The organism is Jejubacter calystegiae, from assembly GCF_005671395.1.
GTDB lineage: Bacteria > Pseudomonadota > Gammaproteobacteria > Enterobacterales > Enterobacteriaceae > Jejubacter > Jejubacter calystegiae.
In genome coordinates, this window is sequence record NZ_CP040428.1 from 2,692,090 (window position 1) to 2,807,432 (window position 115,343).

Genomic DNA, 115,343 nt, shown 5'->3' on the forward strand with positions numbered 1-115,343 from the left:
CAGTACCCGATAGATAGCCTTGCCCTTCAGGGATTCCCATTGTACCAGGCAGGCCAGCACCATACCTACGGCGACGGTCAGAATTACCGTCAGCACCGAGAAGACTACGGTCCAGACGAAGATAGCGAAGAAGGGTTTCTGGATCCCGTCATCGGTAAAGACCCGGGTGAAGTTATCCCAGCCAATGGTGACGGTGTAGCCGGGGCTGAGCTGCTCGCCGGCCCAGCTACCGTCGTCATTGACCGATTCATAGAAGCCGATATGGTCGTTCGGTCGGTAGTTCACGCCGCTTTGATTGTTGGTCAGCGTGCCGTCATCGGCCAGGGTGTAGAGCGCCCGGGTACCGGAAAACTGACGCAGGGAACTCATCACCAGTTTGCTTTCATCCGGCAGTACGGCGGTGATAGCGCCCAGCGCCTGGCGGTTCTGGGTAATCACGCGCAGGGTGGCGCGCTCGCTTTCCGGTAGGGCCCCTGTCGCGTGCATCTCAAGCGTCTGTTCGCCGCCAAAGGTGAACGGCTCGGAAATATAGTGCTGGTCGCCGTCGCTCAGGGCCAGACGCCATTTATCCTGCTGAGGGTAGAGACCGAAATTAAGCGCCTTGCCCGCCTGGTAAGTGCGGTCCATCAACACCTGTTGGGCGCGCTCGAAGGTGAGCTGGTTGGTGCTGCTGTAGTTGGTAAAGGCGATGGCGATAGTGGCGATCAGCGGGAACAGGACGAACAGCCCCATACCGGCCAGCCCCGGGTAAACGTAACGCCAAGCGTAGGCGCGGCGGTTAGCGAAAATATAGAGGCCAACTGAGCAAAGCACCAGCGTCAGTATGGCGAACAGGTACTCCCCCTGGGCGTACATCAAAACCACAAGATAACCTGACAGCAGGCCCAGCGCGGCGATAGACAGCCACCTGAGCGCATCGCTCTGCCAGAAAGACTTTTTAACGACATCCATGGGGTCATTCCTCTGTAACGGGATGCTCTGCGGCCCCGCTCCCGTAGAGCAGGGCCGCTCCTGGCTTACTTGGTGATTCGCTCCTGGGCGTCGTTCAGGGCGGCATCGACGCTCTGACGGCCGGTAATGGCGTTGATGACCGCGGTACGCGTGGCGTACCAGAAGGCGGACATCTGCGGGATGTTAGGCATGATTTCACCGTTGCGGGCATTCTGCATGGTGGCCGCGATGCGCGGATCTTTTTCCAGCTTCTCCTGGTAGGATTTCAGCGCTACGGCGCCCAGCGGTTTATCTTTGTTCACGGCATCCAGACCGTCATCGGTCATCAGGTAGTTCTCAAGGAACTCCTTCGCCAGCTCTTTATTCGGGCTGGCGGCATTGATACCGGCGCTCAGTATCCCGGAGAAGGGCTTAGAAGGTTTGCCGTTAAAGGTTGGCAGCGTGGTGACGCCGTAGTTCACCTTGCTCTTGTCGATATTGGCCCATGCCCAGGGACCGTTAATGGTCATGGCGGTGTTGCCTTTGTTAAAGGCCGCTTCGGCAATGGAGTAGTCGGTATCGGCGTTCATCTGCTTGTTCTTGATCATGTTGACCAGGAAGCCCAGGCCCGCTTTGGAACCGGCATTGTTGACGCCAACGTTCTTCACGTCATAGCTGCCGTTTTCCGCTTTAAAGGCGTATCCGCCGTCGGCGGCGATCAGCGGCCAGGTGAAGTAGGGCTCCTGGAGGTTGAACATGATGGCGCTCTTGCCTTTGGCGCGCAGTTCTTTATCCAGCGCCGGGATCTCTTCCCAGCTCTTCGGCGGATTCGGGACCAGATCTTTGTTGTAAATCAGCGACAGCGCTTCCACTGCGATGGGGTAGGCAATTAGCTTGCCGTTGTAGCGCACGGCGTCCCAGGTGAAGTCGTAGACTTTATCCTGGAAGGCTTTATCCGGGGTGATTTCGGCCAGCAGGCCGGACTGAGCGTAGCCGCCAAAACGGTCATGGGCCCAGAAAATGATATCCGGGCCATCGCCGGTGGCGGCGACCTGGGGGTATTTCTCTTCCAGTTTGTCCGGGTGTTCAACGCTCACCTTAATGCCGGTGTCTTTTTCGAATTTCTTACCCACCTCGGCCAGGCCGTTATAGCCTTTGTCGCCGTTAATCCAGATGACCAGTTTGCCTTCTTCGATTTTGGCAAACGCGGAGGCGGAGAACATCACCGTTGTCAGCGCGGAAAGCGCGAGAAGGCGAGCGCCGGTTTTGATTTTCATAGTCCCGTCCTTTTGAAGGTATATAGAGTACGGCACCCAGTCTGCGTCGCGGGCAAGCGCTTCTCATCCTCCCACCCCCTACGCCCCACCCCCTCCAGATGTGATCCCGGTAACATAAATGCCATTAATGTGTGCTGGCGCACATAAAAAGGCGGCCAGGAATGGTCACTGGATCACGAAAATGGCGCCGCCGCCGCGCATCACCGCCCGAGGCCCATTCCCTCATCCTCCCATCTCCTCCCCCACAAAAAAGCATCAGGGCGGAGGATTCCCCATTTGCGGCAATCCGCCATAGTCCCGACATCGAAAATATCCGTCCGTGGACGGTCCGTTGTAATGAGGGAGAAGTGCATGGCGAGCGTACAGCTACGGAATGTCACCAAAGCCTGGGGCGATGTGGTGGTGTCGAAGGACATTAACCTCGACATCACCGAAGGGGAATTCGTGGTCTTTGTCGGGCCGTCGGGCTGCGGAAAATCGACGCTGCTGCGCATGATTGCCGGGCTGGAAACCATCACCAGCGGCGATCTGTTTATTGGCGAAACCCGAATGAATGATGTGCCGCCCGCCCAGCGCGGCGTGGGAATGGTCTTTCAGTCCTATGCGCTCTACCCGCATCTGAGCGTGGCGGAAAATATGTCGTTCGGCCTGAAGCTGGCCGGGGCGAAGAAAGCGGTGATGAATCAGCGCGTAACCCAGGTGGCCGAAGTGCTGCAACTGGCCCACCTGCTGGACCGCCGCCCCAAAGCGCTTTCCGGCGGTCAGCGCCAGCGCGTGGCCATTGGCCGAACCCTGGTGGCCGAGCCTAACGTGTTCCTGCTCGATGAGCCTCTTTCCAACCTGGATGCCGCCCTGCGCGTGCAGATGCGTATTGAGATCTCCCGTCTGCACAAGCGCCTGAAGCGCACCATGATTTACGTCACCCACGATCAGGTCGAGGCCATGACCCTGGCCGACAAAATCGTGGTACTGGACGCCGGACGCGTTGCCCAGGTGGGCAAGCCCCTGGAACTCTATCACTACCCGGCAGATCGCTTTGTCGCGGGCTTTATCGGCTCGCCGAAGATGAACTTCCTGCCGGTAAAAGTCACCGCTACCGCCATCGACCAGGTGCAGGTGGAACTGCCGAACCGCCAGCAGATCTGGCTGCCGGTCGAAAGTGCTGGCGTTCAGGTCGGCGCCAGAATGTCTTTAGGCATTCGTCCTGAACATCTTCTGCCCAGCGAAATCGCCGATGTCACCCTGGAAGGTGAGATTCAGGTGGTGGAGCAGCTTGGTTACGAAACCCAGATTCATATTCAGATCCCCGCCATCCAGCAGAACCTGGTGTACCGCCAGAACGATGTAGTGCTGGTCGAGGAGGGGGCGACATTCGCCATCGGCCTGCCGCCGGAGCGCTGCCATCTGTTCCGTGAGGATGGTACTGCCTGTCGTCGGTTGCATCAGGAGCCTGGCGTTTAAGGGTACGCCTACACAATAAAAGCAATTTCAGGAGAAATAACGATGATAACACTGCGCAAACTTCCGCTGGCCATGGCTGTCGCCGCCGGCATGCTGTCCGCTCAGGCGCTGGCGGTCGACTTCCACGGCTACGCCCGTTCCGGCATTGGCTGGACCGGCAGCGGCGGTGAACAGCAGTGCTTCCAGGCTACCGGGGCACAGAGCAAATACCGTCTGGGTAACGAATGTGAAACTTACGCTGAATTAAAGCTGGGCCAGGAGGTGTGGAAAGAGGGCGGCAAGAGCTTCTATTTCGACACGAATGTGGCTTACTCCATCAACCAGCAGAACGACTGGGAAGATACCAGCCCGGCCTTCCGTGAAGTGAATGTGCAGGGTAAAAACCTGATCGAATGGCTGCCGGGCTCCACCATCTGGGCCGGTAAGCGCTTCTATCAGCGTCACGACGTCCATATGATCGACTTCTACTACTGGGATATCTCCGGCCCTGGCGCCGGTCTTGAGAACGTCGATCTGGGCTTCGGTAAGCTTTCTCTGGCCGCCACTCGCGCCTCTGAGGCTGGCGGCTCTTACAACTACACCAGCGAGCGTCAGCGCGACTACGCCGAGCGTACCGCTAACGACACCTTCGACGTGCGTCTGTCGAGCATGGAAATCAACCCGGGAGGCATGCTGGAGCTGGGCGTGGATTACGGCCGTGCGAACCCGCGTGACGGCTATCGCCTGGAAGATGGCGCCTCTAAAGATGGCTGGATGTTCACCGCCGAACATACCCAGAGCGTTCTGAAGGGCTATAACAAGTTTGTGCTGCAGTACGCCACCGATGCCATGAGCTCTCACGGTAAAGGCCTGGCTAACGGTTCCAGCATTAATAACGACGGCAAGATGTGGCGCGTGCTGGATCACGGTGCGGTGACCCTGGCCGACGACTGGGATCTGATGTACGTCGCGATGTTCCAGAAAACAGACCTCGACAACAGCCGTGGTAATGACTGGTGGACCGTGGGCGTACGCCCGATGTACAAGTGGACTCCGATCATGAGCACCCTGCTGGAAGTGGGCTACGACAATGTGAAATCCCAGCAGACCGGTGACCGTAACGGTCAGTATAAAATCACCCTGGCTCAGCAGTGGCAGGCGGGCGACAGCATCTGGTCCCGTCCGGCGATCCGCGTCTTCGCCACCTACGCTAAGTGGGATGAAAAATGGGGTTACGCAAAAGATGGCGACAACCTGACCACTGCCGCGCTGCGTGACACTTCCGGCAATGGCATCTTCACCAACAGCCGCGGTAACGATGATGAGTTTACCTTCGGCGCCCAGATGGAAATCTGGTGGTAACAGCCCAGTGAGGGGAGCAATGCTCCCCTCTGCTTTAATTGCGCGGGCGTAAAGCGCTTTTGCCTGGCTACCTTTGCGCCGCTCTCCCTAAATTCAGGTGACAACAATGAAAATGAAGAAAAGTCTCGTCGCCCTGTGCCTGAGCGCAGGTCTGTTCGCCTCTCTGCCAGCGGTGAGTCTGGCTGAGGTGAATATCGTTCCCCAGGATACTTCCGCGGCGCCGCGTGTCTCCGCCGAGCAGCTACGCCAGCTACACTGGACGCCGGTTAACCAGTCCAAAACCCGGACTACCGATCTTGCCAGCAGCGGTCAGAGCCTGAACGTCGGCGATATTCGCGGCCCGGTGGCGGCATACAGCGTACCGGCCAATATTGGCGAGCTGACCATTACCCTGACCAGTGAAGTCAATAAAAATCAGGTTTTCGCGCCTAACGTGCTGGTGCTTGACCAGAATATGACGCCTTCGGCCTTTTTCCCCAGCAGTTACTTTACTTACCAGGCGCCGGGAGTAATGTCCGCCGATCGTCTGGAAGGCACTCTTAAGCTCACCCCGGCGCTGGGCCAGCAGCAGCTCTATGTGCTGGTCTTTACCACCGCCCGGGATCTACAGCAGACTACCGTTCAGATCGATCCGGCCAAGGCTTACGCGAAAGGGGCCGGAAACGCAGTGCCGGATATTCCGGATCCTATCGCCCGTCACGTCACCGACGGCCGCCTGAAGCTGAAGGTGAGCACCAACACCAGCTCCAGCGTGCTGGTTGGGCCGCTGTTCGGTTCTTCCGGCCCGGCGCCGGTAACCGTCGGCAATACCGCCCCGGTATATAGCGCACCGGCCAGCACAGCGACGCCAGCCGCAGCGCCTGCGCCTGCCGCGAAGAGTGGGCCGGTGTTGTCGGATACCGAAGCGTATTTCAACCAGGCCATTAAACAGGCTGTGGCGAAGGGCGATATTGATAAGGCGTTGAAACTGCTGAATGAAGCCGAGCGACTGGGATCCTCCTCCGCCCGAACCACCTTTATCAGCAGTGTAAAAGGCAAGGGGTAATCGCTACCCCACGGTGCTGATTTTGCAGTAACTGGTGCGCGTTGGCGCACCTTTTTTTTATCCCTGCATGAACACCACCTCCTATGGAGGTGGTCAGCAACAGGTTTTGGCTTTGCCTTATTGTCTTCAGAACAAGCAGAGACTAACTGTAGGGCTTTCAGTACGCTCCTCTGGGGCGTTATCAATGCCACCTGCTACGCAGGTGGTTTTTTACTACAGCGCGTTATAGCCCATCATCTGCAATAGCTGGCGAGCCTGGGCGACGGCCTCCTGGCGGTGAGCGACCCCCAGTTTCTGATAGAGGTTGCGGATGTGGGTTTTAATGGTGGTGGCCGCCACGTCCAGTTCACCGGCGATCTGATCGTTGCTGTAGCCCGAGTAGATAAGCCCCAGCACCTGCCATTCGCGCTGAGTCAGCGGGCTGGTGCGGATCAGCTCCGGTACCTGTGGGTGGTTTAGCAGGCGGCTCACGAAGTTTTCGTCGAAGTGGGCGAACTTATGCCGGTGATGTTGGTTGATTTCCCGCAGAATCCGCTGGGCGCGATGCTGGTCCAGCTCCGGCAGCATATTCAGTTGAATCAGCTGGCGCAATTGCTGAGCCATGGTTTCGCCTTCAATCACAAAGTGACTCAGAAAGCCGGTACCTCCGGCCAGGTTTAGCGCTTCAATCAGTACGCGCTGGGCTTCGTTTTTGCTGTCCTGCTGCCAGTAAAGCTGGTTGAGCAGCAGCAGGTTACGGTTCAGATCGCTCATCAATTCCAGAGCGCGAGCGTTGGCGTTAAGCTCCTCCAGCACCCGATGGGCTTCGTCGTACTCCCCCAGCAGAATCTGCGCCCGGGCGATATTACGCCACTGGCCTTGCAGAAAGTGGTTGCGGGCGAAGTCTGGTTTCGGCGTCTGGCGCAGCCAGGCCGCGGCAGCGGCGCGATCGCCGGTCATCTGCCAGTAGATAACCCGGACCTTATCGGCATTAGAAACCCAGTCACTGTGGTAAGCGCCGTTGCCGAGCAGGTTCTCAAGCCGGTTCAGATGGCTGCGGGCGTTATCGATATCGCCGCGCGCCAGCGCGTTCTGCACCACCAGCGCCAGGCACTGTAGCTGCTGCTGTGGCTGATAGCCGGACAGCACCTCCATACCGCCGCGGGCCGAGGATTCCGATTCATCCAGCCGTCCCCAGGCCCACAACAGTTGGGCTCGGATGCGTAGCAGGAATTCGTGAAGCGGTAGCTGTTCCAGATGCTGTTCGTGAATCAGCGCAAAAGCTTTCTCCTGAATATCCCAGGCTGCCTGCAGAAAGCCGCGGGCAAACAGAATCTCGCTTTGTTGGATCAGGCTCCACAGCGCGTAGTGCCAGACCTCGTGGCGGCGGGCCATGGCTTCGGTTTCCTGCATCATCGCCAGTGACTGCTGCAGGTTACCGGCGCAGTGGTGCACTTCGCCCAGGACCGAGGTGGCGACAATCTGTCCGTAGAAGCTGGCCAGCGGCAGTGCCTCCAGCGCCGAGCGCGCCAGTCGGTCGGCCTCGTTGGGGTCGCCGTTATTAATCGCCACCTGGGCGCGCAGGGCGTCGAATTCGCCGCGCAGGGTGGTATCAATCTCCTGCTTCATCTCCTGTTCGGCGCGGGCCAGCAGAGTATTCACTTCGCCATAGCGGTGCTGGCTCTGCATCAGCCAGGCCTGGAGCAGTACCAGGCGCGGATTTTCCAGCAGCGTCTCCCAGGGCAGGGATTTCAGGGAGTTTTCCAGCAGCGATAGTTCGCTCTGGTGGAACAGCTCCCAGGCGTGATGTAGCAGGATATCGCGCAGCATCATATCGTCGCCGGCCGCCAGCGCGTGGTGAATCGCCTCGCTGGGGAAGCCCTGAGCCATCCAGCTTTCGGCGGCGGCGCGGTGTAGCAGCGGCAGTTCGGTCGCCATTTCCCACTGGCAGCGCTGGCGCAGGAAGCTGCCGAACAGCGGATGGTAGCTAAACCACTCGCCGCTGCCATCCATGCGCTGCAGGAACAGGCCCTGACGTTCGATCTCTTCCAACCGCATCTGGCCGTTTTCCGCGCCGGTGACCCGAACGATAAGCGCGTCGTTCATGGAGCGTAGCAGGGAGCTGGTCAGCAGGAAGCGGCGGGTATCGTCATCGACGTTGTTCAGTACTTCATCCACCAGATAATCGGTCAGGTGGCTGGCGTTAATACCTGACAGTCGGCGGGCGGAGTAGTGTGCCGCGCCGCTGTTCTGGCGGGCGGACAGGGCGATAAGCTGGAGTGCGGTGGCCCAGCCCGCGACGTCGTCGCACAGGCGCTGACAGTCGGCTGTTTCAATGGGCGCGCTCAGGCGATGGTCGAAAAACTGCTTGGCTTCCTGATGGGTAAAGGCCAGTTGCTGGCTGCCGATCTCCAGCAGCTGTTCGCGCACCCGCAGGTTAGCGATGCCCAACTGCGGCAGGTTACGCGACAGTATCACCAGAGTCAGGTTATCCGGCTGGTGGCGCAGAAAAAAGCGCATGGCGTCGTGGATCGCCGGATTCGAAATCAGGTGATAGTCGTCGATGATAAGCCACAGCGGCTGCTGCCATTCGGCCAGTTCAATGAACAGCTGCGAGAACAGCGAGCTCAGGCTGGCGTACTGACGCTTCTGCGCCATCGCTTCACTGCGGGAGCAGTGGCCGCCGGTGGCCTGCTGTAACGCGGCCACCAGATAGCTGGCAAAGCGTTCCGGCTGGTTATCGCCTTCGTCCAGGGAAAACCAACCGATATCGCTTTTATCCGCCGCCCATTGGGAGATCAGCGTGGTTTTGCCGTAGCCAGCCGGGCTGGTGACCAGCACCAGACGATAATTCCCCGCGCCGCCAAGCCTGGACAGCAGGCGATCGCGAACCACCGTGTTCTCGAGTCGGACCGGACGACTTAATTTGGAAGGAATCAGCATACTCAATGACGTTACCGTACAGGAAAGGGTGGTCAATCAGAAACGAGATAGCGGCCAGGCCATCTCTAACCTGATTTTTTTTACACCTCGAAATTAATTATTACATAACTTCGATCAGATTATCCTGCAATGCAAGCACGGCGCGTTTTTTACCCCGGCAAAGTTGCGCCTTATCACAGTTTTCCTCGTTATTTACATTACAGCCTGAGCCACCCGAGACTTTTCCTGACTGCCTGCCCGGTATAGCAAATTAAATCTGGTTAAAGAAATGTATGTCGGTTGAAATTAAGTGACTTCTTATCATCATTGTCTGCGCAATTAATTAGTCAGGTGATGAAATTATTTCATCAGAATAATAACCTGACAGCCAATAAACGCTAATTATAATATTTTCATGCGGTTACCTGATGTCATTTTGCCATGAAGGGACACTGTATTTACCCGGTGTGAAGATCGGATAAATCCTGGCAAGGGAGCATGAATAACGGGTGATACCGGCCATTTTGAGTGGTCTCGATCACACTTTTTTCTCATCCCCACTCCTCCTCCCAGGCTAATCCCCCTCGGGATGAGGAAGTGCTGTGGGCAGCCTGGCACACTAGCGAAAACAGCATTTCAATCATTACAGGAATCCGATTACCTATGTCCATGTCATTTAATAAAGCGCAGTTTCAGGCCGCCCTGACGCGTCAGTGGCAACATTACGGGCTTCATGCCGCACAGGAGATGACGCAGCACCAGTGGTGGCATGCGGTGAGCGGCGCTGTGGCAGAGTTGCTGTCCGCCCGCCCGCAGAAAAAAGCCAAAGCGGACCAGCGTCACGTGAACTACATCTCGATGGAGTTTCTGATCGGTCGTCTGACCGGGAACAACCTGCTGAACCTGGGCTGGTACGGCGAGGTGGCAGAGGTGCTGAGCGAACACGGCATCGAACTGAGCGACCTGCTGGAGCAGGAAACCGACCCGGCGCTGGGGAACGGCGGCCTGGGGCGTCTGGCGGCCTGTTTCCTTGATTCCATGGCGACGGTAGGGCAGTCGGCGATGGGCTATGGCCTGAACTACCAGTACGGTCTGTTCCGTCAGTCCTTTAACGACGGCCATCAGATGGAAGCGCCGGATGACTGGCAGCGCGCCAGTTACCCCTGGTTCCGCCATAATGAAGCGCTGGACGTTCAGGTGGGCATCGGCGGTAAGGTAGTGAAAGAGGATGGAAAGCTGCGCTGGGAACCGGCTTTTGTGCTGAAGGGGGAAGCCTGGGATCTGCCGGTCATCGGTTACCGCAACGGGATCTCACAGCCGCTGCGCCTGTGGCAGGCGAAGCATGCCCATCCCTTCGATCTGACCCGTTTTAACGATGGCGATTTCCTGAAGGCGGAGCAGCAGGGCATCGATGCCGAAAAGCTGACCAAAGTGCTCTATCCGAACGACAACCATCAGGCCGGCAAGAAACTGCGTCTGATGCAGCAGTATTTCCAGTGCGCCTGCTCGGTAGCCGATATTCTGCGCCGCCATCACCAGGCGGGGCGCAAGCTGATGGAGCTGCCGGATTATGAAGTGATTCAGCTAAACGATACCCACCCGACCATCGCCATTCCTGAACTGATGCGGGTGCTGCTGGATGAGCACCAGTTGAGCTGGGACGACGCCTGGTCCATCACCAGCCGTACCTTCGCTTACACTAACCATACCCTGATGCCGGAAGCGCTGGAGTGCTGGGATGAGCGCCTGGTGCGCACCCTGCTGCCGCGTCATATGCAGATCGTCCGGGAAATCAACGTTCGCTTTAAGAAGCAGGTCGCGAAACAGTGGCCGGGAGATGAAGCGGTCTGGGCGAAGCTGGCGGTACTGCATGACGGCCAGCTGCGGATGGCGAACCTGTGCGTGGTGAGCTGCTTTGCGGTCAACGGCGTGGCGGCGCTGCATTCCGAACTGGTGGTGAAGGATCTGTTCCCTGAATATCACCTGCTGTGGCCGGGTAAATTCCATAACGTAACCAACGGCATCACGCCGCGCCGCTGGATCAAGCAGTGCAACCCGGAACTGGCAAAGCTGCTGGATGAAACGCTCAAGCGCGAATGGGCCAACGATCTGGATGCCCTGAGCGGACTGGAAGCCTTTGCCGACGATGCGACTTTCTGCAAGCAGTACCAGGCGATTAAACAGCGTAACAAGGTGCGTCTGGCCGAATTCGTGAAGGCGCGTACCGGTATCGACATTAACCCGCAGGCGATGTTTGACGTGCAGATCAAGCGCCTGCATGAGTACAAGCGCCAGCACCTTAATCTGCTGCATATTCTGGCGCTGTATAAAGAGATTCGTGAAAACCCGCAGGCCGACAGGGTACCGCGCGTCTTCCTGTTCGGCGCCAAGGCGGCGCCGGGGTATTATCTTGCGAAGAACATTATCTACGCCATTAACAAGGTGGCTGAGGCGGTCAATAACGACCCGAAAGTGGGCGATAAGCTGAAAGTGGTCTTCCTGCCGGACTACTGCGTATCGGTGGCGGAGCGCCTGATTCCGGCAGCGGATATCTCCGAACAGATTTCGACCGCCGGTAAAGAGGCTTCCGGTACCGGCAATATGAAACTGGCGCTGAACGGCGCGCTGACGGTCGGCACCCTGGACGGCGCTAACGTAGAGATTGCCCAGCAGGTCGGTGACGACAATATCTTTATCTTCGGCCATACCGTTGAGCAGGTAAAAGCGCTGAAAGCGAAGGGCTACGATCCGCTTAAGTGGCGTAAGGGCGATAAGGCGCTGGATGCGGTGATGAAAGAGCTGGAGCAGGGTATTTACAGCGACGGCGATAAGCACGCGTTCGACCAGATGCTGCATAGCCTGGGCAAAGAGGGGGGCGATCCTTACCTGGTCATGGCCGACTTCACCGCCTATGCCGACGCTCAGAAGCAGGCTGAGATGCTGTATCGCGACCCGCAGGCATGGACCCGCGCGGCGATCCTCAACACGGCTCGCTGCGGTATGTTCAGCTCTGACCGTTCGATCCGCGACTATCAGGCGCGTATCTGGCAGGCAAAGCGCTAATTGTGAAAGAAGGAAACGCCATGGAAAGCAAACGTCTTGAACAGGCTGCCGCCGCTGCGGGCATTGCGGCAAGCTACATTAATGCTCACGGCAAGCCGCAGGCCATTGCGGACCAGACCCGACAGCGTTTGCTGGAAGCCATGGATGGCGCCGCGGCTTCGCATCGCGAAACCGCGGCGCCGGTGCCAGGCGTAAAGGTCTTTATCGTGGGCAGCAGTATGGTGCTGCCGGTGGCGGGGAAGGGGGAGTACCTCTGGCACCTCACCACCGAAGAGGGCGAGCAGCATTACAACGGTAAGGTGCGGGCCGGCCACGGTCTGAAACTGGCGGGCGACCTGCCCATGGGCTACCACAGCCTGACGCTGGTTCAGCAGGAGGCTCGCTGGCACTGCCGGATTATTGTCGCTCCCCGGCGTTGTTATACCCCGGATGCGTTAAACACCGGCGACAAGCTGTGGGGCGCCTGCGTTCAGCTTTATACCCTGCGTTCGGAGCGCAACTGGGGAATCGGCGACTTTGGCGATCTGAAGCGGATGCTGAGCGAAGTGGCGCAGCGCGGCGGCAGTTTTATCGGTCTGAACCCCATACACGCGCTGTACCCGGCGAACCCGGAAAGCGCCAGCCCGTACAGCCCTTCATCGCGCCGCTGGCTCAACGTGATTTATATCGACGTTGAGGCAGTGGAGGACTTCCGTCTGAGCGAGGAGGCACAGCGCTGGTGGCAGGCCGAAGGCACCCGCGCCAGCCTGGCGGCGGCGCGCGATGCCGAATGGGTGGACTATGCGGCGGTGACTCGCCTGAAGATTGCCGCTCTGCGCCTGGCATGGCGCCGGTTTACGCTGCGCGATGAACAGGATGAATCGCTACTTGCCTGGCAGCGCTTTGTGCGCGAGCGCGGCGACAGTCTTTACTGGCAGGCGGCCTTCGATGCGTTACACGCGCACCAGATGGCGGAAGACGGCGGTCGTTGGGGCTGGCCGGCATGGCCGGAAGCGTATCGCGAAGCCCATCTCCCCGCCGTGACGGAATTCTGTCAACAGCATGCTGACGAAGTGGCGTTCTGGCAGTGGTTACAGTGGCTGGCCTGGTCTCAGTTTGCCGGGTGCTGGCGCCAGTGCGGCGAGCTGGAGATGCCGATTGGCCTGTACCGCGATCTGGCGGTGGGAGTGGCGGAAGGCGGTGCCGAGACCTGGAGCGATCGCGAACTGTACTGCCTGAAGGCCTCCGTCGGCGCGCCGCCGGATATTCTGGGCCCGCTGGGCCAGAACTGGGGTCTGCCGCCAATGAATCCTCATGTGATGGAGGAGCGTGCCTGGGAGCCCTTTATCGATCTGCTGCGCGCCAATATGGAAAACTGCGGCGCGCTGCGTATTGACCACGTGATGTCGCTACTGCGCCTGTGGTGGATCCCCTATGGGGAAACTGCGGATCGCGGCGCCTATGTGCACTATCCGGTGGACTCCCTGCTGGCAATTCTGGCGCTGGAAAGCCATCGTCACCGCTGTATGGTGATCGGTGAAGATCTGGGCACCGTGCCTGCGGAGATTGTCGGCAAGCTGCGTGAAGGCGGGGTTTACTCCTATAAGGTGCTGTGGTTCGAACGCGATAGTCAGAATCAGGTGCGCGCCCCCGAGGCGTGGCCAGAACAGGCAATGGCGGTGGTTACCACCCATGATATGCCGACCCTGCGCGGCTACTGGGAAAGCGGCGATCTGACCCTTGGGCGGAAGCTGGGTCTTTACCCGGATGCGGAAGTCCTGGAAGGGCTGTATGCGGATCGCGAGGAGGCGAAGCAGACGCTGCTCGATGCCCTGCATCGTCACGGCTGTCTGGCGAAGCGTACCGGGCATCAGGCGCGGCGTATGGCGATGTCGCCGGTGCTGAACCGGGCGATGCAGCGCTATATCGCCGACAGTAATAGCGGACTGCTGGGGCTACAGCCGGAGGACTGGCTGGATATGGCGACGCCGGTTAATGTACCCGGCACCAGCTCCCAGTATCCGAACTGGCGGCGAAAGTTGAGTCAGACGCTGGAGGCGATGTTTGCAGCTCCCGAGATTAACCGGCTGATTAAGGATCTGGATAAGCGTCGTCGGGCCGCGGCGCGCAGAGGGCATGATAAGGGAGTGGGGAGAAGGTAACAGACGGCTCTGGTACGTTTCCTCTCACCCCAGCCCTCTCCTCCCTGGGGGAGAGGGCTCGTCACAGTGGCGTTATTTTCACGACAGTGCTGTGTGAGGGGAGAATATGCCGCGCTGGTGAAGGTTCCGTTCACTTTAAGGTGATTTCCCTTATGTCGGTTTCGGAACCGGTGAACGGAATAGCCACTGTCGCCTCATATTTCATCGAATCATGACGTTCAGTCGGTTTTTATCATTTAAAGCTTCACGCCGAAGTTAATAGGCCAGAATCCCTCTGGCCTGCGGCAAATAGCGCAGCGAGAAGAATAGCCGGTCTTTACCCTGTGACCCGCTGCGGCTACGGTTCCAGATCTGGCGAAATTCCTGTTCAGACACAGGCCGTGCGCTGAAGCTCGCATCAGCGCCGGAGGTCTGGCGGAAAATTTCATAGACCACCCCTGCGCCGGGAGCGGCACCCTCAAACAGGCTGCGATCGAGGTAGAGCTGGCGCTCGGTGGCGCTCAGTTTGCCAACGCCCGCGCCGTCCTGAACCCAGATTCTGACGCCGGTCGCCGCCATCTCGCTCACCAGTTGCCGGTAGCCGTCCGGCGTCATATTCCCGGCGAAGAAGCTGCTGATGGCAACCGGTCTGTCGGCAATGGTCGCCAGTTGACGGCGTGAGCTGGAGAGCCACGCCATCAATTTCTCGCGTGATTCGTCGGTGCGCCAGTGCAGGTCGTCCACCTCGGCGCTCAGGTACCAGCCATCGATATGGGCGCCAGCGGTCAGCCACTGCCGGGCCTGCTCCAGATCCCGGAACAGCAACTGGTTCAGGTAGTTCTCCTGAGCTGCGGGCGGTTGAATCTGGCGGGTAAAAAAGTCAGGGTCGGCGTGCAGGCCCACAATCAGCTTCAGACCCGCCTGGCGGGCGGCGTCGGCTCGCTGCATCAGCCATTTCTGTCCTTGCCTGTCGTTAAAGGCGTCGCCGTAGCGGGTCCACTGTAATACCAGGGTATCGAAGCCCTGCAGACGAAGCTGGCCCATAAGCTGCTGCCACTGGGGCAGTGCGACGCTGCGATCCCGGAGCTGCGGCTGATAAATCACCGCGGTCATGGCCTGGACGCCGGCGCTGAATGCCAGCGTGGCGCAAAGTAACAGGGAGAGAAGTCGTTTCATTTACCAGTGTACCCCCAGGGTCAGGAAGAGATTATTACGCTCGCCGGCGCTCTGATTGACGGTGCGGAAAGTGCGCTGATATTCCACCCCGACGCTGACCTTATGCGGCCAGGCATCGTAGCGGGTTTCGCCGCTCCAGGTATTCCAGCGTACCCCCACGCCCCCCAGGTAAGTGGTGCGGGTATAGCCGTCGCGCCAGGCGGATGCCTGAACGTGGGTATAAGGCTCTACCGTCTGTCCATGCGCCACCTTATGGTGCCAGCTAATGCGGTAGTCGGCGGTATAGGCCTGGTTGTCCTGGCGGATATAGTGCGCCGCATCCAGATAGAGATTCTGGGCCAGCCAGCCGCGACCGTTGGGGTGCCATTCGTCGCTATATTTTCCGCCGTTGAAGAACGAAGCGCTGGCGCGCAGCATGGTGTCGGATTCGGCGCCGTTGCCCTGCGGGATCTGCTGTTCCAGCGCCAGGAAGAAGATATAGTCGCGCAGCGGCTTCCAGCGCACGCCGGTGCCGAGGAACGGATTTTTAACCGGCATCACCACGCCGCTGGATCCGGTATCGGCATAGAGACGGCCATAAACCGAAAGCAGATCGCCGTTGAGCAGCATATTGCGGCCAATGCGATATTCCGCCTCCATCTGCCCGTAGCTACGGTACGACTGGCCGGGCTGGCCCCCCAGATTATTGTTGGCGGCGCTGGTGGCGCCGGAACGCAGGCCTACGGTTGAGTCGAGCGAAAAGCTCCAGCGCCGCCCGACGTCTTCATGCAGGCGCCGGAAGTTGTAGCGCTCCTGGCGCTGGTCGTCATTCAGCGGCTGAGCCGCTGCGGCATAATCGATATTGTCCACCACGCGTTCGGCGTAATGGCGCGTCTGCTTCCCGTCGTTCAGCCGCTGGTTAACATAGGCCAGCTGTTTGACCAGCGTCGGGTCGTCCGGGGTGCTGGCCAGCGCCTTTTCCAGCGCCTTGCGGGCGGGGCTCATCTGATTATTGTCCCACAGCGAATAGCCCAGCGCCGCCTGGATGGCGGCATTGTCAGGCTCGCGTTTTTCTGCCGCCTGGAGATTCGCCAGCGCCTTACGAGGTTCTCCCTGCTGGCGGTAGATCTCCGCACGGGAGAGCAGCGCCCGGGTTGTGGGCTCGATGGCCAGCGCCTTGTTGATATCGGCCAGTGCCTGTTGTGGCTGGCCGGGCAGATAACGGCGGGAGTGCAGCCACCAGTAAGCTTCATTTTCGGTAGCGCCCCGTAGCCGGAGTTCATCCAGCCAGCGATCTCTGGCCGCGGCATCTCCGGCGGCCTGGGCGCTGTTGGCTGCGGCAAACAACGCCGGATTATCCAGCTCTGCGGGTGGGATAGTCGACCAGGCCTGCACGGCGCGGCGATAGTCCTGAACTTCCCACGCCTGTAGGGCAACGGCGCTGTGGGTAAATTTATCGGGCTGGCGCTGCTCGCTCTGCTGGAAAGCATAGAGCGCCATGCCCGGCAGGGTTTTCTGGTAGCAGGTGGCGAGCAACTGCCAACTGGCAGCGTCATAGCGCGGAGATAGATCGCCGAGCAGCGCTCTGACCTGCCCGCAATCGCTGTTAACGTTAAGCAGTCTGGCCTGTAGGTTACGCCTGTCGGGCGAAGCATGGGGGCGTAGCAGGCTGGCCATTTGCGTTGGACTGGCCCAGTCGGGATGCCGCTGAATCAGGCCGATAAGTCGCTGTAACAGGCGTTCAGATTGCGCGCCATTGTCGCGCCAGGGCCAGGCGGTTAACAGCATATCGGCCGCCGCCCGCTGTTGCCCGATGCTGATAAGCTGGTAGCTGAGGCTGTCCAGCAGCGCCAGATTGCCCGGCGACTGAACCCGCAAACGTCGGGCCAGAGCAACGGCGTTCTGACTATCGCCCAGCGCGATGCTCAGGGCAAAACGCTCATTCAGCCACTCGTCGGCCGGTAGCGCGTTAAGGCGCTGCTGTGCTTCCTGGTAGCGGCGCTCGCGTAGCAGTTCGGGCAGCTCGACGCCCGCCAGATAGCGCTGGTTTTCCGCAAAGCGCGGCTGGAATCCGGCCAGGGCGGACCTGGGGTTTTCGCTGTAGCGCGAAAGCAGATACAGCCAGCGTTTTTCATCCCCGGCGCTCTGGAAGCGGGGCTGGGGCTGCGCCAGATAGCGGGCCAGGCGCTGGCGTTCGCCCCGTTCCGCCAGCGTTGTCGCGTAGTTAATGCGTTGTTCGGTGCTGTTCATCAGCCCCTGCGCCTGTAACTGCTGTAGCCTGTCGTCCCGCTTTCCGGCAATCAGCACGTTAAACCACTGCGCTTCCTGGGCTGGCGTCAGGGACTTTTCCCGGGCCAGGACGCTGAACATGGCGTCCGCCTGTTCCCACGCCTGCTGGTGGATAGCGCGGCCAATAATATCCTGACGTAGCCGTTTTCCCGGTTCGCTGGCGGCAAAGCGGGTATCGTTCAACTGCTGTACGGCGATATCCCGTTCATTCAGACGCAGGGCGTTCTGGCCCACTTCGCTGCGGCACTGGGGGGTGGGCGACTGTTCGCAGCGCTGTAGCTGCGCCAGTAGCTGCTCCCGGTTAGTGACCGGCGCCACTTTAACCGGAATCGCGTTCAGGGCGCGGGCCAGTCGGGCATCGTTGGGAAACTTTTTCAGTTGAGCGTCAAGCAGCGCCCGGGCCCGATCGTCGTGACCAAAATGACGTTGAGCTTCAGCCAGATAGAGCGTAAGGGGAATATTATCCGGCGCCTGCTTGTGGATGTGCTGGAATTCGCGCAGCGCCGTCTGTTCGTCGTTATTTTTCTGCGCCTTTAGCGCCTTTTCGAAGTGAGGGTAAATCACGAAGTAGCGGTATTCGCTCAGTTCCAGCGAAGAGGCATTTTCTGCCAGCGGTGCAGAACTGTAGAGGGCGGAGACGATCAGCAGGCTGGCCGCCGCCAGTCGTTTAGACGAGCGCGGTTTCATGCGGCCTCCTGCTGTAGTTGGTTTACCTGTTTCCGGGACAGACCCGCTTCGGTCAGCAGCGGCTCAATCGCGGTTTGCAGCTCGTTTTGCAGCTCAAGGGCCCGGTCCAGCGTGTGCTGACTGATAACGCCTTCACCCACCAGGAAAGCGCCGAGCTGCATGTCGCTGCGCTCGTGGCGCAGCAGCAATGCGTTCATTGCCGCGCTGTTGATTTCACCCAGCCCGGTCAGTATTTCAGCGAACAGAAACTGGTCCGCCTGGTATTGCTGCCAGATCTGTTCCGACTGCGCGGGCGTCAGCCAGCCGTGGGCCACGGCACTGTCCAGCATGTCGTGTTCACGGTTTTTGCGCCCGGAAAGATACCAGTAGCGCAGGCCGGTTACCACACAGCCTCTGGGGACGATGACATAGTCGATTTTCTTGTCGAGCTTGCGCGCCAGCGCGGCCAGGGATACCGGATCGATACCGTTCTCACTGGCGAGGGTCAGCGTATCCCCTTCCATGCGCAGTAGCAGTACGGCATAACGCAGGGCGACGCGGGCTGGAACCTGTGCAATCAGGGATTCAGACAGGGTTCGGGTATCTGTCTCCTCCCAGGGAACCTGATTCTGTTCAGCCAGCGCCCGGGCCAGTTGAGATGGCGTCACCAGCCGACGTTTGACCAGGGTGCCACCCAAACGCAGGCCGGGAATACGATTGAGCAAGCTATCTTCCAGTTGCTGTTCGGTCAGTACGCCCTGTTCAATCAGAATCTGGCCCAGCGGCCGCAGCGCGCGGTTCTGCCCGGTGACGCTTGGGAAATCATGGGTGGTTTTATCCCAGGCGACCCGGCGCGGATCCCCATGCTGCAGCACCTGGACCAGCGCGCGCCAGTTGGCCATAAAGTTAATCAGATTGCCCCATAACAGACGCGGAACCGATAGCAGCCCCTGACCCAGGCCGTAATAGATGGTAACGAAGATAATGCGTTGCAGGATGCGGTTGGTCATCAGAATGGCGTTGATCCACAGCAGTGTGACCAGCCAGGCGCTACCCCAGAAGATGGACAGGAACTGCCAGGCATCCGGCACCAGGCGCTGGTAGGCCAGCAGTAGCAGCAACTGAAGCATAATTATCATGGCGATAAAGCTGATGAAGTTACTGATAAGCCCCTTGCGATCGCGCCACAGGAAGTAGTTCAGCGTCCAGCTACTACTCCATTTATGGATTTTGAACCCCTGAAAGACGATGCCGATGATCCAGCGCGATTTCTGGCGCATGGCGGTGGTAAAGGTATCCGGGAAATATTCCCGTACGCAAATGACGTTGGAAGTGCGGCGACTCTGTAAAAAACGCCGGGGCTGGCTATCCTCTTCCCGCACCACCGGAAAACGCACGAAGATCTCTTTCATGCCTTTGGCTTTCAGGCGGAAGCCAATGTCGTAATCTTCGGTCAGACTCTGTACGTCGAAGGCGATACCGTCGCCGTCCGCCAGCAGCGCCATAACGGCACGGCGGCTAAAGCAGGTGCCGACGCCCGCGCTGGGTACCTGACCGGCAATCGCCTCGCGTACCGGAACGTCCTTACCGTGCAGCTCTGCGAACTCGTCGATATAGGACATGCTGGTGAAGTGGTTCCACTGGCGCTCAAACGGATAAACCGGAACCTGAATCAGATCCTTGCGATCCACCAGATGGTTAAACAGTCGCAGCTCCATGGGGGAGATCACATCCTCTGAGTCATGGAGAATAAAGCCCGCGAAGGAAAACCTGGCGCTGCGTTCAAACTGGGTAATGGCATCCAGAACGTTGTTCAGGCAGTCGGCCTTGCTGGTGGGGCCGGGACGGGCGCAGACCACCTTATGCACGTTGGGAAAGCGAGCGCACACTTCATCGACGTCGCGCTGGGTATCCGGATCGTTAGGATAAGTGCCGACAAAAATATGGTAATTCTCGTAGTCCAGGGTGGTGGCCGCCAGTTCGGCCATGTTGCCGATGACCCCGGTTTCGTTCCAGGCCGGAATCATGATAGCCAGCGGCTTTTCATCGGGCTTGTACAGTTCCCGGTAGTCCATTGGCTTATGCTTACGGTATACCGTGAGGGCACGTTTGATTCGTCGCAACCAGAAAACGATATCGATAAAAAGGTCGTCCAGACCGCTAATAAACATCAGGCAGGCCAGACCAATAGCTATCACCTTAAGCCCGTACAGATAAGTGGCAAAGGCATCGACAAACCAGCTCATATTAATATCCTGAATATTGGTGCAGGTATTGCAGTCCTGTTTTTTACTACGTGAGATCGTACATCCCTGATGTTCAGCCTGCTGAATCATCTGATAGACGTATGAGCCAGGATGAGTGTTGTTATGTTTATGTTTTTTATGGTTTTTAGACAGTATTTTTTTGTTTTTTTAAGCGAGTGAAGCCTCCCCTGATATTTTAGCATTGAATCTAACTTAATGTATATTAAAACGTATTTTTATCTACGCTGACGGCTTTATCTTTTGCATTGCAAATTAAAATTCTTTTTTTATATTTTCTATGGCTTTTTCTTATGTTTGATTTTCTTCCCTGAGACGATTTTAGTTATCCTTTAATGCATTTTTATTTCTTTTGAATGAATATTATTTCATGTCCGTTTTTTCACTTTTAATAGCCGGATGTTGAATTGTCCTGTGGGTTTTTCATTTGGGCTGATTAAAACCACAGATTTATCTCATGCGTTGTTGATGTCGAACTCTTCCCCGTAGCCTCAAGTGCTGAAGAAATTGTGAAGAAAATAAGGAGATTCATTACCCTGGATTGTAATGATAAGGATTATCATTATCATCCCGATTTGCGCCTTTCATTTGGTTACATTATGGAAAATAACGTCATGTTTATTAATAAAAATTACATCAAGACACCGCTGGCTGTACTGATTGCCAGCCTGGCGGGCGGCAGTGCGTTTGCCGCAGATGACTCTTCGGTCGGGGATGGAGATGTGATGGTGGTACAGGCCACTGCGGAGCAGGAGCTCAAACAGCAGCCTGGGGTCTCCATCATTACTGCCGACGATATCGAAAAGGATCCGCCGGTAAACGATCTGTCCGATATCATCCGCAAAATGCCAGGGGTTAACCTGACCGGCAACAGCGCCAGCGGCAGTCGTGGCAATAACCGCCAGATTGATATTCGCGGTATGGGGCCAGAAAACACGCTGATACTGATTGACGGAATTCCGGTGACCTCCCGTAATTCTGTGCGCTACAGCTGGCGCGGCGAAAGAGATACCCGTGGCGACAGCAACTGGGTACCGCCGGAAATGGTCGAGCGTATCGAAGTGCTGCGTGGTCCCGCCGCCGCTCGCTACGGCTCAGGCGCCGCGGGCGGCGTGGTGAATATCATCACCAAACGACCGTCTAACGACTGGCACGGCTCGCTGTCGCTGTTTACTAATCAGCCGGAGAATGACCAGGAGGGCGCCACTAAACGTGCCAACTTTAGCCTGAGCGGGCCACTGGCCGGGGATGCGCTGACTATGCGCCTGTACGGCAATATCAATAAAACCGATGCCGACGCCGCCGACATTAATACCGCCCAGAATGGCTCTTACGCCGCCGGGCGCGAAGGGGTGCGCAATAAAGACATTAATGCCATGGTCTCCTGGAAGCTGTCTCCCCGGCAGATCATCGACTTTGAAGCGGGATACAGTCGCCAGGGCAACATCTACGCCGGGGATACCCAGTACAGTAACAGCAACGTCAGCCCGGACGGTCTGATCTCCACGCTTTACGGGAAAGAGACCAACCGGATGTACCGCCAGAACTACGGCATAACCCATAACGGTATCTGGGACTGGGGGCAGTCAAAACTGGGGTTCTACTACGAAAACACCCATAACACCCGGATGCAGGAAGGGGCGGGTGGTAAGGTCGAAGGGATGATTAACGCCACCGACTACGATACCAGCAAACTGGAAAGCTACCGTTCGCTGGCCGAGGTGAACCTGCCGCTGAATCTGCTGTTTGACCAGACCATCACTCTGGGCGCGGAGTGGAACCGCGAGGCGCTGGACGATCCTAATTCGATGTCGATGACCAATGCGTCCGGTACTACGATAGGCTCGATCTCCGGCGATGCCAGCGAGCGCAGCAGTAAAAACAGCGCCAATACCGCCGCCGCCTATTTTGAAGACAATATTGAGCTGCGCCCGGGCACCAATATTATTCCGGGGCTACGTTTCGACTACCACACCGAATTTGGCTCGAACTGGAGCCCCAGTTTAAATGCATCGCAGGAGCTGGGTGACTACTTCAAGATTAAGGCGGGGATCGCCCGGGTGTTTAAGGCGCCGAACCTGTATCAGTCCAGTGAAGGCTATCTGCTGAGTACCCGTGGCAACGGCTGCCCGAACAATATTGCTTCCGGTAGCTGCTATCTGATGGGTAACAGTAACCTGAAACCTGAAATCAGCGTTAACAAAGAGATCGGCCTGGAATTTACTTACGACGGCTGGGATGCGGGAATCACGTATTTCCGTAACGATTATAAAAACAAGATAGTCTCCGGAACCGAGCTGATTGGCTATGCCTCCAACGGCTACAACATTCTGCGTTGGGAAAACGGCGGCAAAGCGGTAGTGGAAGGGCTGGAAGCCAACCTGGTGGTGCCGGTAATGCGCGACGTGCTGAACTGGCGTACCAACGCGACTTATATGATTCAGTCGGAAAACAAAGACACCGGTAATCCGCTATCGATTATTCCGAAGTATACGGTCAACACCATGCTCGACTGGCAGGTGACGGATAAGCTTTCCACCAATTTGAACTGGACCTTCTACGGGCGTCAAAAGCCGCGTGAATACGCCGAAATGCGTAAAGAAGAGGGGGTTGATGGTATGTCTACTAAAGAGGTGGGAGCCTATTCTATTGTGGGCATTGGCGTGAACTATAAAATTAACCAGAATCTTCGTCTGAATGGCGGTGTTAGTAACTTGCTGGATAAGCGGCTGTATCGTGAAAACGAGGGAGCGTCGACCTATAACGAACCCGGTCGCGCTTATTATGCGGGGGTGACGATGTCATTCTGAGTGTGAGATAGCGGGGCTTTTGCCCCGCTTTTACCCCAGCCACGCACCCGCAGCGATAATCATCAACACCAGTGCGGCAATCAGCGCATACAGCCCGTCGCGCTGGCGAATAAACCCTATCAGCATCAACACCACCCGGGCCACCGGCAGCAGAATTAGCACCAGAATTCCTGCCCTGACAATATCACTACCGCTCAAGGGAAGCGGTGCCAGCGGCCAGAGCGTAAGCGCTATCCCTGCGGCAATCAGCAGCGTAGAGAGGGTGCTGCCCCAGGAGAGCAGCAGCGCTATCGCCCGGTGATTTTCGGCACGTTTCATGATAAATCTCCCGGAAATTGAATCCCGAAGGTGCTCATCAGCATCTGCCCGGCCAGCAGTATCAGAACCGCCACAAAGAACAGCCGCAGTTTTTCGGCCGGCAGCCACATCAGTAGCCGGGCACCGAGCAGTGCGCCGACCACTGAACCCAGCGCCACCGGGCCCGCCAGATTAACGTCTATTTCGCCGCGGCTGTACCAGGCCACTGCGCTGGCTGCCGCCGTGACGCCAATCATAAGGTTAGACGTGGCGGACGATACCTTAATCGGCAGCCGGAGCGCCGCATCCATCGCGGGAATCTTCAGCACCCCGGATCCAATCCCCAATAGTGCGGAAATCAGCCCGGCACCGTACATCAGAGACATCCCCAGCGGCACATTGCCCACCTGATAGGTGCGCTCTGCGCTGCTGCTTTCGGGGTAACTGGCGTGGAGTCGTAGTCGACTGGCCAGACAGTCCGAAGAAGGTGCTGCATCCACAACGGCCTCCCTGCGTCGGGCCAGCATCTGACGGGCGGAAATTAGCAGTACCGCGGTAAACAGCCCATAAAGAAAGCGGGTGGAAACCAGACCGATCAGAAAGACGCCGCTCAGGGCGCCAAGGGTGGTGGCGGTTTCCAGCAGAATGGCGAGCCGGATATTGGTCAGACGGCTGCGGATAAAGGGGGCGGCGCTGGCGCAGGAGCAGGCGATCACCGACACAATGCTGGCACCAATCGCCGCATGAATGCTGGTATGAAAGAAGAGCGTCAGAATCGGTACGATAAAGATGCCGCTGGCCATACCCAGAACGCCGCCAAGGGCGCTGGCGATAAATGCCGCGCCGAAAAGCCAGAGGATTTCCATCAGCGTTTTCCGGGGGATAAAAAGGGGCGGGGTTCCGTAGAAAAAACGTGGGTATTCAAACGCATATCACCTCATTGTCGGGTGTGTTAGCAGGCTATCTATTGTACCGGAAAGGGGCTGAACCTACCAGGCTGCGGGGCCGCTATACGGCAGTGCGACGATGTGCCAGGCTATGAACACTGATTTTGTTATGAGTATCAATTTAGCCATTATGCACAGTGATATCAGGAAACTGGATCTCAACTTACTGAAAGCGCTGGACGCACTGCTCGATGAAGGCAGTGTGACCGGGGCCGCCCGGCGGCTGGCGCTGACCCAACCGGCGGTTAGTGGCATGCTGACGAGGCTTCGCGATCACTTTGACGATCCGCTATTCGTCCGGGCCCGCCACGGCATGGTGCCTACCCTGCGCGCCCGGGAACTGGCGGGGCCGGTTAAACAGATTCTGGCCGATATTAGCGGATTACTGACGCCGACGTGCTTTGATCCGCAGCAGGCCCGAATGACGTACACCATCGCGGCCACGGATTATGCCCTGAAGGCGGTGATTGTCCCGCTGATGGCGGCGCTGAAACAGCAGGCGCCGGGCATTCGGGTGGCGGTCATTCCGGTGGACAGCGCCCGGCTGGCGGTTCAGTTTGAACGCGGCGATATCGATCTGGCGCTGGTTACACCCCAGACTACGCAGGAAGGGCTGCACGGTCGGGAGCTCTATCAGGAGCAGTATGTCTGCATGCTGCGTAACGGCCATCCGGCACTGGCAGAAGGCGAACTTTCACTGGTGAGCTTTTGTCAGCTTGAGCATATCCTGGTGTCGGGGCACGGCAGTTTCCACGGCGTCACCGACGATGCGCTGGCTGTTATTGGGCGTGAACGGCGCGTTGGCATGGCGGTTAGCAGCTTTCTGGTGGTGCTGGAGGTGCTGCGTACTACCGATATGATAGCCATGGTGCCGCGCCGTCTGGCTCAACAGGCAGAGGGTCTCACTCTGCTGGAGCCTCCTCTGGCAGTACCGGGTTTTATCAAGAGTATGGCCTGGCACGAGCGTAATCATCGCGATCCGGCCCAGCGCTGGATCCGCAGCCTGCTGGTGTCGCTATGCCAGCCCGCAGCGGATTAAGATATAAATTCTGTTTATACGCTTTATCTTTCATCGCAATTGGTCTTATATCTTGATGGCGCCGATAATCATGGTCACCAATTAAGCCGGTATCGCTACTTTGCTGCGATCGGCTTTGTTTGAGGAGATGATGATGATAAATGCCATTCACTGGCCGGAAGGCTTTGAACCGGGTTTCTGCGATAACTTCGCTTCTAACGAAATGATTGTGGCCGGGCTGAGCGTCCAGGATATCTGGCCGCTGCTCAGCACCCCGTCGAAGTGGCCTGGCTATTACAGCAACGCGTCGGACGTTCGCTTTTACGATAATAAAGGCCCTGAGCTGGCGCAGGATGTTCGTTTCTTCTTTAAAACCTTCGGTTTTCCGGTGGAATCGCAGGTGACCGAGTGTGTTCCCCCGAAAGCCGGACAACCGGCGCGTCTGGCCTGGCACGGCTGGGACGGTGAAGGGGATACCCGTCTGGACGTGCTGCATGCCTGGCTACTGGAAGATTTGCCCGGTGGTCGGGTACGTATCCTGACCCAGGAGACTCAGAACGGCAAACCGGCTCAGGCACTGGCGGCGACCCGCCCCAATCCGATGATTAACGGTCATCAGGAGTGGCTGGATGGGCTGGTAGAAGCTGCCCGTAAAGCGAAGTCTTTGAGCTAATAAATCAATATTATTTATCCTTCACGATGCCGGTTATTGGCTGCTTTCAGGCAGCGAACCGGCATCTTTACTATGATTAATCCATCCATCACCGTTTAGGTTTCTGGCAGTCAGCTTTTTTTCTATCAGTATTCCTGATGTTTTCCGGATTAAGGGGGATTGATGCCGTACCGTCCGCCGTCAGCGCCAGATTTCAGCGTTTACGCCTGCGATCTGCTGCCCGGTTGCGGCAATGCGCCGCTGGAGGAAGAGACAGAAACGGAAGTGGCGATTATTGGGGGAGGGCTGCTGGGCGTATCCACCGCCCTGCATCTGGCGCAGTCCGGCGTCGCCTGTACGCTGCTGGAAAAAGCCACTCTGGGGGCGGGCGCATCTGGCCGTAACGGCGGTCAACTGGTGCCGGGGCTGGCGCGCTGGAAGGCAAAGGATATTCAGCAGACCTTTCCCGCCGATGAAGCGCGCTGGCTATGGTCCTTTGCCGCCATGGAAACCATGGGGCTACTGACGTCGCTCATGGAACAATATCGCATTGATGCCGAATACCGCCCGGGGCACCTGACTGCGGCAGTACACCCGGGTCATCTGCGGGCGCTCGGTCAGGAAAGCGCGGCACGCGCCGCTCTGGGGGATGATTCCACGCGGTTGATCGATGCCCGGGAGTGCGGCCGCTATATCAACGCCAGCGGCTACCACGGCGCGCTGCTGGATACTCTGGGAGGGCAGATTCAGCCGCTGAAGCTGCTGTACGGACTGTGGCAGGGCTACCAGGCGCTGGGTGGCAGAACTTATGAGCACACGCCGGCGCTGTCGATTGAACCCGAACGTCGCGGCTATATGATCACCACGCCTTCGGGGCGGCTGCTGGCCCGGAAGGCGGTGGTGCTGGCGGTTCATGCCGATACCCCGACGCTACTACCCGCCCACCGGGCCGTAACGCTACCGCTCTATACTTATCTGGCTCTGACGACGCCGATTCCGGAAGGTTCCCACTCGCTGTTGCCCGGCGGTCTGGCGGTTTATGATACCCGGGTGCAGATTGATTACTACCGGGCCTATGGGGAGGATCGCCTGTTGTTTGGCGGCCTGGGCACCGGTCGGCGGATGGGGAATGACGCTGCCGCCAGGCGGATTGAGCGCCGTCTGAGATCGGTGTTTCCCCAGTGTCCGCAGCTACGGGCCGCGCTGTGCTGGAGCGGCAGGTTTGATATCACCCGTTCGGGCATGCCGGTTTGTACCCGTAGCGCCGGGTCCAGTCCTCTGTATGCGGTACACGGCTGGAACGGACACGGAGTGGGGCAGAGCGTCAGGATCGGTAAGGCGATAAGTGATGATGTACTGGGGAAGAATCACGACTTCACCCGCTTAACGCGCTTTCGCCACAGCGACTTTCCGCTCTCTTTTCTGCCCGATAGCTGGCTGGCGGGAGGCGGCCTTGCCTGGAGCAGCGCGATAAATGCCCTGAATCCGCAGAAGATGAATTCGTTTTAGGGAGAGTCTGCGGCCTGCAAGGCAGGCCGCAGTAGGGGAATTAACCCAGCGCGGTTTCCCGCAGATGGGCTTTCAGCTTGCTGTACTCATCAATCACATACTGTTCGGCGCTGCGTTGATCGGCTATCGGTTCCACGCGCACGGCGCAGTACTTGAACTCCGGAGTTTTGGTTACCGGGCTCAGGTTTTCGCTAACCAGTTCGTTACAGGCGCCTATCCACCACTGGTAGGTCATATAGACCGCCCCTTTATTGGGGCGCTCGCTGACCTGTGCCCGGGTGATAACCTTGCCTTTGCGTGAGCAGACCCAGATCAGATCTTCGTCGCGAATACCCAATCGGGCGGCATCCTCTGCGTGGATCTGCGCATAGCCGGGCTCATCGGCCAGGGCCGCCAGCGCGGCGCAGTTGCCGGTCATTGAACGACAGGAGTAGTGGCCCACTTCGCGCACCGTCGACAGCACCATCGGGTACTCGTCGGTCAGGCGGTCGATGGGGGGCACCCAGTCGCAGGTGAAGAACTGACCCAGACCGGTCGGGGTACTGAAGCGCTCCTCAAACAGGAAGTCGGTCCCCTGGTCGGCTTCGGATTCATCCACGCACGGCCACTGGATAAAGCCCAGCTCGCCCATTTTCTCGTAGGTGGCGCCGTAGAACTCCGGACACAGGTGACGCAGTTCATCCCAGATCGCTTTGGTGTTCTCATAGTGCATTGGGTAACCCATTCGGGTCGCGATTTCACTGATGATCTGCCAGTCGGTTTTCAGATCCCACTTCGGCTCCACGGCCTTAAAGAAGCGCTGGAAGCCGCGATCCGCCGCGGTGTAGACCCCCTCATGCTCACCCCAGGAGGTGGAAGGGAGGATCACATCGGCCCGGGAGGCGGTCTTGGTCATAAAGATATCCTGGACGATCACCAGTTCCAGGTCGTCGAATGCCTGACGCACCGCCGACAGCTCGGCATCGGTCTGGAGCGGATCTTCCCCCATAATGTAAGCGGCTCGCACTTCGCCATGGGCGACCCGGTGCGGCAACTCGCTGATACGGTAGCCGGTATGAGCGGGCAGGGAATCCACGCCCCAGGCGGCGGCGAACTTTTCACGGTTGGCCGGATCGTTAATGTACTGATAGCCCGGGTAGGTGTCGGGTAATGCCCCCATATCGCAGGCGCCCTGCACGTTATTCTGGCCGCGAACCGGGTTTACGCCCGCGCTGGGTTTACCCAGGTTGCCGGTCAGTAGCGCCAGACTGGTGAGTGAACGTACGGTTTCCACCCCCTGATAGAACTGGGTAACACCCATGCCCCAAAGGATGGCGGCGTTTTCCGCGGCGGCGTACATGCGTGCCGCTTTACGGATATCGGCGGCCGACACGCCGGTGATTTTCTCAACCGATTCGGGGGTGTAGCCCTCGACGATTTTACGGTATTCCTCAAGTCCCTCCGTTCTGGATGCCACAAAGGCGCGATCGTAGAGATCCTCTTCCAGAATCACATGACCCATGGCGTTCAGCAGCGCGATGTTGGATCCGTTATGAAGCTGAAGGTGGAGATCGGCAATGCGCGCCGTTTCGATCTTGCGCGGATCGCAGACAATAATTTTGGCGCCTTTCTGCTTCGCTTTGATCACGCGATTCGCCACGATAGGGTGGGAATCCGCCGGGTTGTAGCCGAAAACGAAGATCAGACTGGCATTTTCGATACCGATAATGGAATTGCTCATAGCGCCGTTACCGACCGACTGGTGCAGACCTGCAACCGAAGGGCCGTGTCAGACGCGAGCGCAGCAGTCCACGTTATTGGTGCCGATAACGGCCCGCGCGAACTTTTGCATCACATAGTTGGTTTCGTTGCCGGTACCGCGCGATGATCCGGTGGTCATGATCGCGTCCGGACCATATTTGGCTTTAATGGCGGTGAGCTTATCCGCTACGTAGTCCAACGCCTCTTGCCAGCTTACCGACTCCAGCTTGCCGCCGCGGCTGCGGCGAATCATGGGGGTTTTAAGGCGCGGGGTCAGGATCTGGGTATCGTTAATAAAATCCCAGCCGTAATAGCCTTTCAGACAGAGATCGCCCTGGTTAGTTACCCCCATGGCGGCCTCGGCTTTAACGACTTTGCCCTTATCGACGCACAGGTTGATCTTGCAACCCGACGCGCAATAGGGACAAACCGTGATGACTTTTTTCATCGCTTTGCTCCGGTCAACAGTCCTGGTGTCACAGACACCGTCTCCGGTTGTAATGCATAAGCCATGCCATATTTTAATATATTGATTTTTAAGGTTTATACCAGTTATTTCTACGGCATCGACAGAAGTGACGTGTCGGAGGAAGGGGGAAGTGACGAGGGAAAACGGCGCGCAGGCGCGCGCCGGAAGGGGAATTAATGGGTGTTCAGGGCGTCGTAGCCTTTGCGGCGGTAGTTGAGTACCGAAACCAGCCACCAGACGATAAACAGCCCCACTACTACAAACCCGGCATTACCCAGACGATCGTTGATCGCAGCCACCAGATCCCATAAGCCGCCGCTCAGCGACAGCTTATCCATCAGCAGTCCCAGCGCTTCCAGGCCGCCGATAAACAGCGCCACGGCAACGGAGCTACCGGTGATGGTCATGTTGTAGTAGAGCTTGCGCTGAGGCTTATGGAAGGCCCAGCCGTAGGCGCCCACCATAATCATATTGTCCAGGGTATCGATCAGCGCCATCCCGCTGGTGAACAGTGCCGGAAAGACCAGAATCGACCAGATGGACATGCCGCCGGAAGCCCCGGCAGCGGAGATGCCCAGCACGCCGATTTCGGTGGCGGTATCAAACCCCAGACCGAACAGAAAGCCCACCAGATACATATGCCAGCTCTTATTCACCAGGCGAAAGGCCGGGCGGAACAGCCAGTGCATGGCGCCGCCGTGCAGGGCGCCTTCTCCCTCTGTCGCCAGCGATTCTCCGTGTTTCAGGCGCCGGAAGTCGCGCCACACGCTGCGCAGAATCACCAGATTGACCAGCGCCATGGCCAGCAGAAATAGCGCCGAAACGGCGGTCCCGATAGTGCCGCCTACGTTGTGGAACCAGGCCATATTGTGCTGGAACGCCGTGGCGGTAATGGCGATAGCCAGGGTCGCCAGCACCACTATGCTGGAGTGGCCCAGCGAAAACCAGGCGCCTGTCCCCCAGGGCTGGTTACCCTGCTGCATCATTTTACGGGTGGCGCTATCAATGGCGGCGATATGGTCGGCATCGACCGCATGGCGCAACCCGTAGCACCAGGCCAGCAGACTGGCCGCCATCAGCGCGCCATTCTGGTGAAAGGCCGCAATAGCCCAGGCCCAGGCGGCCAGATTCGCCGTAACCAGCGCCGCCAGCAGCAGACGGGCGCGAAGGGGAAGACGCAGTAGTCGGGTCAACATCATGATTTATCCTGTGGTGAAGAAAAATGAGCGGCGGCAATCACCGCCTGACCAAAAGCAATGGCGCCATCGCCCGCAGGCAATTGCGCCGGAAACAGACAGCGCAGACTGCCCAGCCAGTAAGTCAGCCGGGTGCGCAGTAGCGCGTTATGAATGACGCCGCCGGTACAGACCAGGGTATCCAGGCCTGAGCTTTGAGCATGATGGCGCGCAAGCATGGCCAGTCCGTGGGCCAGCGCGTCGTGAAAGGCCCAGGCCCGGGCGCCGGGCGCGGCGCGCCAGTTCAGCCACTGATGCCAGAAAGTCACCAGATCCAGTCGGTTACCGCGCAGGGGCAGGGTGACCGGGTGCGTCACCGGGCCGTGGCGTTCCGCCAGCGCCTGAAGCAGGCAGGCGGCTTCGCCTTCGTAGCTCAACTTTCCGGGCGCGCATGCCAGCGCAGCGGCGACGGCATCGAACAGTCGTCCGGTGGATGAGGCCTGCGGTGCGTTAATGCCGCGTTCGCAGGCTCTGAGCAGCGGCTGCCAGGGGTGAGACAGCAGCGCATGCGCCTCAGGCAATCGCTGCCAGTCCGGCACCCAGGCCTGGAGATGCGCCAGCAGGTTGCGCCACGGCTGACGGGAGGCAAGGGAGCCCCCCGGAAGCGCCACCGCGGGCAGCCCGCCCAGATGCTGGCAGCGGCGGTAATCCACCTTCAGGCATTCGCCGCCCCATAGCCTGTCTTCCCCCCAGCCGGTACCATCCAGCGCCAGTGCGATAACCGGGCCGCCTTCCAGCGGCCAGCGGTGCTCTGCCAGACAGGCGGCGACATGGGCGTGGTGATGTCGCACTCGTAGCAGCGGCAGCCCGCTCTCCTGTGCCAGCCGAACGCTAAGGTAGTCGGGGTGGGCGTCGGCCACCGCGTGATGCGGCGTAAAGTCGTAAAGCCGACACAGACGATCCCGGATCTGGCGCCACTGCGCCAGCGTTGCATCATCACTGAGATCGCCCAGATGCTGACTGAGTATCGCCTGACGCTCGCGCAGCAGGCACAGGGTGTTCTTTTGATCGGCGCCGACGCACAGGGTGGGGGGCGCGTCAGAGAAACCCGGCGGCAGTTCGATAGCGTCCGGCACAAAGCCTCTGGCCCGGCGCACTATCCGTCCGTCACGTTGAAGCAGCGAGTCGTCCATACGTTGCAGTACCGCACGGTCGTGCAGCAGCCAGCCGTCGGCGATGTCAGCCAGTTCGGTTAACGCCCGATCGTTGTCCAGCGCGGGTGGCCTGCCGCTGGCGTTGCCGGAGGTCATCACCAGCGGACGCTTTATCTCCTGCATCAGCAGATGATGCAGCGGCGTGGAAGGCAGCATAACGCCCACCTGATTTAGCCCGGGCGCGATGCTGTCGCACAGCGTTGGCAGAAGGCGTTTTTGTTCCAGAACGATGGGCGCCGCCGGGGTGGCGAGCAGGGCCGCGACCGGTTCGCTGAGGGCCTGGACATCGGGCAACATCACGGCAAGGGGTTTGGCCGGGCGACCTTTGCGCAGACGCAGGCGCTGTACCGCCGCCTCGCTGGTGGCGTCGCAGGCCAGGTGAAAGCCCCCCACGCCCTTAATTGCCACGATAAGCTCGGCCCGTAGCGCGTCGAGCGTGGCCTGTAGCGCCGCTTCGCCGTCGGCCTGGCTGCCATCGGCGCCGCGCCAGCGTATCTGTGGGCCGCAGCGGGGGCAGGCCACCGGCTGAGCGTGAAAGCGCCGATCGGCCGGATCCCGGTATTCGCGCGCGCAGTCGGGGCACAGGGGGAAACCGGCCATGGCCGTGGCGGGGCGATCGTAGGGCATGGCCCGGATAATGGTTAGCCGCGGGCCGCAGTGGGTACAGTTAATAAAGGGATAGCGATAGCGGCGATCGCCGGGGTCATTCATTTCGCGCAGGCAGTCGGGACAGGTGGCGGCATCCGGGGCGATATGGGTCGCCATGGCGCCGCAGGCGCTGTCCCGGATTTGAAAGTCGCCAGGGAGCTGCCGCCAGCGGTACGGGCGACTTTCCACGCTATCGATGCGGGCCAGCGGTGGGCAGTCGCTTTTCAGACGAGCCAGCAGCGGCGCTGCATTCTCCACAAGGCGAATCGCGACACCGGCACCGTCATTGTAGACGCTGCCGCGCAGGCCAAGCTGGCGAGCCAGCTGCCAGACAAAGGGGCGGAAGCCCACCCCCTGTACTTTTCCGCGTATGCGGATTTCCGTTCCTGTCAGATTCATAACCTTGCGTCTGTTATGGCTGCATTACCGGCTCCGCCGCCGCGCGCAGCCGCGCTTTCATCTCGCTATAAGCGGCAAGCACCTCGCTTTCCGCCCGATCCTGATCGGCGATGGGCAGCAGTCTGACGGCGCAGTATTTGGTTTCCGGGGTATGGGAGACCGGATCCATATTGTCCTGCGTCAGTTCATTACAGGCGCCGATCCACCATTGATAAGTCATGTATACCGCGCCGGGGTTGACCCGTTCGCTCAGGCGGGCTCGGGAAAAGACTTCGCCGCGCCGTGAAGCCACCCGCACCAGATGGTCTTCTTTAATACCCAGCGGGGCGGCATCCTGAGGGTGAATGGCCACAAAGCCAGGCTCGTCCGCCAGGGTTTGCAGGGCCGCGCAGTTGCCGGTCATTGAGCGGCAGGAGTAGTGCCCCACCTCCCGCACGGTGCAGAGCACCAGCGGGTAGTCGGCATCGGGCTGCTCTGCGGGCGGCCGCCATGGCGCGGCATAAAGCTGTCCTTTACCGCTGGGGGTATCGAAGCGTCCGCCCTGGTACAGCCACGGGGTGCCGGGGTGTTCCAGGGTTGGGCAGGGCCATTGCAGATGTCCCATCTCGCCGATTTTCTCCCAGGTGGCGCCATAGAACAGCGGACAGAGTTCGCGCATCTCATCCCAGATTTGCTGATTACTGTCGTAGTGCATCGGGTAGCCCATGGCGCTGGCTATCTGGCTGATTATCTGCCAGTCGCGGCGAACGTCGTCGCGTGGGGTAATCGCCTGCTCAAAGCGCTGGAAGCCCCGGTCGGCGCAGGTAAAGATACCGCCGTGCTCGCCCCATGAGGTGGCGGGCAGCAGCACATCGGCTTTTTCGGCGGTTTTGGTCATAAAGATATCCTGCACGATCAGCAGGTCGAGGGCTTCGATGCCACGCCGTACCAGCCCCAGATCGGCCTCGGTCTGGAGCGGATCTTCTCCCATGATGTAGTACGCCTTAATCTTCCCTTCCAGCGCCAGATGCGGGACATCGGTGATGCGTACTCCGATTTTGTTATCCATTGCGGCCGGATCGACGCCCCAGGCGGCGGCGAATTTGGCCCGGGTCCGGGGATCGTCCACCCGCTGATAGCCGGGGAAGTGATCCGGCAGAACGCCCATGTCGCAGGCGCCCTGGACGTTATTCTGGCCGCGTACCGGGCCAACGCCCACGTGCTCGCGGCCAAGGTTGCCGGTGAGCAGCGCCAGGCTGGAGAGCCCTTTGACCACATCCACCGCCTGGCCAAATTGGGTGACGCCCATGCCCCACATCACGGTAGCGGAGGGGGCTGCGCAATAGAGGCGCATGGCCTGGCGTATCGCCGCGGCGGGCACGCCGGTAATGCCTTCCACCGACTCCGGCGCGTAGTTTTTCACCGTTTCGCGCAGCGCCTCCAGCCCTTCGGTATGGCGCGCCACCCAGGCACGATCGTAGAGCTCTTCTTCCAGCAGTACGTGGATAAAGGCATTAACCAGCGCCATATTGCTGCCGTTGTTGAGCTGCAGGTGCAGATCGGCAATACGCGCCGTTTCAATTTTGCGCGGATCGCAGACGATAATCCGGGCGCCGCGCTGTTTGGCCTTCAGCACCCGACGCGCCACGATGGGGTGAGAGTCAGCGCAGTTATAGCCGAAAATCAGCAGGCATCTGGAATTTTCGATATCGGCGATGGCGTTGCTCATCGCCCCGTTGCCCAGGGTCTGCTGAAGGCCGGCCACCGACGGGCCGTGGCAGACCCGGGCGCAGCAGTCGACGTTATTGGTGTTAAGCACCGCGCGGGCAAATTTCTGCATCACGTAGTTGGTTTCGTTACCGGTTCCCCGGGACGAGCCGGTGGTCATAATGGCCTGGCTGCCGTAGCGCGCCTTAATGTCGCTCAGGCGCTCTGCGGTATAGCGAATGGCTTCGTCCCAGGTGACCGGCTCCAGCGGTCCATCTTTGCGGTAGCGGATCATCGGCTGTTTCAGCCGGGGGGTTAGCAACCGGGTATCGTTAAGGAAGTCCCAACCGTAGTAGCCCTTCAGGCAGAGTTCATTCTGATTGGTTACGCCGTTAGCCGCTTCAACGCGGGTGATGCGGTTGTTGTCCACAACCAGTTTCAGTTTGCAGCCCGCACCGCAGTACGGACAAACGCTGGTGATTTTTTTCATCAATAACAGACCTGTTAAGAGTTGAAAGCAGGGGAATATCAGCGGGTCAGCGCAGTGATATCGTCAAGTGCCGCACGGCGGCGTTTTTCCAGGCTAAGCTGCTCGAGGCGATTGCGATCGATGCAGACAATGGCGTTAGTCGGGCAGGCTTCCAGGCAGGCGGGGCCTTCCTTACGGTGATGACATAAATCGCACTTATTGGCCTCTGCCTTGTCCGCCATCACATTCAGACCGCTGCCGCTGTTGCGCACCACCGGGCGAACCACCACCTCCATGGCGCCGTAAGGGCAGGCCACTACGCAGGTTTTGCAGCCGATGCAGCGCTCCTGGTGGACGTGGACAAAATCGTTGTCCCGACTGATGGCGCCGTTGGGGCATACCCGGGCGCAGGGGGCGTCCTCACACTGGCGGCACAGGGTGGCCGTCGAGATATTGACCCCTTTAATCACGTGAATGCGGGGCAGGAAGGTGTGCGGCGTCAGGGCGGCGCAGTCCTGATCCTGCTGGTGAGAGACCACGCAGGCGACTTCGCAGGTACGGCAGCCAATGCATTTGCTTGAATCGGCAATGATGAAGCGGTTCATCATATTCTCCAGCTCTGGTTTATAGATGCGTGACCTGGTTAAGCATAAAGCGTGCCATTTATTTAACTTATTGAAATAATTATGTTTTGTTAATTATGATATTGAAGGGCGAGTGGCATTGACACTTTTGACGAAGAGGTATCGTCACGGTAGGCATGTCGTCAGTAAGGGGGATAACGCCGACATCAGACTGGCGTTAACGGTATCGGCGATCAGAGCATTGAGTGGGGATGAGGTCGCGGGGCGTCTTTCTCTTCCAGCAATCCGTCGATGGAGATATCTTCATCGAGCGTATCCCAGTGGATCCCGCGGGGGGTTAATTCCCAGTCGTTCAACTGGCCGGGCGTGGCGTTTAATAATCGGGGAAAGCGCGCCAGAGGGATCCTGAGCGTGCGGGCGTTGCTGAGTTCGATCAACATGGCGGCGCCATCGAACTGTATGTTTTTAGCCGAAATAGTCATTCCATGCCTCCAGAAATAAAACCTGGTTCTGTTTAATGATCTCTGCTGAGGTTCTCAGTTCCCTGAAATCCAGATTGTCATCTCTGGCTAATTTTACTACAGGTGTCAACCAGAATTTGGCTTCATCTCCTCTTTTCATGACGTGAATGTGGGGTGATTCAAGCGGTCGTCCTTCATTGGTGTAAAAGAAGAACCTGAAACCGGATATGCGTAGTATCGCGGGCATCATTGCCTCCGTTTTTCGTCCTGAACAGGCCGCCGCGTAGTCAGCGGCGGCGGAAAAACAGAGATACTATGCAAAGGCGTAAGAGGTAGCCTGACGGGTTAAAGCTGCGAGATGCCTTCCTGTTCCTGCCAGTTTTCCAGGCGGCGATGGAGATCTTCCACGGCACGGCGTACCGGTTCGGTCATCGGGTAGCAGAAGCCGACGATATCGGGCTGGATACCCACGAAGATAACCTGTTTCACATCGTCCTGTAGCTGCTCCACCAGATAGTTGAGCGGCATATTGTGGGTGGTCATCAGAAACAGCTCGGCGATATCTTCCGGGTCGATAATCCGCATCTCGCCGGGGTTCAGGCCCATATCGGTGGCATCGACAATCAGCAAGCGATCCGGGCGCAGTTCGCGAATGGCGACGATGTCATTTTCCGGCGCGCTACCGCCGTCGATAACCACCCATTCGCCGCGCGGGCTGGTCTGGCACATTTCCGCCAGCAGCGGACCGGCGCCGTCATCGCCCATCATACTGTTGCCCACGCACAGCAATACATCAGTCATCTTGCCTCCTTACCATCAGGTAGACTGCGGGTTCCTGTTGAATCGTTCGGAGCAGTCGCATCAATTCGCGACTCCAGTTCTGCTGCTGCGGCGTTTGCTGAGGCAGCGCCGCGTCTAAAGCGGTTGCCAGCAGGGTCACGTGGCTCTGGTCGACAACGATTTCGCCAAAGCGCGTTACGCCGGTCATTTTGCGCTGCGCTTCGCCCGCGGGCAGCGTGGCGACCCACGCCGGCCAGGCTTCCAGCGGACAGACCAGCGCCGCCTGCAGGCAGTCGATAATCCCCAGATGGTGGCCAATGGCCAGACTGTAGTAGACAACCTGTTGGGCCTGGTCCGGCGTATTTTCGTTTTCATCAACGAATTTACGGCTCAACTGGCTGAAGATAACGCGCCCGCTCATCGGATTCGCTCCCGCTCAACCACCTCGTTCAGCGCTGTGACGATCTCATTAAGGCGCGGATCCTGCTGTTCATTAAGCCAGCCCGCCAGGGCGCCGTCGCCCTCTGCCAGATGCTGCATGTAGTCGTTGGCGATCTGCCGCCCGTAGCGATAGCCCGCCATACGTCGCGCGGCCCGGTCGATGCGGACCCGCAGCGGCTGCACCATATCCGGATGTAGCAGGCTGGCAGGCTGGTTGTCGCTTTCACCTGGCTCCCGGGCGTGGATCTTCTGTTCCAGCAACCCTAACGCCATGGCAAAACCATAGAGCGTGGCGGCGGGCGATGGCGGGCAGCCGGGAATATAGACGTCCACCGGCACGATCTGGTCGGTACCGCCCCAGACGCAGTACAGATCGTGGAAGATGCCGCCGCTATTGCCGCAGGCGCCGTAGGAGATACAGATTTTGGGGTCTGGCGCCGATTCCCAGGCGCGCAGGGCCGGGGAGCGCATCGCGCGGGTTACGGCGCCGGTAAACAGTAGAATATCGGCGTGACGCGGCGACGGCACCACCTTGATGCCGAAACGTTCGGCGTCGAACACCGGTGAAAGGGTAGCGAAAATTTCAATTTCGCAGCCGTTACAGCCGCCGCAGTCTACCCGATAGACCCAGGCAGAACGCTTAATTTTTTTCAACAGCGACTGCTTCATGCTGGCAATGGACTCATCCACCGTCATGGGGAGTGGCTGACCAGAGGCCGAACGCGGACCCAGGAGCTGGCTCATCAGATGGCCTCCTTCATTTCACGGGTTAAATCGATAAGCGCGGAAGGGGCCAGACCCTGCTGGCGCTTGCACTCCGGGCAGGTTTCGAAGCTTTCGCGATGCCGCTCGGCGCGCTGGTCGCCGCCCTGTTTCAGCAGCGCGATGGCATAATCGATCTCCTTCTGTACCGCCCAGGGGCGCTGGCAGCTGCGGCAGTGGCAAACCTCAAAGCTGGCCTGTTGCAGAAAATCCTCTTTGCGCCAGACCGCCAGCTCGTATTCAGTGGTCAGCGCGATAGCGGCGGTGGGGCAGACCTCTTCACAGCGGCCGCAGAAGATACAGCGGCCAAGATTGAACTGCCAGTCGAGTCGGTTTTGGGTGTCGGTAAGCGCGACGCTCAGGGCGTTGGACGGGCAGGCGTTTACGCAGGCGGCGCAGCCGATGCACTGGGCCGGATTGTGCTGCGGCTTGCCGCGAAAATTTTTATCCACCTCCACCGGTTGCAGCGGATAAGGCGTGGTGACGGTGCCGGTTTTCAGGACTTTTTTAATAAACGGAATCATGGTTGCTCCAGAGGCCCCGCGGCGGCGGGGCCGCGGTGTTATTTCAGCGGCGAGTTCTTACGCTCGATGGCGTAACGCTCGATCTCCTTATAGGGCACGACCTGGCTTTTGCGCTTGCGAACATCGACTACCGTCATACGGTCGGTGCAGGAGTAGCAGGGATCGAGGCTGCCGATAATGAGCGGCGCATCGGAAACCGTATTGCCGCGCAGCATATAGCGCAGCGTCGGCCAGTTGGCGTAGGTGGCGGCCCGGCAGCGCCAGCGGTAGAGCTTCTGGTTGTCGCCGGTCATGCTCCAGTGGATATCGTCGCCGCGCGGCGCTTCGCTGAAGCCCAGGGCGAAACGGCCGGGAATATAGGTGAAGCCTTCGGTCATCAGCGGCCCGGTGGGCAGGTTATCCAGCCCGTAATCGATCATATTAAGGGAACAGAACACCTCGTTGATGCGCACCTTCAGGCGTGAGATCACGTCGCAGCCCTGTTCGCTGAACACTTCGAGCGGCAGCAAGCCGTAGCCGACAAACGGATGGTCGGCGCGGGTGTCGCGGGCATGTCCGCTGGCGCGCACCATCGGGCCGACGTTGCTGTAGTCGCGGGCTACCTGAGGGTCGAGACGACCAATGCCGAGGGTACGCTGTTCGATGTTGGGGGTGCTGAGCAGGATATCCACCAGATCCTGAACCTCGCGCCGCATCTGCTGCGCCAGTTGGCGGGTCTGGATAATATCGTCCTTCAGCATGTCGCGGCGGATGCCGCCTATCAGGTTCAGGCCGTAGGTTTTACGGGCGCCGGTCAGGATCTCCGCCATTTTCATGGACTGCTCGCGCACCCTGAAAAACTGCATAAAGCCGGAATCGAAGCCAACGAAGTGACAGGCCAGCCCCAGATTCAGCAGGTGGCTGTGCAGGCGTTCCACTTCCAGTAGAATCGCGCGGATCATCTGGGCCCGTTCCGGCACTACAATGCCCATCGCGTTCTCCACCGAGGTGGTATAGGCCGTGCTGTGGGCGAAGCCGCAGATACCGCAGACCCGGTCGGAAAGGAAGGTGACCTCGTTATAGCCCATACGGGTTTCCGCCAGTTTTTCCATGCCGCGGTGGACGTAAAACAGGCGATAGTCAGCGTCGATAATGGTTTCGCCGTCGACGAACAGCCGGAAGTGGCCGGGCTCGTCAGACGTGACGTGCAGCGGGCCGATCGGCACCACGTTATTGCTTTTATCCCCCAGTTCGTTAATGAACTCATAGGTTTCCCGGTCGCTGGTGGGAGCAGGGCGTTGGCGGTAGTCCATGCTGTCTTTGCGCATCGGCCACAGTTCGTCCGGCCAGTCATCCGGTAACACCAGGCGACGTTCATCCGGCAGCCCCACCGGGCGCAGGCCATACATATCGCGCACCTCGCGCTCGCCCCATACCGCGGCGGGCACTTTCGGGGTGACGGAGGGGAATTCGGGATTGTTTGCGTCCACTTCGGCGCGGACCGTTATCCAGCAGCGAACGCCTTTTTCCATCGACAGCACATAGTAGATGGCATAATTGCCGCACAGCTTGCGCTCGTCGTTACCGAACAGCACCGACAGCCAGCCGCCCTGCTGGTAATAGAGATACTCTACAACGTCGGGCAGGCGGTTGAGCTGTACGGTGATGGTGAGCTGGTCCCGGGTCTGCCAGGCTTCGTCCAGCACGGCGCCGGGCATGGCCTGGCGCAGCGCGGCCAGATAGTGTTGACCCAATTTTTGTTCAGACATATCGAAAATCTCTTCCTGTCACGCCGCCAGCAGGGTGACGAATGCTAAAAATGCCAGGCCGAAGCCGGTCCAGGTAATACGGGAGGTAGCCATAAAACGCAGGCGCGCCATGCTGTTTTCAAACAGCGCGATGATCAGAATGCCGAACGTGAGTTTCACCAGCGCCAGCACCATGGCGAGGACAAGGGCGCCAGCCGAGAAGTGGCTCATCTGCCCCCAGGGAATAAACACGCTGATAAACATTTGCAGCACCACCAGTTGCTTCAGGCTGATGCCCCACTTCAGCACCGCGAAGCCGCTGCCGCTGTATTCAGAGAGCGGCCCTTCCTGAAGCTCCTGCTCCGCTTCGGCCAGGTCGAAGGGCAGTTTGCCCATTTCGATATAGGTGGCGAAGGCGCAGGCAAGCCACGCCAGCACCAGGGTCAGACTGTGGGCCACGGGCCAGGCGCGCACGGTGGCGACCAGGGCATCGATATGGGTGGAACCGGCCACCTGCGCCACCACCCACAGGCTGAGCAGCAGAATGGGCTCCACCAGCACTCCCAGCAGGGCCTCGCGGCTGGCGCCGATGCCGGTGAAGGGGCTACCGGTATCCAGTCCGGCAATGGCGAAAAAGAAGCGGGCGATGGCGAACAGGTAGATCAGGGTTACCAGATCCCCCAGTCCGGTCAGCGGCGCGCGCGGCGTAATCAGCGGCAGAGTTGCGGCGATGGCCAGCATCACGCCGGTCAGCACAAAAGGGGTCAGGCGAAAGACCCAGCCTGAGTCGGCGGGCGCCACGCTCTGGCGACCCAGCAGCTTGAACAGATCCCGGTATTCCTGGAGCAGGCCAGGGCCGCGACGGCAGTGCAGGCGGGCGCGGGCGACGCGGGTCAGTCCGGCGAACAGCGGCGCCAGCGCGAACAGCGCCAGCGCCTGAATCAGGGCGAAAATCAGAGTATTCATCTTACAGACTCCGGGTCATCACAACGGCCAGCAGAATGCCCAGCTCGATCACCGCCAGACGTCGGAACAGGGAAGGCAGCGCCTGATGCTGCCAGAGCGGCAGCAGGGGAAGCGGGTTGAGCACCCGGCGCAGGGCGAAGACGGGCCCAAAGGCGCTTTTCAGCGGCGCCGCGAAACCGTGGGCGGTAATCACCATGGCGGGCTCGTGATCGTAGCCGCATACCCAGGCGCTGCCGCGACGCCGCGCGGGCAGGCGATCGCCCCGCAGCAGCATGACGATAAACGGTAGCAGCGGGGAGGCGATAAGCAGCAGAGCGATCAGCGGCTGAGATACCACGCTGCTGGAAGCGTCGCCAGGAATGGCGACCACGGAGCCCAGCAGCGGTAGCAGCCAGGGGGCAGCCACGCCACCTGCCACGCAGCACAGCGCCAGTACGACAACGCACAGGGTCATCAGCCAGGGGGCTGGGGTGGCCCGCTCCGCTTCCGGGGTGCGCGGCGCGCCCAGGAAGGTCACGCCGTAGACTTTCGCCATACACATCACCGCCAGCGCGCCGGTGATTGCCAACCCCACCGCCAGCAGCGGGCCGAGCAGACGCGCCAGCAGCAGCGGCTGTTCTCCGAGACGGAAGAAGGATTGATAGATAACCCATTCCCCGGCAAAGCCGTTCAGCGGAGGCAGGGCAGCCATCGCCATCAGCCCAACCAGCATGGCCAGCGAGATAGCCGGCATCCGTTTGCCGATGCCGCCCAGTTTTTCGATATCGCGGTGTCCGGTACGGAACCAGACGGCGCCTGCGCCAAGAAACAGGGTGGTTTTAAACAGGCTATGGTTGAACAGATGATAAAGACCGCCCACCATGCCCAGCGCCGCAAGCATAGGGGAATGCAGAGCGTAGCCGGTCAGGCCCGCCCCTAACCCCAGCAGAATAATGCCGATATTTTCCAGTGAGTGGTAAGCCAGCAGACGGTTAATATTGTGTTCCATCAGCGCATAAAGGCCGCCGATAAAGGCGGTGATCATCCCCAGCACCATAAGCGCAATGGCGTACCACAGCGGCGGAACCGGGCTCAACAGGGCCAGGCTCAGCAGGCCCCAGATACCGGTTTTTAGCACCACGGCGGAAAACAGCGCGGCGGCCGGAGCGCTTGCGCTGGCATGGGCCTGAGGAACCCAGCCGTGCAGAGGAATAATTCCTGCCAGCAGACCAAAGCCCGCCAGGCCTGTCAGCAGCGTAAAGGCATCGGGCGCGTCGAGCGCCGCCAGACGGTGCAGCGCGGCCAGATCCAGCGTGCCGTATTGCCGCCACAACAACAGACAGCAGCCGGCCAGCAGCAGCGTGCCCAGGCGCCCCAGAACGAACCACGGCTTGCCCTGCTGCGCATTACCGGTCAGAAAGACGGCGCTCAGGGCTGCGATCTCCGCCCCGACGACCAGGGTGGCAAGATTATCCGCCGTTACCGCCATCAGGGCGCCCGTCAGCACCAAAAGCAGCAGCGGCCCGGTGATGCGGGTAGCGGGATGGCGCTGCCAGCCAATGTGATACAGGCAGATAAACAGGCCGCACAGGCCGATGGTGATAAGCCAGACCGCATTCAGCGGCGTCAGCAGCAGCGCATGACGGCCGCTAAGCAGCGCTACCGTCACCGGCAGGCCGGTCAGCGCCAGCACGCCGCCAACCAGCGCGCAGAGACAGGCCAGCGCGCCGGCGATGCCGGCAACCAGGCCGCTCAGGGGGCGATGAAAAGCCAGTAGCGCCGAAAGGAGTGCTCCGGCTTCGGGCAGCAGCAGCGCGTTATTCATCAGAGTCACCAGCGTCATTGTGTGTTTCTCCCATGGCTGGAAAAGGCCGATAGCGCGCCGAAGTCCATACCGATAGCCCGTTCGCGCTTACGGCGGCTGGAATCGGCGATATCGTCGTTGCTGACGATGCGCAGCGCTTTGGTTGGGCAGGTGCGGATACAGGCCGGGCCCTGTTCGTCGAAGTCGCAGAGGTCGCACTTCACGGCAATGGCGCGAATGCCGGGCACCCAGTCCAGAAAGGTGCTGACTTTGGGCGGCATGGGCGGTGCCGGGGGCGCTTTGGGACTGTTGGCGTTGGCCGGTATATCCAGCGGGCGGCTGCCGGAAAATTCGATGGCGCCGAACGGGCAGGCGATACCGCACAGTTTGCAACTCACACACAGGCTTTCATTCAGCTGTACCGCGCCGTTTACCCGATTAATGGCGTTAACCGGACATACCTGGGCGCAGGGGGCATCCTCACACTGATGGCACAGCTGGGGAGCGGACTCTTTTTGGTTCAGCATCACCTTCAGGCGCGGCATGGATTGCAGCCCCTGATGGCGATGGTTCTCTGAACAGGCGGCCTCGCAGGTATGGCAGCCTATACAGAGTTTGGGATCGGCGATGACAAAACGGTTCACCCGGACATCCTCGAAGTGGTCATTTTTGACGAAGCAGCGTCGCAGGTGTCATTTTTCGACACTTTTCGACACTGCATGATTCAGGCCTGGGACGGACGTAACAGAGCGGGGGCCAGCGCCTCTACCGTCAGCGGAATGTCCTGCTGCATAGCCTGATACAGGTGGTCGTAAATACAGCTAATCCGGGCCAGATAGTGCTCCAGCACCGCCTGGCGGTCGGTGTTGCGGATCTGACCGTCAAGTAAGCCGTCGATGCCCAACTGGCTGCTGGCCAGCGGGATACGGTGCTGGCCGTCACGGGTGCTCAGAATGTAGTGGATTTCGCGATCGTTGAAACCGGTATCTCGCGTCACCTGAAGAGTGAACTGGTTGAAAAGCGAGAAGTTCAGCCCTTCATCAGGGGAGCTTTGAATTTCCAGATGCAGCGTCTGCTTGGTGGTAGTGACAGCTTGGATCAGGGTATTGCAGTAGGTATGCCACTGTTTATGGAGTTGGCGGCGGCGATCGGCAATAAACGCCGCCTTATAACTTAACTCAGAAATGGTCATGAATAATGTCCTGCTGATACGGATACCTCTCCATTAGCACTTTCTGTGCCAGTTTTTATTTGATTGAAACTAAACAACTTTATTCCATGGTGACGCGCCATCGTCGCCTGGTGACATGTCATTTCGACAGCCTTCGTCACCACAGACGCACCGTTATTTTTCTTATGGCATGGTTGTTGCATTGACGGGATGGTCACGGAATATCGTGACGAATCCGGAGGCGCTCTATGCACGAAATCACACTTTGCCAGCGTGCGATTGAACTCATTGAACAGCAGGCTCAAAGCCACGGCGCCCGTCGGGTGACCGGCGTGTGGCTGTCGATTGGGGCTTTTTCCTGCGTGGAACGCAGCGCGCTGGAGTTCTGCTTTGAACTGGTGTGCCGGGAAACCCTGGCCGAAGGCTGCGAACTGAATATCGAACAGCAGGAAGCGGAATGCTGGTGCCAGCGCTGCCAGCGCTACGTCACCCTGTTAAGCAGCCGGGTGCGGCGTTGCCCTGACTGCCTGAGCGATGAGCTACGCATCGTGGCCGATGACGGTCTTCAGATTAAGCGCCTGGAAATAGAGTAGGAGTTAACTATGTGTACCACCTGTGGCTGTGGAGAGGGCAATCTCCATATTGAAGGCGATGGCTATCATCATTCCCACGCGCCCTTTGCCGCGGCGCCGCGTCAGGGGCTGCGGATAACGGGCGTCACCTCAACGTCGTTTCAGCCTCGCCGCGCGCAAAATGGCGATCTGGATTACGGTTGCGGCGAGGCAGGGGCCCACGCGCCGGGAATGGGGCAGCGCCGCATGCTGGAGCTGGAGCTCGACGTGCTGGATAAAAACAACCGGCTGGCCGGGGATAACCGCGCCGCCTTTGCCGCCAGTCGCCTGCTGGCGCTGAATCTGGTTTCCAGCCCGGGCTCCGGTAAGACCACGCTATTGAGCGAGACTCTTAAGCGCCTGAAGGGGCAGGTGCCCTGCGCCGTGATTGAAGGGGATCAGCAGACCCTGAATGACGCCGAACGTATTCGCGCTACCGGCACCCCGGCGATTCAGGTCAATACTGGTAAGGGGTGCCACCTGGATGCGCAGATGGTTCAGACCGCCAGCCGCCGTTTACCGCTTCCGCCTGGCGGCATTCTGTTTATTGAGAACGTGGGCAATCTGGTCTGTCCCGCTGGCTTCGATCTGGGTGAGCGTCATAAGGTGGCGGTGCTTTCGGTGACCGAAGGGGAGGACAAACCGCTTAAGTATCCGCATATGTTTGCCGCCGCTTCGCTGATGCTGCTAAATAAGGTCGATCTGCTGCCCTGGCTCAACTTCGATATGGCAGCCTGTATCGCCAGCGCTCGCCAGGTGAATCCGGATATCGAGATTCTGCCGATTTCTGCCACCACCGGCGAGGGGATGGATGCCTGGCTTGCCTGGCTGGAGGCGCAGCGATGTGCATAGGCGTTCCGGGGCAAATTCGCGCTATCCCGTCGCCTCAGGCGGCGCTGGTCGAAGTCTGCGGCATTCAGCGCCAGGTGGATTTAACCCTGGTGGGGGCGCAGGACGAAGAGGGCCATTCCCGGGTGGGGCAGTGGGTGCTGGTGCACGTGGGGTTTGCCATGAGCATCATCGATGAACGCGAAGCGCTCGACACCCTGGAGGCGCTGCAAAATATGTTTGAGGTAGAGCCGGACGTCGGCCCGCTGCTTTATGGCGAGGAGGCGCGCTGATGCGTTTTGTTGATGAATATCGCGCCCCGGAACGGGTGATGCAGTTAATTGAGCAGCTTAAAGCGTGTGCCCGGCACTTGCCTTACGACGCCCGGCGGCCGCTGCGCATTATGGAGGTCTGCGGCGGCCATACCCATGCCATCTTCAAATTTGGGCTGGACCAACTGCTGCCGGACAATATCGAATTTATCCACGGCCCCGGTTGCCCGGTCTGCGTGCTGCCGATGGGACGTATCGACGCCTGCATTGAGATCGCCAGTCATGATGGGGTGATTTTTTGCACCTTCGGCGACGCGATGCGGGTGCCGGGAAAAGAGGGATCGCTGCTGGATGCCAAAGCCCGCGGCGCCGATGTGCGGGTGGTCTACTCGCCGATGGATGCCCTTACCCTTGCCCGGGACAACCCGCAGCGCGAGGTGGTGTTCTTCGGCCTGGGCTTTGAAACCACCATGCCCGCTACCGCAGTTACCCTGCGTCAGGCGCGGCTCGAAGGGGTCAACAACTTCTTTATGTTCTGTCAGCACATCACGCTGCTGCCCACCCTAAAAAGTCTGCTGGATCAGCCGGAAAATGGTATCGACGCTTTCCTGGCGCCGGGGCATGTCAGCATGGTTATCGGTACCGGCGCTTACGATTTTATTGCCGAAGCATACCGGCGGCCGCTGGTGGTGGCAGGCTTTGAGCCGCTCGATCTGCTCCAGGGCGTTATCCTGCTGGTAGAGCAGATCTGCGCCGGGGTTAGCCGGGTAGAAAATCAGTACCGGCGGGTGGTGCCGGATGCCGGTAATCCTCTGGCCCGCCAGGCGATGGCAGAAGTGTTTGCCATCAGCGGCGACAGCGAGTGGCGCGGTCTGGGCACCATTGTCGAATCCGGCGTACAGCTAACGGCGCCTTACCAGTCGTTTGATGCCGAGCGCCGCTTTCAGCCGCGCAGGCGTCAGGTGTGCGACTCCCCCGAAGCGCGCTGCGGCGATGTGCTGACCGGGCGCTGCAAGCCCGTCGACTGCCCGCTGCTGGGTCAGCGCTGTCATCCTGACAACGCCTTTGGCGCGCTGATGGTCTCTTCAGAGGGAGCCTGTGCCGCCTGGTATCAGTATCGCTTTCAGGAGGAGGAAGCATGAGTACAGTGACTCTGGCCCAGGGCAGCGGCGGCCGGGCGATGCAGAAGCTTATCGCCACGCTGTTTATGGCGGCATTCGATAATCCGCTGTTGGCGACTCAGGAGGATCAGGCGCGGATACCGCTGCATCTGTTGAGCGAAGTAGGGGATCGTCTGGCCTTTTCCACCGACAGTTATGTGATTGATCCGCTAAGCTTTCCGGGGGGAGATATCGGTAAGCTGGCGGTGTGCGGTACGGCCAACGATATCGCCGTGGGAGGCGCCACCCCGCGCTGGCTTTCGTGCGGCTTTATTCTGGAAGAGGGGCTGGAGATGGCGACGCTGGAGTCGGTGGTGCGCAGTATGGCCGCCACCGCCCGGGAGGCGGGCATCGCCATCGTGACCGGCGACACCAAAGTGGTGCCCCGCGGCGCCGCCGATAAGCTGTTTATCAATACCGCCGGTATCGGCGTGATTCCGGAGGGGCTGGAGTGGGGGGCCGCCCGGCTGCAACCCGGGGACAGGCTGCTGGTCAGCGGCACCCTGGGCGATCACGGCGCCACCATCCTGAATCTGCGCGAACAGCTGGGGCTGGAAGGGGAACTCATCAGCGACTGTGCGCTGCTGGCGCCGCTGATTGCCGCGCTGCGCGACGTGCCGGGTATCAGAGCCATGCGTGACGCCACCCGGGGCGGGGTAAACGCCGTGGCCCACGAATTTGCCGCCGCCAGCGGCTGCGGCATTGAGCTGGAAGAGCAGGCGCTGCCCCTGAAACCGGCGGTGCGCGGCGTTTGCGAATTACTGGGGCTGGATGCGCTGAATTTTGCCAATGAAGGCAAGCTGGTCATCGGCGTGGCGGCGGAGTGGGCGCAGACGCTGCTGGAACGGCTGCGGGCGCATCCGCTGGGGCGCGATGCCGCGATTATTGGCGAAGTGGTGGCGCAGCGGGGTGTCCGGTTATCCGGATTTTACGGTGTTCAACGTACCCTTGATCTACCGCATTCCGAACCCCTACCCCGTATTTGTTAAACTCAGGGATTCCCGCCGCTCTCTGCACTCAATAACGTCTGGATAACGCAATGTCTCTTACATCAATGGGCGATCCCCAGGAGCAGCAGCTCTTTAATCTGACGCGCACGCTGTTGCAGCAGCCGGATCTCTGCACCCTTGCGCAGGCGCTGACGCAGCATCTGCAACAGGCCGACCTGGCCTGTCATGCCGCCATTGTTCTGGCGGCGGATGAACAGCACCCCCAGGTGCGCTATTTCGGCGTGGATGATAGCGGCGAGGCCATTATCAAAGTGGATGAGCTGGCGATGGCGGGCGGTCCCGTTAGTCATATCCTGGCGCGCCCGGAGATGCTGCACTGCGCAGCCGCAGAGTTTCACGAGGTCTGGCCGACCCTGGCCGTCAGCGGGCTGTATCCTGCCTTTGGCTATTACGGCATGCTGCCGCTGGCCCTGGGCGGCAAGATTGTCGGCGGCTGCGAGATACTGCGGCTGGACGATCGCCCATGGAGCGAAAAAGAGCGTTCGCGGCTGCGATCGCTGGCCCAGGTGGTGGCGCTGGCGGTGGAGCAGATCCAGAGCCGCCTGAACGACAACCAGCATCATGAATTGCTGTGCCGCGAGCGTAACGACTTTCGCCTGCTGGTAGCCATTACCAACGCCGTGCTGTCAAAGTTGGATCTCGATGAGCTGATTAGCGAAATCGCCCATGAGATCCACAATAATTTCGGTATCGATTCCATCAGCATTGTGCTGCGCGCCAACCGGCGTCACCGGCTGACGGTCTATTCCACCCACTATATCGATCGCGATTCTCCGGTTCACGACCAGAGCGAGGTGAACGAGCAGGGCACGCTGTCGGAACGGGTGTTCAACAGTAAAAAGATGCTGCTGCTGAATTTGCATCAGCGCGACAGCCTGGCCCCCTATGAACGTATGTTGTTCGATATGTGGGGCAATCAAATTCAGACCCTGTGCCTGCTGCCGCTGATGTCTGGCGATAATATCCTTGGGGTACTGAAGCTGGCCCAGTGCCAGGAACATATTTTCACCACCGCCAATCTGAAGCTGTTGCATCAGATTGCTGAGCGGATCGCCATTGCGGTGGATAACGCGCTGGCTTATCAGGAGATCCGCCGCCTGAAAGAGCGGCTGATCGATGAAAACCTGGCGCTGACCGAGCAGATTAACAACGTCGCCGCCGATTTTGGCGAAATCATCGGTCAGAGCCAGGCGATGCGTGATGTGATGCGCCAGGTCGAGATGGTGGCCCAGAGTAACAGCACCGTGCTGATTCTGGGGGAGACCGGGACCGGCAAGGAGCTGATCGCCAGGGCTATCCATAATCAGAGCGCGCGCAACGGGCGGCGGATGGTGAAGCTTAACTGCGCCGCCATGCCGGCCGGTCTGCTGGAAAGCGATCTGTTCGGTCATGAACGCGGCGCCTTTACCGGCGCCAGCGCCCAGCATATCGGGCGCTTCGAGCTGGCGGATAAAAGTTCGCTGTTTCTGGATGAAGTCGGCGATATGCCGCTGGAGCTACAGCCCAAACTGCTGCGGGTGCTTCAGGAGCAGGAGTTTGAGCGGCTGGGCAGCAATAAGGTGATCCGCACCGATGTGCGCCTGATCGCCGCCACCAACTGCGATTTACAGCAGATGGTGGCCGACAAAGCGTTTCGTAGCGACCTTTATTATCGGCTTAACGTCTTCCCCATCCATCTGCCGCCGCTGCGCGAACGTCCCCAGGATATTCCACTGTTGGTGAAGGCGTTCACCTTTAAAATCGCCCGGCGGCTGGAGCGTACCATCGACAGTATTCCGGCGGAGACCCTGCGCACGCTAAGCCGGATGGAGTGGCCAGGTAACGTGCGCGAACTGGAAAACGTGATTGAACGGGCGGTGCTGCTGACCCGGGGCAATGTGCTACAACTTTCGCTGCCGGAGATGATGCTGCCGTTCCAGGCGCGCCACGATGCGCTGCCGGAAGAAGCGCCGCCGCGCGAAGGCGAAGATGAATACCAGCGCATTGTTCGGGTACTGAAAGAGACCAACGGCGTTATCGCCGGTCCCAGAGGAGCGGCCCAGCGTCTGGGGCTCAAGCGCACCACGCTGATTTCTCGTATGAAACGACTGGGGATCGATAAAGATAAGGTGCTGGCGGGGTAACCTGGCTGATAGCCAGTTTCCTTCTGGTGTTGTTTCATTGGGCGGAAATTTTTCTGCGGCGGTGCCGTGTTCCGGAGGAATATGTCACGTTGGCAAAGGTTCCGTTCACCTTAAGGTGATTTTTTATATGTCGATTCCGGAGCCGGTGAACGGGTCAGGGGGACTTCAAACGCCAGTCCCCCTGACCACCCCCGGCTTTCCGGCGTAAAAATCGCCCTTCGGGTTCCCTGCGCTTTTCCCGTCCGCCGGACGGGGCGGGCGTGACGGCACGTCCGTGTGCCGCACGCCCTCACCCCGACATCCCTGTCGGGGTGACCCTGGCGGCCGTGAACGCTTCGGCGATTTTCAGGCCGGAGTGTCACCGCTTTTAATCTTCTGCTCCGCTTCATCTGGAAAGCGATTGCTGGTGTCATTTGAAAAAATAGACTGAAGCGACGAGGGTGTTATATCCCGGCTTAAAAGACGCCGAAGCGTTCACGGAGGGCCGGAGGAGTGACAGGGATGTCACTCCAGGGCGAGGCCGCCAGGGAAGGCGGCTCTCGCCCGGTCCGAAAAGCCCGGAGTGATAAGCGGAGGGGACCGCGCCAGCGGCGTTTTTTACCGCCGGAAAGCCGGGTTGCCAGGGTGCGGCGACTGAGCCCCTGGCCCGTTCACCGGCTGTGAATCAACAGAGAATCAGCTGCATAAAGTGAACGGAGCGACCCGCTGTCGTTTCATATTCTGTCAGCCTTTGCTTTCAAAAGCGTCACGCCAGTTTGTGATGAATCTACCCATTCGCCATAAATCTTCCACGTTGCCTGGTTTTGTGAGTTCGATCACTAAAAGCAGGGGGGATCTCCCGGTATGCTATGAACTAACTAGTATGGTAGTTAATCTCTCAGTGTGAGCGGTAAGGACAAAAATAATCATGCAGATGACGATGCGCTGGTTCGGGCCAGATGAAGATAAAGTGACCCTGGAGCAGATCCGCCAGGTGCCGGGTGTTGAAGGTGTTGTTGGCGCGTTATACGACGTTGCCGTCGGCGAAGTCTGGCCGAAAGAGAAGATTCAGGCGCTGGTGGCTCAGGCCCATAACGCCGGTCTGACCATGGAAGTGATCGAAAGCGTGAATATTCACGACGCTATCAAGATTGGCCTGCCGGAGCGCGATCGCTATATCGCCAACTATCAGCAGACTATCCGCAATCTGGCGGACTTTGGCGTTAAGGTCATTTGCTACAACTTCATGCCGGTCTTCGACTGGATGAAGACCGATATGAACTACCGGCTGGAAGATGGCTCCCTGACGATGGCCTTTGAGAAGGCGGGCATCGATAAAACCCTGGAGCAGGTGGTGGCCGAAGTTCTGGGCAACTCCAACGGTTTTGCGCTGCCGGGCTGGGAGCCGGAGCGTCTGGCGCAGGTTCAGGCGCTGTTCGACAGCTATAAAGACGTGGATGACGACAAACTGCGTGAAAACCTGGTCTACTTCCTGGAGCGGGTGATACCGGTCTGTGAAGAGGTTGGCGTGAAGATGGCGATTCATCCTGACGATCCGCCGTATTCTATTTTTGGCCTGCCGCGTATTATTAAAAACCGCGACGATCTCGACTGGCTGTGTAATGCCGTTGACTCCCCGGCGAATGGTATTACGCTGTGTACCGGCTCTATTGCCGAAGAGCCGCAAAATAACGTTTGTGAAATTCTTGCCGAATTTAGCCGCCGTGGCCGTATTCATTTCGCTCACGTGCGCAATATCAAAATCATTAAAGATAAAGATTTTTATGAGTCGGCGCATCCTACCCGTTATGGTTCGCTGGATATGTATCGTGTCATGCAGGCGCTGCACGATAATGGCTTTGATGGCTATATTCGCCCTGACCACGGTCGCTTTATCTGGGGCGAAACCGGGCGTCCGGGCTATGGGCTCTATGACCGCGCTCTTGGCGCTACCTATCTGCTGGGGCTGTGGGAAGCTCTGGAAAATCAGAAGTCCTGATAAACCCTCTTCTTTCGCGCCGGGTTTCCCGGCGCTTTAAAATAATAATAGAACTGTCGGGAGGATAGTATGTCTCCAGCTTTGGCTTTGCTCTGGGTTCTGGTAGGGATTGGGTTACTGGTTATTATGAACGTGAAATATAAGGTTCATAATATCTTCGCGTTGTTAATTGCCGGATTATTTGTGGCAATAATGGAAGGGGTGCCTTTCGATAAAATCGTCTCCATGGTCCAGCAGGGGCTGGGCGGTATTATGGGGCACCTGGCGCTGATTATTATCTTCGGTGCCATTATCGGTAAATTTATGACGGAGTCGGGCGCCAGCCAGCAGATTGCCGATACGGTTATCAGGCATTGTGGCACCCGTTTTCTGGCCATTGGCCTGATGTTTATCGGCGTTATCTTCGGTATCGCCATGTTTTATGAAGTGGCGTTCCTGATAGCCATGCCGCTGGTGCTGAATATCGCCAGTAAGGCGAATATTCCCTGGATGAAACTGGTGATCCCAACGGTTGTGGGCGCCACTATGGGCCACAGCCTGTTCCCGCCGCAGCCCGGCCCGGTGGCGCTGGTCAGCGCTTTCCAGGCTGATATCGTGCAGGTTTATCTCTATGGCGTTCTGGTGATTATTCCGGCGCTGTTCTGTGCCGGGATTCTGTTGCCTGCCTTCCTGCCCGGCATTCGCGATATGAAGCTGAACGCGATGATCAAACCTCAGGAGGAAAAACCGGCGCACCAGTTGCCTTCGTTTGCTATCAGCATCTCGATTCCGCTGATTCCAGCCCTGCTGATGATTGCGTCGTCGCTGATTCATTCGCTGCTGGGAGCGGAGTCCGGCGTGGCGAAGTTTTTTGAGTTCCTGGGCAGCGCCGAAATCAGCATGCTGCTGGCGACCGGTGCCGCCATCTGGCTGCTGGGCATCCGTCGCGGTATGAACGCCGGTCAGGTTAACGGCTGTGTGAGCGATTCGGTGGCGAAAATCGCCAACGTGCTGTTTGTGATCAGCGCCGGTGGCATACTGAAGCAGGTGATTATCGACTCCGGCGTGGGCGACCATATCGTCACAGTAATGAGCCACGTGAATCTGTCGCCCTTTATCATCGCATGGCTTATCACCGCCATCATTCGTATTCTGACCGGTCAGGGCGCGGTAGCGGCCATTACTTCTGCCGGGATCGTCTCCCCGATGGTGGGCGCCTTTAACCTGAATCCAGCGCTGATGTGTCTGGCGGTGGCCTGCGGCAGCAATACCATTACCCTGATGTACGACGGCGGTTTCCTGCTGTTTAAAGAGACTTTCGGCATTTCGATGCGCGATACCTTTAAAACCTGGGGGCTGCTGGAGCTGATTAATTCGGTGGTGGGGCTGATGATGGTGTTGCTGCTGAGTCTGTTTATCTCCTGAGTCAGTACCTCTGCAGTTTCGCCCTCTGATGGTTTTATAAGCCGGGCGGCACCTCCGCCCGATATTTGGGCGGAGACTCAGGCGCGCCGTCGCCCGCTCTGCGCGACGGCATACCGGGATCGTTTATCGACAGAAGTTTGCCAGCGCATGCGCCAGCGCTTCCGGATTTTCCCATGACATACAATGCCCACAGTCTGCGAGTATCAGCGTTGATATTCCGGAGGCTGTCAGAGTGGCAAAATCCTCATCCGGTAAAGAGTGTTCTCCAACGAGTAGCTGTTTTGCCACTGGCAGGGCAACGAAACGCTCGTACCAGTTGCTGCCTGCTATCAGACTGGCTGCACCGCGCCACACTGCCCAGGGGGCATCTACTGCCAGACTTCCAGCCCATGGGCCGGTATCCCGGGTTATCATGCTCTGCCAGATTCCGTTAACAAATTCATCTTCGCTGTGACTACAGATTTGCTGGCTGAAAAATCCTCCTCCGGGATGAAAATTGGGCTCGGAGACAACCAGCCCTGATAACCGTTCTCCGAGGTATTCGGCTGCCTCAATGCTGATGCTGCCTCCCATGCTGTGTCCATACAGGAAGCATTGTGCTAATCCCAGGTATTCCACCAGTTCCGCCACGACCCGAGCCTGATCGGAAATCGAATAGCTATAATTCTTCGGTTTTTGGCTATACCCGCAACCGGGTAAATCGACCAGTATTGCTCTTCTACCTCTGAACATGGGGTCTGTGACAACACGTGGATATTCGTACGAAGAGGCGCATCCCAGACCATGAATAAAAATAAGCGGTGCGCCGCTTCCCGGTAAATCCTGCCAGCGGACATCGCAGTTTGCCGTGGAGGAAAAGAAAGCGTTCATTAGAACTATCCCATTCTACGTGAAGATAATGATTTGCCTGGCCAACAGTGGTTGCCATTCAGAATGCACTATTCCAAATTTATATCAATGGTGGTGCCCGTTGTGATGAGGTTGACAGGGAAAGGCGCCCCGGACAAAGAGTGGGTTCTTGTTTCGGGGCGGGTTATTAACCAAACACCAGTAAAACCAGTGAAGCTGCAGCGAATGAGACGCTGCAAATAATAAAGGTCACCAGCGGGAGCCGGCGGTTGAGTTCCAGAATGCGCTTGCTTTGATCCATAAGCCCTCCGTTCAGGATGTTGTTGGAACTGCTTCCTGCAGTTACAGAATATTCTGAACGTCTGGTGAAAAATTGGCCATGGCAAAACGAGCGATCCTGGATTATTCCGCGTTATCTACCAGCGCCCGGGCACTTTTCTCATCGGTAATCAGCCCGTGCAGCAGCCCGCTGTTAAGCACTGCCCGCAGAGCGCCGATCTTTCCGGGGCCGCCCGCCAGGGCGACGATGCGCTCCTTGCGTTGCAGCGACAGGGGAACGGCAAGGATGCGATCGGTCAGGGTGGTGTGCAGGATATTGCCGCGCCTGTCCACAAAATGGCCTAGGATCTCGCCTTCGCCGCCGTCCCGGGCGATGGCCAGCATATCGCGCTGCTCCAGCATGCCGGATTCCACCAGTTGGGTTGCAGGTTCAACGGTGCCGATACCTACCAGCTTATAGTCCGCTTCCGCCGCCATCCGGAATACCTCGCTGACGCCGCGCTGGGCCAGCAGCACTTCGCGGTCTTCAGCGGTATTGGCGAAGAAGGGCACCGGCATCATATAGGCCATGGCGCCGGTCTTTGCGGCGATACGGTGCATGACGTCGTGGGGATTCAGGGCGTAGTTGCGGGTCAGACAGCCCAGCAGCGAAACCACCTGGATATCGGGCACTTCCATTCGTGGCATTTGATGCACCATCGCCGACAGCGTACGGCCATGGCCCAGCCCCAGGGTTTTCAGTTCGCCGCGCGACAGCAGCGATTTCAGGTATTCGGCGCCGGCCATGCCGAGCGTGCGCTCCGGCAGGCCGTTTTCCCCCAGGTCCGGCGCGATGCGGCACTCCGCCAGACCGTAACGCTGGCGCAACTGGTTTTCCAGTTCAATACACTCCACGATGTCGCCATCGATAGAGACTTTTACCGCGCCTTCCGCCACCGCTCTGGCAATCATCCTGTGGGTTTTGACTGAGGGGAGTCCCAGACGTTTTGCCACCTCGGCCTGGGTCAGGCCGCCCACAAAGTGCAGCCAGGCGGCGCGCAGGACCAGTGACTCTTCCGTGCTCATTGTTTCTCCTCTGCGTTAATTCAGGTCGTTGGCGCCGGTCTCTACCCAGGGGGCCCAGAAGGCGACGCTCTCAGCGATATCGGCAATGACGTTGCTGTCCGCGGGTTCGCGCTCTTTAAAGCTCAGTTCAAGGCAGAGTTCGTTATCCCGGGCGCCGCCACGGGCCAGCGCATCGAGCAGCGCTTGTGGTTGGATACGGCCGTTGGCATTATAGCGGGCGGTAAAGGGTCGATGCCCGCTTTTATCCATCATACTCTGTTTGATATGGATAATGGGCGAGCAGCGCGGTACGGCTGTAGCCCAGGCGTAAGGGTCGTAATCGTCGGGGCTGCTGGAGGTGACGTCGCCGTGGTCGATATCGGCCATCATCCACATCGGAATCGCCAGCCCCGCCTCGTTAAGCCGGTTTTGCAGCGCCAGGCTTGCCGGAATGGTTTCGCCGAATTCCCGGCCGATGCTCATCGGCTCCCAGAACAGATAGCGTAGTCCGGCTGCTTTGGCGTGCTCCGCTACCTCGGCCCAGCAGTCGATGGCGCAGGTGATTTGGGCTTCGCGCCGCGCCGGGTCGTTGAAATCCTCCCAGCTAAAGATGGCGAACTGCGAGCCGACAGCGCTGCCGCCCAGCTCGGCAATCATATCGGCAAAGATTTTAAACCAGTCGATGTAGTAGCGGCGTACCGCCGGATCCGGATGGCCGAAGTGGTTCAGGCGGCCATAGGGGCCGGTCATGCCCGAGGTGATGCGCACCCCGGTGTGCGCCAGGCGCGCCCGGGTACGACGGATGAGCGCGTTAAGGGTTGAGGCAGGCCAGGAAGGATTAATAAATTCGTGCGTGAGCTGAACATCGCGTAGCCGAATCTCTCTGGCGATGCAGTCAATCAACGCTTCCGGTCTGGCGATGCGGTTAACCAACGGATTGGTATTGAGCGAGAGCGTTAGCGGCATATGGACTCCCTAACTGGCGGCATGCAGGCGTGATGGCGTCGCGCTTGCGGCAAACCAGTGGTTGAAACGGGTTATCTGCTGCTCATTCAGATGCAGGCGGTGCTTGGTGCGGCGCCACAGCACATCTTCGGGCTCACGGGCCCACTCATGATCTATCAGATAACGGGCTTCGGCTTCGTAGAGACAACTGCCGAACCATTCGCCGAGATCCTCCAGCCGTTGGGCATCGCCCAGCAGTTGCTCCATGCGGGCGCCGTAGAGTCGGGCGTAGTGGCGGCGCAGGGGGGCCGGTAGCCAGGGCCAGCGCTTTTTGACCTGCCCCAGGAAGGTGGCGAAGTCGCCGTTTTCGATCTCGCCGCCGGGCAGCACGCCCTGGGCGGTCCAGTCCGGCCCCATGGCCGGAAAATAGGGGGCCAGTTGCTGCATGGCATGTTCCGCCAGCTTGCGAAAGGTGGTGATCTTACCGCCAAACACGTGCAGCAGCGGCGCCTGACCCTGAGCGTCCAGTTCGAACTCGTAGTCACGGGTGACGGCGGAAGGGTTGCCTTTACCGTCGTCGAACAGCGGCCGCACGCCGGAAAAATGAACCAGCACGTCGTCGCGCCGCAGTTCAACCTTGAAGTAGCGGTTAACCGCGTTGATCAGATAGTCGATCTCCGGCTCAATGGCGGCCACCTCTTCGGCTTTGCCCTCCCAGGGGATATCGGTGGTGCCGATCAGCGCCTTATCGCCCTCATAGGGGTTGATAAAGATGACTCGCTTGTCCGGGTTCTGAACCAGATAGGCCTGCTGACCTTCCCAGAATTTGGGAACGATAATATGGGAGCCTTTGACCAGCCGCACCCGGCGATTAGAGCGGCTGTGGGTCACGTCATGGATGATATCCAACACCCATGGCCCGGCGGCGTTAACCAGTGCTTTGGCTTTTACCTGGCGGCGGCCACCGCTAACGGTATCGAGCAGGGTTACTTCCCAGTGGTCGTCCCGACGCTCTGCCGCCACGCAGGCGGTGCGGGTGGCGATGGTGGCGCCGCGCTCGCTGGCGTCCAGCGCGCACAGGGCCACCAGACGGGCGTCATCCACCCAGCAGTCGGAGTATTCAAAGCCGCGCCGGTACTGATCGAGCAGCGGCTCGCCTTCCGGATCCCGGTGCAGGTCCAGGGCGCGGGTGCCGGGCAGTTTTTTACGCCCCCCCAGGTGGTCGTAAAGAAACAACCCCAGCCGTACCAGCCATGCCGGGCGATCCGTGGGGCTGTGGGGCAGGACAAAGCGCATCGGCCAGATAATATGGCTGGCCGAGCGCAGCAGCACTTCACGTTCGATGAGCGCTTCGCGCACCAGGCGGAATTCGTAATATTCCAGGTAACGCAGACCGCCGTGCACCAGCTTGCCGGAGCGGGATGAGGTGCCTTCGGCCAGATCGTCCTTTTCACACATCAGGACCGACAGGCCGCGTCCCGCGGCGTCGCGCGCGATGCCCGCGCCGTTGATTCCGCCGCCGATGACCAACAGATCCAGTATCGATGACTCTTGCATTATTCTCTCCTGCGCTAATCCGGTTGTTGCGCGAGCTGCTGTAGCGCCGACCAGACAGGCGGCAGCAGCTCGCGGGTTTGCTGGTAGCTGACATCCAGGGTGTTGTAGCGTGCCATCAGGTCGGGGCAGGGCGGTTCCTGCTCGCCCAGTAGCGGCGTCACCCAGGTATCGACACAGCTCGCCATGGTGGGGTAAGCGCCAATGGCGACGGCAGCCATCATGGCGGCGCCGGCAGCTCCCGCCTCTTCCCGGGCGCTGTTGCGTACCGGCGCGCCGGTACAGGCGGCGACGATGCTTCGAAGCTGGGGCGAACGGATGGCGCCCCCCGAAAGCCGGAGCTCCCGGGGCGCATCGCTGCCCATGGCCCGGTAGCAGTCCCGGGCGGCCAGCGCCATTCCCTCAATCACCGCACGCACCAGATCGGCAAAACCGTGGGTGTAACACAGCCCAATGAAACTGGCCCTGGCGTTGGCATTAACAAAGGGGCCGCGTTCGCCGGCGATGGAGATATAGGGGTGATACATCAGGCCGCCAGGTTGTGCGGCGGTCAGCCAGTCGTCCAGCCGCGCCACCATATCGGCGTGGTCGGCCTTGCCGCCGAACTGTTCCACCAGCGAACGGGCCATATTCAGCAGCCAGTCAAGGTTCAGGGTAGAGGCCATATTGGTCTGCACCTGGGTGACTCGCCCCGGGGAAGGGAGCGTTATCACGTAGCCGGTGCGCTGGGGGTTCAGCCAGACCTGCCGATCGCTGACGGCGCGCATATGCACGCCGGTGGAACCAATTACCGAGCAGGCGGTGTCATCATCGCCGGTATCCACCCCCGCGCCGAGGGCGGTCATCACCATATCGACAAACCCCAGACAGACCGGCGTGCCGGGGCGTAACCCGGTGGTGCGGGCCGCTTCTTCCGTCAGGGGATGGGGGGTCTGCGTGCCGTCCAGAATCTCTGGCAGCAGCGCGCGGCGGTGATTGAGCCCCAGCGCATCAATCACGATGTCGTCATAGCGCCGGGTGCGGTAGTTGCCGAAGGTAAAGCTGGCTTCCGACGGATCGGTGGCCCGCACGCCGGTCAGGTTCAGATAGAGCCAGTCCTTGCAGTGCAGGGCGACTTCGGCGCCATCAAGCAGTTGAGGATAGCGGCTGTCCATACAGGCGAGCTGCGCCCCCTGCTGACAGGTATTCAGGCCGGTGCCGGTCGCCTGGAAGCGGGCCAGGGCCAGTTCGTGCTGTTCGAGCTGATGCACGGTATCGGCGGCCCGGGCGTCCAGCCAGATCCAGGCATCGCCCACTGGGCGGTTATCGCGCCCCACAAGCCAGGTGCCGTCTCCCTGACCGGTGACGGAGACCGCCACGACCCGCTGGGCCAGATTGGGCAGCTCGTCGCTAAGCATACGCATGGCCTGACAGCAGTCGTCCCAGGTTTGCTGCATATCCTGCAGGGCGGCGCCGTCGCGCTGGCGCCAGTAGCGGTTACGCACCGAGGTGCAGCTCAGTTGTTCTCCTTCCAGGCTGAAGGCCACGGCCTTAACCACCGAAGTACCGGAATCGATACCCAAAATAATGTCACGGTTGTCCATGCGAACTCTCCTTCCGGTTGGTGCGCGCGGCTTGCTGCATAGTGTTGCCTCCGATTACGAAACTGGCCTGACGTTTCGTTGTTAATTCCGTGTAACGAAAATGATATTTAACGGATACACCATATCTCACTGACTTAACACCATTGACGTATTTTTTTTCTTTTTAAGTAATAAATTTCATTCGGGGATTCGATGTGGATCACATTTTAGTCAACGGAAAAAGCGAGGTGAGCAGCAGGGTTGGGATCCGGAAATAGCGTTGAGCGAATGGCGGTTTTGTTTTTTAATTAATTGATTTTAATTGTTTTTTATTGGTTATCGTATCTGTTTTTTGATGTTGGTTACATTAAGCGTCGCGCCAGAAAGTGATGAAAATCACGCCAGATCCTCAGAGTTAGATCCAGATCGCTCTCCGGGAAAAAAGTCTGCCATCTGCGTTGACAGACTATTATATTTCTAACATTTTCATCACATGTATTATCACACTTATAACATCCGACGTGGTTCAGATAAGAATCATGCGCCATTCGCAGGAGCGCGGTTTGCGACGAAAGTGAGGTCGATAACATGAGTCATGCATCTGCATTTACGCCATCCGGTATCCGGCGCCATAAGGGAACGATGATTGCCTGCGTTGCCGCAGTGCTTGTGTTGGTCGGCATTGCGCTGGATACCAAAGTGGTGAAGCACGGGTCGGCGGAAGATGTTCAGGAACAGGGTTTTTCGCCTGAAAAATATGGCGCCGAAACCTTCCCTAAAATTCAGCACAGCGTAGAGCAGCGGGCGGTTAACGCGAAAATGTTGCTCAGCGCCTTAAAAGCTGACAGCCAGCAGGCGACCGAAAAGTACGGCGTCGGTACGCCGATGGCGGTCTTTCCGGTGACTTTTAGCGGCGTGGTGGGCGAAGGTAAGAAAGGAATTTATTCCGTGCAGGTGAACGATATGCCCGCTTCGTTCCAGCTTCGGCTTCAGACCGGGCCGGTAGTGACCGGCACCGATCTGCGCGATGCCACCGGGGAAATCCAGTTCGGCGACTTTAAGAACCAGATCGAGTATCAAAACGCCGGATCGGCTCTTAATCAGGCCATGAAACAGGCGGTGCTGGATAAGGTGGATGGCGAAACGCTGAGCGGAAAAACCGTCAAAGTGACCGGCGTTTTCCGGCTGCTCAATCCCGATAGCTGGCTGGTGACGCCGGTAAGGATGGAGATCCAATGATGCAGGCAACCTTAACGTCATCCGATAACTTCCGGGACGATGTGGTACTGGCAGCCCGGGATATCAGCAAAGTTTACGGTTCGACCCACGCCCTGAAGGGAGTCAACTTCGATATTCGTCGCGGCCAGGTCACCACGCTGTTCGGTGAAAACGGCGCCGGTAAATCGACGCTGATGAAAGTGCTTTCTGGCGTGATCACTCCCAGTTCCGGTGAAATTCTGCTGGATGGCCAGCTGGTGACCTTTTCATCCAGCACTCAGGCTCGGGAGCAGGGGATCTCGATTATTCATCAGGAGCTAAACCTGGCGCCCAATATGAACGTGCGCGACAACATCTTTGTCGGCCGGGAGATTATGGGGCCCACCGGGGTCGATTTTGCCGAAGAGGAGCGCCTGACCCGTCAGTTGATGGCGGAGCTGGAAGAGGAGATTGACCCTCTGACGCCAGTGGAAGATCTGCGCCTGGGTCAGCAGCAGATTGTGGAGATCGCCCGGGCGCTGTCGGTGAATGCCCGGATCCTGATTATGGATGAACCCACCTCGGCGCTTAGCGCCGCCGAAGTCGAGGTGTTGTTTAAGATAATCCACGATCTCACCAGCCGCGGCGTGGCGATTGTTTATATCTCTCACCATCTGGAAGAGGCGCTCGAAATTACCGATCGGGCGGTAGTGCTACGCGATGGTGAGATGACCGCTTCCGCTAACCGCAATGAAATCGATCTGCAGTGGATTGTGCGCCATATGGTGGGGGAGCACTTCGACCTGGGGGCGCCGCCGGAAGGCTACCCCTTCGGTGAGGTGGCGCTAAGCGTGGAGTCGCTCAGCGTTCCCGGCCCCGGCGGGCATATGGCGGTGGACGATCTTTCGCTGGAAGTGCGGGCCGGGGAGATCGTCTGTATCTACGGCCTGATGGGCGCCGGTCGTACCGAGCTGATGGAGTGCATTGCCGGAAAACTGCGGGCCGGTCACGGTCGCGTGCAGCTATTGGGCGAAGATGTCTCGGATTTCAGCATCGCCCGGCGTATCGAAAGCGGGCTGGCGCTGGTGCCGGAAGACCGCCAGCGCGATGGTCTGGTACAGACCATGTCGGTGGGCGAGAACCTGTCGCTGGCCAGCATCAGTGAATTTATCCGTAGCCTGGTTCTGTCGCCGCGCCGTGAAAAGCAGCTGGTGGATGACTCTATTCGTAACGTCACGGTGAAGACCGCCGGCGGCAGCGCGGCCATTGGGTCACTTTCCGGCGGGAATCAGCAGAAGGTGGTGATTGGCAAAATCCTGGCGACCCGGCCGCAGGTGATTCTGCTGGACGAGCCGAGCCGCGGCATTGATATCGGCGCCAAAGCCGAGGTGTTTCGTCTGCTGGCGGAAAATGCCCGTAAGGGGCTGGCGGTGGTCTATTCCACCTCTGAAGTGGGCGAATGCCTGAGCGTGGCGCACCGGATCATCGTGATGAGTAAAGGGCGCATCAGCGCCGTCTTTGACTCCTCTGTTTCTAAAGAACGCATTATGGCCGCCTCCGGTGAGTCCGTGGCCGCCTGAACCCCGATAACGGAGCCGAAATCATGAATGACAGAACACAAGTCCTGGCTGCAACCAGGCCCCCGGCGGTGAAGCGCGACAGCGGCCAGCGGCGGTTCAGCCTTTCTCATCTTCTGCTGGAAGGGCGCGCCTTCTTTGCGCTGCTGGTGATTATCGCCACCTTCTCCTTCCTGTCGCCGAACTATTTTACCGGCGCTAACTTTTTAACCATGGCCTCCCACGTGGCGATCTTCGGGCTGCCTGCCATCGGCATGTTGCTGGTGATTTTGAACGGCGGCATCGATCTATCGGTGGGCTCGACCCTTGGGCTGGCCGGGGTGTTTGCCGGCTTTCTGATGCAGGGCGTCAATCTGGAAGCGCTGGGGGTGGTGCTCTACCTGCCGGTGTGGGCCGTGGCGATCCTGACTCTGGCGATGGGCGCGCTGGTGGGGCTGGTGAACGGAGTGCTGATCGCCATCTTTCGGGTGCCTGCCTTCGTCGCGACTCTGGGCACCCTGTATGTGGCGCGAGGCGTGGCGCTGCTGATGACCAACGGCCTGACCTATAACAAGCTTTCCGGCAGCCCGGAACTGGGTAATACCGGTTTCGACTGGCTGGGCTTCAACCGGCTGTTCAATATTCCTGTCGGCGTGCTGGTACTGATTGCCGTGGCGCTGGCCTGTGGTTTTCTGCTGTCGCGCACCGCCTTTGGCCGCTGGCTCTATGCCTCTGGCGGCAACGAGCGGGCCGCCGATCTTTCCGGCGTGCCGGTAAAGCGGGTTAAGGTGACGGTATATGTGCTTTCCGGTATCTGTGCGGCGCTGGCCGGGTTGGTGCTCTCTTCTCAGTTAACCTCCGCCGGGCCCACCGCCGGAACCACCTATGAGCTGACGGCTATTGCCGCCGTGGTCATTGGCGGTGCGGCCCTGACCGGCGGGCGCGGCAACGTGCGCGGTACGCTGCTGGGGGCGCTGGTTATCGGCTTTCTGTCGGACGGACTGGTCATTATCGGCGTTTCCGCCTACTGGCAGACCGTATTTACCGGCGCGGTGATCGTACTGGCGGTGTTGCTCAACACTCTGCAGTACGGTCGACGCAGTAAGTAATTAAATAACAAAAGAACCCTACAGATGGAGAACCCGCTCATGCTGAACTGCAAACGCCTGTTATTGATCGCGGCGACCGCGATGGCAACCGCTTTTACCCCCGTCACCCAGGCGGCGGAAAAGGGGTTGATGACAATTATCGTTAACGATCCCTCAAACCCTTACTGGTACACCGAAGGTCAGGTGGCGAAAGAGACGGCCCAGAAGCTGGGCTATAGCGCCACCGTCGGTGCCCATAAGGGCGATACCAATGCCGAGAGCCGCCTGATTGATACGGCGATCACCAATAAATCAAAAGCCATTATTCTGGATCCCGCCAACGCCGATGGCTCGGTGGGATCGGTGAAGAAGGCGGTCGCCGCCGGGGTGCCGGTGTTTATCATTAATGCCGAGCTGAACCAGAGCGGCCTGGCGAAGGCGCAACTGGTGTCCAATAACGCCCAGGGGGCCGCGTTGGGCGCCATGCAGTGGGTGAAAGCGGCGGGGGATTCCGGCAAATATGTCGAACTGTTCGGAGCCCCTTCCGATAACAACGCCGCCACTCGCGCTAACGGCTTTGAAACGGTGCTTTCTCAGTACCCGGATCTGAAAAAAGCGGGTCAGGAAGTGGCGAACTGGGACCGTACCCAGGGCTATAACAAAATGCAGTCGCTGCTCCAGGCCAATCCCGATATTAAAGGGGTGATCAGCGGCAATGATGAGATGGCGCTGGGGGCGATTGCCGCCCTGAAAGAGGCCGGTAAGCTGAAAAACGTGGTGGTAGGCGGCTTTGACGGCACGCCGGACGCCGTTGAGGCGGTCAAAGAGGGAACCCTGGCCTACACGGTGATGCAGCCGGTGGCGGTGTTCACCAAAAAAGCCATCGAGCAGGCGGATAACTTCCTGAAAACCGGAAAGACCGGCGTCGATCGCGAGAAACAACTCTTTGACTGCGTGCTCATCACCAAAGAGAATGTCGATAAGTATACGTCGGCCTTTGTAATGTCGGAGTAATTGCGTTTAATGACTATCCGCCCCGCCAGTCATAATGCTGGCGGGGCGTCTTTACGGATAAGATAATGACCCAACCCGTGCAGGATAACTCTCTGGAACGTTTTATGTCGGAACGGTTACCGGGCGACAGCCGTCAGGCCCGGCAACTGGCCCGGCGTCAGCTTATCGTTGAAGCCGTGATGACAGAGGGGGCGGTGCGAATTGAAGATTTGACCGGGCGCTTTGGCATTAGCCTGATGACCGCTCATCGCGATATTGACGATCTGGTGGAGCGGGGGTTACTGCACAAGACCCGCGGCGTGGTGTCGGCTGCGCCCACAAGCCTGGTGGAGTCCAGCGATCTTTATCGCGCGACCCGTCAGCAGACCGAAAAGCAGGCTATCGCAAGTCACGCGGCGGCCTGGATAGAGCCCGGCCAGTCGCTGTTTCTGGACGATTCCACGACGGTACTTCAACTGGCGCGTTACCTGCCGGCGAAAGCGCCCCTGACTGTTATCACCAACTCGCTGACTCTGATGAACTCACTGAAAGACGCCCGGGATATTACGCTGCTGGGGTTGGGGGGGCAGTACCATAACTGGTGCAATGCCTATATGGGCCAAATGACCCGCAGCGCCATCGCCGGACTGCGGGCGGACTGTTTTTTCGTCAGTATGTCGGCGATTATGGATGGTCAGGTTTTCCATCAGTCGGCAGAGACGGTAGAGACCAAGCGCGCGATGTTCGATGCGGCTGAGCGCCGGATCCTGCTGGCCGATCACACCAAATTTGAGCGACGGGCGCTGTACAGCTTCGCCCGGTTGACGGAGTTTGATGCGGTTATCGTGAACCAGGGCATCGCCATTCCGGCTCTGCGCCGTATGCAGGAAGAGGGCGTTAAGGTCGAAGTGGCGCCGCTGCGTTAGTTTTTATTCCCCAAATACGGGGCGTTAATCCCCGTTTTATCACCTTTATTTTCGTCTTTATCTACTCATTATTTTCCGCTTGCTGGCTATAGCACCGTTATTTGCGACGGGAAATGAACATAAATCAACATAATTACTTTTGATTGAATTTCTTTTACATAATTATATTTAGATAAACTTGTGGAATATGAATGATTCTGTCATTAAAGGAATGGAATATTGCTGTATTAACTCGCCAGGAAAAATGCAGGGAGTCATGCATGGAAGTTAAAAATAGGAAAGGTCCAGTCAAAATATCGACGAAGATTGTTTTGTTATCGATGATTTTGTGCTTGTGTGCCATTATTATTGGCGGCATCGGGTTACAGGGAGCCATGCGCAGTCAGGTACGTCTGGATGCCGTTTATCAGGAGCGTGTCGTACCACTACAGCGAATAAAGTTAACGTCAGACGCCTGGGCGGTTCATGTCGTTGATACTGCCCATAAGGTCAGGAACAAAATGTTGGCCCCGGAGCAGGGGCTAAAGGTACTTGAGGAGGCAAAGCAAGAGATTGCTGATCACTGGGGAGCCTTTATCTCAGGCTATCTGACCGAAAAAGAGAAGCGCCTGGTCACTCAGCTTGACTCGGTGGACAACCGGGCCCAGAACGCTATTCTGCGTCTTCAACAGATACTGACAGAGAAAGACGAGGAAGGACTCGCTTTATTTATCTCTCGTGAACTCTATCCTGCGATAGATCCTCTGATGAAGATCTTTGACCAGCTGATGAATTTACAGCTGGAAGAAACAAGAATGGAGTATGAGGATGGCCAGACTACCCTCGCGCGCAATAAAAATATTATGATCTCTTTAATTGTTTTTGCTTTGCTCGCTGGCGTTACCCTTAGCTTTATTATCTCGCGTAGTATTCTGCGGGTCCTGGGCGTTGAGCCTTCTCAGGCCGTTGAGGTGGCGCAGCGGGTGGCTAAAGGCGATCTGTCGGTGCCGGTCAGATTACCGGAAAATATCAGTGATGACAGTTTGATTGCCCGACTGAAAGCTATGCAGGACAATCTGGAAGGTATCGTCGGGAAAGTGAATCAGGGGGCTCATGCCGTTGCTGTGGCTTCCACGCAGATTGCCGAAGGCAATAATCACTGCTCCGATCGCGTCCAGGAGCAGGTGGGCGCTCTGGGACAAACGGCGGCGGCGATGGAGGAGTTATCGGCCACGGTGCAGTTAAATGCCCAAAGCGCGAGCCAGGCGGTAAAAGCTGCGCATATTGCGGTATCGGTAGCCCAGAATGGTGGGGAAATTATGCAGGAGGTGACAGGTACGATGAACGATCTTGATTCGAGTTCACGTCAGATCGCTAATATTACGGCCCTGATCGATAACATTGCTTCTCAAACCAATCTGCTGTCGCTGAATGCCGCTGTTGAAGCCGCGCGTGCCGGAGAATATGGCCGTGGCTTTGCCGTGGTGGCAGGAGAGGTTCGCAGCCTGGCTCAGAGTTCTGCCGATGCGTCACAGCAGATCAGAAACCTTATCGATAGCAATGTGCTATGGGTTAAAAAAGGCACTGAGCTGGTCCTGAAGGCAGAAATGATGATGCAGCAGCTGATTGAAGAGGTACAGAATGTGACGGTGATGATAGATAAAATCAGTACCGCCAGCCAGGAGCAGTCGGCGGGGGTGCATCAGATTGGCGTGGCTGTAACCCAAATGGATGCGGCCACCCAGCAGAATGCGGTGATGGTGGAAGAGATTGCCGCGACGTCGAATAACCTGAAAGATAAAGCCCAGGAGCTGGTGGAGTCCATGACGCAGTTTCGGCTGGCCGGAGAACGCAAGAACCTGCATTAATCGCGATATCAGGTAAAACCCCCCGTTTATCGGGGGGTTTTGCTATTCCGGCTGGCAATAATATCGGCCACGATGGCGATGGCGATTTCCGCCGGGGTTTTACTGCCAATATCCAGTCCTACCGGGGCTCGGATGCGGGCGATTTGCGCATCGCTCAGCCCACCGGTATCACGCAGTCGCGCCATCCGATGCTGGCTGTTGCGCGCTGAGCCCATCACGCCGATATAGAAACTCTCCCCCTGTACTGCCTCCATCATCGCCAGATCGTCAATACGCGGATCGTGGGTCAGCGAGAGCAGGGCGCTGTTCGGGCCCGGCGGATGGCGTTCCAGCCACGCGGCCGGAAACTCCTGGCACAATTCAATGTTCTGCTGTTCGGCATCGGGGTAGCGTGACGCAAAGCTTTGGCGCATATCTTCCCGGTGTTCACATACCGTAATCGCCATCCCCACCGCCCGGGCGAAATCAATACAGTAGCAAGCCACCGGCGACAGTCCGCAGACGATCAGCTGTAGCGGGGGGCGCAGGTTGAGGCTGAGCGCGCCGCTTTCGTGTTGGGTCACACCCGCCGCTTCGTCTCCACTGGCAGGCACAAGCCAGGCCCGCTCGCCGGGAATCAGGCGTTTAATATAGTTTTCCTGGCCGCTCAGGGTCAGCAGCAGGCGCTGACAGTCCTGAAGGCTCTGGTTGTCCGGCGGAAGGTATTCCACCAGTACGCTAAGGCTGCCATTGCAGGGTAAGGTGACGTCGGGCTCCTGCCCGCCCTGGCCATAGCGAATGAGCTGAGAAGGGCGCTTCATGCGCGGGTCGTTTAGTCCTGCCAGAAAGCTTTGTTCAATGCAACCGCCGGACAGCGAACCGGTAAATTCGCCATTTTCATTTACCGCCATCATGGCGCCCGGGGAACGCGGTGCCGAGCCCCAGGTGGCGATGACCGTACAAAGCCAGACGGGCTGGCCCTGTTTCAGCCAGTGAATAGCGCTATTCAGTATGTCGATATCGATGGGTTGCGTCATGGTGTCGTTATCCGGGAATCGTCCGTGCCAGTGGTCCCCATGCTACGCCTGTTTCCGGCATCGGGTCGCGGCGAAAACTCACATTTGCGGTTTTTTGAACAAAAAAGAAGTGTACACACTTTTAGTTAAAAATATTAATAACAATTTTGTATTATCTGCAACACTATATTAACTAAAAGATGGCGATATGGTGGGTTTTTTTATCGGGTGGCCAATCCGTCTGATATGGAATTTACAGCGTCATCACTTTTAATTGTATTTTATGTAAACGGAAGACGGGCAAGGTGAGCAGGATGAAACTTCAGGTAAACAATAAATACTATCTTCTTGATGACGTTGAACTTTCAACGCCGCTTCTCTATGTGTTACGCAACGATCTGGCGCTGAACGGCGCAAAGTTTGGCTGCGGGCTGGGCGAGTGCGGCGCCTGCACCGTGCTGGTGGATGGCAAACCCGCCCGGGCCTGCCAGCTTCCGGTCTCGACCCTTGAAGGGCGGGCGGTGACGACGCTGGAAGGGCTGGCGCCGGATGAAACGCATCTGCATCCGGTACAGCAGGCGTTTATTGATGAACAGGCCGCGCAGTGCGGTTATTGCACCAATGGCATGATCATGACGCTGGTCGGGCTGTTCAGAGAAAAACCGAATGCGACCCGCGCCGAGATTAAAAGCGCGCTGGCCTTCAATCTGTGCCGTTGCGGCACCCATATGGAGATCCTCCAGGCCGCCGAACGGGCGAAAGCCATTATCGCTCAGGAAGGAGGTGCGCTATGAACCAGATGGGCATGACCCGCAGGCAGATGCTGAAGATGGGGGGCATCCTGATGGTCTGCTCCGCAATTCCGGCCCCCCTGCTGGCCGCCGCGTCACAAGAAAGCGATGGCGCCTTTGATAAACCCCTCGACAGGCTCAGTAGCTTTATCGCGATTGCTCCGGACGGCAGCGTTACCGCTTTTAGCGGTCATGTCGACCTGGGAACCGGCATCCGTACCGCACTGGCGCAGCTGGTGGCGGACGAGCTGGCGGTGGCGTTTGACAGCGTCACTATGGTGCTGGGAGATACCGATAAAACGCCCGACCAGGGGCCGACTATCGCCAGCGCTACCATTCAGGTCGCTGCTATTCCGCTGCGTCAGGCGGCGGCCCAACTGCGGACGCTGCTGATACGATTGGGTGCCGAACATTTCGGTGTATCGGTACAGAACATGGAGGCAAAGGACGGCAGACTGTATCCCGCAGGAAAGGCGGGCGAAAGCATTGGCTATGGCGAAATGGTTCAGGGCCAGTCGCTGGTGCTGCCGCTGGATAGCGATATTCTCCTGACCCGGGAGCGTCGCTATATCGGCCAGCCCGTACCCCGGGTTGATATTCCGGCTAAAGTCAGCGGGGGAACGGCTTTTGTGCACGACATACGGTTACCGGGCATGCTGCATGGCCGGGTAGTCAGGCCGCCTTATGTGGGGGCAGACAGCAGCGCGCCCCTGGGCCATTCGCTGGTATCGGTGGATAAAGACTCCATCGCCCACATTAAAGGTATCGTGAAGCTGGTGGTGATCGGCGACTTTATTGGCATCGTGGCGCAAAGAGAGGAGCAGGCTATCGCCGCCATGTATGCCCTTAAGGTGGAATGGAAACCATGGTCAGGGCTGCCGGATCTGTCGCGTAAAGGGTTGCATCAGACCCTCTCCGACCTGCCAAAAACTCCGCGCCAGTTGCGTAAGGATGAAGGCGCGGACGACGCCTGGAATCAGTCGCCGGTCCGGCTGAGTCGGGATTATGTCTGGCCGTTTCACGCGCACGCCTCCATCGGTCCTTCCTGCGCTGTGGCTCACTTTACTGACCCGCAGCACCTGGAGCTCTGGTCGGGCAGCCAGGCGCCGCACGATCTGCGTAAGGAGCTGGCGACGCTGATGAAGATGGATGAGCCGCAGATTGTGATTCATCGCCATGAGGCCTCTGGCTGCTATGGGCGAAATTGTGCCGACGATGTGACTGCCGATGCGGCGTTGCTGGCGCGTGCGGTGGGGAAACCGGTGCGCGTACAGTTAATGCGCGAACAGGAAATGGGCTGGGAGCCTAAGGGAACCGGGCAACTGATTCGCCTGCAAGGGGGGCTTACGCAGAATCATGAGGTGAATGTTTACCGCATGCAGACCTGCTATCCCTCCAACGGCTCAACGACTCTGGCGCTATTGCTGACCGGCGCGGTGGACAATCAGCCGGTAGTTCTGCAAATGGGGGATCGCACCGCCATTCCCCAGTATCAGTATCCGAAGATGGACGTGGTCTGCGAGGACGCGGCCCCGGTGGTGCGCTCTTCCTGGCTGCGCGGTGTATCGGCGTTGCCTAACGTCTTTGCCCATGAATCCTGGATTGATGAGGTGGCCTGGATGGCGGGGGTCGATCCCATCGCTTATCGTCTGCGCTACCTGAAAGATCCCCGGGCTATCGCCATGGTTGCGGCATTAAAGAAACGGGCCGACTGGCAGGAGGGGGCGGCGTACCAGCAGCGCCCGCGCGACCAGCGGATCCTGAAGGGCAGGGGATTCGCTTATGCACGCTATTTTCACAGTAAGTTTCCGGGATTCGGCGCCGCCTGGGCTAGCTGGATCTGCGATGTCAGCGTTGATACGCAAACTGGCCAGGTGACGGTCGATAGGGTTTTTGTGGCCCACGACTGCGGCATGATGGTTAACCCGGCCGGGGTACGGCATCAGGTACACGGCAACGTGATTCAGTCCACCAGCCGGGCGCTTAAGGAGTTTGTCTCCTTTAACAGCGGCGCTGTGACCTCTGCCGACTGGGGCGGTTACCCCATCCTGCGTTTCGATGAACTTCCCGAGGTGGACGTTTTGCTGATTGAAAATCCGGACCAGCCGCTGATGGGGGCCGGAGAGTCAGCGTCGGTGCCCAGCGCGGCGGCCATCGCCAATGCCATATTCGATGCGGCCGGTATCCGGCTGACGGAGGTGCCCTTTACGCCGAAGCAGGTGCTGGCGGCGCTGCGTAATCACAGGGAGAAAGCACAATGAATCTCAAAAAATGGAGCGCCGGTGTGGCAGGAGTGGCCGTTATCGCCGTCGTTGTGGGGATGGCTCTGACTTCCCATTCCACCATCGATCCCGTATCGCCCCCGCAGGCCGGACACTTTAGCCATGATGAGATAGCCCGCGGGCAGCAGTTGTACCAAGCGGGGGACTGCGCCGTTTGCCATACTCGCCCTGGTGGAAAACGCGACGCTGGCGGTCTGGCGCTGAACTCGCCGATGGGCGCTATCTATAGCACCAATATCACCCCCGATCCGCAATATGGCATTGGTGGCTGGTCGTTCGAAGCCTTCCGCCGGGCGATGCGTGAAGGCATTGACCGGGAAGGCAACCACCTCTACCCGGCGTTTCCCTATACCGCCTATACCCACGTTAGCGATGGAGATCTGAAGGCGCTCTACGCCTGGCTGATGACCCGCCCGGCAGTGCATGAAGCGGCGCCGGAAACTGACCTTGGTTTCCCTTTCAATATTCGGCGCGGGATCTGGCTGTGGAATCAACTGTTTTTGGATAAGGGGCCACTGCCGGTCGCCCGGGTGCCGGAAGGTCTGGACCCGGCTCGCTGGGAGCGGGGACGCTATCTGGTGGAAGGACTGGGCCACTGTAGCGCCTGCCACTCGCCCCGCAATCTGTTATTCGCCGAAAAGGGCGGCGAGTCTCATCTGGGGGGCGGGGAGGTTGACGGCTGGGTGGCTCCGGCCCTGAATGCCCAAAGCCCGGCGCCGCATCGCTGGCAGGAAGAGGATCTCTATCAGTTCCTGAAAACCGGTTACTCGCCGCGTCACGGCGCTACGGCAGGCCCGATGGCGCCCGTTATCAAAGAGGGCACCTCGGCGCTGGCGGAGAGCGATTTGCGGGCGATAGCGACTTATATCGCCGGATTGCAGAAGGATCGGACCGATCGCCCGCTGCTGCCGGTTAAGGCGATAGAGAGCGCTACGCTGCGGTCCACGGACAGCGAAGGTGCGCGGTTGTATAGCGGTGCCTGTATGGCCTGCCACGCCCAGTCGCTCGGTGCCGATATGCACGGCGTGCGGCCCTCTTTGCAGCAGGCGACCCAGTTTCACCTGGCGACGCCGGATAACGCGATTCGCGCGGTGCTTGATGGCGTGACCGAACCGGCCAGCGACGGGCTGGGCACCATGCCGGGATTTCGTCACAATATGAATGATAGCCAGGTTGCGGCCCTGTTAAACTTCATTCGTCAGCAGGTAGCGGGCCAGCCGACGTGGCCGGACCTGGAGCAGCGGGTACGGGCAATCCGGGCGGAGCGCCATTAATCACGGGAGTATGAGTACGATGCAGGATAAATCGCAAAGGGAAGACGACGGATATGACTTTACCCGTCAGGTGGGGCATTTGCTACGCAGGGTCCACCAGCGCTATGTGGCTATTTTCCAGAATCACATTAGCGACCCGCAACTGACTGCGGTGCAGTTTACTACCCTTTGCGCACTGCGCGATCGTGGTCCCAGCGCCCAGCGCGATCTGGTGGATTATACCGCTGTCGATCAGGCGACGATTCGGGGGATAGTCGCCCGCCTGAAGGCGCGGGGGCTGGTTGAGCTGGGGCCGGATCCCGAAGACGGGCGCAAGGTGATTGTGATGCTGACGTCCGCGGGCGCGGAGCTTCTGGATCAGGTAATTCCCGCTGCCAGGGGGATCACCGAACTGGCTTACGGGGAGTTAAATCCGGCGGAGCGGGTGGCGCTGGATTATCTGCTGCGCAAAATGCTGGCGTCCTAATCTTTTCCATTTATGGCGGAAATAACGCACCGGCAGCGTTTTTGACTATGCTAGATCAGAGGCTGTGAAACGGAGCGTTTGATGTCGTAGCCACAGGGAGTGGCCCCGTAAATGGAAAGGAGAAAATGATGAAACCTGGCGTTCAGTCTGTGCCCTGGCTGTGGTTGGTCGGTGGTCTGTTTTTCTGGTGTTATCAGGCTTTCCAGTTGGGCGAGGAGCGCGCGAGCGGACCTTCCCCTGTCCGTATCTTTTCCGCGCTGCTCATCTGGTCGGTTTTACATGCCCTGCCAGTGTTGATCTGGCTGGCTATTCGCTATTCCGTGCGGCGGGTGGCCTGGCGGCGCCAGCAGAAAGCGCTGCCAGAAAAGTGGCTTTAGCCAACCGGTGTCAGCTCAGTGGCCAGTTGGCGTCTTCCAGCTGTAGCGTACGTTCAATCGTCATATTCATCATGCAGCCAGCGCTGTCTGTGGCGCCGCCGCTTCCTTTGCCGGTGACGGCCAGGCATTGACTGTCACGGAAAGCCAGCCATTTACGCTGGGCGTCGCGCCATTGCTGCGGGCTCATGACCGAAGAGAACATCTCTTTCCAGACTTTATTCAGCCGCTGGTCCCAGCGTTCACGTTCGCTTTCCATGCAGTCCACCATATCCAGGGTGCTGACGCTGCGTGCCATGCAGTCGCGGTAAGTCTGGCTGTAGGGGCGCGCCATAAACTCCGGGTTAGTGGTGTCGCGGCTGCCAGGCATGGCGGCAAACGCGGGCAGAGCGAGGGCGAAAAGAGTGAAAAACTGAAATATAAAACTACGCATTGTTATTATTCCGGTATAAAAAACCTATTACAGTCTTCGCGGACGATAGCGTCAAGTCCGGCCAGGGCGTGAGGTTGTTATTTGGTTGCAAATTCTCCGTCAGTATGTTTAAAGAAATGTAAATTAAAAACGGTATTATACGGGTATAACGACTGACCAGTAGCAGCAACCTATGTCTATTAATTTTGATTTAAACGATCTGCAGGCTTTCCGGGCGCTGGTGGAGCACGGCAGCTTTCGGGCGGCGGCGGAAGCGGTGTTTATCTCCCAGTCGGCCCTGAGCCGCCGTATCGATAAACTGGAAAGCGCCCTTGGGGTGCGGCTGTTTGAGCGCACCACCCGCCGGGTACGGCTGACCACGCCGGGGCGTACCTTTGCACCAAGGGTGGAGCGACTGTTGAATGAACTGGATGACGCCCTGATTGGCGTTAGCGATAACGCGCCAGGTCGCCACGGGCGGCTGACCGTAGCCTGCGTCCCTTCTGCCGCTTACTACTTTATGCCAACGGTGATTGCCACCTTTAAACAGCGCTATCCCGGAGTGCATATCCGGCTGATGGACACCAGCGCTGGCACCGTCTGCCAGGCGGTGCTGGATGGTCAGGCCGATTTTGGGCTGAGCTTTTCCGGTAGTCTGGATCCCGATATTGAATTTGAGTGGCTGGTGCAGGAGCGCTATGTGGCGGCCTGCCGCCGCGACCACCCGCTGGCCAGCCATCGCAGCGTCAGTTGGGCGGATTTCTACGCCTGGGACTACATCTCGCTCGATAAAGTGTCGGGGAACCGATTGCTGTTGGATCAGGCGCTGGCGCATGCTACGCCGTCGCGCCCCAGCGTCTGTGAAACCCGCCATGTCACCACCATGCTCGGTATGGTCGAGGCCGGACTGGGGATTGCGGCAGTACCGGTCATGGCGCTACCCGGCGGCGCTCACCCGATTCTGACCAGCGTGCCGTTGGTGGAGCCGGAGGTGGTGCGTCAGGTGGGGATTATTAAACGCCGCGGCCGGATGCTGACTCCGTTGGCCGCGGCGCTGGAAGCACTGGTGATTGAAATGAAGGGCCCTCAGGTGGCGGGAACCGAATCCAGACCGGTGGCGCGCACCTGCGACTGAACCTCTTTAGAGGCAAGATAGCGCAGCAGCGCTTTGGCTTCGTCTGCGTGTTCGGCGTTGGCTGGCACGGCACCGGCGAAGCGGGTCACCTTCTGAACTGATTCAGGAATCTTGCCGATAAAGGTGACGCCTTTCACCGGCAGCAGTTCACTGACCTGCTGGAAGCCTATCTGATACTTGCCGCTGGCAACCTGAGAGGCGACCGGCACGCGTTCCACCATCTGCCCCCTCTGGCTCAGCGCCTGCTTAACGCCTAACTGGTTCAGCAGCGTATCCTGCACGTAGCGGCCGCTGGCGCTGTCGGACCAGGCCACCGATTTAGCGTTCAGCAGCGTCTGACGCAGGGCCTCAACGCTTGCGATATCGGGCTTTGCATCACCGGCGCGGACTACGGCGCCAATTCGTGAATCCGCCAGTTCCGTTCGGGTGCCGGGCATGATTTTTCCCTGCTTGATCAGGCCGTCCAGCGCGTAACCCACCATAATCACCACATCGGCCTTTTCACCGCGCGCCAGCCGGTTGGGGATAGCCTGGGGCGAACGTCCCATTGACGGGCCATGTACGATTTTCAGGGTATCTCCGTGGCTGTCACTATATTCCGGCGCCAGCTTATCCAGGGCGGCGCTGAAGCCGCCAGAGATCATCACGGTTAACGGTGCTGCGCTGGCCTGGCCTGCGGCCAGCAGCACAATCAGACAGCATAATTTTACGATACGCACCTTCACTCTCCTTATTTAGTGGCAGGTTGCAGGCGTGGGACGCTGCGATGATAAATCCACAGCGTGGCGCACAGCGCACACAGGGCGGCAAAGCTCACCCAGTAGCCTGGAGCGGCTTTATCGCCGGTGAACTGAATCAGCGCCGTAGAGATGGCCGGGGTAAAGCCGCCGAACACCGCCGTCGCCAGGCTGTAGGCCAGCGAAAAGCCGGATACCCGCACTTCGACCGGCATAATTTCGGTCAGCGCCGGAATCATAGCGCCGTTATACAGGCCGTAAAGGCAGGAGAGCCACAGCAGAACCCCCAGCATCATGCCGAATCCGGGCGCACCGGCCAGCAGCGACAGGGCGGGCCAGGCGGTCAGCATCGCCAGCAGGGTCATGGCAATCAGCAGCGGACGGCGGCCAAAGCGGTCCGACAGCGCGCCGCCAATGGGCAGCCAGATAAAGTTAGAGATGGCGACCAGCAGGGTGACCAGCAGACTGTCTGAGGCGCTCAGGTGCAGTACCCGCTTACCAAAGGTCGGAGCGTACACGGTGATCAGGTAGAAAGCGGTGGTGGTCATCGCCACCATCATCATACCGGCCAGTACGGTGCTCCAGTGTTTGACCAGGGTCTGGAAGATCTGGCGCAGCGAGGGGTGATGGCGTCGCTGGTTAAAGGCTTCGGTCTCTTCCAGGCGGCGGCGCAGCATAAAGATAAAAGGAACGATCAGGCAGCCCACCAGGAAGGGGATACGCCAGCCCCAGCTGTGCAGGGCGCTTTCATCCAGAAACTCGCTCAGGGCAAAACCGAGTCCGGCGGCCACCATGATGGCCACCTGCTGGCTGCCGGACTGCCAACTGGTATAGAAGCCTTTGCGGCCTGGGGTGGCTATCTCTGACAGATAGACAGAAACGCCCCCCAGTTCGGCACCGGCCGAGAATCCCTGCAACAGGCGGCCGATCAGTACCAGCACCGGCGCCCACAGTCCGATGGTTTCATAACCGGGTACCAGTACAATCAGAAAGGTGCCGCTGGCCATAATCGATAATGTGAGGATAAGTCCCCGACGGCGTCCCACCTTGTCGATCCAGCCCCCCAGGATAACGGCGCCCAGCGGGCGCATCAGGAATCCGGCGCCGAAGGCGGCGAAGGTCATCATCAGCGAGGCGAATTCACTTTCGGCCGGGAAAAAGGCGTGGGCGATGTAGGTGGCATAAAAGCCAAACAGGAAGAAGTCGAATTGCTCAAGAAAATTGCCGGAGGTGACGCGCAGGATCGCGCCAGCCTTTGCCCGGAGGGTACGGGGCTGGTCAGGGGTCATGATGTTCTCCATTTGTTATTAGGCTGTATTTATTTTTGTAACGAAGAGACTGGCGCAAAAAACCGTCGTTTATAAGTGCATTTTGGGCAACGATTTATGCGTGTGACGCATCATACTCAGGAAGCCGCTGTGCTTAGATAAGGGCTGGAGGAAGGCATGGACTATCGCGAGATTCTGCATTTCTGGTTTAGCGAGCTGAAACCCGGCCAGTGGTTTCGCCAGTCAAACCGTACCGATACCCGAATTCGTACGCGTTTTTTTGACGTCTGGCAGGCCGCGACGCGCGGTGAACTGGCCGGGTGGCGGGGGAATATCAGCGGTCGGCTGGCGGAGATTCTGGTGCTGGACCAGTTTTCCCGTAACCTGTGGCGCCGTGACGCGCGGGCTTTTACCCAGGATGGCATGGCACTGGTGCTGGCTCAGGAGGCGCTGCGCCAGCCGGACTTTGGCGCGCTGGGGCGTGTGCGGCGTAACTTTATTCTGATGCCGTTTATGCATGCGGAATCGGCCGTGATTCAGGCACAGGCGCTGCGGTTATTCGATATACCAGGCAATGAGCAGACGCTACGCACGGCGCGTCAGCACCACTTTTTGATTGCGCAGTTTGGCCGCTACCCGCACCGTAATGCGGTACTGGGCCGGGACTCCACCCCCGGGGAACTGGACTTTATGGCGCGTGAATCCTTTGCCTTTATGAAGCGGCCATCAGGCTGAATATTTTCGTTTTAAAGCAATTATGATTTTTGGTTTTTCCGGCGCCAGAATGAGTAATTGTGAAAATAATCACATTAATGGTTTTTTATCGTTAGATGTTAATAAAGTTTGAAAAGCATCAAAAAAAATATAATTCATAATCGGGTTGTCAAAAATAGCAATTGTTCCCCCCAGACGGTCATCTGATGATAGTGGCCGCGTAGAGGCTATTCCATTGGGCTCTACTGGGCCGGCAGATGAGCTCCCGTAACGGGGCCGGTCGGTATAATATTCGGGAACAAGGGCAGGTAAAGATGACCACGCAAAATTCTTCCTCCTATGTGTTTACAATCACCCTGGTGGCCACGTTGGGGGGGCTGCTTTTTGGTTATGATACCGCGGTGATTTCAGGCACCGTCGAGTCACTCAATAAGGTGTTTGTTGAACCACAGGGGCTGAGTGAAGGGGCCGCGAACTCTCTGTTGGGATTCTGCGTGGCCAGTGCGCTGATTGGCTGTATTATTGGCGGAGCGATGGGCGGTTATTTAAGTAACCGCTTCGGTCGCCGTAATTCGTTGAAAATTGCAGCGCTGTTGTTTTTTATTTCCGCAGTAGGATCGGCCTGGCCGGAAATGGGCTTCTCCGAGATTAATCCAGAAGGCGGCATTCCTTATTATCTCTCTGGTTACGTCCCTCACTTTGTTATTTATCGTATTATCGGTGGTATTGGTGTCGGGCTGGCTTCTATGCTTTCCCCCATGTATATCGCTGAAGTGGCGCCCGCCAATATTCGCGGTAAGCTGGTCTCCTTTAACCAGTTCGCCATTATTCTGGGCCAGTTGCTGGTCTACTGCGTCAACTATATTATTGCCCGCTCCGGTGATGCCAGCTGGCTGCATTCCGACGGCTGGCGTTATATGTTCGCTTCCGAGGCGATTCCGGCGCTGCTGTTCTTCGGGTTGCTGTATACCGTACCGGAAAGCCCGCGCTGGTTGATGGCCCGCGGTCAGAGCGAGCAGGCGCAGGGCGTACTGACCCGGATTATGGGTCAGGCGCGTGCCGCAGTGGCGATGCAGGAGATAAGCCATTCTCTGGAGGTCGGCAAACGGACCGGCGGTCGCCTGCTGATGTTTGGCAGCGGCGTGATTATCATCGGCATCATGCTGTCGGTGTTCCAGCAGTTTGTGGGAATTAACGTCGTGCTCTACTACGCGCCGGAAGTCTTTAAAACCCTGGGGGCCAGTACCGACGTTGCGCTGTTGCAGACCATTATCGTTGGGGTCATCAACCTGAGCTTCACCGTGCTGGCGATTATGACCGTCGATAAGTTTGGCCGTAAGCCGCTGCAGATTATCGGCGCGCTGGGCATGGCTATAGGGATGTTCGCCCTTGGCACGGCGTTCTATGCCCACTGGTCCGGCGTGGTCGCGCTGCTGGCAATGCTGTTCTACGTGGCGGCTTTTGCCATGTCCTGGGGCCCGGTGTGCTGGGTGCTGCTGGCGGAGATATTCCCTAACGCGATTCGCGGTAAAGCGATGGCGATTGCGGTGGCGGCCCAGTGGCTGGCGAACTACTTCGTCTCCTGGACTTTCCCGATGATGGATAAGAACTCCTGGCTGGTGTCGCACTTTAACAACGGCTTCTCGTACTGGATTTATGGCGCTATGGGCATACTGGCGGCGCTGTTTATGTGGAAGTTTGTACCGGAAACCCGCGGCCGTTCTCTGGAAGAGCTGGAGGAGCTGTGGGGAAACACGCAGGCGGCGGAGGTGAAAACCGCGCGTACCTGATAGCGCTCATCATTGCATAATGAAAGCCGGCCACGTAAGTGGTCGGCTTTTTGTTTTTATATTAATGAACTGTCATTTCCGTTCATTTCCCGCCTTACGGCGTGCGAGGCTATATCTATTCTGGCTGAAAGATGCGTTTATCCCCGCTGTTTTCTAATCTGTTGTCTTGATCACATTTCTATAACAATCCCTTGATTCCTGATCGCAAACCGATCTATTACTCATTCATTAATATGTTAATGATTAATGTATCTCAGGGGAGAGCCATGAAGAGAACCATCTTTGCCGTTGCGCTTAACCACCAGAGCCAGATTCAGGCCTGGAACGCCGCCTTTCACCAGTCTCCCTACCAGGCGCCGCCCAAAACACCGGTCTGGTTTATCAAGCCGCGTAACACCTGGCGTACCAGCCATCAGACCATTGCGCTGCCAGAGGGGGAAAAGACCTTCAGCGGCGCTACGGTGGGGCTGGTGATTGGGGAAAAAGCGCGCCGGGTTACTGAGGCTCAGGCCGCACAGCATATTGCCGGTTTTGTGCTAGCTAACGAATTGAGCCTGGCCGAAGAGAGCTTCTATCGTCCGGCCATCCAGGCGAAGTGCCGGGATGGTTTCTGCCCGACAGGGGAGATGGCGCCGCTTAGCGACAGCCACGGGCTGGAGATTGTCACCGAAGTGAATGGCGAAGAGCGCCAGCGCTGGTCCACAACGGAGCTACAGCGTGGCGCAGAACAACTGGTCGCGGCACTCAGCGACTTCGCCACCCTGATGCCTGGCGATATCATTCTGATGGGCACTCCCCAGCAGCGTATCGCCGTTGAAGCCGGTGACGAAGTGGTCGTGCGGGCCACCGGGCTGCCGGCGCTGGTCAACCGCTTCGTCGCAGAACAGACGCCGCAGCCGCAGCCTCAGGAACAGGGGCATCCCACCTTTTTCGCCCTTGGACTGAATTACGCCGACCATGCCAGCGAGCTTGACTTTAAAGCGCCGGAATCGCCGCTGGTGTTTATCAAGGCCGCGAATACCCTGACCGGAGATAACGCCGTTAGCGTGCGTCCGGACAATGTCGACTACATGCATTACGAAGCGGAACTGGTGGTGGTGATTGGCAAAACGGCGCGCAATGTTTCCCGCGAACAGGCGCTGGATTACGTTGCCGGTTACACCCTGTGTAACGACTATGCGGTACGTGACTATCTGGAAAACTACTATCGCCCCAATCTGCGGGTAAAAAGCCGCGACACCCTGACCCCGCTACACCCGAACGTGGTGCCCCGCGACCAGGTGCCGGACGCCCAGAATCTGACCCTGAAGACCTTTATCAACGGCGAACTGCGCCAGAGCGGCACCACCCGAGACATGGTGTTCGATGTGCCTTTCCTGGTCTCCTGGCTCAGCCAGTTTATGACGCTACAGTCCGGCGACATGATTGCCACCGGCACGCCGAAAGGGCTGGCCGACGTTCGGCCCGGCGATGAAGTGGTGGTGGAGATCGAAGGCGTGGGGCGCCTGACCAACCGGATCGTCAGCGAGCAACAGTTTGAGGAGAGCCTGAAATGAAAAAGATTAACCACTGGATCGACGGAAAAAACGTGGCGGAAAACGACTATTTCACCACGGTAAATCCGGCCAACGGTGAGGTGCTGGCGGAGGTCGCCTCCGGTGGCGAACAGGCCGTTAATCAGGCGGTAGAGGCGGCAAAGCGCGCTTTTCCTAAGTGGGCCAATACCCCGATGAAAGAGAGGGCGCGCCTGATGCGCCGCCTGGGGGAACTGATTGACCAGAACGTGCCGCAGATTGCCGAAATGGAAACCGCCGACACCGGCCTGCCGATTCATCAGACCAAAAACGTGCTGATTCCCCGGGCTTCGCACAACTTCGAATTCTTTGCCGAGGTGTGTCAGCAGATGAACGGCCGCAGCTACCCGGTGGATGACCGGATGCTCAACTACACCCTGCTGCAACCGGTGGGTGTGTGCGCGCTGGTGTCGCCGTGGAACGTTCCCTTTATGACCGCCACCTGGAAGACCGCTCCTTGCCTTGCGCTGGGCAATACCGCGGTACTGAAAATGTCCGAACTGTCGCCGCTGACCGCCGACCGGCTGGGGGAACTGGCGCTGGAAGCCGGGATCCCCGCCGGGGTGCTGAATGTGGTGCAGGGTTACGGCGCCAGCGCTGGCGATGCCCTGGTGCGTCACCAGGATGTGCGCGCCGTCTCTTTTACCGGCGGTACTGTAACCGGTCGCAACATTGTGAAGAACGCCGGGTTGAAGAAGTTCTCTATGGAGCTGGGCGGTAAGTCGCCGGTGCTGGTGTTTGAAGATGCCGATATCGAGCGGGCGCTGGACGCTTCGCTGTTTACCATTTTCTCGCTGAACGGCGAGCGCTGTACCGCCGGGTCGCGCATCTTTATTCAGGAAAGCATCTATCCGGAATTCGTGAAACGTTTTGCCGAGCGCGCTAACCGACTGCGGGTGGGCAATCCTACCGATCCCGATACCCAGGTGGGGGCGCTGATTAGCCCGCAACACTGGGAAAAGGTTTCCGGCTATATCCGTCTGGGGATTGAAGAGGGAGCAAGGTTACTGGCGGGCGGTCCGGATAAACCCCAGGGGCTGGAGCACGGTAACTTTCTGCGCCCGACGGTGCTGGCGGATGTCGATAACCGGATGCGGGTGGCGCAGGAGGAGATCTTCGGGCCGGTAGCCTGCCTGTTGCCCTTTAAGGACGAGGCGGAAGGGCTGCGGCTCGCCAACGACGTGGAGTACGGGCTGGCATCTTATATCTGGACCCAGGACGTCAGTAAGGTGATGCGCCTGTCGCGCGGCATTGAGGCAGGCATGGTGTTCGTCAATACCCAGAATGTGCGCGATCTGCGCCAGCCGTTTGGCGGCGTTAAGGCATCGGGCACCGGCCGGGAAGGGGGCGAATACAGCTTCGAGGTTTTTGCCGAGCAGAAAAACGTCTGTATCTCGTTTGGCGACCATCCGATTCCGAAGTGGGGCGTATAAGCCTCATCCTCAAAAGGAGTGAGTTATGGGTAAGTTAGCGCTGGCAGCCAAGGTAACGCATGTTCCCTCTATGTATCTCTCTGAGCTGCCCGGCAAACATTACGGCTGTCGCCAGCAGGCCATCGACGGGCATCATGAGATCAGTCGCCGCTGCCGCGAGCTGGGGGTCGATACCCTGATTATTTTCGACACCCACTGGCTGGTGAACAGCGCCTATCACATCAACTGCGGCAGCCACTTTAAGGGGACTTACACCAGCCACGAGCTGCCGCACTTCATTCGCGATATGGAGTATGAATGCGATGGCAACCCGGCGCTGGGGCAGCTTATTGCTGACGAGGCGGTAGAGATGGGCGTTCGCGCCAGAGCGCACGCCATCGACTCCCTGACCCTGGAGTACGGCACTCTGGTGCCGGTGCGCTATATGAACAGCGATCGCCACTTTAAGGTGGTCTCTGTCTCTGCGTTCTGCACCGTTCATGACTTTGCCGACAGCCGTCGTCTTGGCCAGTCGGTTCGCCGCGCTATTGAAAGATATGACGGCACCGTGGCGGTGCTGGCCAGCGGCTCTCTCTCGCACCGCTTTATCGACGACCAGCGTGCCGAAGAGGGGATGAACGCCTGGACCCGCGAATTCGACGAGCAGATGGATAAGCGGGTGGTCAAGCTGTGGCGCGAAGGCAAATTCGCCGAATTCTGCCGCATGCTGCCGGAGTACGCCGACTACTGCTATGGCGAAGGCAATATGCACGACACCGTGATGCTGATGGGGCTGCTGGGCTGGGATCGCTACACCGGTCACGTGGAGTTCATCACTGAACTGTTCCCCAGCTCCGGCACCGGTCAGGTGAACGCCGTGTTCCCGCTGGAAGGATGCCCGCAGTCAGCGCCTGAACCTGTTCGGGCGGAGGGATAACCGATGCCGCACTTTATTACCGAATGCAGCGAAAATATTCGCACAGAGGCGGATCTTCCGGGGTTGTTTCAGCAGGTTAACCGTCTGCTGGCGGAAAGCGGCCTCTTTCCGTTGGGCGGCATTCGCAGCCGCGCCCACTGGGTGGATACCTGGCAGATGGCGGACGGCGCTCACGACTACGCCTTTGTCCATATGACCCTGAAGATTGGTCACGGCCGTACTCAGCAGCAGCTTATGCCGGTGATGGAGCAACTGTTCGCCTGCATTTGTGAACATTTCGCTGACCTGATGGCGCGGCGCTATCTGGCGCTATCGCTGGCGGTGGAAGAGCTCCATCCGCAGCTCAATTTTAAACAGAACAACGTCCATGCGCTGTTTCGCAAGGAGTGATGCATGCTGAATGACCAAACCGTCGCGCAACTGGCGGATGAATTAAACCAGGCGGAAAAGGGGCGCGAGCAGATTCGCCAGCTATCGCTGCGCCATCCGGAGATGACCATTGAAGACGCCTATGCGGTTCAGCGCCGCTGGGTGCAGAACAAAATCGCCGAAGGACGGGTGCTTAAAGGCCATAAAATCGGTCTGACCTCGAAGGCGATGCAGGCCAGTTCGCAGATTGACGAGCCGGACTACGGCGCGCTGCTGGACGATATGTTCTTTGACGACGGTAGCGATATCCCTTTCGGGCGCTTTATCGTGCCGCGTGTGGAAGTGGAGCTGGCTTTTATTCTGGCGAAACCGCTGCGCGGCCCGAACTGCACGCTGTTCGATGTTTATAACGCCACCGATTACATCATTCCGGCGCTGGAGATTATCGATGCCCGCTGCCATAACGTCGACCCGCAAAGTGGTCGTCCGCGTAAGGTGTTCGATACCATTTCCGACAACGCCGCCAATGCCGGGGTGGTGATCGGCGGCCGCCCCATTCGCCCCGATGCCCTGGATCTGCGCTGGATTTCGGCGTTGCTCTACCGCAACGGCGTGATCGAGGAGTCCGGCGTGGCGGCGGCGGTGCTTAATCACCCGGCCAATGGCGTGGCGTGGCTGGCCAATAAACTGGCGCCCCATGACGTGCAACTGGAGGCCGGGCAGGTGATCCTGGGGGGCTCCTTTACCCGTCCGGTTCCGGCCCGCAAGGGCGATACCTTCCAGGTGGATTACGGGAATATGGGGTCGATTAGCTGCCGCTTTGTCTGAGGAGGCATGATGTTTACCAACACCTTTAAACAGGCGCTGCGTCAGCGCGAACCGCAGATTGGATTATGGCTGGGGCTGGCGAATAGCTATAGCGCCGAACTGTTGGCCGGCGCCGGGTTCCATTGGCTGTTGATTGACGGCGAGCATACGCCTAACGACGTGCGCTCGGTTCTGGGACAGCTTCAGGCCATCGCGGCCTACAGCAGCCATCCGGTGGTGCGCCCGCCGTGGAACGATCCGGTGGTGATCAAACAGCTTCTGGATACCGGAGCCCAGACCCTGCTGATCCCGATGGTTCAGAATGCCGACGATGCCGCCCGGGCGGTCAGCGCCTGTCGTTATCCGCCCAATGGCGTTCGGGGCGTGGGCAGCGCTTTGGCTCGCGCGTCGCGCTGGAATAGGGTGGCGGACTACGTTCAGCGCGCCGACCAGCAGATCTGCCTGCTGGTACAGATAGAAACCCGTCAGGGGGTAGAAAACCTGGAGGCGATTCTGGCGGTGGAGGGCGTGGATGGCGTATTTATCGGCCCGGCGGATCTTAGCGCCGATATGGGCCATGCCGGAAACCCTGCACACCCTGAAGTGCAGGCGACGATTGAATCCTGTATCGCAAAAATTCTGGCGGCGGGAAAAGCGCCCGGCATTCTGATGGCTAATGAAGAACTGGCCCGGCGCTATCTGGAACTGGGGGCGCTGTTTGTGGCCGTTGGCGTGGATACCACGCTACTGGCCCGCAGCGCCGAGGCGCTGGCCGCCCGTTTTACCGCGCTACCGACGCCGGTTATCCACGCAGATAAATCGGTCTATTAGAGGGCGGGAGCAGAGGATGGAAACCATGGAAAGCCACGGATTACATACCTTTGAAAATATCAATATCGGTCAGGAGTACGATGCCCGCTACGCCCGTGACGATGTGCACTACGAAACCTTTGCCAGGCTGGCGAACTTCTTCGGGCGTGACATGCGCCCCCACTGGCACGATCGCTATTTTCAGATGCACTTTCTGGCCACCGGCAAGATAACCCTGCAACTGGACGATCACTTCTATGCCGTGCGGGCGCCGCTGTTTGTCCTGACGCCGCCGTCGGTGCCGCACGCGTTTTTCACCGAACCGGACAGTGACGGTCACGTGCTGACGGTGCGCCAGGAGCTGGTCTGGTCGCTGGTGGAAAAGTTGTGGCCCGCCAGCAGCGAGGCGATCAACTCCCGGGGAATCTGCCTGTCGCTGGAATCATCGCCCCAGACGCTGGCGGCCCTGAATCGCTACTGGCCGCTGATTGTTGATGAGTTCCGAAGAAAGGAGCAGGGCAGGGATCTGCTACTGAATAATATGGCTCAGGCAGTTTTTACGTTACTGTTGAGGGTGGCGCTGCCGAATGATGAGTCGCTGTGCAGCGTGCGCGGTGAAATGCGGCTGTTCCAGCGTTTTAACCGGCTGGTGGATGAGGCGTTTCGCCATCATCGGACGGTACCGGAGTATGCCCGACAGCTGGGCGTTAGCGAATCGCGGCTGACCGAACTGTGCCGCCGTTTTTCCAACCAGTCGCCTAAACGGATGATTCTGGAGCGTATGGCCCGGGAAGCCCGGAGAATGCTGCTTTATAGCTCGTGTAGCGTGAATCAGATAGCCCTGAGCCTGGGCTATAAAGACCCCGCCTATTTTGCCCGCTTCTTCCACCGGATGGAGGGATGTTCTCCCACCCGTTACCGAAGCCGCTAACTAAGGAAACCGCCCCTGACGGAGCGGTTACCGGGCTTACCTGCCTGCTGTGTTGACGACCAGCAGGAATGTGTTGTGAGAAATACTCCAACCTCCATTCCCGGCTGACAGCAACGCACCAGAAACAACGAGCACAATACAAAAGTACCGTTTCATTGTGCGGTCCATGCTATAGACCGCTTCACGGCATTACCACCGGAGATATCACCGCGAATACAAGCACTGGATCGTGCCTGCGTTACGTTGTGTAACACAGCCCTGCTGGAAAGGCCGCTTACCTGACCAGCACAAAAAAACCGCCGTAACGGCGGTTTTTTTGTGCCTGAATGATGCCACGCCTGCAAAATTAGCACGTTTTTTGACCGCGATCGCACTTTACCGTCTGCCGGGGAAAAGTACCGGTGAACGCCTGAAAAGTCTCTTCCGACTCTGGCCCCTCACGCCTAAATTTGATTAACCAAAACAAAACATATTTTTAACAAACTTCCGTTATGACGTGAGGCAATTATGAAACCAGAACAATATCGCGCCGCCACTCACCGCCCCTTTACTGGCGAGGAGTACCTGAAAAGCCTGCAGGACGGGCGTGAGATCTATATTTACGGTGAACGGGTTAAAGATGTCACCACTCATCCGGCATTTCGCAATGCGGCAGGATCGGTCGCGACGTTGTATGACGCGCTACATGCCCCAGAGAGCCACGACAACCTGTGCTGGCAGACCGATACCGGCAACGGCGGCTATACCCACCGCACCTTCCGCTTCGCCCGTTCCGGCGCCGAAATTCGCCAGCAGCGTGACGCCATTGCCGACTGGTCTCGCCTGAACTATGGCTGGATGGGGCGCACGCCGGACTATAAAGCCGCCTTTGCCTGTTCGCTGGGGGCTTATCCTGAATACTACGGCGACTTTGCCGATAATGCCCGCAACTGGTATCAGCGCATCCAGGAGGCCGGGCTCTACTTTAACCATGCCATCGTCAATCCGCCTATCGATCGCCATAAGCCCAGCGATGAGGTTAAAGATGTCTATGTGCAGGTAGAGAAAGAGACCGATGCGGGGATTATCGTCAGCGGCGCTAAGGTGGTAGCCACCAACTCGGCCCTGACCCATTACAACTTTATCGGCTTCGGCTCCGCCCAGGTGATGGGGGACGATCCCCGTTTCGCACTGATGTTTGTCGCGCCCATGGATGCCAACGGTGTAAAACTTATTTCCCGCGCTTCCTATGAACTGGTGGCCGGGATGACCGGATCGCCATTCGATTATCCGCTCTCCAGCCGCTTTGATGAAAATGACGCCATTCTGGTGATGGATAAAGTGCTAATCCCCTGGGAGAACGTGCTTATCTATCGCGATTTCGACCGCTGTCGCCGCTGGAGCGTAGAAGCCGGGTTTGCGCGCCTTTACCCGATGCAGGCCTGCGTTCGCCTGGCGGTGAAGCTCGACTTTGTGACCGCGCTATTGCAGAAAAGCCTGGAGTGCACCGGCGTCGTTGAATTTCGCGGCGTGCAGGCTGCGCTGGGGGAAGTTGTGGCCTGGCGCAATCTGTTCTGGTCGCTGAGCGATGCCATGTGGGCCCAGGCGCACGAGTGGCGCAACGGCGCCTGGCTGCCGGATATGCAGGCCATGCAGACCTACCGCGTAATGGCGCCCATGGCTTACAGCAAAATCAAAAACATTATCGAGAGTAATGTCACCAGCGGGCTGATCTATCTGCCTTCCAGCGTGCGCGATCTTAATAATCCGGAAATTGACCGCTATCTGGCTCAGTACGTGCGCGGCTCTAACGGTATGGATCACGAACAGCGGATTAAGATCCTCAAGCTGATGTGGGACGCCATCGGCAGCGAGTTTGGCGGACGCCACGAACTGTACGAAATCAACTATGCCGGCAGTCAGGACGAAGTGCGCCTGCAATGCCTGCGCCACGCCCGCGGTAGCGGCAATATGGACAGCATGATGGAGATGGTGGATCGCTGCATGGCGGACTACGACCGCGACGGCTGGAAAGTGCCGCACCTGCACAACAACGATGACATCAACAAACTCGACGGCATTGCGAAGTAATGGGAGGTGACCATGTCTGATACCGAACAGCAGCGCTTACTTTTCCGCGACGCTATGGCGAATCTGCCTGCCGCCGTGAATATCGTGACCACCTGCGGCGAGGCGGGGCGCTGCGGCATTACCGCCACGGCGGTCTGCTCAGTGACCGATACGCCGCCGACGTTAATGGTGTGCATTAACCGCAACAGCGCCATGAATCCGGTTTTCGAGCGCAACGGGAAAATGTGCATCAACGTGTTGAGCCACGCCCAGGAAGAGATGGCGCGCCACTTTGCCGGAATGACCGACGTTGCCATGGAGCAGCGCTTTGCCCTGGATGGCTGGCATGAGGGAGCGCTGGGCCAGCCGGTACTACACCAGGCGCTGGCGAGCCTGGAAGGGGAGATTTGTGAAATCCAGAGTATTGGCACCCACTTTGTCTATCTGCTGGAGATTTGCCATATCAGCGTGGCCCGGGAAGGCCATGGTTTAATCTACTTCCGCCGTCGTTTTCATATTACGCCCCATGAAGAGATGATGGCTCCGGCATGACATTATGCCTTCTTCCGTCGGGAAGAAGGCGCCTGGAATTTTAAGTTGCTATTCTTATTATACGTTAATAATGGTATATTAGTACGTTTTATTCTAATTTTTCACTAGTTGTCTTGTCGCCATTTCGAAATGGTATGGGTCGTGGTTTATCTCATTAGGAAAATAACTGCTCATGTCTGCCTGAAAAAAAAATATTCCTAATCTTTGAGTCGGGAGTAGTCTGGTTTCCGACTGTGCCTGTTTACTTTTTCACGTCATCCATGCAAAGTCACTGTTATTACCGGGTTTTGGCAGGGAAGTGAGAAAACAAGATGATTTCAGTATTACTTGCTGACGATCATCCGGCGATCTGTTTTGCGCTAAAAGTGCTACTGGAAAAAGGTGGCGAATATGCTGTTACGGACTCGTCGGGTGAAAATCTTATTGCGCAGCTACACCGAAGTACGCCTCAATTGCTGATTCTCGATCTGGATCTGAACAATGCTAATGGTCTGGATCTGCTGCCGCGAATTAAGCAGCATTTTCCATTAATGAAAATTCTGATATTTACCAATCAGTCGGCCCAGATTTATGCCACCCGTACCTTGCAGGCGGGAGCTGACGGTTTTATAAATAAAAGTCTGCCTCTGGATTCGGTAGAGTCGGTATGTCGCCTGATTATGGCTGGGTATTACTGTTTCCCTGGTGTTGTCTATAACGACCTGGCGACGCCGAAAGCGCACGCCTGTGATGCGCAACAGCTGTTGGCGCGCTTTTCCGATCGGGAAATTGCCGTACTTAACTATCTGAAACAGGGGAAAACGAACAAAGAGATCGCCGACAGTCTGGCGTTGAGTAATAAAACCATCAGTACCTATAAGGCGCGGATGCTCAAGAAAAGTGGCGTTGAGGATCTGACGCAGCTCTTTGAGATGCTGGAAAGCAAGGACGATACGTGAGGGCGTTACTTCTGCTGCTGATGGCGTTGCTGGTGCTGCCGGTGCAGGCGGCGGAGCAGGCAAAATCGCTGCAACTACTGGCCCGTAGCCAGGATACCGTTATCGATCCTGGCCTCACGGCCTCTGAATGGCGTTGGGTGCGCGAACATCGGCGGATTCGGCTTGCCGTCTGGCAACCGATGTCGCCACCTTACGATATCACCACGGGCCTGAATGATTATGGCGGTATCAACGCTGACTTTCTTGGGCTGGTGGCGGCCAGCCTGGGGATCGAGATTCAGGTTATCCGCTACCCGGACTACGCCGATGCGCTGGCGGCGCTGCGTGAGGGGAATGCCGAATTTCTTGCCCAGGCTGGTGATAATCAACGGCGGGATGGGTTATTGCTTAGTTCGCCTTACAGCCCTAACTCACCGGTAGAGGTGGTTAACGTTGATAGTGAGCGTGGCGATGAGGTTCGCAGCGTGGCGATCTCGCCGGTTTACGATCGGACGCAGATTATGGCGCGCTACCCCGGTGCTCGGGAAGTTAGCTTTTCATCAGCCCGCCATGCCATGGAATCGCTGGCGTTCCGCAAAATCGACCTGTTCTTCTGTGACGCCATTACCGCACGTTATCTGATGAGTCAGTCCAGTCTCAGCAACCTGAATCTGCGGCCTGTCACTCTGACTCCGCCGTCCGCTGGTTTCTCCTTTGCGGCGCTGCCGTCCCGGCGCCTCTGGATTGTGATTTTGAATAAGGTTATCGCCGCATTGCCGGAAAGCGCGAGTGTGGAGATTCACCGACGCTGGAATGGCGGAATACCGCTGTCATTGAGCGAGCATCAGCCGGTATTTACTTCGCTGGAACATAAGTGGATCGCTGAAAATCGCCATATTCGGGTCGCCGTGGCTCAGGATAATGCACCGCTGGCGCTGTTCGATGATGCCGGCCATCTGCGCGGCATTATCGCCGATATTCTTACCGCGCTTGAGTTGCGTACCGGCTTCACCTTCGAGGTACAGCGTTTCCCTTCACTGAAAGAGGCGCTGGAATCGGCAAAAGCGGGGCGCAGTGAACTGGTGGCAGGCGCTGCTCAGGAAGGGATCTGGCGGGCCGGACTGCTGACCACCCGTTCCTGGCTCTATAACTCCTGGGTGATGGTGGGGCGGGCCAACCATGACTCCGGCTCGGCCAGACGGGTGGTGGGGCTGCATGGCGAGATGCCCCAGACATGGCTACAGCGCCAGGATACCAGTCAGGTTGAGCAGGTAGAAAGCTGGCGTGAAGGGCTTTTGCGGGTGGCAAAGGGTGACAGTGATGTCATGGTGATGCCGCTGATTGTCGCCAATGCGCAACTTACCCGGCGCGAGTTCGCCGGACTCAAGATTCTGGCCGGTATTGATACCGAGCCCCTGCGCTTTGCCTTCGGCGCTCCCCGTCAGGCCTGGCCGCTTATCGCCATTCTGAATAAGGCGTTAATTAACATTCCCCCAGAAGACCTGCATGCGCTGACCCGCAGCGGCTATGCCGGTAACAGTTTTTCGTCGGAGCCGGTACGGGAAGGTCGCAGTCTCTGGATTATCGCGTCAGTGGTGGGGGTTTTATTGCTGGCGGGGGGAGTGTTCTGGCTTCGATACCGGCGTCGCAAAGAACTGACGGCGCTGCTGGAGGCGTTACCGGTTCCCGCTTATCTGTGCGATCGGAGCGATCGGCTACAGATCGGTAATCAGGCGCTGCGCGACGCGCTTGGCGTCAGCGCTGCGGGGTTGCGCGGTACTTTGCTTGCGGACTGGTTCGCTGGATTTGAACTTTCGCAGCGTGTGATACGCCAGATTGTCCCACACCACAATCGGCTACTGCGTTTGTGGCAGGCGCCGGTACCGGGACAGACATACCGCATTGGCGGTTGGGTGGATGTGACTCGCGAGCGGCGGACTCTCCAGGCGTTGCGTAGAGCAAAACGGCGTGCCGACAGCGCCAGTCAGGTGAAGAGCGCGTTTCTGGCGACCATGAGTCATGAAATCAGAACGCCGATCGGTGCCATTATCGGCATGCTGGAACTGGTGATGCAGCGTCGTGATGACGTGCAGGCGAACCAGCAGTCGATTCGTATCGCCTGGGATGCGGCCCAGTCTCTGCTGCTGCTTATCGGCAATATTCTTGATGTATCGCGTATTGAATCCGGCCGTCTGGTGCTGTGCCCGGCCCGGGCATCGTTGCGTACGCTTATCGCTTCGTCGGCGGCGCTACTGGAAGGGCTGGCGCGGCACAAAGGACTGCGGCTGGAGCTGGAGATTGACGCCGGGTTGAATGTCGATGTGCTGGTCGATGCCACGCGCCTGCGGCAGATCATTGTCAATCTGGTGGGGAATGCGATTAAGTTCACCGATAGTGGCCATGTCAGGCTACGGGCCTGGCCTGAGCAGGAAGATCGCGACAGCCTGATGTTACGGCTGGAGGTGGAAGATAGCGGGGCGGGTATCGATGACGCCACGCTTCAGCGCTTGTTTCGGCCTTTTGAGCAGGGCCAGGATAATCGTATGGCCCAGGGCAGCGGTCTGGGTCTCTATATCTGTCGTACCCTCGCCCGGATGATGGGGGGCGATGTCGGTCTGGAGAGCCGACCGGGCGAGGGAACCCGTGCCAGGGTAAGCGTGACGCTTCCTACGCTTGCGGCATTGCCGGAGCCGGAACATCAGAAAATCGCCGAGTCCCACCGACGACCGGCGCTGACGCTGCTGATTGTCGATGACAATCCCGCCGGGCGAATGCTGCTGGGCGAACAGCTGACCTGGCTTGGACACCGGACTTTCCGCTGTGCCAGCGGCGAAGAGGCCATAGCGACGCTTCAGCACGAACGGGTCGATGCGGTGATTAGCGACTGCAACATGCCGGGTATGGATGGTTATACGCTGGCGCGCGGGCTGCGCCAGCGTTATCCGGAACTGCCGATATTCGGCGTGACCGCCGATGCGCGTGAGGCGGTTCGGGAAGCGGCGCGCAGCGCCGGAATGACCGACTGTCTGTTTAAGCCGGTGACCCTGAATATACTGGAAGAGCTACTGGCGCCGCTGTCGTCCGGAGCTCGGGCGGCAGATGCGGCGCCCATGATTGAGATTGATACCCGCACGCTACCGGCGGCGCTGCTGGAAGGCGAGAATCTTTCGGTTTTTCTGGCACTGCAAATTTCGGTGCTGGACGAAACCCTGACGGCGCTTGAACGCTGGCATACGCAGAGACAGACGCCGGTGCGGGAAGTGCTGCATCGCCTGCGCGGCGGTATTCAACTGCTGGGCGTCCACGAGCTGGAGGCGTTATGTCGCCAGCAGGAGCAGTCGGCTGATGAGGAGGGAATCCGGCGCCTGGAGGCGCTGATTCTGGCCCTGAAAGAGGTGCTACAGCACTGGCAAGAAACAGGACTACAGCCGGTGAAGCCAGTCCTACAGGGAGATGAGGAACGGAGAACGTCGTAACTACCTGCGTGGTCACGATATTCTTTTTAACGACAGGAGATAACTGGTCATCAGGTGACCAGACTCTTCATCATCAATCATGGAGATAATATGATGAAAAAATTCGTAACCGTTCTGGCTGTTGTTGCTTCCCTGGGTGCTATGGCTTCTGCACAGGCGGCAGAGAGCTGCGCAGCGAAAGAAGCCGCACTGCAAAAAGAAATCCGTATCGCGCAGCAGTATGGCAACGCCTATAAAGTTGCTGGTCTGAAGCAGGCACTGGCGGAAGTCAAAGCGCACTGCACCAACGCCAGCGTTCTGGCTGATGCACAGAAGAAAGTCACTAAGCTTGAGAAGAAACTGGCTGAAAAACGTGGCGATATCGCGGAAGTTCAGGCTGATCTGAATGAAGCCAAAGCTAAAGGCAGGGCTGACAAGATCGCGAAATATCAGCGCAAGCTGGCGGAAAAACAGGCCGATCTGAGTGAAATTCAGCAGGAGCTGAACCAGGCTCGCGCTGAACTGGCTGCGCTGAAATAAGTTTCTGCCGGGCGCAATTCCCGATACGCAAAGAAACACGGCGGAGAAGGCTCTGATGTCTTCTCCGCTGTTTCTCGTCGCGCCAGCCCTGCCTATGACCCTCCGACTTTTCCTGACGTTGACCTTTGTGTTGCTGGCGCTATCTGTGTCTGCCAGCGAGCGTACATGGATCATTCTCAACAACGACTACAAAGGGGGAATATTCCTCAATTTTCATGACCAGCAACCCTGTCTGACGCGTCCGCTGATGGAGGAGTGGGGGGTCATTACGCCGTTGCTTAACCGGCTGGCGTGGGACGATCGCGGTTGCCTGACAGCGCAATCGGCGCAGGAATATCATCTGCAATACTGGTATCGGCCCGATGCCAGTCTGCTGACGCTACTGTTTCCCGAACCGGCGATTAATGCACAGCAGAACGGGGTCAGCACCAGCCGCTGGGACGATGGTATCACGGCGCTGTTCATGAACTACCGCCTTGATGTCGATAACCAGCGGGCCCGCTACAGCTGGGATACGCCGGGCACCGATGCGACGCTGAAGCTGGATAACGGCCTGAACGTTGGCCCGTGGCGCCTGCGCTACAGCAACGTTTTGTGGCGGGAGCGGGACGGACAGCACGGTTCATACAGCGATTCCGTCGCGCTGTGGCGCAGTATTACGCCGTTGCGGTCTCGCCTGACCTTTGGCGATGGCAATACCTCAGCTAATCTGTTCGACTCCTTTACCTTTCGCGGTATCAGCCTTGCCAGCGATCAGGCGATGTTTCCGGATAGCTGGCGCCCCTGGACGCCATGGATTAACGGTTATGCCCGCACTGAAGCGGAAGTTACCATCCACCAGAACGGCCAGCGGGTGTACCGTATCCACGTGCCGCCCGGCCCCTTTACCATTCGCGATTTCTACCCGCCGGACACCCAGGGCAATCTGGAACTGACCATTCAGGAAAGCGACGGTACGGAGCGTACGCGTCTGTTGCCCTATTCAATCATGCCTAACCTGGTGCAGCATGGAAGGTTCAGCTACGAACTGGCGGCGGGGCGCTATAAGCCTTATCACGGCATTGAGTCAGAGACCGATCGCTTCTGGCAAAGTACGCTTTCGTGGGGTGTGGCACCGGGGTTGACGCTGTTTGGGGGGGTGCAACAGGGAGAGCGTTACTTCAGCCCGGTGGCGGGTGTGGGAAGCAATTTGGGAGACTGGGGGGCGCTGTCGGCGGATGTCAGCCACGCGCGCTATACCCAGGCGCGTCAGACCCTGAGCGGTTCGGTCTGGCGCCTGCGCTACGCGAAAGCGTTTTTAAGCACCCAGACCAGCCTTAACGCCCAGCTGCAGTGGTATCCCGACGGTAGCCAGTACCGCACCTTCGAAGAAAAAATCAGCCGCGCCGGGATGCTGGAATACGGATTCGATGATGACACTACCCGCAGGGCGATGCAGGGGAAGCTGGAGATTAATCAGAACATCGGCGAAGACTCCAGCGTGAGCCTTTCCTGGAACTGGGCCAAAGGGCGTAATGGGATGGGGAGCCGCCAGAGTCTGGATTTTAGCCTTGATTATGACTGGCGGGATCTGGATGTCAGTCTGTATGGCGGTTACCAGCGTTACCCGGGAATGCGGGGAGAGAGCACCCTTGGCATCAATATCAGTGTTCCGCTGAGCCTGGGAGAACGCACCGCGAACGTGGGGTATGTCTCTGAACTGGCCAGCCACGGCGGCGACAGCCACGGCGTGAATGTTTACGGTTCGGCGCTGGATGACTACAGCCTGCGCTATGACCTGACGGCGAAGCACGAAGTGCATGGCAATGATGCGCTGGAGGCATCGCTGGGATGGCAATACAACGCTGGCGAACTGAACGCCAGCCTGACGCGTAGCGGCAGCCAGCGGGATCTGCACGCCGACGTTAGCGGCAGCGTGGTACTGTTCGACGGCGGTATCGCACTGGGGCAAACCCTGGGCGACACTTCGGCACTGGTTGAGGTGCCGAAAGTCGCGGGCGTTGGATTCTATAATCAGTTTGGTTCCACCACTAATGGCGACGGCAGAATGCTGGTCAGCTATATGACCCCCTGGCGCGTTAATCGGGTTACGGTGGATACCTTTAGCCAGCCGGAGGACAGGCAGTTCCCGGTGAGCGAACGGGAAGCGGTGCCCACCGATGGCGCTATTATCTATCTGCGATTTCCTGCTCCAACGCAGAGCCGCTAAACTCAGTTATCGCTGATTTCTGGATGTCGGCGGCTCTGGCCAACGGCGGACTTTGATTTCCGGCGCTGTTATTTAGTCATTTTGACTTTTCTTGTTGTCAAAATGACTTCATTGAGTAGTGTCATTTTAACCTGCTCATGACAGGTGATGATTTATAAATAGTTATAAACCAATTAGTTATAAATATGGCACGGCGGTTGCTATACCTTATATCACAACAGACATGATTAAGACGAGGTACGACTATGGCTTCCCGTATTCCTGAAAACTTTCGCCACACCCGCTCCACGCCGTTCTGGACTAAAGAGACGGTTCCCCAGGCGCTGCTGACGCATCACAATACCAAAAAAGGCGTTTACGGGCGGCTGTCGGTGATGAGCGGCGCCGTGAAGTATTACGGTTTTAAGGATGAGCAGGCCCGCGAGCCGGAGATGAGCGTGGTGATTAACGCCGGGCAGTTTGGCATCAGCCCGCCGCAGTACTGGCACCGCATTGAGCTGCTGACTGAGGATACGGTGTTTAATATCGATTTCTTTGCCGATCCTGAAGAGACCCTGGAAGGGGAGGGGTTCCGACAGGTGGTGCATACGCCGAAGAAATAAGGCTGGTCCGGGAGATAAAAAAGCCGGTGAGTTTCCCCACCGGCTTTTTAGCGTCAGGCTAAAACTGCGTGCGTTATCAGGCGCCGCGCTGCTCTTCCTGCTTTTCTTTCGCTTCCACTTCACTGTACCAGCGAGGATGGTGCTTACGCGCCCAGCGGCGGCTGACCTTGCCTTCAATCATCCCCTTAATTGACCCTTTCACCCAGAAGGCCATATACATATGGATCAGGATGGCGTGGATCAGAATGATGGCCGAGGTGGCGTGGATCAGCAGCGACCAGCGTACTAATTTAATCGGGAACATCGGTGCGAAGTAAGGGCGCCAGATAATGACCCCGGTCACCAGCAGTACGAAAATCATGCTCATGATGCTCCAGAACATCATCTTCTGACCGGCGTTGTACTTACCGACCTTCGCCACTTTATGCTCGTTACCCTTCAGTACTTCGATGATGCCTTTGATCCACGGCCAGTCGTGACGGTCCGGGATATTGTGCTTCACGAAGCGCACGAACATAAACATCAGCGCCACGAAGATCAGCACCCCAAAGAACGGGTGCAGAATGCGCCCCATCTTCGGCGTTCCGAAGGTTTCGGTCAGCCACTGCAGCGTGGGGAAAAACAGCGCAATACCGGACAGCGAGACCAGGAAGAAGCAGATCACTACCGTCCAGTGGCAGGCCCGGTCAATAAATTTAGTCCGGACGATCATTTTGCTCTTCTTACTCATGGCTATCCTCCTCTTCGTCGTCGTCCACTTCCTTGTTCGGTCCGATGCCCACGTAGTGGAAGATCAGACCGGCGAAGGTTGCGATAAACCCGGCGGCGGAAAGCGGCTTGAGGATCCCCTTCCACAGGTTGATCGGCGTGTCGATCTGCGGATTTTCCGGCAGGCCGTGGTACAGCGTCGGCTGGTCGGCGTGGTGCAATACATACATCACATGGGTGCCGCCCACGCCTTCCGGGTTATAGACCCCGGCGTTGGCGTAGCCGCGTTGCTTAAGCTTCGCCACCCGCTGTTCGCCTATTTCCAGCATGGCTTTTTTAGTGCCAAAGTGGATGGCGCCAGTCGGGCAGGTTTTCACGCAGGCTGGCTCCTGGCCGACAGTGACGCGATCGACGCACAGGGTGCACTTGTAGACCCGGTTATCCTGCGGGTTAAGACGCGGGATATTGAACGGGCAACCGGCGATGCAGTAACCGCAACCGATGCAGTTTTCCGACTGGAAATCGACGATGCCGTTGGCGTACTGGATGATGGCGCCGGGGGACGGACAGGATTTCAGACAGCCCGGATCCTCACAGTGCATGCAGCCATCCTTACGGATAAGCCACTCCAGCTTGCCATTCTGCTCGGTTTCGCTAAAGCGCATCAGCGTCCATGTTTTGGCGCTGAGGTCGGCGGGGTTATCGTAAACCCCGACGCAGTGGCCCACTTCATCGCGAATATCGTTCCATTCGGAGCAGGCCACCTGGCACGCTTTACAGCCGATGCAGGTGGAAACGTCGATAAGCTTCGCCACTTCGTCTTTGTGGTCGCGAGCCCGCGGCGGCGGCGTCAGGTCGTTGGTCGCCGAACTTCTAATAATGTCCTGAGATTGCATTGACATAGGTTCGCTCCCTTACGCCTTCTCGATGTTAACCAGAAACGCCTTGTACTCCGGCGTCTGCGAGTTGGCATCGCCTACTGACGGCGTCAGCGTGTTGGCCAGATAGCCCTTACGGGTGGCGCCCTCAAAGCCCCAGTGCAGCGGAATCCCTACGGTTTCCACCTGCTGACCGTTGACATCCAGGGTACGCAGACGGCGGGTGACCACCGCTTTGGCCCGGATGAAGCCGCGCTTGCTGCTGACCTTCACGGTATCGCCGTTGGCAATGCCTTTCGCCTTCGCCAGCCCTTCGCTAATTTCCACAAACTGTTCCGGCTGAGCGATGGCGTTAAGCCGCGCGTGTTTGGTCCAGGTATGGAAATGCTCGGTCAGACGATAGGTGGTGCCCACATACGGGAACGCCTTGCGTTCGCCCAGACGTGCGGCATCGGCCTTGTACAGACGCGCCACCGGGTTCGAGATAACGGCAGGGTGTAGCGGGTTGGTGCCCAGCGGCGTTTCGAACGGCTCGTAGTGCTCGGGGAACGGACCTTCAGCCAGCTTGTTGAGCGCGAACAGACGGCCCAGACCTTCCTGCTGCATAATGAACGGCCCGACGTTCTGAGACGGCGCGGCGGTGTTGTAATCCGGTACATCGTTGCCGACCCACTTGCTACCGTTCCATTCAATCAGCACGCGTTTCGGATCCCAGGCCTTGCCTGCCGGATCGGCCGAGGCGCGGTTATACAGCACGCGGCGGTTGAGCGGCCATGCCCAGGCCCAGTCGAGGGTGTTGCCCAGACCGGACGGATCGGCGTTATCGCGCTTCGCCATCTGGTTACCGTTGCGGGTCCAGCTACCGGTCCAGATCCAACAGCCGGAAGCGGTGGTACCGTCGTCGCGTAGCTGAGCGAAGGAGTCCAGCAGCTCGCCTTTTTTCACCAGCAGCTTGCCGTCGGCGTCATAGAGATCGGCAAGGGCGTAGCCGTTGTTCTCTTTGGCGACCTCTTCCGATTCCGGTCCGTCCGGCAGCTTGTAGTCCCATGTCATATTGAGCACGGGCTCGCTGGCGACGCCGCCCTGTTCGCGGTACAGGGTACGCAGACGATGATAGATACCGGCCAGAATTTCGCCGTCGTTACGGGCTTCACCCGGGGCATCGGCGCCTTTCCAGTGCCACTGTAGCCAGCGTCCGGAGTTGACGATAGAGCCATCTTCTTCGGCAAAGCAGGTTGAGGGCAGGCGGAATACTTCAGTCTGAATCTGCGACGAGTCCACATCGTTGGATTCGCCGTGGTTCTGCCAGAAGTTAGACGTTTCGGTCACCAGCGGATCGATAACGATCATGTACTTCAGCTTGCTGAGGGAGGCGACTACCTTGTTCTTATCCGGGAACGAAGCCACCGGGTTAAAGCCCTGGCAGATATAGCCATTGACTTCGCCCCTGTCCATACGGTCGAAGTAGTTCAGGACGTCATAGGCCTGGTCCCACTTCGGTAGCCAGTCGTAGCCCCACTGGTTTTGCGCGGTGGCAGCATCGCCCCAGAAGGTCTTCATCAGGCTGACGAAGAATTTCGGGTAGTTGCCCCAGTAGTTTACCTGACCCGGCAGCGTCGCTTTCGGGGTGTTGGCGGTCAGATAGCTTTCCAGATCGTGTTGATCTTCTTTCGGCAGTGTCAGATAGCCCGACAGGCTGGTGGAAAGCAGACCCAGATCGGTCAGGCCCTGGATGTTGGAGTGACCGCGCAGTGCGTTAACGCCGCCGCCCGCCATCCCCATGTTGCCCAACAGCAGCTGGATCATCGCCATGGTACGAATATTCTGGGAGCCGACGGAGTGCTGCGTCCAGCCCAGCGCGTAGAGGAAGGTGGTGGTGCGATCGACGGCGCTGGTGGAGGCCAGCACTTCGCATACCTTCTGGAAGTCTGCCTGCGGCGTACCGCAGATGTTTTCCACTACCTCCGGCGTATAGCGGGAAACGTGCTGTTTCAGCAGGTTCCAGACGCAGCGCGGGTGGCTCAGGGTGTCATCACGTTTGGCAAAGCCGCTTTCGTCGAGCTGATAGTTCCAACTGCTCTTATCATACTGACGTTTGTTCTCATCGTAGCCGCTGAACAGGCCGTCTTCGAAGCTGAAGTCATCCCGCACCAGCAGAGGCGCGTTGGTGTAGTGCTTCACGTATTCCGCATTGATCTTATTGTGAGCGATCAGGTAGTGGAGTACGCCCGACAGGAAGGTGATATCGGTTCCTGAACGGATCGGCGCATAAATATCCGCTACCGATGCGGTACGGGTAAAGCGGGGGTCTACCACGATAAGCGTGGCATCGTTGTTATTTTTCGCTTCCATGGCCCAGCGGAAGCCCACGGGGTGCGCTTCTGCGGCATTACCGCCCATGACTACGACGACGTTGGCGTTTTTGATATCAACCCAGTGGTTGGTCATGGCACCGCGACCAAATGTTGGAGCAAGACTTGCTACCGTTGGTCCGTGTCAGACACGCGCCTGGTTATCTACCGCCAGCATCCCGAGGGAGCGAACGAATTTTTGGGTGAGCATACCGGTTTCGTTACTGGCTGCCGAAGCGCACAGCATACCGGTGGTGAGCCAGCGGTTGACCGTGGTGCCTTGTTTGTTCTGGCTGATAAAGTTGGCGTCACGGTCGGCCTTCATCAGCTTAGCGATACGCTCGAAGGCGTCCTCCCAACTGATGCGCTGCCATTTATCGGAGCCTGGTGCCCTGTATTCGGGATAGCGCAGGCGACTTTCACTGTGGATATAGTCCAGCAGGCCAGCCCCTTTCGGGCACAGCGCGCCGCGGTTTACCGGGTGATCCGGATCCCCTTCAATATGAAAAATTGACGATTTGGCGTTTTTTGCGCCATCTCCCAGGCTATACATTAATAAACCACAGCCTACGGAACAGTAGGTACAGGTATTACGGGTCTCTTTGGCGCGCAGCAGTTTATAACTGCGAGCTTCCGCCAGCGCCGTGGTGGGCGCAAATCCGAGGGCCGCTACCGTTGTTCCTGCCATTCCGCCGGCGCAGATTTTAAAAAAACTTCTGCGGCTGACGTCCAATTGATACCTCTTTTATATTTCTGGCATGACAAAGCGATGCGAAAATAGCAATCGACGGAGGGGGCACCTTGCGCGAAATCAAACGACAGAGAAATAACCGGGAAAATACCCCCAATTGATTAGATAACGACCAGTCAAATACTCCCAATGACGTAATGTTTTATCGGTGTTGAGGGGAAAATTTTTATAGAAAAAAGTCTGATAAATAATGGCCTGAATGATGCGGCTTATCTCTGGTCTGGCTCAGGTTAAGTACCTGTCAGAGGGGATTCTGCTGTCGCAGCCATTTTTAATGGGATATAAAGTAATGGGCAGGCGAATAAATGCAAATTATCTTCCCCGGTCATAATTTTATTGCCGCTAAAGGTTTTATTATAAAATAAATGGTTGCCTGATAATTGAGAGTAGTTTCATTTAACTTTCAGGGAAATTCCTACAGAATAATTGCCATATTATCGACGTATTCACAATGGTTGCGAGCGTTGGACTGAAGCCGGTAACCGCCAGTCTTAAGGGATCTTCCCGCGAGGGTCTTTGAGCGCTAAACGCGATTTAATGCCCGGGATTATCGTTTAGTGCGTCTCCTTCTGCCTTTTAGCACTGAATTGCTTTATCATCAGGGTAACAATTATGTAACCAGGCGGCTTTAGCCACGTTAGTCGCAATGCCCCAAGCCCGGCCTGCGCTTTGTGAGGTGAATTGGACTCATCTCATTGGTCAGTATTTACTTATCTTGAAAGGGAGAGCAGATGATGCGCAAAGCACTTTATCTTATTACGCGTGACGGTTACCTGAGTTACGGACTTAGAAAATCTTTTTCTGAAATGAAAACTGGCTCATTTCACCTGGAAACTCTTCAACCGCAGGATTATCATCTGATTAATTCCGCAAGTCATGAATATGATGTCCTGTACATTATGGCGGATGAGGAAGTACTTAGGTGTATTAATTTCCACTATCCGCAACTGAGTTTTGTGCTGGTGCCCTCTACCTGCCGACCCGAAGAGCTGCTCAGAATGATGAAGCACAGCGGCGATAGCCAGAGCCATATCGAGCGCAGCTACCGCTACCATAAACGTCACTATGATACGCTGTTCACCCGGCGTGAAGAGGAAGTCCTGGCGCTGATGCGCAGAGGGATGACCCCCTGTGAAATCGCCCAGACCATCAAGCGTTCAGTAAAAACCGTTAGCCACTATAAGCGGTTGATTATGGAGAAGACCGGCTGTAAATCCGATGTTCATCTCCTGCGCCTGCTCCACAACCAGATGGCGGGATAACCCCGACACCGCCGCATTCCGCTCATCCTGACGAACCTGGATCCCGTGGCCAGGTTTCCCTTTTTCTAAAGTGGCCCAACCAATTGTGGCCGAATCCTGATGACTTGTCGCATAACCCAAAAAATCAATACAAAATCGTTGTTTTGAGTTAACAATGCATTAACTATCTGTTGCCAGAAAGATTACAGTTCACCGTTGGTCCAACCAATTGTGAGGCAAATAACAGGCGCGCCTGGAAACAGGATGTACCGCCGCTAAAGGACTGAAAGAAGAACTCACCTTCTGGAGAACACACATGCAAGTCTGGCAACAAGACTACGATCCCCTCGGTAATATCTGGCTTTCGAGCCTGGTTGCCGTTATCCCCATCGTCTTTTTCTTCTTTGCGTTGATAAAACTCAAGATGAAAGGGTATATCGCGGGCACCGTCACCGTAATCCTGGCGCTGCTGGTGGCGCTGTTTCTGTATCGCATGCCGGTAGCCTACGCCTTTGCTTCAGCGATTTATGGCTTCCTGTACGGGCTGTGGCCTATCGCCTGGATCATTATTGCAGCGGTTTTTGTCTACAAGATCTCGGTTAAAACCGGGCAGTTCGACATTATTCGTAGCTCGATCCTCTCGATTACGCCCGATCAGCGCCTGCAGATGTTGATTGTCGGCTTTTCGTTCGGCGCCTTCCTGGAAGGGGCGGCAGGTTTTGGCGCGCCGGTCGCGATTACCGCCGCACTGCTGGTGGGACTGGGCTTTAAGCCGCTCTACGCGGCGGGGCTGTGCCTGATTGTCAACACCGCGCCGGTGGCCTTTGGCGCCATGGGGATCCCGATTATCGTCGCCGGTCAGGTGACGGGGCTGGACAGCTTCCAGGTGGGGCAGATGGTCGGCCGTCAGCTACCCTTTATGACCATGATTGTGCTGTTCTGGATCATGGCGATTATGGACGGCTGGCGCGGCGTGAAGGAGACCTGGCCAGCCGTGCTGGTGGCAGGGGGCTCTTTCGCCATCGCCCAGTATCTGAGTTCTAACTTCATCGGCCCTGAGCTGCCGGATATTATCTCGTCACTGGCGTCATTGGTCTGTCTGACGCTGTTCCTGCGTCGCTGGCAGCCGAAGCGCATCTTCCGCTTTAATGATGTCGGCGCGTCGATGACTGACCAGACTCTGGCGCGCGGCAATTATACGCTACGCCAGGTGGTGCGGGCATGGTCGCCGTTCCTGTTTCTGACTGCGACGGTGACGCTATGGAGTATCCCGCCTTTTAAGGCGTTGTTTAGCGCCGGTGGCCCGCTGGCGGGGTGGGTGGCCAGCATCTCCGTGCCCTGGCTCGATAACCTGGTCGCTCGCATGCCGCCAGTGGTATCGGAAAGCACTCCCTATGCGGCAATCTTCAAATTTGACTGGTTCTCGGCGACCGGTAGCGCCATCCTGGTGGCGGCGTTGCTCTCCATTGCCTGGCTGCGTATGAAGCCGAAAGTTGCGCTGGAAACCTTCGGCGATACCCTGAAGGAGCTGGCGCTGCCCATCTACTCCATCGGGATGGTGCTGGCCTTTGCTTTTATTTCGAACTATTCGGGGCTCTCTTCGACGCTGGCGCTGGCGCTTTCCCATACCGGCAGCGCCTTTACCTTCTTCTCACCATTCCTGGGCTGGCTGGGGGTGTTTCTGACCGGGTCCGATACCTCGTCGAACGCGCTGTTCGCCTCCCTGCAGGCCACAGCCACGCAGCAGATTGGCGTATCGGATCTGCTGCTGGTGGCGGCGAATACCGCCGGTGGCGTGACCGGGAAGATGATCTCGCCGCAGTCCATTGCTATTGCCTGCGCTGCGGTGGGGCTGGTGGGTAAGGAGTCGGAGCTGTTCCGTTTTACCGTTAAACACAGTCTGATCTTCACCTGTATGGTCGGTGTAATGGTGACGCTTCAGGCTTACTGGCTAACCTGGATGATTCCGTGACAGAAAGCGTAACGCGGCGCCTTGTGGACCTGACGGTCGAACGTATCAGGGCGCTGATTCAAGAACAACAGCTGGAGGCAGGCACGCGCCTGCCCTCCGAACGATTACTGGCCGCAGAACTGGGCGTTTCACGTAATACGGTACGGGAAGCGTTGCGTGAACTGCGCAGTACCAATGTGGTGGTGAGTCGCCGGGGCGGCGGTACCTTTGTGCGCTGGCAGCCGGAACCCTGGTCGGAAAACCATATCGTTCAGCCGCTGCGGGGGTTGATGGCCGGCGATCCTGGCTACCGCTACGATATTCTGGAAGCGCGTCACGCTATTGAGGCCAGTACGGCCTGGCATGCGGCGTTACGCGCCACCGAGGCCGATAAAGAGAAACTGTGCTACTGCTTTGACGCCACCCTTAAGCTTAAGGATAGCGACGATCCGGATCTGGCCGCTCAGGCGGATGTGCGCTTCCATCTGGCGATTGCTGAAGCCTCTCATAACCTGGTATTGCTTCAGACCATGCGCGGCTTCTTTGAGTTGCTGCAATCTTCGGTGATGCAGAGCCGCCAGCGGATGTATACCCGACCGCCTATCTTCGCGCGACTGACCGAACAGCATCAGGCCTTGCTACAGGCGATTCTGGACGGCGATCCCGCCCGGGCCCGGCGCGAGGTTCAGGACCACCTGGCCTTTGTCTACACCACCATTAAAACCCTTGATGAAGAACACGCCCGGCAGGCCCGCGCTACAAGGCTGCCGGATGATGAAGTTAACAGTAAGGACATTCCGTCATGATAATTTCCGCTGCCAGTGATTACCGCGCCGCGGCGCAACGCGTGCTGCCGCCTTTCCTGTACCACTATATGGATGGCGGCGCTTACGCTGAATATACCCTGAAACGTAATGTTGAGGATCTGGCAGGCGTCGCGCTGCGTCAGCGCATTTTGCGCAATATGTCGGATCTTAGCCTTGAAACCCGGCTGTTCGATGAACAACTGTCGATGCCGGTGGCGCTGGCGCCGGTAGGACTGTGCGGGATGTATGCCCGTCGCGGCGAGGTGCAGGCCGCCCGTGCAGCGGCGGCGAAAGGGATCCCCTTTACCCTCTCAACCGTCTCGGTATGCCCCATTGAGGAGGTCGCACCAGCCATTAACCGCCCCATGTGGTTCCAGCTTTATGTGCTGAAAGATCGCGGTTTTATGCGTAATGCGCTGGAACGCGCTAAAGCGGCGGGCTGTTCCACGCTGGTCTTTACCGTCGATATGCCGACCCCGGGGGCCCGCTATCGCGATGCGCACTCCGGCATGAGCGGCCCTAACGCCGCGATGCGCCGTTACTGGCAGGCGGCCACGCACCCGCAGTGGGTCTGGGATGTCGGCCTGAACGGGCGGCCTCATGATTTGGGCAATATTTCCGCCTACCGCGGGCATCCCACCGGGCTGGAGGACTATATCGGCTGGCTGGCGAAAAACTTCGATCCGTCTATTTCATGGCAGGATCTGGAGTGGATCCGCGAATTCTGGGATGGTCCTATGGTGATCAAAGGCATTCTGGATCCGGAAGATGCCAAAGATGCGGTGCGCTTTGGCGCCGATGGTATCGTGGTGTCTAACCACGGCGGCCGTCAGCTCGACGGGGTGCTCTCTTCAGCCCGGGCGCTGCCCGCTATTGCCGATGCGGTGAAGGGCGATCTGACCATTCTGGCCGATAGCGGCATCCGTAATGGACTGGATGTGGTGCGGATGATCGCGCTAGGGGCGGATACCGTACTGTTGGGGCGCGCATTCCTGTATGCGCTGGCGACCCATGGTCAGGCGGGTGTTGAAAACCTGCTGACGCTAATCGATAAAGAGATGCGGGTAGCTATGACCCTGACCGGCGCGAAATCCATTGCGGAAATTACCCGCGACTCGCTGGCCCGGGCGCCGGAACTGAGCGCGATGGAATAATCTCCATTGTCGTACGCGCATCGCATGCCGTCATTCGGTGCGGTGCGCTTTTTTATTTTTGTTCGACGCCAGAGATTAAAAAGCGCGATACCACAAAATATCCTGTCATTACTCCGGCTGTCGCCGTCTGAGATTTATCTGTTTCATACTGAGAGTGGTGCCGCAATGCATTAAACGCACGTTTTGTCTATTACTTTTATTTTTCCCTTTAAAAGCAGCTAAAAGCGTATTTATCGGTTTTTTAAGATGAATTTGCATGGCTTTTAGTGGCGGGATCGCGTAGGCTAGCGGCCTCTCATTACACAGGAAATGCTTATGGCGCATAATCGAAAAAGTAATAACTACTCATCTTTTCTAATGAAAATTACCTGCCCACAATGCAGTAAAGCCTCCGAACATAGCGCGCCGCGCGTCCAGAAAAATAAAAAATTAATCTGTCCGTTTTGTAATGCCCTGTTCAGTAAATCAGAGACCTGATTTTCGTTAATCGAACGCCGTTAAATGTTATTTTCCCGTTCCCTGATGTCGTGGGTGTTTTTTGGCGCCTGCGAAAAGGTGGGGCAATAGCGTTAGGGCGTCTGGTTGACGAAAAAAATGGGACCTGGTAAAGGCCCCATTTTTTATTACCGCACGCGGCTTATTCGCTCAGTCGATAACGTTCCAGCCAGTGCGCATAAGGCGCAGGTAGTACCCAGGTGGGGCGCTCGACTTTAAGCTGCTGCGCCAGGCGCAGGGTGTAATGGGGGTCAGCCAGGAAGGCGCGGCCAATCATCACCAGATCGAGGTCGTGGTTCGCCACGCAGCGATCGGCATTCAGCGCGCTATCAATGCCCCAGGCCGATGCCACTGGCAGATCCGCTTCCTCACGGACTTTGCGTGCGACTGGCGCGAGAAAGGCCGGGCCCCAGGGGATGTTCGCCTCCGGGGTGGAAAAGCCGACGCTGACGCTCAGCAGATCCAGACCGCCCTGGCGCATCTGGCGGGTTAACTGGATGGACTCTGCCAGCGTCTCTTCATCCCGCCCGTCGTACTCTATTACGCCAAAGCGAGCGGTTAGCGGCAGATTTTCCGGCCAGACGCCGCGTACTGCTTCAAGGGTTTCCAGCAGGAAGCGGCTACGCCCCGCCAGTGAACCGCCATATTCGTCGTCGCGCTGATTAGAGTGGGTAGAGAAGAAGCTCTGCGCCAGATAACCGTGGGCGAAGTGCAGCTCCAGCCATTCAAAACCGGCATCCCGGGCGCGTTTCGCAGCGGCGGCGAAGTCGGCGGTGACCTGATGAATCTCCTGTTGGCTCATGGCCTTCGGCACTTTCGGCAGGTTTGCGCCAAAGGCGATGGCGGATGGCGCCAGAGTCTGCCAGCTGCGCGGATCGCTATCCGGGAGATGGTCATCGCCTTCCCAGGGCTTGTTGGCGCTGGCTTTACGCCCGGCGTGGGCGATCTGAATACCCGGAACCGCGCCAGCGGCTTTGATATCACGGGCGATCTGCGCCAGCTTTTCCGCCTGCTCGTCGTTCCAGATCCCCAGACAGGCCGGAGTAATCCGCCCCTCCGGCGAAACCGCGGTGGCTTCGACAATCACCAGGCCTGCGCCGCCGCGGGCCAGGCCTGCATAGTGCACCTGGTGCCAGTCATTGGCCATGCCATCTTCGGCGCTGTACTGACACATGGGGGGGATCGCCACGCGGTTACGCAGGGTGACATCTTTTAGCTTAAAGGGTGTAAAGAGTGCGGACATAGTGTTCCCTATAGGTTGATAACCAGTTTTCCGCTGAAGCTGCGCTGTTTTAGCGCCTCCAGTTGTTCGGGCAGGCTGGCAAAGTCATGAACCAGAATTGATTCGCCGTGCAGTGTGCCATCGGCCAGCGCTTCCAGCAGCCGTTCTCCCTGACGGGTAAGCTGTTGCCAGTCATGGTCGTCGCCGTGGAAATGCAGGGCGCCAAGGGCGACCTCGTGCAGCGAAAGCGCGCGGCCAAACGGCGGGCAGGGCCAGTCGGTGCTGCGATCCTGAATGCTGATCAGATGACCGTTGGCGCGTAGCGCATCGCCCAGCCGCAGGCTGTGCTCGCCGTTAACGGCATCGAAAACCGCGAAGTAACGGTGGCGCAGCGCTTCGGGAAAGGGGGTGTCGTTCACCAGCGGTCCAGGATGCCAGACGCTGGCGCCCAGCCCCTGCAGACGTTCGCGATGGCGCGCATTGCACATGACTTCAATGATAAAACCACGCCGGTGGGCCAGTTGTGTCAACCAGTGCCCTACCGAGCCGCCGGCACCGCTAATCAGTATTCGTTCACCCGGACGCGCCGGAATTTTTTCCAGCGCCTGCCAGGCGGTAAGCCCGGGGCAGGGGAAGGCGGCGGCGCGGATATTATCCAGTCCGGCGGGAATACGCATGGCGGCGCTGGCGGCCAGCGGCGTGTGGCTGGCGAAACTGCCGTGGCGTTTCAGACTCTGGTGATAAGCCACTCGCTGGCCGAGCCAGTGTTCCGATACCCCAGTCCCCACGGCGATAACCACGCCTGCACCATCCACACCGGGGACTTTCCCTCGCTGGCTGTCGAGCACCTTCCAGTCTACCGGATTCAGACCAATGGCGCGGTTATGTACCAGGAGCTCGCCGGGTGCCGGAACCGGCAGCGGCCGGTTCTCCTGAGTCAGCGCCTGCGGCCCTGCTCCGTCGTGCCACCACCAGGCCTGATAGCTATTGTTCATTGTCTCTCCTGTCTCCCGTTCTGTCGCAGCATCATGGTCGCGCTAAACGGGTATAATGAAAATAATGATTTGGTTATATAGATTATAAGAGTTCGTTATGTACAACCCCCACTGGCTACGATCGTTTCAGGCGCTGACCGAAACTGGCAGCTTTACCCGCACCGCCGAACAGCTGGGCATTACCCAGGCGGCGGTCAGCCAGCATATTCGCCATCTGGAAAATCAACTGGGGCCGCTGCTGGTGCGTAAAACTCGCCTGCTGGATCTGACGCCCGCCGGTAAAGCGCTGCTGGAATATTGTCAGGAGCTAGATCGTGCCAGTCGCCGCCTGAACCTGCGGCTGACCGAAGGCGAGTCGGACAAAGGGGAAGTAAGCATTATCACCCCGGGTAGTATTGGTCTGATGATTTTTCCGCATCTGCTGGCGCTACAGAGCGCCAGCCCTGAACTGGTGATGCGCCACCGCTTTGCGCCCGACGGCGAAGTTCTGGAGGCGATAGTACAAAATCGTTATGAGATCGGCGTGATGAGTACGCGCCCGGATGATTCGCGCGTTCAGGCTACCCGTTTTACTGAAGAGCCACTGGAACTGGTGGTGCCTGACGGCCATAAAGGGTATGACTGGGACGGCCTGATGACGCTGGGGTTTATTGACCACCCGGACGGCCAGTCGATGGCGATGCGTCTGTTGAGCCGCCGTTTTCCGGGGCATTCCGGCCTGCATCAGCTACCGGTGAGCGGCTTCAGTAACCAGGTGGGTCTGATTCTTGAGTTTGTGGCCCGGGGGCTGGGCTTTACGGTGATTCCGCGCTATGCGCGCCAGGCGTTCGCCCAGCAGCAGGCTATTCGGGTGCTGGACTGTGGGGTGAGGGTGGTGGATACCCTGTGGTTGATTCAGCGTGCGGAATGGCCGCTCTCAAGACGAGCCCGGCGGGTGGTCGATGAGCTGCATCGGCTGCTGGCAGGCCAACAGCCGATGTAGTCGCTTACTGTGCCAGTTTATCCAGCAGCAGGCGGCGGCACTGAGTCTCGTCACGGCGAGCGATACGCTGTTGCTCTTTATCCAGCTTTTTCCAGGCGCCCAGAACTTCGCTGGCGGCCTGGCGGTTAAAGCGCTGACGCGATGCCCCAGGCCGGGTGCCTTCTACGGCGGCCTGCAGACTTTCGCTGGAGGTACTGCCCGCCGACGCGCGGCAGTAAACCGACACATACCAGGCCTGTTCCTGGGGATCCGGTTCTGGCCGCCAGAACAGAAACACCATTACGGCAAGTAGCAGTGCGGGAAGAAAAAATTTGAACAGTGCGCTTTTTTTCGTCATGTTTTTAATCCTGAGTCTGACAATAGGTCCCTGCGGACAGTAAAACCCTCACCGGGGAATAAAGCAAAAAATTAAGGAGAGGTTTATGGCCGAACGGTCGCCGATGCTGCTGCGCTGGTGCGCTATGTTAGGGTTTTCCGCTGTCCTGATGGTTGTGCTGGAGTGGCTGAGTATACCTGCGGCGATTCTGATGGGGGCCATGCTCGCCGGAATTATTTTTAGCGTTCTGGACAAGCCGGTAAAGGTGTCTAAGCCGCTATTTTCGCTGGCTCAGGCGGTGGTGGGCGCGATGATCGCCAGGGCTATTCCGCTGTCGATCTTTCAGGAGATGGCGCGTCAGTGGCCGCTGTTTCTGGGATCTATCTTTTCGGTTATCGCCATTAGCCTGGTTCTGGGCTGGCTGCTGGCCAGATTTAAGGTATTGCCCGGATCCACCGCCATCTGGGGATCGTCGCCCGGCGGCGCTTCGGCTATGACGCTGATGGCGGAAAGCTTTGGCGCCGATGTGCGACTGGTAGCCTTTATGCAGTATCTTCGGGTGGTGATAGTGGTGTTGATCGCCACCCTGGTCACCCGTTTCTGGGGCGGGTTGGAAAGCGCTCCCGACCCCCAGAGCCAGCCCTTTTTTCCGGCGCTGGATAGCGGTCATTTCGCTATGACGCTGGGGCTGATTGTCCTGGGGTTCGTTCTGGCCAGGGTTTTGCGCCTGCCTGCCGGACCTATGCTGATTACTCTGGTACTGGGAGTGGTAATGCAGGACAGCGGGCTATCGCCGATTATTCTGCCGCCCTGGCTGCTGCTGATGGCCTGGACGCTGGTGGGCTGGAGTATTGGCCTGCGCTTTAACCGGGAAATTTTACGTCACGTGGCCCGGGCCTTTCCGCGGGTGCTGCTTTCTATCCTCTCTCTGGTGCTGCTGTGCTGCGGTCTGGCCTGGGGACTGGTCCATTTCGCCGGTATCGATCCGCTGACCGCTTACCTGGCAACCAGCCCGGGGGGCGCGGATTCGATGGCGATTATCGCTGCGGACGGGCAGGTGGATATGCCGTTTGTGATGGCGATGCAGACCGGGCGATTTCTGATTGTGCTGATGGTGGGGCCGCCGCTGAGCCGCTTTGTTGCCCGGCGCCTGGAGCCCGCGCCGGGCGGCTGATTAATGTACCGAAACCGGCACCCAGGTGCAGGCTATCAGCACCTGAGGGCCGTTGCCAGGCCGTACCCAGCAGCTGTCGTAGAAGGGATCGGTCGGGGGCGCCTGGCGCCAGGCGAGGATGCCCTGTTGATTAAGGCGGATCATCACCTGGTCCAGCGTCTCGCCCTGGCGTAGCGCCTCCGTGGCCTGCTGAATCGGCAGCGGTAGGGGATCGTCCGGGCACAGAATCGCAATACCGGCCAGCTGCCGGTGAGTCTTACAAACCATGTTTTCACCAGATAACAGAAAATAACAGAGGATAAAGACTGTTGGCTGATTTTAGCTGTTTATCTGGCCGGGGCAACCGTTATGACACGTATCTGGAACCTATTTCGAACAAATGAACAGCGGTGAATAGAGGTTGCCGATAACGATGCCGTTGTCCGGCGTATATTTAATTTTCACCAGCCGCTTTTGATTCAGGCCAATCCCCAGCAGATAGCGTTCGAAAATGCCGGGGGGCACGTTATCCAGTCCGTAACGCATGACTTCGACTATCTCAATTTCATACATGGTGTTGCGTATCCGCCGCCATTTAAAGCCCTCCTGACGGGAGACCGAGAAGTTTCCCTGAGGCGTGACTACGTTGCCGGTCAGATTAAAATCGCCCCGGCCGTCAGGGGTGAAGTGCATTGATACCAGTGAATCCAGGGTAAAGGTACTATTGCCGCGCTTGTTTTCCATGGTCAGATTACCCTGACAGTCAATGTTCAAACGCGTCTGCTGGCGATACAGCCAGACAGTCGTCAGCAAAATAACGAGATTAATAATCACAATCAGCAAAAGGGTACGGCGCAGCGTCATGGTCATCATCACCACTCATAGTAATACTGGGTGTGGCAGGTCACCGCTTTACCGGCGTTGCGTACACAGCGGGTGAGGACGACTCTGCCGCCTTCGCCATAGAAAATACTGTCCTGCACGAAGAAATAGAAAACGGTATTGGGCTGGCAGGCCGGTAGCCTGACCCTTTGCAGTATGCGGTGCGCCATGGAGATCGCCTCCTCATGCCAGGCCTCGGGAAGCGGACTCAGCGTATAGATCGGGCACTGCCCCACTTTGGTCAACGGAAGGACATCCACCCGGGTATCAGCGCTTTCCACCAGCAGTTTTCCCATGCCGAAGGCGAAATGGATCAGGGTTATCAGGATCAGCAAGGTCGGCCACAGCCAGCGCTGTTTTTTCGGCTTCGTGGTCGCCCGTGGTGCATTAACCGTGGGCCGTTCATCTTCGTTGGACTGGCGCTGTACGCTCAGCTCCGAATTGAGCATAAAGCCGATTTTGGGCACGGTAATAATAAACTGATGTTCGGGCGCAAAAATTGCCAGGGTCTTACGCAGAATGCTGATGTACTGATTCAGCGAGCTGTTGGAGCCACGCAGTCCGCGGGAATCCCAGACTTCGCTCAAAAAGGTTTCGCGTTCAATGGCAACGCCGTGACGTTCGACCAGCAGCGACAAAATGGCGTTAGCGGTGGCGGTAAGCGTGACGAGTTCTTCTTCACGTCCCGGTGGCATTAACACGCCGTCTTCCGGGCGATAAATTAAGGCGTTTGCTATCAGATATTTCATTAAACGTTCCGTCACAGAAGAATCGGACACGGGCAGAGGTGAATGTGTGACTGCAATAAGAATCTGTTATGGATGCATCAGTGATGTTGGTGCAGTTCGGAGATTATACGCTGGTTGCACTTATAACACAGCCGTCGATCGCGATGCTATCACATCAATAGGTAAATTCTTAATTCCGGCATTGTGCTGATTGGGAAACAACACCGGAGACGGGGTTCCTGCCTGTGGCAAGAGGAACCTGTGGGGCGCTTTTGGTGGCGAAGGACTGTCCTTTCATGACCTTTCCTTTAAAAAGCAACGGCCAGTAGTAACTACTGACCGCTGAATAATATGGAGTATTAACCCGATACAGCGTAACGACTCCGATCTGTTTATCAGAAGGAAAAGGACAGAATCTCAGGGCAATTCCTGATAATGTAACGGCAATGATAAAATTCTGTATATACTAACTTTCAGTATTGATATCTGAAGGTGGTTTTTTATTCTTACTGTTAATAATTTGACATAGTTAAAAATAGAGCGGTTATGAATAACATGACGTCATTAATAGCCATTAAACGAACTGGGTTATTCTCGACCAGAGGTCGGCATTAGAGTGACAGCGCATCTTTTGCATGGCATTACGTTTGTGGCCATTAATGGTTTTGGGGGATTTATTGAGTTTACGCGCCATTTCCTGGGCGGTAACTCCCCGGCTTATTGACAGACAGACCTGCCACTCTGAACGGGTCAGGTGAGTACCGCGGCGCTGATTTTCTACCGGCGCATTAATCTGTGCCAACAGCTCGGTCAGTGGCTGGTTATCCGGCAATACCCGGACATCTTTCGGCACCAGTAACTTAAGGGTTTCAACCTGATCGGCTTCGGCGATCAGTACCCGGCGCAGATCTTTTCCCGGCTGTTTTCCCAACCCGTCCAGTGCTGAAAGCGAAGGGGTTGATATCCAGGTAAATAGCGGGCGGGAAGGCAGAAGCCAGCTCAGCGATATACGAATACCGACCCACAGATAGTAATTTTCGCTAAAAATATAAATTAAAGTTCTTGGCTGCGTAGTCATGGTTAATATTGGGTCCTGAATAAATACTGGTTATTCCACAGATATGCGTAATCCCCAGAGGATTCTGCAATTCAATACCCAGTAATGGGTCATCATTTTATGAAATATCCGCAGCGTTTTTTAACCGACCTGTGGACATTTCCAATTAATGGTAATACCTGTTTCAGCTGCATTGTCTGATGTCAGACAAGAGGCGCCGGAAGACCTCTGGAAACTGGAGACTATTCTGATAGGTCAGGCGAGATGGAGGGTAGATATAAATGGAATGATGAATTATAAA

General features: G+C 58.1%; 95 protein-coding genes (1 of these 95 running past the window's edge). 52 read left to right on the plus strand and 43 right to left on the minus strand.

Annotation, left to right across the window (positions count from 1 at the left end; all coding sequences use genetic code 11):
* Together malF and malE are read right to left on the minus strand one after the other, a co-directional pair.
* A protein-coding gene (gene malF / locus FEM41_RS12315; protein WP_138096254.1) for a maltose ABC transporter permease MalF crosses the window boundary here: on the minus strand, positions 1-951 show its 5' portion. The gene continues 585 nt to the left of window position 1, outside the view; only the first 951 of its 1,536 coding nucleotides appear in the window; the start codon lies at positions 949-951; its stop codon lies off the left edge, out of view.
* Positions 952-1,016: 65 nt separating this feature from the next.
* The gene (gene malE, locus FEM41_RS12320; RefSeq protein ID WP_138096255.1) at positions 1,017-2,207 is read right to left on the minus strand and encodes a maltose/maltodextrin ABC transporter substrate-binding protein MalE; all 1,191 of its coding nucleotides are present in this window, start codon (positions 2,205-2,207) and stop codon (positions 1,017-1,019) included.
* A gap of 351 nt (positions 2,208-2,558) precedes the next feature.
* On the opposite strand from malE, the gene malK reads away from it, so the two are divergent.
* From malK to malM, 3 genes are all read left to right on the plus strand, one after another.
* The gene (gene malK / locus FEM41_RS12325; RefSeq protein ID WP_138096256.1) at positions 2,559-3,668 is read left to right on the plus strand and encodes a maltose/maltodextrin ABC transporter ATP-binding protein MalK; all 1,110 of its coding nucleotides are present in this window, start codon (positions 2,559-2,561) and stop codon (positions 3,666-3,668) included.
* A gap of 42 nt (positions 3,669-3,710) precedes the next feature.
* Positions 3,711-5,009: a maltoporin gene (locus tag FEM41_RS12330; protein ID WP_138096257.1), complete on the plus strand. Its 1,299-nt coding sequence runs from the start codon at positions 3,711-3,713 to the stop codon at positions 5,007-5,009.
* A gap of 106 nt (positions 5,010-5,115) precedes the next feature.
* Positions 5,116-6,054 carry a maltose operon protein MalM gene (malM, locus tag FEM41_RS12335; RefSeq protein ID WP_138096258.1) on the plus strand — a complete coding sequence of 313 codons (939 nt, stop codon included), beginning with the start codon at positions 5,116-5,118 and terminating at the stop codon, positions 6,052-6,054.
* Positions 6,055-6,267: 213 nt separating this feature from the next.
* On the opposite strand, the gene malT is transcribed toward malM, so the two are convergent.
* Positions 6,268-8,976 (minus strand): HTH-type transcriptional regulator MalT, encoded by a 2,709-nt coding sequence (gene malT, locus FEM41_RS12340; protein ID WP_138099179.1) that lies wholly within the window; start codon positions 8,974-8,976, stop codon positions 6,268-6,270.
* Between the two features lie 642 nt (positions 8,977-9,618).
* Here malT and malP point away from each other — a divergent pair.
* Positions 9,619-12,018: a maltodextrin phosphorylase gene (gene malP, locus FEM41_RS12345; RefSeq protein WP_138096259.1), complete on the plus strand. Its 2,400-nt coding sequence runs from the start codon at positions 9,619-9,621 to the stop codon at positions 12,016-12,018.
* A gap of 20 nt (positions 12,019-12,038) precedes the next feature.
* Positions 12,039-14,159 carry a 4-alpha-glucanotransferase gene (gene malQ, locus FEM41_RS12350; protein ID WP_138096260.1) on the plus strand — a complete coding sequence of 707 codons (2,121 nt, stop codon included), beginning with the start codon at positions 12,039-12,041 and terminating at the stop codon, positions 14,157-14,159.
* A 255-nt stretch (positions 14,160-14,414) separates the two neighbouring features.
* On the opposite strand, the gene FEM41_RS12355 is transcribed toward malQ, so the two are convergent.
* From FEM41_RS12355 to nfrB, 3 genes are read right to left on the minus strand one after another with little or no spacing between them, the layout of a single operon-like run.
* Positions 14,415-15,314, minus strand: coding sequence for a DUF4434 domain-containing protein (locus FEM41_RS12355; RefSeq protein WP_138096261.1), 900 nt, complete (start codon positions 15,312-15,314; stop codon positions 14,415-14,417).
* Positions 15,315-18,269, minus strand: a complete 2,955-nt coding sequence (locus FEM41_RS12360) for an NfrA family protein (protein WP_138096262.1) — start codon at positions 18,267-18,269, stop codon at positions 15,315-15,317. It lies immediately after the preceding gene.
* Positions 18,266-20,494, minus strand: coding sequence for a cyclic di-3',5'-guanylate-activated glycosyltransferase NfrB (nfrB, locus tag FEM41_RS12365; protein ID WP_138096263.1), 2,229 nt, complete (start codon positions 20,492-20,494; stop codon positions 18,266-18,268). Before nfrB ends, FEM41_RS12360 begins: the two co-directional genes overlap by 4 nt.
* 632 nt (positions 20,495-21,126) lie before the next feature.
* Between nfrB and FEM41_RS12370 the strand changes: the two genes are divergently transcribed.
* Positions 21,127-23,322, plus strand: coding sequence for a TonB-dependent siderophore receptor (locus FEM41_RS12370; RefSeq protein WP_138096264.1), 2,196 nt, complete (start codon positions 21,127-21,129; stop codon positions 23,320-23,322).
* 30 nt (positions 23,323-23,352) lie between these two features.
* Here the strand turns inward: FEM41_RS12370 and FEM41_RS12375 are convergent, their stop codons facing one another.
* Together FEM41_RS12375 and FEM41_RS12380 are read right to left on the minus strand one after the other, a co-directional pair.
* A complete protein-coding gene (locus FEM41_RS12375; protein WP_138096265.1) occupies positions 23,353-23,640 on the minus strand; it encodes a DUF1634 domain-containing protein in 288 nt (95 codons plus the stop codon).
* Entirely contained in the window at positions 23,637-24,485 is an 849-nt protein-coding gene (locus FEM41_RS12380; protein ID WP_138096266.1) for a sulfite exporter TauE/SafE family protein, read from the minus strand. The genes FEM41_RS12375 and FEM41_RS12380 overlap by 4 nt, the downstream gene beginning before the upstream one ends.
* A 211-nt stretch (positions 24,486-24,696) precedes the next feature.
* Here FEM41_RS12380 and FEM41_RS12385 point away from each other — a divergent pair, with 211 nt between their 5' ends.
* The 3 genes from FEM41_RS12385 to FEM41_RS12395 all read left to right on the plus strand — a co-directional run bounded on the left by FEM41_RS12385 (position 24,697) and on the right by FEM41_RS12395 (position 27,745).
* The gene (locus FEM41_RS12385) at positions 24,697-25,605 is read left to right on the plus strand and encodes a LysR family transcriptional regulator (RefSeq protein ID WP_138099180.1); all 909 of its coding nucleotides are present in this window, start codon (positions 24,697-24,699) and stop codon (positions 25,603-25,605) included.
* 130 nt (positions 25,606-25,735) lie between these two features.
* Positions 25,736-26,257: an SRPBCC family protein gene (locus FEM41_RS12390; protein ID WP_479680761.1), complete on the plus strand. Its 522-nt coding sequence runs from the start codon at positions 25,736-25,738 to the stop codon at positions 26,255-26,257.
* A gap of 162 nt (positions 26,258-26,419) precedes the next feature.
* On the plus strand, positions 26,420-27,745 hold the full coding sequence (locus tag FEM41_RS12395) for an NAD(P)/FAD-dependent oxidoreductase (protein WP_138096267.1): 1,326 nt from the start codon (positions 26,420-26,422) through the stop codon (positions 27,743-27,745).
* A 40-nt stretch (positions 27,746-27,785) separates the two neighbouring features.
* Here the strand turns inward: FEM41_RS12395 and fdhF (FEM41_RS12400) are convergent, their stop codons facing one another.
* The 16 genes from fdhF (FEM41_RS12400) to FEM41_RS12475 all read right to left on the minus strand — a co-directional run bounded on the left by fdhF (FEM41_RS12400) (position 27,786) and on the right by FEM41_RS12475 (position 44,765).
* A complete protein-coding gene (gene fdhF / locus FEM41_RS12400) occupies positions 27,786-29,933 on the minus strand; it encodes a formate dehydrogenase subunit alpha (protein ID WP_138096268.1) in 2,148 nt (715 codons plus the stop codon).
* A gap of 194 nt (positions 29,934-30,127) precedes the next feature.
* Positions 30,128-31,150 carry a HoxN/HupN/NixA family nickel/cobalt transporter gene (locus FEM41_RS12405; RefSeq protein ID WP_138099182.1) on the minus strand — a complete coding sequence of 341 codons (1,023 nt, stop codon included), beginning with the start codon at positions 31,148-31,150 and terminating at the stop codon, positions 30,128-30,130.
* On the minus strand, positions 31,150-33,390 hold the full coding sequence (gene hypF / locus FEM41_RS12410; protein ID WP_138096269.1) for a carbamoyltransferase HypF: 2,241 nt from the start codon (positions 33,388-33,390) through the stop codon (positions 31,150-31,152). The genes FEM41_RS12405 and hypF overlap by 1 nt, the downstream gene beginning before the upstream one ends.
* A gap of 13 nt (positions 33,391-33,403) precedes the next feature.
* Positions 33,404-35,566, minus strand: coding sequence for a formate dehydrogenase subunit alpha (fdhF, locus tag FEM41_RS12415; RefSeq protein ID WP_138096270.1), 2,163 nt, complete (start codon positions 35,564-35,566; stop codon positions 33,404-33,406).
* 38 nt (positions 35,567-35,604) lie between these two features.
* Positions 35,605-36,150 carry an electron transport protein HydN gene (hydN, locus tag FEM41_RS12420; RefSeq protein ID WP_138099183.1) on the minus strand — a complete coding sequence of 182 codons (546 nt, stop codon included), beginning with the start codon at positions 36,148-36,150 and terminating at the stop codon, positions 35,605-35,607.
* A 212-nt stretch (positions 36,151-36,362) separates the two neighbouring features.
* Positions 36,363-36,611, minus strand: a complete 249-nt coding sequence (locus FEM41_RS12425; RefSeq protein WP_138096271.1) for a DUF2442 domain-containing protein — start codon at positions 36,609-36,611, stop codon at positions 36,363-36,365.
* Positions 36,595-36,837 (minus strand): DUF4160 domain-containing protein, encoded by a 243-nt coding sequence (locus tag FEM41_RS12430; protein ID WP_138096272.1) that lies wholly within the window; start codon positions 36,835-36,837, stop codon positions 36,595-36,597. The genes FEM41_RS12425 and FEM41_RS12430 overlap by 17 nt, the downstream gene beginning before the upstream one ends.
* 98 nt (positions 36,838-36,935) lie before the next feature.
* On the minus strand, positions 36,936-37,391 hold the full coding sequence (gene hycI / locus FEM41_RS12435) for a hydrogenase maturation peptidase HycI (protein ID WP_138096273.1): 456 nt from the start codon (positions 37,389-37,391) through the stop codon (positions 36,936-36,938).
* Positions 37,384-37,791 carry a formate hydrogenlyase maturation HycH family protein gene (locus FEM41_RS12440; RefSeq protein ID WP_138096274.1) on the minus strand — a complete coding sequence of 136 codons (408 nt, stop codon included), beginning with the start codon at positions 37,789-37,791 and terminating at the stop codon, positions 37,384-37,386. Before FEM41_RS12440 ends, hycI begins: the two co-directional genes overlap by 8 nt.
* Positions 37,788-38,555, minus strand: coding sequence for an NADH-quinone oxidoreductase subunit B family protein (locus tag FEM41_RS12445; protein WP_138096275.1), 768 nt, complete (start codon positions 38,553-38,555; stop codon positions 37,788-37,790). Before FEM41_RS12445 ends, FEM41_RS12440 begins: the two co-directional genes overlap by 4 nt.
* Positions 38,555-39,097 (minus strand): formate hydrogenlyase complex iron-sulfur subunit, encoded by a 543-nt coding sequence (locus FEM41_RS12450; protein WP_138096276.1) that lies wholly within the window; start codon positions 39,095-39,097, stop codon positions 38,555-38,557. The genes FEM41_RS12445 and FEM41_RS12450 overlap by 1 nt, the downstream gene beginning before the upstream one ends.
* A 38-nt stretch (positions 39,098-39,135) precedes the next feature.
* Entirely contained in the window at positions 39,136-40,845 is a 1,710-nt protein-coding gene (locus FEM41_RS12455) for a hydrogenase large subunit (protein WP_138096277.1), read from the minus strand.
* 18 nt (positions 40,846-40,863) lie between these two features.
* Entirely contained in the window at positions 40,864-41,790 is a 927-nt protein-coding gene (locus FEM41_RS12460) for a respiratory chain complex I subunit 1 family protein (RefSeq protein WP_138096278.1), read from the minus strand.
* A 1-nt stretch (position 41,791) separates the two neighbouring features.
* Positions 41,792-43,612: a formate hydrogenlyase subunit 3 gene (hycC, locus tag FEM41_RS12465; protein ID WP_138096279.1), complete on the minus strand. Its 1,821-nt coding sequence runs from the start codon at positions 43,610-43,612 to the stop codon at positions 41,792-41,794.
* Positions 43,609-44,217 (minus strand): 4Fe-4S dicluster domain-containing protein, encoded by a 609-nt coding sequence (locus tag FEM41_RS12470; protein WP_138096280.1) that lies wholly within the window; start codon positions 44,215-44,217, stop codon positions 43,609-43,611. The genes hycC and FEM41_RS12470 overlap by 4 nt, the downstream gene beginning before the upstream one ends.
* Before the next feature lie 80 nt (positions 44,218-44,297).
* On the minus strand, positions 44,298-44,765 hold the full coding sequence (locus FEM41_RS12475; protein ID WP_138096281.1) for a transcriptional regulator: 468 nt from the start codon (positions 44,763-44,765) through the stop codon (positions 44,298-44,300).
* Between the two features lie 227 nt (positions 44,766-44,992).
* Here FEM41_RS12475 and hypA point away from each other — a divergent pair, with 227 nt between their 5' ends.
* The 8 genes from hypA to FEM41_RS12515 all read left to right on the plus strand — a co-directional run bounded on the left by hypA (position 44,993) and on the right by FEM41_RS12515 (position 54,130).
* Positions 44,993-45,337, plus strand: a complete 345-nt coding sequence (gene hypA, locus FEM41_RS12480; RefSeq protein WP_138096282.1) for a hydrogenase maturation nickel metallochaperone HypA — start codon at positions 44,993-44,995, stop codon at positions 45,335-45,337.
* Between the two features lie 9 nt (positions 45,338-45,346).
* Positions 45,347-46,207: a hydrogenase nickel incorporation protein HypB gene (hypB, locus tag FEM41_RS12485; protein WP_138096283.1), complete on the plus strand. Its 861-nt coding sequence runs from the start codon at positions 45,347-45,349 to the stop codon at positions 46,205-46,207.
* Positions 46,198-46,476, plus strand: coding sequence for a HypC/HybG/HupF family hydrogenase formation chaperone (locus tag FEM41_RS12490; protein WP_138096284.1), 279 nt, complete (start codon positions 46,198-46,200; stop codon positions 46,474-46,476). Before hypB ends, FEM41_RS12490 begins: the two co-directional genes overlap by 10 nt.
* Positions 46,476-47,597: a hydrogenase formation protein HypD gene (gene hypD, locus FEM41_RS12495; protein ID WP_138096285.1), complete on the plus strand. Its 1,122-nt coding sequence runs from the start codon at positions 46,476-46,478 to the stop codon at positions 47,595-47,597. Before FEM41_RS12490 ends, hypD begins: the two co-directional genes overlap by 1 nt.
* Positions 47,594-48,604 carry a hydrogenase expression/formation protein HypE gene (gene hypE / locus FEM41_RS12500; RefSeq protein WP_138096286.1) on the plus strand — a complete coding sequence of 337 codons (1,011 nt, stop codon included), beginning with the start codon at positions 47,594-47,596 and terminating at the stop codon, positions 48,602-48,604. The genes hypD and hypE overlap by 4 nt, the downstream gene beginning before the upstream one ends.
* A 50-nt stretch (positions 48,605-48,654) precedes the next feature.
* Complete coding sequence (gene flhA / locus FEM41_RS12505) at positions 48,655-50,748, plus strand: formate hydrogenlyase transcriptional activator FlhA (protein ID WP_138096287.1); 2,094 nt, start codon at positions 48,655-48,657, stop codon at positions 50,746-50,748.
* A gap of 907 nt (positions 50,749-51,655) precedes the next feature.
* Entirely contained in the window at positions 51,656-52,726 is a 1,071-nt protein-coding gene (gene uxuA / locus FEM41_RS12510; RefSeq protein ID WP_138096288.1) for a mannonate dehydratase, read from the plus strand.
* A gap of 69 nt (positions 52,727-52,795) precedes the next feature.
* Positions 52,796-54,130 carry a gluconate:H+ symporter gene (locus FEM41_RS12515; protein WP_138096289.1) on the plus strand — a complete coding sequence of 445 codons (1,335 nt, stop codon included), beginning with the start codon at positions 52,796-52,798 and terminating at the stop codon, positions 54,128-54,130.
* Positions 54,131-54,253: 123 nt separating this feature from the next.
* Here the strand turns inward: FEM41_RS12515 and FEM41_RS12520 are convergent, their stop codons facing one another.
* The 5 genes from FEM41_RS12520 to FEM41_RS12540 form a co-directional block, all read right to left on the minus strand.
* Positions 54,254-55,000 carry an alpha/beta fold hydrolase gene (locus FEM41_RS12520; RefSeq protein ID WP_138096290.1) on the minus strand — a complete coding sequence of 249 codons (747 nt, stop codon included), beginning with the start codon at positions 54,998-55,000 and terminating at the stop codon, positions 54,254-54,256.
* Positions 55,001-55,381: 381 nt separating this feature from the next.
* Positions 55,382-56,323 carry a sugar-binding transcriptional regulator gene (locus FEM41_RS12525; RefSeq protein ID WP_138096291.1) on the minus strand — a complete coding sequence of 314 codons (942 nt, stop codon included), beginning with the start codon at positions 56,321-56,323 and terminating at the stop codon, positions 55,382-55,384.
* Positions 56,324-56,338: 15 nt separating this feature from the next.
* The gene (locus FEM41_RS12530; protein ID WP_138096292.1) at positions 56,339-57,268 is read right to left on the minus strand and encodes a sugar phosphate isomerase/epimerase family protein; all 930 of its coding nucleotides are present in this window, start codon (positions 57,266-57,268) and stop codon (positions 56,339-56,341) included.
* Between the two features lie 9 nt (positions 57,269-57,277).
* Positions 57,278-58,804, minus strand: coding sequence for a glycerol-3-phosphate dehydrogenase (locus tag FEM41_RS12535; protein WP_138096293.1), 1,527 nt, complete (start codon positions 58,802-58,804; stop codon positions 57,278-57,280).
* A gap of 14 nt (positions 58,805-58,818) precedes the next feature.
* Positions 58,819-60,384: an FGGY-family carbohydrate kinase gene (locus FEM41_RS12540; protein ID WP_138096294.1), complete on the minus strand. Its 1,566-nt coding sequence runs from the start codon at positions 60,382-60,384 to the stop codon at positions 58,819-58,821.
* A gap of 567 nt (positions 60,385-60,951) precedes the next feature.
* Between FEM41_RS12540 and FEM41_RS12545 the strand changes: the two genes are divergently transcribed.
* The 6 genes from FEM41_RS12545 (at position 60,952) to FEM41_RS12570 (ending at position 67,970) form a co-directional block, all read left to right on the plus strand.
* Positions 60,952-61,602, plus strand: coding sequence for a DUF2291 domain-containing protein (locus tag FEM41_RS12545; protein ID WP_196240461.1), 651 nt, complete (start codon positions 60,952-60,954; stop codon positions 61,600-61,602).
* Positions 61,602-63,140 carry a sugar ABC transporter ATP-binding protein gene (locus FEM41_RS12550; protein WP_138099185.1) on the plus strand — a complete coding sequence of 513 codons (1,539 nt, stop codon included), beginning with the start codon at positions 61,602-61,604 and terminating at the stop codon, positions 63,138-63,140. Before FEM41_RS12545 ends, FEM41_RS12550 begins: the two co-directional genes overlap by 1 nt.
* 23 nt (positions 63,141-63,163) lie before the next feature.
* A complete protein-coding gene (locus tag FEM41_RS12555; RefSeq protein ID WP_138096295.1) occupies positions 63,164-64,225 on the plus strand; it encodes an ABC transporter permease in 1,062 nt (353 codons plus the stop codon).
* A gap of 39 nt (positions 64,226-64,264) precedes the next feature.
* The gene (locus FEM41_RS12560) at positions 64,265-65,218 is read left to right on the plus strand and encodes a D-ribose ABC transporter substrate-binding protein (protein ID WP_138096296.1); all 954 of its coding nucleotides are present in this window, start codon (positions 64,265-64,267) and stop codon (positions 65,216-65,218) included.
* Positions 65,219-65,283: 65 nt separating this feature from the next.
* Positions 65,284-66,123, plus strand: a complete 840-nt coding sequence (locus tag FEM41_RS12565; RefSeq protein ID WP_138096297.1) for a DeoR/GlpR family DNA-binding transcription regulator — start codon at positions 65,284-65,286, stop codon at positions 66,121-66,123.
* A 332-nt stretch (positions 66,124-66,455) separates the two neighbouring features.
* The gene (locus FEM41_RS12570; RefSeq protein ID WP_241666491.1) at positions 66,456-67,970 is read left to right on the plus strand and encodes a methyl-accepting chemotaxis protein; all 1,515 of its coding nucleotides are present in this window, start codon (positions 66,456-66,458) and stop codon (positions 67,968-67,970) included.
* A gap of 26 nt (positions 67,971-67,996) precedes the next feature.
* Here the strand turns inward: FEM41_RS12570 and FEM41_RS12575 are convergent, their stop codons facing one another.
* Complete coding sequence (locus FEM41_RS12575) at positions 67,997-68,986, minus strand: XdhC family protein (RefSeq protein ID WP_138096299.1); 990 nt, start codon at positions 68,984-68,986, stop codon at positions 67,997-67,999.
* Positions 68,987-69,279: 293 nt separating this feature from the next.
* Here FEM41_RS12575 and FEM41_RS12580 point away from each other — a divergent pair, with 293 nt between their 5' ends.
* The 5 genes from FEM41_RS12580 to FEM41_RS12600 all read left to right on the plus strand — a co-directional run bounded on the left by FEM41_RS12580 (position 69,280) and on the right by FEM41_RS12600 (position 74,155).
* Positions 69,280-69,759, plus strand: coding sequence for a (2Fe-2S)-binding protein (locus FEM41_RS12580; RefSeq protein ID WP_138096300.1), 480 nt, complete (start codon positions 69,280-69,282; stop codon positions 69,757-69,759).
* Positions 69,756-72,017, plus strand: coding sequence for a xanthine dehydrogenase family protein molybdopterin-binding subunit (locus tag FEM41_RS12585; protein ID WP_138096301.1), 2,262 nt, complete (start codon positions 69,756-69,758; stop codon positions 72,015-72,017). The genes FEM41_RS12580 and FEM41_RS12585 overlap by 4 nt, the downstream gene beginning before the upstream one ends.
* Entirely contained in the window at positions 72,014-73,312 is a 1,299-nt protein-coding gene (locus tag FEM41_RS12590) for a cytochrome c (RefSeq protein ID WP_138096302.1), read from the plus strand. The genes FEM41_RS12585 and FEM41_RS12590 overlap by 4 nt, the downstream gene beginning before the upstream one ends.
* Positions 73,313-73,322: 10 nt before the next feature.
* Complete coding sequence (locus FEM41_RS12595) at positions 73,323-73,778, plus strand: MarR family winged helix-turn-helix transcriptional regulator (protein WP_138096303.1); 456 nt, start codon at positions 73,323-73,325, stop codon at positions 73,776-73,778.
* Between the two features lie 125 nt (positions 73,779-73,903).
* The gene (locus FEM41_RS12600) at positions 73,904-74,155 is read left to right on the plus strand and encodes a hypothetical protein (RefSeq protein WP_138096304.1); all 252 of its coding nucleotides are present in this window, start codon (positions 73,904-73,906) and stop codon (positions 74,153-74,155) included.
* Between the two features lie 10 nt (positions 74,156-74,165).
* On the opposite strand, the gene FEM41_RS12605 is transcribed toward FEM41_RS12600, so the two are convergent.
* The gene (locus FEM41_RS12605; protein WP_138096305.1) at positions 74,166-74,585 is read right to left on the minus strand and encodes a lysozyme inhibitor LprI family protein; all 420 of its coding nucleotides are present in this window, start codon (positions 74,583-74,585) and stop codon (positions 74,166-74,168) included.
* A gap of 172 nt (positions 74,586-74,757) precedes the next feature.
* Here FEM41_RS12605 and FEM41_RS12610 point away from each other — a divergent pair, with 172 nt between their 5' ends.
* A complete protein-coding gene (locus FEM41_RS12610) occupies positions 74,758-75,699 on the plus strand; it encodes a LysR family transcriptional regulator (protein WP_138096306.1) in 942 nt (313 codons plus the stop codon).
* Here FEM41_RS12610 and FEM41_RS12615 read toward each other — a convergent pair.
* Both FEM41_RS12615 and tcuC read right to left on the minus strand, forming a co-directional pair.
* Entirely contained in the window at positions 75,651-76,343 is a 693-nt protein-coding gene (locus tag FEM41_RS12615; RefSeq protein WP_138099186.1) for a substrate-binding domain-containing protein, read from the minus strand. The two genes, FEM41_RS12610 and FEM41_RS12615, sit on opposite strands and share 49 nt — an antisense overlap.
* An 86-nt stretch (positions 76,344-76,429) precedes the next feature.
* Positions 76,430-77,725: an MFS transporter gene (gene tcuC / locus FEM41_RS12620; protein ID WP_138096307.1), complete on the minus strand. Its 1,296-nt coding sequence runs from the start codon at positions 77,723-77,725 to the stop codon at positions 76,430-76,432.
* Between the two features lie 156 nt (positions 77,726-77,881).
* Here tcuC and FEM41_RS12625 point away from each other — a divergent pair, with 156 nt between their 5' ends.
* The 16 genes from FEM41_RS12625 to FEM41_RS12700 all read left to right on the plus strand — a co-directional run bounded on the left by FEM41_RS12625 (position 77,882) and on the right by FEM41_RS12700 (position 97,372).
* Complete coding sequence (locus FEM41_RS12625) at positions 77,882-78,439, plus strand: DUF924 family protein (RefSeq protein ID WP_138096308.1); 558 nt, start codon at positions 77,882-77,884, stop codon at positions 78,437-78,439.
* 293 nt (positions 78,440-78,732) lie between these two features.
* A complete protein-coding gene (gene xylE / locus FEM41_RS12630; RefSeq protein ID WP_241666492.1) occupies positions 78,733-80,208 on the plus strand; it encodes a D-xylose transporter XylE in 1,476 nt (491 codons plus the stop codon).
* A 266-nt stretch (positions 80,209-80,474) separates the two neighbouring features.
* Complete coding sequence (locus FEM41_RS12635) at positions 80,475-81,764, plus strand: fumarylacetoacetate hydrolase family protein (protein ID WP_138096310.1); 1,290 nt, start codon at positions 80,475-80,477, stop codon at positions 81,762-81,764.
* Positions 81,761-83,215, plus strand: coding sequence for a 5-carboxymethyl-2-hydroxymuconate semialdehyde dehydrogenase (gene hpaE, locus FEM41_RS12640; protein ID WP_138096311.1), 1,455 nt, complete (start codon positions 81,761-81,763; stop codon positions 83,213-83,215). The genes FEM41_RS12635 and hpaE overlap by 4 nt, the downstream gene beginning before the upstream one ends.
* Before the next feature lie 25 nt (positions 83,216-83,240).
* Positions 83,241-84,131: a 3,4-dihydroxyphenylacetate 2,3-dioxygenase gene (gene hpaD / locus FEM41_RS12645; protein WP_138096312.1), complete on the plus strand. Its 891-nt coding sequence runs from the start codon at positions 83,241-83,243 to the stop codon at positions 84,129-84,131.
* A gap of 3 nt (positions 84,132-84,134) precedes the next feature.
* Complete coding sequence (locus FEM41_RS12650) at positions 84,135-84,521, plus strand: tautomerase family protein (protein WP_138096313.1); 387 nt, start codon at positions 84,135-84,137, stop codon at positions 84,519-84,521.
* Positions 84,522-84,524: 3 nt separating this feature from the next.
* Positions 84,525-85,328 (plus strand): 2-oxo-hept-4-ene-1,7-dioate hydratase, encoded by an 804-nt coding sequence (hpaH, locus tag FEM41_RS12655; protein WP_138096314.1) that lies wholly within the window; start codon positions 84,525-84,527, stop codon positions 85,326-85,328.
* Positions 85,329-85,337: 9 nt separating this feature from the next.
* On the plus strand, positions 85,338-86,138 hold the full coding sequence (gene hpaI, locus FEM41_RS12660) for a 4-hydroxy-2-oxoheptanedioate aldolase (RefSeq protein WP_138099187.1): 801 nt from the start codon (positions 85,338-85,340) through the stop codon (positions 86,136-86,138).
* 16 nt (positions 86,139-86,154) lie between these two features.
* On the plus strand, positions 86,155-87,048 hold the full coding sequence (hpaA, locus tag FEM41_RS12665) for a 4-hydroxyphenylacetate catabolism regulatory protein HpaA (protein ID WP_421804265.1): 894 nt from the start codon (positions 86,155-86,157) through the stop codon (positions 87,046-87,048).
* Positions 87,049-87,555: 507 nt separating this feature from the next.
* On the plus strand, positions 87,556-89,118 hold the full coding sequence (gene hpaB / locus FEM41_RS12670; protein ID WP_138096315.1) for a 4-hydroxyphenylacetate 3-monooxygenase, oxygenase component: 1,563 nt from the start codon (positions 87,556-87,558) through the stop codon (positions 89,116-89,118).
* Positions 89,119-89,130: 12 nt separating this feature from the next.
* Positions 89,131-89,649 carry a 4-hydroxyphenylacetate 3-monooxygenase, reductase component gene (gene hpaC, locus FEM41_RS12675; RefSeq protein WP_138096316.1) on the plus strand — a complete coding sequence of 173 codons (519 nt, stop codon included), beginning with the start codon at positions 89,131-89,133 and terminating at the stop codon, positions 89,647-89,649.
* A gap of 311 nt (positions 89,650-89,960) precedes the next feature.
* Complete coding sequence (locus FEM41_RS12680; RefSeq protein ID WP_138096317.1) at positions 89,961-90,587, plus strand: response regulator transcription factor; 627 nt, start codon at positions 89,961-89,963, stop codon at positions 90,585-90,587.
* A complete protein-coding gene (locus FEM41_RS24890) occupies positions 90,584-94,042 on the plus strand; it encodes an ATP-binding protein (protein ID WP_138096318.1) in 3,459 nt (1,152 codons plus the stop codon). Before FEM41_RS12680 ends, FEM41_RS24890 begins: the two co-directional genes overlap by 4 nt.
* Positions 94,043-94,132: 90 nt before the next feature.
* Positions 94,133-94,561 (plus strand): DUF1090 domain-containing protein, encoded by a 429-nt coding sequence (locus FEM41_RS12690; protein ID WP_241666493.1) that lies wholly within the window; start codon positions 94,133-94,135, stop codon positions 94,559-94,561.
* 55 nt (positions 94,562-94,616) lie between these two features.
* Positions 94,617-96,770, plus strand: coding sequence for a fimbria/pilus outer membrane usher protein (locus tag FEM41_RS12695; protein WP_241666494.1), 2,154 nt, complete (start codon positions 94,617-94,619; stop codon positions 96,768-96,770).
* A gap of 245 nt (positions 96,771-97,015) precedes the next feature.
* The gene (locus FEM41_RS12700) at positions 97,016-97,372 is read left to right on the plus strand and encodes a TehB family protein (RefSeq protein WP_138096319.1); all 357 of its coding nucleotides are present in this window, start codon (positions 97,016-97,018) and stop codon (positions 97,370-97,372) included.
* Positions 97,373-97,448: 76 nt separating this feature from the next.
* On the opposite strand, the gene fdnI is transcribed toward FEM41_RS12700, so the two are convergent.
* The 3 genes from fdnI to fdnG are packed head-to-tail and all read right to left on the minus strand — an operon-like array spanning position 97,449 to position 102,042.
* The gene (fdnI, locus tag FEM41_RS12705; protein ID WP_138096320.1) at positions 97,449-98,102 is read right to left on the minus strand and encodes a formate dehydrogenase-N subunit gamma; all 654 of its coding nucleotides are present in this window, start codon (positions 98,100-98,102) and stop codon (positions 97,449-97,451) included.
* The gene (gene fdxH / locus FEM41_RS12710; protein WP_138096321.1) at positions 98,095-98,982 is read right to left on the minus strand and encodes a formate dehydrogenase subunit beta; all 888 of its coding nucleotides are present in this window, start codon (positions 98,980-98,982) and stop codon (positions 98,095-98,097) included. Before fdxH ends, fdnI begins: the two co-directional genes overlap by 8 nt.
* Before the next feature lie 12 nt (positions 98,983-98,994).
* Entirely contained in the window at positions 98,995-102,042 is a 3,048-nt protein-coding gene (gene fdnG, locus FEM41_RS12715) for a formate dehydrogenase-N subunit alpha (protein ID WP_138096322.1), read from the minus strand.
* Between the two features lie 824 nt (positions 102,043-102,866).
* On the opposite strand from fdnG, the gene FEM41_RS12720 reads away from it, so the two are divergent.
* The 5 genes from FEM41_RS12720 to FEM41_RS24895 all read left to right on the plus strand — a co-directional run bounded on the left by FEM41_RS12720 (position 102,867) and on the right by FEM41_RS24895 (position 107,689).
* On the plus strand, positions 102,867-103,322 hold the full coding sequence (locus tag FEM41_RS12720) for a helix-turn-helix domain-containing protein (protein ID WP_168198796.1): 456 nt from the start codon (positions 102,867-102,869) through the stop codon (positions 103,320-103,322).
* Positions 103,323-103,617: 295 nt separating this feature from the next.
* On the plus strand, positions 103,618-105,273 hold the full coding sequence (gene lldP / locus FEM41_RS12725; protein WP_138096324.1) for an L-lactate permease: 1,656 nt from the start codon (positions 103,618-103,620) through the stop codon (positions 105,271-105,273).
* Complete coding sequence (lldR, locus tag FEM41_RS12730; RefSeq protein ID WP_138096325.1) at positions 105,270-106,058, plus strand: transcriptional regulator LldR; 789 nt, start codon at positions 105,270-105,272, stop codon at positions 106,056-106,058. The genes lldP and lldR overlap by 4 nt, the downstream gene beginning before the upstream one ends.
* On the plus strand, positions 106,055-107,212 hold the full coding sequence (lldD, locus tag FEM41_RS12735) for an FMN-dependent L-lactate dehydrogenase LldD (RefSeq protein ID WP_138096326.1): 1,158 nt from the start codon (positions 106,055-106,057) through the stop codon (positions 107,210-107,212). The genes lldR and lldD overlap by 4 nt, the downstream gene beginning before the upstream one ends.
* A 357-nt stretch (positions 107,213-107,569) precedes the next feature.
* Positions 107,570-107,689 (plus strand): YnfU family zinc-binding protein, encoded by a 120-nt coding sequence (locus FEM41_RS24895; protein ID WP_241666637.1) that lies wholly within the window; start codon positions 107,570-107,572, stop codon positions 107,687-107,689.
* 160 nt (positions 107,690-107,849) lie between these two features.
* Here FEM41_RS24895 and FEM41_RS12740 read toward each other — a convergent pair whose 3' ends face one another.
* Both FEM41_RS12740 and FEM41_RS12745 read right to left on the minus strand, forming a co-directional pair.
* The gene (locus tag FEM41_RS12740) at positions 107,850-108,950 is read right to left on the minus strand and encodes an NADH:flavin oxidoreductase/NADH oxidase (RefSeq protein ID WP_138096327.1); all 1,101 of its coding nucleotides are present in this window, start codon (positions 108,948-108,950) and stop codon (positions 107,850-107,852) included.
* An 8-nt stretch (positions 108,951-108,958) separates the two neighbouring features.
* The gene (locus FEM41_RS12745) at positions 108,959-109,924 is read right to left on the minus strand and encodes a zinc-binding dehydrogenase (RefSeq protein WP_138096328.1); all 966 of its coding nucleotides are present in this window, start codon (positions 109,922-109,924) and stop codon (positions 108,959-108,961) included.
* Positions 109,925-110,021: 97 nt separating this feature from the next.
* On the opposite strand from FEM41_RS12745, the gene FEM41_RS12750 reads away from it, so the two are divergent.
* Positions 110,022-110,906, plus strand: a complete 885-nt coding sequence (locus tag FEM41_RS12750; RefSeq protein WP_138096329.1) for a LysR family transcriptional regulator — start codon at positions 110,022-110,024, stop codon at positions 110,904-110,906.
* Positions 110,907-110,910: 4 nt separating this feature from the next.
* On the opposite strand, the gene FEM41_RS12755 is transcribed toward FEM41_RS12750, so the two are convergent.
* On the minus strand, positions 110,911-111,243 hold the full coding sequence (locus tag FEM41_RS12755) for a hypothetical protein (protein ID WP_138096330.1): 333 nt from the start codon (positions 111,241-111,243) through the stop codon (positions 110,911-110,913).
* An 85-nt stretch (positions 111,244-111,328) separates the two neighbouring features.
* Here FEM41_RS12755 and FEM41_RS12760 point away from each other — a divergent pair, with 85 nt between their 5' ends.
* Entirely contained in the window at positions 111,329-112,396 is a 1,068-nt protein-coding gene (locus tag FEM41_RS12760) for an AbrB family transcriptional regulator (protein WP_138096331.1), read from the plus strand.
* On the opposite strand, the gene FEM41_RS12765 is transcribed toward FEM41_RS12760, so the two are convergent.
* The 4 genes from FEM41_RS12765 to FEM41_RS12780 all read right to left on the minus strand — a co-directional run bounded on the left by FEM41_RS12765 (position 112,397) and on the right by FEM41_RS12780 (position 115,063).
* Positions 112,397-112,663, minus strand: a complete 267-nt coding sequence (locus tag FEM41_RS12765; RefSeq protein WP_138096332.1) for a hypothetical protein — start codon at positions 112,661-112,663, stop codon at positions 112,397-112,399.
* 99 nt (positions 112,664-112,762) lie between these two features.
* Positions 112,763-113,248, minus strand: coding sequence for a hypothetical protein (locus tag FEM41_RS12770; protein WP_138096333.1), 486 nt, complete (start codon positions 113,246-113,248; stop codon positions 112,763-112,765).
* The gene (locus tag FEM41_RS12775; RefSeq protein ID WP_138096334.1) at positions 113,248-114,006 is read right to left on the minus strand and encodes a winged helix-turn-helix domain-containing protein; all 759 of its coding nucleotides are present in this window, start codon (positions 114,004-114,006) and stop codon (positions 113,248-113,250) included. The genes FEM41_RS12770 and FEM41_RS12775 overlap by 1 nt, the downstream gene beginning before the upstream one ends.
* 553 nt (positions 114,007-114,559) lie before the next feature.
* Positions 114,560-115,063: a helix-turn-helix domain-containing protein gene (locus FEM41_RS12780; protein WP_138096335.1), complete on the minus strand. Its 504-nt coding sequence runs from the start codon at positions 115,061-115,063 to the stop codon at positions 114,560-114,562.
* Positions 115,064-115,343: the final 280 nt, after the last annotated feature.

Bases quoted from the DNA above. Each gene is read 5' to 3' on its own strand.
- malE (WP_138096255.1), bottom strand. From the start codon at position 2,207: ATGAAAATCAAAACCGGCGCTCGCCTTCTCGCGCTTTCCGCGCTGACA.
- malK (WP_138096256.1), top strand. From the start codon at position 2,559: ATGGCGAGCGTACAGCTACGGAATGTCACCAAAGCCTGGGGCGATGTG.
- FEM41_RS12330 (WP_138096257.1), top strand. From the start codon at position 3,711: ATGATAACACTGCGCAAACTTCCGCTGGCCATGGCTGTCGCCGCCGGC.
- malM (WP_138096258.1), top strand. From the start codon at position 5,116: ATGAAAATGAAGAAAAGTCTCGTCGCCCTGTGCCTGAGCGCAGGTCTG.
- malT (WP_138099179.1), bottom strand. From the start codon at position 8,976: ATGCTGATTCCTTCCAAATTAAGTCGTCCGGTCCGACTCGAGAACACG.
- malP (WP_138096259.1), top strand. From the start codon at position 9,619: ATGTCCATGTCATTTAATAAAGCGCAGTTTCAGGCCGCCCTGACGCGT.
- malQ (WP_138096260.1), top strand. From the start codon at position 12,039: ATGGAAAGCAAACGTCTTGAACAGGCTGCCGCCGCTGCGGGCATTGCG.
- FEM41_RS12355 (WP_138096261.1), bottom strand. From the start codon at position 15,314: ATGAAACGACTTCTCTCCCTGTTACTTTGCGCCACGCTGGCATTCAGC.
- FEM41_RS12360 (WP_138096262.1), bottom strand. From the start codon at position 18,269: ATGAAACCGCGCTCGTCTAAACGACTGGCGGCGGCCAGCCTGCTGATC.
- nfrB (WP_138096263.1), bottom strand. From the start codon at position 20,494: ATGAGCTGGTTTGTCGATGCCTTTGCCACTTATCTGTACGGGCTTAAG.
- FEM41_RS12370 (WP_138096264.1), top strand. From the start codon at position 21,127: ATGTTTATTAATAAAAATTACATCAAGACACCGCTGGCTGTACTGATT.
- FEM41_RS12375 (WP_138096265.1), bottom strand. From the start codon at position 23,640: ATGAAACGTGCCGAAAATCACCGGGCGATAGCGCTGCTGCTCTCCTGG.
- FEM41_RS12380 (WP_138096266.1), bottom strand. From the start codon at position 24,485: ATGGAAATCCTCTGGCTTTTCGGCGCGGCATTTATCGCCAGCGCCCTT.
- FEM41_RS12385 (WP_138099180.1), top strand. From the start codon at position 24,697: ATGCACAGTGATATCAGGAAACTGGATCTCAACTTACTGAAAGCGCTG.
- FEM41_RS12390 (WP_479680761.1), top strand. From the start codon at position 25,736: ATGATGATAAATGCCATTCACTGGCCGGAAGGCTTTGAACCGGGTTTC.
- FEM41_RS12395 (WP_138096267.1), top strand. From the start codon at position 26,420: ATGCCGTACCGTCCGCCGTCAGCGCCAGATTTCAGCGTTTACGCCTGC.
- FEM41_RS12405 (WP_138099182.1), bottom strand. From the start codon at position 31,150: ATGTTGACCCGACTACTGCGTCTTCCCCTTCGCGCCCGTCTGCTGCTG.
- hypF (WP_138096269.1), bottom strand. From the start codon at position 33,390: ATGAATCTGACAGGAACGGAAATCCGCATACGCGGAAAAGTACAGGGG.
- fdhF (WP_138096270.1), bottom strand. From the start codon at position 35,566: ATGAAAAAAATCACCAGCGTTTGTCCGTACTGCGGTGCGGGCTGCAAA.
- hydN (WP_138099183.1), bottom strand. From the start codon at position 36,150: ATGAACCGCTTCATCATTGCCGATTCAAGCAAATGCATTGGCTGCCGT.
- FEM41_RS12425 (WP_138096271.1), bottom strand. From the start codon at position 36,611: ATGACTATTTCGGCTAAAAACATACAGTTCGATGGCGCCGCCATGTTG.
- FEM41_RS12430 (WP_138096272.1), bottom strand. From the start codon at position 36,837: ATGCCCGCGATACTACGCATATCCGGTTTCAGGTTCTTCTTTTACACC.
- hycI (WP_138096273.1), bottom strand. From the start codon at position 37,391: ATGACTGATGTATTGCTGTGCGTGGGCAACAGTATGATGGGCGATGAC.
- FEM41_RS12440 (WP_138096274.1), bottom strand. From the start codon at position 37,791: ATGAGCGGGCGCGTTATCTTCAGCCAGTTGAGCCGTAAATTCGTTGAT.
- FEM41_RS12445 (WP_138096275.1), bottom strand. From the start codon at position 38,555: ATGAGCCAGCTCCTGGGTCCGCGTTCGGCCTCTGGTCAGCCACTCCCC.
- FEM41_RS12450 (WP_138096276.1), bottom strand. From the start codon at position 39,097: ATGATTCCGTTTATTAAAAAAGTCCTGAAAACCGGCACCGTCACCACG.
- FEM41_RS12455 (WP_138096277.1), bottom strand. From the start codon at position 40,845: ATGTCTGAACAAAAATTGGGTCAACACTATCTGGCCGCGCTGCGCCAG.
- FEM41_RS12460 (WP_138096278.1), bottom strand. From the start codon at position 41,790: ATGAATACTCTGATTTTCGCCCTGATTCAGGCGCTGGCGCTGTTCGCG.
- hycC (WP_138096279.1), bottom strand. From the start codon at position 43,612: ATGACGCTGGTGACTCTGATGAATAACGCGCTGCTGCTGCCCGAAGCC.
- FEM41_RS12475 (WP_138096281.1), bottom strand. From the start codon at position 44,765: ATGACCATTTCTGAGTTAAGTTATAAGGCGGCGTTTATTGCCGATCGC.
- hypA (WP_138096282.1), top strand. From the start codon at position 44,993: ATGCACGAAATCACACTTTGCCAGCGTGCGATTGAACTCATTGAACAG.
- hypB (WP_138096283.1), top strand. From the start codon at position 45,347: ATGTGTACCACCTGTGGCTGTGGAGAGGGCAATCTCCATATTGAAGGC.
- FEM41_RS12490 (WP_138096284.1), top strand. From the start codon at position 46,198: ATGTGCATAGGCGTTCCGGGGCAAATTCGCGCTATCCCGTCGCCTCAG.
- hypD (WP_138096285.1), top strand. From the start codon at position 46,476: ATGCGTTTTGTTGATGAATATCGCGCCCCGGAACGGGTGATGCAGTTA.
- hypE (WP_138096286.1), top strand. From the start codon at position 47,594: ATGAGTACAGTGACTCTGGCCCAGGGCAGCGGCGGCCGGGCGATGCAG.
- flhA (WP_138096287.1), top strand. From the start codon at position 48,655: ATGTCTCTTACATCAATGGGCGATCCCCAGGAGCAGCAGCTCTTTAAT.
- uxuA (WP_138096288.1), top strand. From the start codon at position 51,656: ATGCAGATGACGATGCGCTGGTTCGGGCCAGATGAAGATAAAGTGACC.
- FEM41_RS12515 (WP_138096289.1), top strand. From the start codon at position 52,796: ATGTCTCCAGCTTTGGCTTTGCTCTGGGTTCTGGTAGGGATTGGGTTA.
- FEM41_RS12520 (WP_138096290.1), bottom strand. From the start codon at position 55,000: ATGAACGCTTTCTTTTCCTCCACGGCAAACTGCGATGTCCGCTGGCAG.
- FEM41_RS12525 (WP_138096291.1), bottom strand. From the start codon at position 56,323: ATGAGCACGGAAGAGTCACTGGTCCTGCGCGCCGCCTGGCTGCACTTT.
- FEM41_RS12530 (WP_138096292.1), bottom strand. From the start codon at position 57,268: ATGCCGCTAACGCTCTCGCTCAATACCAATCCGTTGGTTAACCGCATC.
- FEM41_RS12535 (WP_138096293.1), bottom strand. From the start codon at position 58,804: ATGCAAGAGTCATCGATACTGGATCTGTTGGTCATCGGCGGCGGAATC.
- FEM41_RS12540 (WP_138096294.1), bottom strand. From the start codon at position 60,384: ATGGACAACCGTGACATTATTTTGGGTATCGATTCCGGTACTTCGGTG.
- FEM41_RS12545 (WP_196240461.1), top strand. From the start codon at position 60,952: ATGAGTCATGCATCTGCATTTACGCCATCCGGTATCCGGCGCCATAAG.
- FEM41_RS12550 (WP_138099185.1), top strand. From the start codon at position 61,602: ATGCAGGCAACCTTAACGTCATCCGATAACTTCCGGGACGATGTGGTA.
- FEM41_RS12555 (WP_138096295.1), top strand. From the start codon at position 63,164: ATGAATGACAGAACACAAGTCCTGGCTGCAACCAGGCCCCCGGCGGTG.
- FEM41_RS12560 (WP_138096296.1), top strand. From the start codon at position 64,265: ATGCTGAACTGCAAACGCCTGTTATTGATCGCGGCGACCGCGATGGCA.
- FEM41_RS12565 (WP_138096297.1), top strand. From the start codon at position 65,284: ATGACCCAACCCGTGCAGGATAACTCTCTGGAACGTTTTATGTCGGAA.
- FEM41_RS12575 (WP_138096299.1), bottom strand. From the start codon at position 68,986: ATGACGCAACCCATCGATATCGACATACTGAATAGCGCTATTCACTGG.
- FEM41_RS12580 (WP_138096300.1), top strand. From the start codon at position 69,280: ATGAAACTTCAGGTAAACAATAAATACTATCTTCTTGATGACGTTGAA.
- FEM41_RS12585 (WP_138096301.1), top strand. From the start codon at position 69,756: ATGAACCAGATGGGCATGACCCGCAGGCAGATGCTGAAGATGGGGGGC.
- FEM41_RS12590 (WP_138096302.1), top strand. From the start codon at position 72,014: ATGAATCTCAAAAAATGGAGCGCCGGTGTGGCAGGAGTGGCCGTTATC.
- FEM41_RS12595 (WP_138096303.1), top strand. From the start codon at position 73,323: ATGAGTACGATGCAGGATAAATCGCAAAGGGAAGACGACGGATATGAC.
- FEM41_RS12600 (WP_138096304.1), top strand. From the start codon at position 73,904: ATGATGAAACCTGGCGTTCAGTCTGTGCCCTGGCTGTGGTTGGTCGGT.
- FEM41_RS12605 (WP_138096305.1), bottom strand. From the start codon at position 74,585: ATGCGTAGTTTTATATTTCAGTTTTTCACTCTTTTCGCCCTCGCTCTG.
- FEM41_RS12610 (WP_138096306.1), top strand. From the start codon at position 74,758: ATGTCTATTAATTTTGATTTAAACGATCTGCAGGCTTTCCGGGCGCTG.
- FEM41_RS12615 (WP_138099186.1), bottom strand. From the start codon at position 76,343: ATGATCTCTGGCGGCTTCAGCGCCGCCCTGGATAAGCTGGCGCCGGAA.
- tcuC (WP_138096307.1), bottom strand. From the start codon at position 77,725: ATGACCCCTGACCAGCCCCGTACCCTCCGGGCAAAGGCTGGCGCGATC.
- FEM41_RS12625 (WP_138096308.1), top strand. From the start codon at position 77,882: ATGGACTATCGCGAGATTCTGCATTTCTGGTTTAGCGAGCTGAAACCC.
- xylE (WP_241666492.1), top strand. From the start codon at position 78,733: ATGACCACGCAAAATTCTTCCTCCTATGTGTTTACAATCACCCTGGTG.
- FEM41_RS12635 (WP_138096310.1), top strand. From the start codon at position 80,475: ATGAAGAGAACCATCTTTGCCGTTGCGCTTAACCACCAGAGCCAGATT.
- hpaE (WP_138096311.1), top strand. From the start codon at position 81,761: ATGAAAAAGATTAACCACTGGATCGACGGAAAAAACGTGGCGGAAAAC.
- hpaD (WP_138096312.1), top strand. From the start codon at position 83,241: ATGGGTAAGTTAGCGCTGGCAGCCAAGGTAACGCATGTTCCCTCTATG.
- FEM41_RS12650 (WP_138096313.1), top strand. From the start codon at position 84,135: ATGCCGCACTTTATTACCGAATGCAGCGAAAATATTCGCACAGAGGCG.
- hpaH (WP_138096314.1), top strand. From the start codon at position 84,525: ATGCTGAATGACCAAACCGTCGCGCAACTGGCGGATGAATTAAACCAG.
- hpaI (WP_138099187.1), top strand. From the start codon at position 85,338: ATGTTTACCAACACCTTTAAACAGGCGCTGCGTCAGCGCGAACCGCAG.
- hpaA (WP_421804265.1), top strand. From the start codon at position 86,155: ATGGAAACCATGGAAAGCCACGGATTACATACCTTTGAAAATATCAAT.
- hpaB (WP_138096315.1), top strand. From the start codon at position 87,556: ATGAAACCAGAACAATATCGCGCCGCCACTCACCGCCCCTTTACTGGC.
- hpaC (WP_138096316.1), top strand. From the start codon at position 89,131: ATGTCTGATACCGAACAGCAGCGCTTACTTTTCCGCGACGCTATGGCG.
- FEM41_RS12680 (WP_138096317.1), top strand. From the start codon at position 89,961: ATGATTTCAGTATTACTTGCTGACGATCATCCGGCGATCTGTTTTGCG.
- FEM41_RS12690 (WP_241666493.1), top strand. From the start codon at position 94,133: ATGATGAAAAAATTCGTAACCGTTCTGGCTGTTGTTGCTTCCCTGGGT.
- FEM41_RS12695 (WP_241666494.1), top strand. From the start codon at position 94,617: ATGTCTTCTCCGCTGTTTCTCGTCGCGCCAGCCCTGCCTATGACCCTC.
- FEM41_RS12700 (WP_138096319.1), top strand. From the start codon at position 97,016: ATGGCTTCCCGTATTCCTGAAAACTTTCGCCACACCCGCTCCACGCCG.
- fdnI (WP_138096320.1), bottom strand. From the start codon at position 98,102: ATGAGTAAGAAGAGCAAAATGATCGTCCGGACTAAATTTATTGACCGG.
- fdxH (WP_138096321.1), bottom strand. From the start codon at position 98,982: ATGTCAATGCAATCTCAGGACATTATTAGAAGTTCGGCGACCAACGAC.
- FEM41_RS12720 (WP_168198796.1), top strand. From the start codon at position 102,867: ATGAAAACTGGCTCATTTCACCTGGAAACTCTTCAACCGCAGGATTAT.
- lldP (WP_138096324.1), top strand. From the start codon at position 103,618: ATGCAAGTCTGGCAACAAGACTACGATCCCCTCGGTAATATCTGGCTT.
- lldD (WP_138096326.1), top strand. From the start codon at position 106,055: ATGATAATTTCCGCTGCCAGTGATTACCGCGCCGCGGCGCAACGCGTG.
- FEM41_RS24895 (WP_241666637.1), top strand. From the start codon at position 107,570: ATGAAAATTACCTGCCCACAATGCAGTAAAGCCTCCGAACATAGCGCG.
- FEM41_RS12740 (WP_138096327.1), bottom strand. From the start codon at position 108,950: ATGTCCGCACTCTTTACACCCTTTAAGCTAAAAGATGTCACCCTGCGT.
- FEM41_RS12745 (WP_138096328.1), bottom strand. From the start codon at position 109,924: ATGAACAATAGCTATCAGGCCTGGTGGTGGCACGACGGAGCAGGGCCG.
- FEM41_RS12750 (WP_138096329.1), top strand. From the start codon at position 110,022: ATGTACAACCCCCACTGGCTACGATCGTTTCAGGCGCTGACCGAAACT.
- FEM41_RS12755 (WP_138096330.1), bottom strand. From the start codon at position 111,243: ATGACGAAAAAAAGCGCACTGTTCAAATTTTTTCTTCCCGCACTGCTA.
- FEM41_RS12760 (WP_138096331.1), top strand. From the start codon at position 111,329: ATGGCCGAACGGTCGCCGATGCTGCTGCGCTGGTGCGCTATGTTAGGG.
- FEM41_RS12765 (WP_138096332.1), bottom strand. From the start codon at position 112,663: ATGGTTTGTAAGACTCACCGGCAGCTGGCCGGTATTGCGATTCTGTGC.
- FEM41_RS12770 (WP_138096333.1), bottom strand. From the start codon at position 113,248: ATGATGACCATGACGCTGCGCCGTACCCTTTTGCTGATTGTGATTATT.
- FEM41_RS12775 (WP_138096334.1), bottom strand. From the start codon at position 114,006: ATGAAATATCTGATAGCAAACGCCTTAATTTATCGCCCGGAAGACGGC.
- FEM41_RS12780 (WP_138096335.1), bottom strand. From the start codon at position 115,063: ATGACTACGCAGCCAAGAACTTTAATTTATATTTTTAGCGAAAATTAC.